The sequence below is a fragment of the Nocardia sp. NPDC003693 genome (assembly GCF_053981095.1).
Genome location: NZ_JBSFNO010000008.1, coordinates 1 through 115,343, shown reverse-complemented (window position 1 = coordinate 115,343; position 115,343 = coordinate 1). Strand labels below are relative to the sequence as shown.

84 protein-coding genes and 2 pseudogenes (1 of these 86 running past the window's edge) are annotated in these 115,343 nt (G+C 69.6%); 42 read left to right on the top strand and 44 right to left on the bottom strand.

Going from position 1 to position 115,343, the window contains the following annotated elements:
• The 3 genes from ACWDOP_RS12095 to ACWDOP_RS12085 all read right to left on the bottom strand — a co-directional run.
• Positions 1 to 359, bottom strand: the start of a protein-coding gene (locus ACWDOP_RS12095) for a TRAP transporter permease (RefSeq protein WP_456345076.1). Its footprint begins 1,885 nt before the window's first position; the window shows 359 of its 2,244 coding nt (coding positions 1-359); it begins with the start codon at positions 357 to 359; the stop codon falls past the left edge of the window.
• 126 nt (positions 360 to 485) lie between these two features.
• Positions 486 to 698, bottom strand: coding sequence for a tautomerase family protein (locus ACWDOP_RS12090; RefSeq protein WP_456345075.1), 213 nt, complete (start codon positions 696 to 698; stop codon positions 486 to 488).
• Between the two features lie 26 nt (positions 699 to 724).
• Positions 725 to 1,465, bottom strand: coding sequence for an SDR family NAD(P)-dependent oxidoreductase (locus tag ACWDOP_RS12085; protein WP_456345074.1), 741 nt, complete (start codon positions 1,463 to 1,465; stop codon positions 725 to 727).
• Positions 1,466 to 1,578: 113 nt separating this feature from the next.
• On the opposite strand from ACWDOP_RS12085, the gene ACWDOP_RS12080 reads away from it, so the two are divergent.
• The 4 genes from ACWDOP_RS12080 to ACWDOP_RS12065 all read left to right on the top strand — a co-directional run bounded on the left by ACWDOP_RS12080 (position 1,579) and on the right by ACWDOP_RS12065 (position 5,051).
• Positions 1,579 to 2,478: a LysR family transcriptional regulator gene (locus ACWDOP_RS12080; protein WP_456345073.1), complete on the top strand. Its 900-nt coding sequence runs from the start codon at positions 1,579 to 1,581 to the stop codon at positions 2,476 to 2,478.
• A gap of 91 nt (positions 2,479 to 2,569) precedes the next feature.
• Positions 2,570 to 4,357, top strand: coding sequence for a lipase family protein (locus tag ACWDOP_RS12075; protein WP_456345072.1), 1,788 nt, complete (start codon positions 2,570 to 2,572; stop codon positions 4,355 to 4,357).
• Positions 4,358 to 4,446: 89 nt separating this feature from the next.
• The gene (locus ACWDOP_RS12070) at positions 4,447 to 4,722 is read left to right on the top strand and encodes a hypothetical protein (protein WP_454205551.1); all 276 of its coding nucleotides are present in this window, start codon (positions 4,447 to 4,449) and stop codon (positions 4,720 to 4,722) included.
• The gene (locus tag ACWDOP_RS12065) at positions 4,722 to 5,051 is read left to right on the top strand and encodes a hypothetical protein (RefSeq protein ID WP_454205552.1); all 330 of its coding nucleotides are present in this window, start codon (positions 4,722 to 4,724) and stop codon (positions 5,049 to 5,051) included. Before ACWDOP_RS12070 ends, ACWDOP_RS12065 begins: the two co-directional genes overlap by 1 nt.
• A gap of 30 nt (positions 5,052 to 5,081) precedes the next feature.
• Here the strand turns inward: ACWDOP_RS12065 and ACWDOP_RS12060 are convergent, their stop codons facing one another.
• The 3 genes from ACWDOP_RS12060 to ACWDOP_RS12050 are packed head-to-tail and all read right to left on the bottom strand — an operon-like array spanning position 5,082 to position 6,472.
• Positions 5,082 to 5,498: a hypothetical protein gene (locus ACWDOP_RS12060; RefSeq protein WP_456345071.1), complete on the bottom strand. Its 417-nt coding sequence runs from the start codon at positions 5,496 to 5,498 to the stop codon at positions 5,082 to 5,084.
• Entirely contained in the window at positions 5,495 to 5,755 is a 261-nt protein-coding gene (locus ACWDOP_RS12055; protein WP_454205554.1) for a hypothetical protein, read from the bottom strand. Before ACWDOP_RS12055 ends, ACWDOP_RS12060 begins: the two co-directional genes overlap by 4 nt.
• A 54-nt stretch (positions 5,756 to 5,809) precedes the next feature.
• On the bottom strand, positions 5,810 to 6,472 hold the full coding sequence (locus ACWDOP_RS12050; RefSeq protein WP_456345070.1) for a TetR/AcrR family transcriptional regulator: 663 nt from the start codon (positions 6,470 to 6,472) through the stop codon (positions 5,810 to 5,812).
• A gap of 151 nt (positions 6,473 to 6,623) precedes the next feature.
• Here ACWDOP_RS12050 and ACWDOP_RS12045 point away from each other — a divergent pair, with 151 nt between their 5' ends.
• Both ACWDOP_RS12045 and ACWDOP_RS12040 read left to right on the top strand, forming a co-directional pair.
• A complete protein-coding gene (locus ACWDOP_RS12045) occupies positions 6,624 to 8,195 on the top strand; it encodes a succinic semialdehyde dehydrogenase (RefSeq protein ID WP_456345069.1) in 1,572 nt (523 codons plus the stop codon).
• Between the two features lie 35 nt (positions 8,196 to 8,230).
• Positions 8,231 to 9,055 carry an SDR family NAD(P)-dependent oxidoreductase gene (locus ACWDOP_RS12040; RefSeq protein ID WP_454205557.1) on the top strand — a complete coding sequence of 275 codons (825 nt, stop codon included), beginning with the start codon at positions 8,231 to 8,233 and terminating at the stop codon, positions 9,053 to 9,055.
• A gap of 72 nt (positions 9,056 to 9,127) precedes the next feature.
• On the opposite strand, the gene ACWDOP_RS12035 is transcribed toward ACWDOP_RS12040, so the two are convergent.
• From ACWDOP_RS12035 to ACWDOP_RS12025, 3 genes are all read right to left on the bottom strand, one after another.
• Positions 9,128 to 9,841: an HAD family hydrolase gene (locus ACWDOP_RS12035; RefSeq protein ID WP_456345068.1), complete on the bottom strand. Its 714-nt coding sequence runs from the start codon at positions 9,839 to 9,841 to the stop codon at positions 9,128 to 9,130.
• A gap of 30 nt (positions 9,842 to 9,871) precedes the next feature.
• On the bottom strand, positions 9,872 to 10,705 hold the full coding sequence (locus tag ACWDOP_RS12030; protein ID WP_456345067.1) for a putative protein N(5)-glutamine methyltransferase: 834 nt from the start codon (positions 10,703 to 10,705) through the stop codon (positions 9,872 to 9,874).
• A 63-nt stretch (positions 10,706 to 10,768) separates the two neighbouring features.
• A complete protein-coding gene (locus ACWDOP_RS12025) occupies positions 10,769 to 11,629 on the bottom strand; it encodes an ElyC/SanA/YdcF family protein (RefSeq protein WP_454205560.1) in 861 nt (286 codons plus the stop codon).
• A 249-nt stretch (positions 11,630 to 11,878) separates the two neighbouring features.
• Here ACWDOP_RS12025 and ACWDOP_RS12020 point away from each other — a divergent pair, with 249 nt between their 5' ends.
• The gene (locus ACWDOP_RS12020; protein ID WP_456345066.1) at positions 11,879 to 12,730 is read left to right on the top strand and encodes a bifunctional 5,10-methylenetetrahydrofolate dehydrogenase/5,10-methenyltetrahydrofolate cyclohydrolase; all 852 of its coding nucleotides are present in this window, start codon (positions 11,879 to 11,881) and stop codon (positions 12,728 to 12,730) included.
• 114 nt (positions 12,731 to 12,844) lie between these two features.
• Here ACWDOP_RS12020 and ACWDOP_RS12015 read toward each other — a convergent pair whose 3' ends face one another.
• Both ACWDOP_RS12015 and ACWDOP_RS12010 read right to left on the bottom strand, forming a co-directional pair.
• Positions 12,845 to 13,597: a L,D-transpeptidase gene (locus tag ACWDOP_RS12015; protein ID WP_456345065.1), complete on the bottom strand. Its 753-nt coding sequence runs from the start codon at positions 13,595 to 13,597 to the stop codon at positions 12,845 to 12,847.
• Between the two features lie 435 nt (positions 13,598 to 14,032).
• Positions 14,033 to 14,683: a cyclodeaminase/cyclohydrolase family protein gene (locus ACWDOP_RS12010; RefSeq protein WP_456345064.1), complete on the bottom strand. Its 651-nt coding sequence runs from the start codon at positions 14,681 to 14,683 to the stop codon at positions 14,033 to 14,035.
• A gap of 150 nt (positions 14,684 to 14,833) precedes the next feature.
• On the opposite strand from ACWDOP_RS12010, the gene ACWDOP_RS12005 reads away from it, so the two are divergent.
• Positions 14,834 to 15,874 carry an LLM class F420-dependent oxidoreductase gene (locus ACWDOP_RS12005; protein WP_456345063.1) on the top strand — a complete coding sequence of 347 codons (1,041 nt, stop codon included), beginning with the start codon at positions 14,834 to 14,836 and terminating at the stop codon, positions 15,872 to 15,874.
• A 125-nt stretch (positions 15,875 to 15,999) separates the two neighbouring features.
• Here ACWDOP_RS12005 and ACWDOP_RS12000 read toward each other — a convergent pair whose 3' ends face one another.
• The 3 genes from ACWDOP_RS12000 to ACWDOP_RS11990 all read right to left on the bottom strand — a co-directional run bounded on the left by ACWDOP_RS12000 (position 16,000) and on the right by ACWDOP_RS11990 (position 19,489).
• A complete protein-coding gene (locus ACWDOP_RS12000) occupies positions 16,000 to 16,335 on the bottom strand; it encodes an STAS domain-containing protein (protein WP_454205680.1) in 336 nt (111 codons plus the stop codon).
• A 413-nt stretch (positions 16,336 to 16,748) separates the two neighbouring features.
• Positions 16,749 to 18,140 carry a family 1 glycosylhydrolase gene (locus ACWDOP_RS11995; RefSeq protein ID WP_456345062.1) on the bottom strand — a complete coding sequence of 464 codons (1,392 nt, stop codon included), beginning with the start codon at positions 18,138 to 18,140 and terminating at the stop codon, positions 16,749 to 16,751.
• A 200-nt stretch (positions 18,141 to 18,340) separates the two neighbouring features.
• Positions 18,341 to 19,489 (bottom strand): asparaginase, encoded by a 1,149-nt coding sequence (locus tag ACWDOP_RS11990; RefSeq protein ID WP_456345061.1) that lies wholly within the window; start codon positions 19,487 to 19,489, stop codon positions 18,341 to 18,343.
• A gap of 127 nt (positions 19,490 to 19,616) precedes the next feature.
• Between ACWDOP_RS11990 and ACWDOP_RS11985 the strand changes: the two genes are divergently transcribed.
• From ACWDOP_RS11985 to ACWDOP_RS11975, 3 genes are all read left to right on the top strand, one after another.
• A complete protein-coding gene (locus tag ACWDOP_RS11985) occupies positions 19,617 to 21,251 on the top strand; it encodes a bifunctional aspartate transaminase/aspartate 4-decarboxylase (protein WP_456345060.1) in 1,635 nt (544 codons plus the stop codon).
• A gap of 29 nt (positions 21,252 to 21,280) precedes the next feature.
• Positions 21,281 to 22,963, top strand: a complete 1,683-nt coding sequence (gene aspT, locus ACWDOP_RS11980; protein ID WP_456345059.1) for an aspartate-alanine antiporter — start codon at positions 21,281 to 21,283, stop codon at positions 22,961 to 22,963.
• A gap of 187 nt (positions 22,964 to 23,150) precedes the next feature.
• Complete coding sequence (locus ACWDOP_RS11975; protein WP_456345058.1) at positions 23,151 to 23,987, top strand: hypothetical protein; 837 nt, start codon at positions 23,151 to 23,153, stop codon at positions 23,985 to 23,987.
• A gap of 31 nt (positions 23,988 to 24,018) precedes the next feature.
• Here the strand turns inward: ACWDOP_RS11975 and ACWDOP_RS11970 are convergent, their stop codons facing one another.
• The 7 genes from ACWDOP_RS11970 to ACWDOP_RS11940 all read right to left on the bottom strand — a co-directional run bounded on the left by ACWDOP_RS11970 (position 24,019) and on the right by ACWDOP_RS11940 (position 30,484).
• Positions 24,019 to 24,801 carry an MmyB family transcriptional regulator gene (locus ACWDOP_RS11970; protein WP_456345057.1) on the bottom strand — a complete coding sequence of 261 codons (783 nt, stop codon included), beginning with the start codon at positions 24,799 to 24,801 and terminating at the stop codon, positions 24,019 to 24,021.
• A gap of 246 nt (positions 24,802 to 25,047) precedes the next feature.
• Positions 25,048 to 27,396: a SpoIIE family protein phosphatase gene (locus tag ACWDOP_RS11965; RefSeq protein ID WP_456345056.1), complete on the bottom strand. Its 2,349-nt coding sequence runs from the start codon at positions 27,394 to 27,396 to the stop codon at positions 25,048 to 25,050.
• The gene (locus tag ACWDOP_RS11960; RefSeq protein ID WP_456345055.1) at positions 27,393 to 28,115 is read right to left on the bottom strand and encodes a SpoIIE family protein phosphatase; all 723 of its coding nucleotides are present in this window, start codon (positions 28,113 to 28,115) and stop codon (positions 27,393 to 27,395) included. The genes ACWDOP_RS11965 and ACWDOP_RS11960 overlap by 4 nt, the downstream gene beginning before the upstream one ends.
• Positions 28,108 to 28,533, bottom strand: coding sequence for an ATP-binding protein (locus ACWDOP_RS11955; protein ID WP_379004552.1), 426 nt, complete (start codon positions 28,531 to 28,533; stop codon positions 28,108 to 28,110). The genes ACWDOP_RS11960 and ACWDOP_RS11955 overlap by 8 nt, the downstream gene beginning before the upstream one ends.
• Complete coding sequence (locus ACWDOP_RS11950) at positions 28,511 to 28,900, bottom strand: STAS domain-containing protein (protein WP_354987686.1); 390 nt, start codon at positions 28,898 to 28,900, stop codon at positions 28,511 to 28,513. Before ACWDOP_RS11950 ends, ACWDOP_RS11955 begins: the two co-directional genes overlap by 23 nt.
• A 15-nt stretch (positions 28,901 to 28,915) precedes the next feature.
• Positions 28,916 to 29,812 carry an STAS domain-containing protein gene (locus ACWDOP_RS11945; protein ID WP_454205660.1) on the bottom strand — a complete coding sequence of 299 codons (897 nt, stop codon included), beginning with the start codon at positions 29,810 to 29,812 and terminating at the stop codon, positions 28,916 to 28,918.
• A gap of 195 nt (positions 29,813 to 30,007) precedes the next feature.
• Positions 30,008 to 30,484, bottom strand: coding sequence for a MarR family winged helix-turn-helix transcriptional regulator (locus ACWDOP_RS11940; RefSeq protein ID WP_454205661.1), 477 nt, complete (start codon positions 30,482 to 30,484; stop codon positions 30,008 to 30,010).
• A 550-nt stretch (positions 30,485 to 31,034) separates the two neighbouring features.
• Between ACWDOP_RS11940 and ACWDOP_RS11935 the strand changes: the two genes are divergently transcribed.
• The 5 genes from ACWDOP_RS11935 (at position 31,035) to ACWDOP_RS11915 (ending at position 34,639) form a co-directional block, all read left to right on the top strand.
• Complete coding sequence (locus ACWDOP_RS11935; RefSeq protein WP_456345054.1) at positions 31,035 to 32,711, top strand: fumarate hydratase; 1,677 nt, start codon at positions 31,035 to 31,037, stop codon at positions 32,709 to 32,711.
• A gap of 17 nt (positions 32,712 to 32,728) precedes the next feature.
• Positions 32,729 to 33,316 (top strand): M15 family metallopeptidase, encoded by a 588-nt coding sequence (locus ACWDOP_RS11930; RefSeq protein ID WP_454205663.1) that lies wholly within the window; start codon positions 32,729 to 32,731, stop codon positions 33,314 to 33,316.
• A gap of 242 nt (positions 33,317 to 33,558) precedes the next feature.
• On the top strand, positions 33,559 to 33,795 hold the full coding sequence (locus ACWDOP_RS11925) for a hypothetical protein (protein ID WP_454205664.1): 237 nt from the start codon (positions 33,559 to 33,561) through the stop codon (positions 33,793 to 33,795).
• A gap of 188 nt (positions 33,796 to 33,983) precedes the next feature.
• Positions 33,984 to 34,370, top strand: coding sequence for a hypothetical protein (locus tag ACWDOP_RS11920; RefSeq protein ID WP_456345053.1), 387 nt, complete (start codon positions 33,984 to 33,986; stop codon positions 34,368 to 34,370).
• Positions 34,367 to 34,639, top strand: coding sequence for a hypothetical protein (locus tag ACWDOP_RS11915; RefSeq protein ID WP_456345052.1), 273 nt, complete (start codon positions 34,367 to 34,369; stop codon positions 34,637 to 34,639). The genes ACWDOP_RS11920 and ACWDOP_RS11915 overlap by 4 nt, the downstream gene beginning before the upstream one ends.
• Before the next feature lie 156 nt (positions 34,640 to 34,795).
• Here the strand turns inward: ACWDOP_RS11915 and ACWDOP_RS11910 are convergent, their stop codons facing one another.
• From ACWDOP_RS11910 to ACWDOP_RS11885, 6 genes are all read right to left on the bottom strand, one after another.
• On the bottom strand, positions 34,796 to 36,013 hold the full coding sequence (locus ACWDOP_RS11910) for a hypothetical protein (RefSeq protein WP_454205666.1): 1,218 nt from the start codon (positions 36,011 to 36,013) through the stop codon (positions 34,796 to 34,798).
• A gap of 583 nt (positions 36,014 to 36,596) precedes the next feature.
• A complete protein-coding gene (locus ACWDOP_RS11905) occupies positions 36,597 to 41,003 on the bottom strand; it encodes an SbcC/MukB-like Walker B domain-containing protein (RefSeq protein ID WP_456345051.1) in 4,407 nt (1,468 codons plus the stop codon).
• Entirely contained in the window at positions 41,003 to 42,550 is a 1,548-nt protein-coding gene (locus ACWDOP_RS11900) for a TIGR02678 family protein (protein ID WP_456345050.1), read from the bottom strand. Before ACWDOP_RS11900 ends, ACWDOP_RS11905 begins: the two co-directional genes overlap by 1 nt.
• Complete coding sequence (locus tag ACWDOP_RS11895; protein ID WP_456345049.1) at positions 42,550 to 44,346, bottom strand: TIGR02677 family protein; 1,797 nt, start codon at positions 44,344 to 44,346, stop codon at positions 42,550 to 42,552. Before ACWDOP_RS11895 ends, ACWDOP_RS11900 begins: the two co-directional genes overlap by 1 nt.
• A gap of 58 nt (positions 44,347 to 44,404) precedes the next feature.
• A complete protein-coding gene (locus ACWDOP_RS11890; protein ID WP_456345048.1) occupies positions 44,405 to 45,175 on the bottom strand; it encodes a DUF2127 domain-containing protein in 771 nt (256 codons plus the stop codon).
• A gap of 36 nt (positions 45,176 to 45,211) precedes the next feature.
• Positions 45,212 to 46,405 (bottom strand): XRE family transcriptional regulator, encoded by a 1,194-nt coding sequence (locus tag ACWDOP_RS11885; protein WP_456345047.1) that lies wholly within the window; start codon positions 46,403 to 46,405, stop codon positions 45,212 to 45,214.
• A gap of 189 nt (positions 46,406 to 46,594) precedes the next feature.
• Between ACWDOP_RS11885 and ACWDOP_RS11880 the strand changes: the two genes are divergently transcribed.
• Complete coding sequence (locus ACWDOP_RS11880) at positions 46,595 to 46,900, top strand: hypothetical protein (RefSeq protein WP_454205671.1); 306 nt, start codon at positions 46,595 to 46,597, stop codon at positions 46,898 to 46,900.
• A gap of 355 nt (positions 46,901 to 47,255) precedes the next feature.
• Here ACWDOP_RS11880 and ACWDOP_RS11875 read toward each other — a convergent pair whose 3' ends face one another.
• A complete protein-coding gene (locus ACWDOP_RS11875) occupies positions 47,256 to 48,149 on the bottom strand; it encodes a PAC2 family protein (RefSeq protein WP_454205672.1) in 894 nt (297 codons plus the stop codon).
• Between the two features lie 210 nt (positions 48,150 to 48,359).
• On the opposite strand from ACWDOP_RS11875, the gene metH reads away from it, so the two are divergent.
• Entirely contained in the window at positions 48,360 to 51,938 is a 3,579-nt protein-coding gene (gene metH / locus ACWDOP_RS11870; RefSeq protein ID WP_456345046.1) for a methionine synthase, read from the top strand.
• Positions 51,939 to 52,019: 81 nt separating this feature from the next.
• Positions 52,020 to 53,756: a protein kinase domain-containing protein gene (locus tag ACWDOP_RS11865; RefSeq protein WP_456345045.1), complete on the top strand. Its 1,737-nt coding sequence runs from the start codon at positions 52,020 to 52,022 to the stop codon at positions 53,754 to 53,756.
• A 58-nt stretch (positions 53,757 to 53,814) separates the two neighbouring features.
• On the opposite strand, the gene ACWDOP_RS11860 is transcribed toward ACWDOP_RS11865, so the two are convergent.
• Positions 53,815 to 55,611: a hypothetical protein gene (locus tag ACWDOP_RS11860; RefSeq protein WP_456345044.1), complete on the bottom strand. Its 1,797-nt coding sequence runs from the start codon at positions 55,609 to 55,611 to the stop codon at positions 53,815 to 53,817.
• 222 nt (positions 55,612 to 55,833) lie between these two features.
• Here ACWDOP_RS11860 and ACWDOP_RS11855 point away from each other — a divergent pair, with 222 nt between their 5' ends.
• Together ACWDOP_RS11855 and ACWDOP_RS11850 are read left to right on the top strand one after the other, a co-directional pair.
• Complete coding sequence (locus tag ACWDOP_RS11855) at positions 55,834 to 56,535, top strand: HAD family hydrolase (protein ID WP_456345043.1); 702 nt, start codon at positions 55,834 to 55,836, stop codon at positions 56,533 to 56,535.
• Between the two features lie 225 nt (positions 56,536 to 56,760).
• Entirely contained in the window at positions 56,761 to 58,422 is a 1,662-nt protein-coding gene (locus ACWDOP_RS11850; RefSeq protein WP_456345042.1) for a cutinase family protein, read from the top strand.
• Positions 58,423 to 58,573: 151 nt separating this feature from the next.
• Here the strand turns inward: ACWDOP_RS11850 and ACWDOP_RS11845 are convergent, their stop codons facing one another.
• From ACWDOP_RS11845 to ACWDOP_RS11835, 3 genes are read right to left on the bottom strand one after another with little or no spacing between them, the layout of a single operon-like run.
• Positions 58,574 to 59,539, bottom strand: a complete 966-nt coding sequence (locus ACWDOP_RS11845) for a TauD/TfdA dioxygenase family protein (protein ID WP_456345041.1) — start codon at positions 59,537 to 59,539, stop codon at positions 58,574 to 58,576.
• Between the two features lie 34 nt (positions 59,540 to 59,573).
• On the bottom strand, positions 59,574 to 60,764 hold the full coding sequence (locus ACWDOP_RS11840; RefSeq protein WP_456345040.1) for an acyl-CoA dehydrogenase family protein: 1,191 nt from the start codon (positions 60,762 to 60,764) through the stop codon (positions 59,574 to 59,576).
• A gap of 54 nt (positions 60,765 to 60,818) precedes the next feature.
• A complete protein-coding gene (locus ACWDOP_RS11835; protein WP_454206619.1) occupies positions 60,819 to 61,700 on the bottom strand; it encodes a LysR family transcriptional regulator in 882 nt (293 codons plus the stop codon).
• A gap of 355 nt (positions 61,701 to 62,055) precedes the next feature.
• On the opposite strand from ACWDOP_RS11835, the gene ACWDOP_RS11830 reads away from it, so the two are divergent.
• The 3 genes and pseudogenes from ACWDOP_RS11830 to ACWDOP_RS11820 form a co-directional block, all read left to right on the top strand.
• Positions 62,056 to 69,777 carry a type I polyketide synthase gene (locus ACWDOP_RS11830; RefSeq protein ID WP_456345039.1) on the top strand — a complete coding sequence of 2,574 codons (7,722 nt, stop codon included), beginning with the start codon at positions 62,056 to 62,058 and terminating at the stop codon, positions 69,775 to 69,777.
• A 29-nt stretch (positions 69,778 to 69,806) separates the two neighbouring features.
• A pseudogene (locus tag ACWDOP_RS11825) lies at positions 69,807 to 78,128 on the top strand (SDR family NAD(P)-dependent oxidoreductase); the annotation flags it as partial.
• A gap of 245 nt (positions 78,129 to 78,373) precedes the next feature.
• Positions 78,374 to 84,838: pseudogene (locus tag ACWDOP_RS11820) on the top strand (type I polyketide synthase); the annotation flags it as partial.
• Between the two features lie 57 nt (positions 84,839 to 84,895).
• Here ACWDOP_RS11820 and ACWDOP_RS11815 read toward each other — a convergent pair.
• The 7 genes from ACWDOP_RS11815 to ACWDOP_RS11785 form a co-directional block, all read right to left on the bottom strand.
• A complete protein-coding gene (locus ACWDOP_RS11815; protein ID WP_454206614.1) occupies positions 84,896 to 85,321 on the bottom strand; it encodes an ester cyclase in 426 nt (141 codons plus the stop codon).
• Positions 85,322 to 85,367: 46 nt separating this feature from the next.
• Positions 85,368 to 86,135, bottom strand: coding sequence for an SDR family NAD(P)-dependent oxidoreductase (locus ACWDOP_RS11810; protein WP_456345038.1), 768 nt, complete (start codon positions 86,133 to 86,135; stop codon positions 85,368 to 85,370).
• Positions 86,132 to 87,958, bottom strand: a complete 1,827-nt coding sequence (locus ACWDOP_RS11805) for a dipeptide ABC transporter ATP-binding protein (protein WP_456345037.1) — start codon at positions 87,956 to 87,958, stop codon at positions 86,132 to 86,134. The genes ACWDOP_RS11810 and ACWDOP_RS11805 overlap by 4 nt, the downstream gene beginning before the upstream one ends.
• The gene (locus ACWDOP_RS11800) at positions 87,955 to 88,815 is read right to left on the bottom strand and encodes an ABC transporter permease (RefSeq protein WP_456345036.1); all 861 of its coding nucleotides are present in this window, start codon (positions 88,813 to 88,815) and stop codon (positions 87,955 to 87,957) included. Before ACWDOP_RS11800 ends, ACWDOP_RS11805 begins: the two co-directional genes overlap by 4 nt.
• Positions 88,816 to 88,885: 70 nt before the next feature.
• Complete coding sequence (locus ACWDOP_RS11795; RefSeq protein WP_456345035.1) at positions 88,886 to 89,875, bottom strand: ABC transporter permease; 990 nt, start codon at positions 89,873 to 89,875, stop codon at positions 88,886 to 88,888.
• Positions 89,872 to 91,554 (bottom strand): ABC transporter substrate-binding protein, encoded by a 1,683-nt coding sequence (locus ACWDOP_RS11790; protein WP_456345034.1) that lies wholly within the window; start codon positions 91,552 to 91,554, stop codon positions 89,872 to 89,874. Before ACWDOP_RS11790 ends, ACWDOP_RS11795 begins: the two co-directional genes overlap by 4 nt.
• 169 nt (positions 91,555 to 91,723) lie before the next feature.
• Positions 91,724 to 92,218 carry a cupin domain-containing protein gene (locus ACWDOP_RS11785; RefSeq protein WP_456345033.1) on the bottom strand — a complete coding sequence of 165 codons (495 nt, stop codon included), beginning with the start codon at positions 92,216 to 92,218 and terminating at the stop codon, positions 91,724 to 91,726.
• A 145-nt stretch (positions 92,219 to 92,363) separates the two neighbouring features.
• Between ACWDOP_RS11785 and ACWDOP_RS11780 the strand changes: the two genes are divergently transcribed.
• From ACWDOP_RS11780 to ACWDOP_RS11730, 11 genes are all read left to right on the top strand, one after another.
• Entirely contained in the window at positions 92,364 to 93,707 is a 1,344-nt protein-coding gene (locus ACWDOP_RS11780; protein ID WP_456345032.1) for an FAD-binding oxidoreductase, read from the top strand.
• Between the two features lie 238 nt (positions 93,708 to 93,945).
• On the top strand, positions 93,946 to 94,605 hold the full coding sequence (locus tag ACWDOP_RS11775; RefSeq protein WP_456345031.1) for an LLM class flavin-dependent oxidoreductase: 660 nt from the start codon (positions 93,946 to 93,948) through the stop codon (positions 94,603 to 94,605).
• Positions 94,602 to 94,955, top strand: coding sequence for an acyl-CoA dehydrogenase family protein (locus tag ACWDOP_RS11770; RefSeq protein WP_456345030.1), 354 nt, complete (start codon positions 94,602 to 94,604; stop codon positions 94,953 to 94,955). Before ACWDOP_RS11775 ends, ACWDOP_RS11770 begins: the two co-directional genes overlap by 4 nt.
• Positions 94,956 to 95,028: 73 nt before the next feature.
• The gene (locus ACWDOP_RS11765) at positions 95,029 to 96,720 is read left to right on the top strand and encodes an ABC transporter substrate-binding protein (RefSeq protein ID WP_456345029.1); all 1,692 of its coding nucleotides are present in this window, start codon (positions 95,029 to 95,031) and stop codon (positions 96,718 to 96,720) included.
• The gene (locus ACWDOP_RS11760) at positions 96,717 to 97,673 is read left to right on the top strand and encodes an ABC transporter permease (protein ID WP_456345028.1); all 957 of its coding nucleotides are present in this window, start codon (positions 96,717 to 96,719) and stop codon (positions 97,671 to 97,673) included. The genes ACWDOP_RS11765 and ACWDOP_RS11760 overlap by 4 nt, the downstream gene beginning before the upstream one ends.
• Before the next feature lies 1 nt (position 97,674).
• Entirely contained in the window at positions 97,675 to 98,571 is an 897-nt protein-coding gene (locus tag ACWDOP_RS11755; RefSeq protein ID WP_456345027.1) for an ABC transporter permease, read from the top strand.
• Positions 98,568 to 100,247, top strand: a complete 1,680-nt coding sequence (locus tag ACWDOP_RS11750) for a dipeptide ABC transporter ATP-binding protein (RefSeq protein WP_456345026.1) — start codon at positions 98,568 to 98,570, stop codon at positions 100,245 to 100,247. Before ACWDOP_RS11755 ends, ACWDOP_RS11750 begins: the two co-directional genes overlap by 4 nt.
• The gene (locus tag ACWDOP_RS11745) at positions 100,244 to 100,981 is read left to right on the top strand and encodes a DUF1684 domain-containing protein (protein ID WP_456345025.1); all 738 of its coding nucleotides are present in this window, start codon (positions 100,244 to 100,246) and stop codon (positions 100,979 to 100,981) included. Before ACWDOP_RS11750 ends, ACWDOP_RS11745 begins: the two co-directional genes overlap by 4 nt.
• Positions 100,978 to 102,021: a ketopantoate reductase family protein gene (locus ACWDOP_RS11740; protein ID WP_456345024.1), complete on the top strand. Its 1,044-nt coding sequence runs from the start codon at positions 100,978 to 100,980 to the stop codon at positions 102,019 to 102,021. Before ACWDOP_RS11745 ends, ACWDOP_RS11740 begins: the two co-directional genes overlap by 4 nt.
• A gap of 1 nt (position 102,022) precedes the next feature.
• Positions 102,023 to 102,385 (top strand): hypothetical protein, encoded by a 363-nt coding sequence (locus ACWDOP_RS11735; protein ID WP_456345023.1) that lies wholly within the window; start codon positions 102,023 to 102,025, stop codon positions 102,383 to 102,385.
• A 42-nt stretch (positions 102,386 to 102,427) separates the two neighbouring features.
• Positions 102,428 to 102,886 carry a hypothetical protein gene (locus tag ACWDOP_RS11730; protein ID WP_456345022.1) on the top strand — a complete coding sequence of 153 codons (459 nt, stop codon included), beginning with the start codon at positions 102,428 to 102,430 and terminating at the stop codon, positions 102,884 to 102,886.
• 366 nt (positions 102,887 to 103,252) lie between these two features.
• Here ACWDOP_RS11730 and ACWDOP_RS11725 read toward each other — a convergent pair whose 3' ends face one another.
• On the bottom strand, positions 103,253 to 104,041 hold the full coding sequence (locus ACWDOP_RS11725; RefSeq protein ID WP_456345021.1) for an SDR family NAD(P)-dependent oxidoreductase: 789 nt from the start codon (positions 104,039 to 104,041) through the stop codon (positions 103,253 to 103,255).
• Positions 104,042 to 104,224: 183 nt separating this feature from the next.
• Here ACWDOP_RS11725 and ACWDOP_RS11720 point away from each other — a divergent pair, with 183 nt between their 5' ends.
• The 3 genes from ACWDOP_RS11720 (at position 104,225) to ACWDOP_RS11710 (ending at position 106,006) form a co-directional block, all read left to right on the top strand.
• Positions 104,225 to 104,779: a dihydrofolate reductase family protein gene (locus tag ACWDOP_RS11720; RefSeq protein WP_456345020.1), complete on the top strand. Its 555-nt coding sequence runs from the start codon at positions 104,225 to 104,227 to the stop codon at positions 104,777 to 104,779.
• Positions 104,780 to 104,902: 123 nt separating this feature from the next.
• Complete coding sequence (locus ACWDOP_RS11715; protein WP_456345019.1) at positions 104,903 to 105,355, top strand: putative glycolipid-binding domain-containing protein; 453 nt, start codon at positions 104,903 to 104,905, stop codon at positions 105,353 to 105,355.
• Positions 105,356 to 105,568: 213 nt separating this feature from the next.
• Positions 105,569 to 106,006: a hypothetical protein gene (locus ACWDOP_RS11710; protein ID WP_456345018.1), complete on the top strand. Its 438-nt coding sequence runs from the start codon at positions 105,569 to 105,571 to the stop codon at positions 106,004 to 106,006.
• Between the two features lie 204 nt (positions 106,007 to 106,210).
• On the opposite strand, the gene ACWDOP_RS11705 is transcribed toward ACWDOP_RS11710, so the two are convergent.
• Positions 106,211 to 107,914, bottom strand: a complete 1,704-nt coding sequence (locus ACWDOP_RS11705; protein WP_456345017.1) for a protein kinase domain-containing protein — start codon at positions 107,912 to 107,914, stop codon at positions 106,211 to 106,213.
• A 112-nt stretch (positions 107,915 to 108,026) separates the two neighbouring features.
• The gene (locus tag ACWDOP_RS11700; RefSeq protein ID WP_456345016.1) at positions 108,027 to 108,833 is read right to left on the bottom strand and encodes an acyl-[acyl-carrier-protein] thioesterase; all 807 of its coding nucleotides are present in this window, start codon (positions 108,831 to 108,833) and stop codon (positions 108,027 to 108,029) included.
• A gap of 194 nt (positions 108,834 to 109,027) precedes the next feature.
• Here ACWDOP_RS11700 and ACWDOP_RS11695 point away from each other — a divergent pair, with 194 nt between their 5' ends.
• Complete coding sequence (locus ACWDOP_RS11695) at positions 109,028 to 109,381, top strand: MmcQ/YjbR family DNA-binding protein (RefSeq protein ID WP_456345015.1); 354 nt, start codon at positions 109,028 to 109,030, stop codon at positions 109,379 to 109,381.
• Between the two features lie 69 nt (positions 109,382 to 109,450).
• Here the strand turns inward: ACWDOP_RS11695 and ACWDOP_RS11690 are convergent, their stop codons facing one another.
• The gene (locus ACWDOP_RS11690; protein ID WP_456345014.1) at positions 109,451 to 110,368 is read right to left on the bottom strand and encodes a toprim domain-containing protein; all 918 of its coding nucleotides are present in this window, start codon (positions 110,366 to 110,368) and stop codon (positions 109,451 to 109,453) included.
• Positions 110,369 to 110,472: 104 nt separating this feature from the next.
• On the bottom strand, positions 110,473 to 111,333 hold the full coding sequence (locus ACWDOP_RS11685) for an LLM class F420-dependent oxidoreductase (RefSeq protein ID WP_456345013.1): 861 nt from the start codon (positions 111,331 to 111,333) through the stop codon (positions 110,473 to 110,475).
• Positions 111,334 to 111,479: 146 nt separating this feature from the next.
• Here ACWDOP_RS11685 and ACWDOP_RS11680 point away from each other — a divergent pair, with 146 nt between their 5' ends.
• From ACWDOP_RS11680 to pgi, 3 genes are all read left to right on the top strand, one after another.
• Positions 111,480 to 112,358, top strand: coding sequence for a helix-turn-helix domain-containing protein (locus ACWDOP_RS11680; protein WP_456345012.1), 879 nt, complete (start codon positions 111,480 to 111,482; stop codon positions 112,356 to 112,358).
• 102 nt (positions 112,359 to 112,460) lie between these two features.
• Positions 112,461 to 113,333 carry a TIGR03619 family F420-dependent LLM class oxidoreductase gene (locus ACWDOP_RS11675; RefSeq protein WP_454206557.1) on the top strand — a complete coding sequence of 291 codons (873 nt, stop codon included), beginning with the start codon at positions 112,461 to 112,463 and terminating at the stop codon, positions 113,331 to 113,333.
• Positions 113,334 to 113,341: 8 nt separating this feature from the next.
• A complete protein-coding gene (gene pgi, locus ACWDOP_RS11670; protein ID WP_456345011.1) occupies positions 113,342 to 114,934 on the top strand; it encodes a glucose-6-phosphate isomerase in 1,593 nt (530 codons plus the stop codon).
• Positions 114,935 to 115,343: the final 409 nt, after the last annotated feature.

The following is a 115,343-nucleotide window of genomic DNA, read 5'->3' as shown; positions in this document are numbered from 1 at the left end:
GAGCCGATCCGCACCGGCAGCACCGGGTACAGGCACACCAGCAGCGCCAGCGCCGCCAGCGCCCAATCCAGCGGCGCCGGACCGTCTTCGCGGTCGAGCGCCCGCAGCCGCCACCCCGACCGATAGCTCAGGAAGACCAGCGGCAGCGTGCACGCCAGGAAGATGACCAGGTAGTACTGACTGCCCTGCGGCAGCGGCCGGAACACCTGCCGCAGCGCGAACACCGCGATCGCCAGCGCGCACGCGGACACGAACGCCGCCGCCCGCCCGGACAGCACCCGTGCGGGTCGCTCGTCATCGTCCACGCCCAGGTCGGCCGGCGTCGCGAGCTCCGGACTGCTATCGCGCGTGGCCGACATGGGCGCGACCATATCAACGGGCGGTATGTTTCGCAGCGCCTTGACGATCGGTGTCGTCGATCTTCGTAGCCGGTGTGGGCCGCGCCGAATGTCGGTTTCCCGCTGCGGGTTCGGCGGGCCCGGCGATCAGCGCGGCGTCGCCCGAGCCGCGCGGTAGTCCGCCACCGGCAGCCCGCCCACGCCCCAATCCTCCAGCGCCACCTCGTCGATCACCACGAAGGTGGTGTTCGGGTCCTTGTCGAGCACGTCCACCAGCACATCGGTCATCCGCCGGATGATCTCGGCCTTCTGCGGGCCTGTCACGCCCTCGCGGGTGACCTTCACATTGACGTACGGCATGTCGTTTCCTTTCGAGAAGAGAGTGATCACCGACGGGCGGTGACGTAGCCGCCGTCGGAATTGATGCGCACGCCGGTCGCGAACTCGGCGTCGGTGAGGTGCAGGACCGACGACGCGATCTCCTCGGCCTCGGCGATCCGGTTCAGGACCGCGAGCGCGGCCAGATCCTCGGACCCGTTGGCCGCGTGCAGCGGCGTGCGCACGATGCCGGGCGCGACCTCGTTGACCCGAATGCCGTACTGCGCCAACTCCGCCGACAGCGCCACGGTCAGCGCCCGCACCCCGCCCTTGGACGCGAGCGCGGCACTGGCGGGCAGCCCGCCGAGGGCGTGCGAGAGCAGCACCGTGGTGATGTTGACGATGGCGCCCCCGCGCCCCTGCTCGACCAGCTGCCGGGCGACGGCCTGGGTGACCAGATACGTGCCGCGCAGGTTGCCGTCGAGAAAGCCGTCGAGCTCCTCGAGCCGCACGTCCAGAAGCGGTGTGGCGCCGAAGGTCCCGGCGTTGTTCACCAGGATGTCGACCGACCCGAACGCCTCGACCGCGGCCTCGACCAGCGCCGGGCCGGTCGCCGGATCGCCGATGTCGCCGACGACGGCCCGGGTGCGCGCGCCGCCGTCCAGCCGCTCGACCGCGGCTCGCAGCTTGTCCTTGTCGCGACCGCCGATCACCACGTTGTCACCGCGCGCGACCAGGGCCCCCGCCACCGCGTAGCCGATACCGCTCGATCCGCCGGTGACGATAGCGGTACGTGAATCCCTCGTCATATCGACCTCTTTCGTCTCGCAGGTCCCGCTGGACCGGCTTCGCTATCGAGGATCGCCCGCGCTCGGTATATAAGTCCAAGACGCAATACTGTGCCCAACGCTAAGCTGAGCTTATGGATCTGGATGTCCGCGACCTGGAACTGCTCGACGCGCTGGCCACCGGCGGCACGCTGGCGCAGGCCGCCGATCGGCTCTTCGTGAGCCAGCCCGCGCTGAGTCAGCGCCTGCTGAAAATGGAGGAGCGGCTCGGCACCGCGCTCTTCGACCGTGTCGGGCGCAGGCTGGTGCCGAATCTCGCCGGAAAAGGCCTGCTGCCGAGGGCATCTCGAATTCTCGCCGATCTCTCGGCCGCCGAACGGGAGGTGCGCCAGGTCGCCCGGTACGGCGACCGGCACGTCCGCCTGGCCACCCAGTGCGCGACCACGTTCTCCTGGCTCACCCCGCTCATGCGCGAGCTGCGCGTCGGGCGCCCGGACGCCTCGGTCCGCATTCGCGACATCGCCGACGACGATCCGCTCGACGCGCTGCTCACCCAGCGCATCGATGTCGCCATCGTCACCAAGCTCGGCCCGAGCGCCGCGCACGTGCGCCTGACGCACCTGATGGACGACGAGATGGTCGTGGTCGTGCCGCCCGATCACCGCTGGGCGGCCCGCAAGTACCTGACCGCACGGGATTTCACCGGCGAGACCCTGATCCTGCACGACAGCTACGACCAGTCCCGTCCCCATCCCGCCCCGCTACCGCTGCCGCCCGGCGCGCGCCCGGCCGAGGTGACGATCGTGCCCATGGTGACCGAACTGCTCATCGAACTCGTCGCCAACGGCGAGGGCGTAGGCGTCATACCTTCATGGGTCGCAACGCCTTTCGTGCAGCGTGGGGATGTCGTTCCCGTGCGCATGGGTGCGCGCGGCGACATCCGGCCCTGGTTCGCCGGGGTCCGCCCCGACGAGGACCGCCCGCACATTCTGGACTTCATCACCCTGCTGACCGCGCACTTCGCCGCCCTCTGAACGGGTCGCGGGACACGGTTCGCGAGTATCCCGGCCCCGACGGCGGTGTATGCCAGTATTTCCCGATGCTGGAAATGTGCTGGGTGCGGGTATGACGCGCGGCGGTCTGGCCGGTCGGTCCGGGGCGATCACTGCTTTCCTGTCCGGGTTGCCGCGCTGGGCGGGGCTGCTGCTGGGCGTGATCGCGGTGCTCGTCGGCGCGATTCTGGTGGTGCGCCCGCTGACGTCGTTGACCGTGCTGGCGCTGCTGATCGCCTGCGGCGCCCTCGTCACCGGCATCGGCGAGGTACTCGGCAACCGCGAACACTCGGCCTGGGACGCGATTCTGGCCCTGGCCTGGGTTGCCCTGGGTGTGCTGATTCTCGTCGCCTGCGGCGTGGCGATCGAGCTGATCGCGCCGATCGTCGCGATCGCCCTGGTCGTCGGCGGTGTGCTGCGCCTGCTGCGCGCCCGCCACGGCGCCACCTCGGTGCGGTTGACCGCGCTGCTGCTCGGCGTCGCCGAGATCGTCCTGGGTGTCGTGGCGCTGCGATGGCCCGATGTCACACTGCTGATCGTCGCCGTGCTGTTCGGCATCCGGACCGTCGGCTTCGGCGTCTCGATGGTGTGGGCGGCGGTAACCGGCAGCCGCACAACGACTTCCGAGGCATCCGGGCGTCGAGCGCGCTGGGGCGCGACCGGCCGGGTGGTGGCCGCCGCGACCGCGCTGGTGGTCGCCGTGGCGGCCGCGGTCACCAGTGCGCACCTGCGTGCGGGCACACCGCGGGTCGATGCCTTCTACACCGCGCCGGCGGAAATCCCCGCCGCCGCCGGAACACTGCTGCGGGCCGAGTCCTTCACCCGCGACGTTCCCGGCGCCGCTCGCGCCTGGCGCATCCTGTACACCACCACCCTGGACACCGGGCGGCCCGCGCTGTCGAGCGGCATCGTGGTGGTACCGGAACGTGAAGCCGCCGAAGCGTTTCCGGTGATCGCCTGGGCGCACGGCACCACCGGCTACGCGCGACCCTGCGCACCGAGTCTCGCCACGCATCCGTTCGAGTCGGGCGCGCTGCCCGCGCTGGAGCAGATCATCGAATCCGGCTGGGCCCTGGTCGCCACGGACTACATCGGGCTCGGCACCGAGGGCTCACACCCCTACCTGATCGGTCAGGGCGAAGGCCGTTCGGTGCTGGACGCGGTCCGGGCGGCCCGTCAGCTCACCGAGACTCGGCTGGCCGACCGCACCGTGGTGTGGGGCCATTCGCAGGGCGGCCACGCCGCGCTTTGGGCGGGCCTGCTCGCGCCCGGCTACGCACCGGACGCCGGGGTGATCGGCGTCGCCGCACTGGCTCCGGCCAGTGACGCGGTCGGCCTGGTCTCGCGCCTGCCCGAGATCACCGGGGGCAGCGTGTTCGCCTCCTACGTGGTGGCGGCCTACACCGCGCACTATCCCGACGTGCGGTTCGACGCGTACATCGACCCGGCCGCGCGGACCCTCGTGCGGCAGATGAGCGAGCGCTGCCTCGCCGAACCCGGTGTGCTCGTCTCGGTGCTGTCGGCGTTGTCGCTGGAGAAGGACCGCCCGATCTTCGCCACCGACCCGCTGACCGGTCCGCTGGGAGTCCGTCTGCGCGAGAACATTCCGGCGGGTGCGCTCACCGTTCCGATTCTGCTGGCACAGGGCGCGGCCGACACCCTCGTCGACCCCGGTGTGCAATCCCTCTATGCCACAACGCGATGCGTCGACGGCTGGAATCTGGACTATCGCACCTACCCGGGCCGCGATCACGTCGGTGTGGTCGCCGCAGACTCGCCGCTGATTCCGGATCTGCTCGGGTGGACACAGCAGCGCCTGTCGAATCTGCCCCAGCAACCCGCCTGCCCGCCGCCCGCGTAACCACCGCCCGTCGTTGCCGGCCGTTCGTACGGTGCCTCCATCGCCGGTATGCGGTGTCACCTGGCGTAATACATGCGTAGTATGGCGGAATGGGGTTTGATTGGGCTGATTGGGCGCTGGCACACCTGATCGGCATCGATCCCCAGGAAGTACGCCAGGTCCTGGCCGCCGCGCGGCGGTGGCCGCGCACGGCGCACGATGGACATGTCGAGGTGCTCAGCATTTGGGGGCGCGCGGCGAGCGGGCGACCGCTGATCATCGTGACCAGGCAGACCGACCAGTGGACGTGGATGATTGTCGGCGCCCGCGAAATGCACGACGATGAGCTGAAAGCCTTCGAACAGTGGGAGAAGGAGAGCCGGTGATGAGCGAGAACTTCCCGAACACCCCGGAGGAGACGACCGCATTCCTGGATCGCCTCGTCTTCAGTGACGACCCGGTCCCGGCCGACCGGGTTCCCCCGCGCCTGCAGCCGGACGACGACATCATGGTCACGACGTCGATCCGCCTCCCCCTGGCCCTGCACGGCCGCCTCAAACAACTCGCCGAGGAACGCCGGATAGGCGTCTCGACCCTCCTGCGCGAATGGGCCGAGGCCGCCGTGTCCGACCTCGACGACGAGAATCAGATGATCTCCCTCGCCGAGGCGAAACGCGCCCTCTCCCGCGTACACCCCATCCACCGCGCCAGCTGAATCACTCACGCCCGTCGGGGGTTCCGACGGTCAGTCGTCGGCGAACTCGACGATGTTGATCCGGAACGGCAGATTGCGTTCCGCGTCCGCCCAACGGGAGCGATCGGTGGTGATGATCTCCCAGTCGAGGTAGAGGGCGACCGCGACGGTGTGCGCGGCCGAGATGTCGATCGGTTCGCTCGCCGCCGCCTGGACATCGGCGAGTTCGCTGGCGTCGTCGGTGGTGGCGAGCGCTGTCACCTGAATCGAATCGAGGTTGTCGATCGCGCCGTTGACCTGTGCGCGTTGATCTTCGGAGAGCCCGACCAAACCGGTGGCGAGGGCCAGGATCGGTACCGCGACGCGTACTTCACGGCTGTCCAGGACCGCGATCAGGTTGGAAACGTTCGAATCACCGTGGGCGTAAGCGGAAATGACCGTGTCATCGAGAATGTAGCCGACGCTCACTCGTGTGCCTCCCGGCGCTGCGCGAGCCGATCGACCAGCATGTCCGCCTGCCTTTCCGCCCAGGCCACCGCGCGCGTATCGGTGCGATCGCGTGCGATGCGGTTCTCCCACGCGAGTCGATTGCGGGTCTGGGTCGACTTGTAATGGCTGATGAGCCGGGAGATCACCGCGTCGAGGGACTCGTTGGGCTTGGCCAAGGTCTGTAGCTCGTCACGGGTGGCGGGGCGGGTTGTGATCGTGGTCTTGTTCTCGGCCATGCCTGCAAGCATAGAGGTAATGCTTCAAGCATTACCTGCATTTCGGCTTATGTTTCAGTCGGCGAAGAGGGTGGGGATCGTCAGGGCGTACTCGACGTCCTCGCGGCGGCCGAGGGTCACCAGGACGCTGCGGATCATCGTCAGGCGGGCGGCGGCGATCGTCTCGGGGGAGGGTTCGCCGGTCGCGGAGATCCGGTAGACCACGTACTCGCAGGTGTGCAGGGCGGTGTCCAGGTCCAGGGGGGACGGGACCGGGCGGCCGAGGTCGGTGAACTTGGCTCGGACCAGGGCCCGGATATCTTCCAGGGCGGACTCGCGGTAGCTCGAGACGGGGGAGCCGGGATCGTAGAGCTCGGCGAACAGGGGCGACAGCATCGGGCCGTGGCCGCCGGCCCAGTAGAGATACGCCTCGATCATGTTGATGCCCAGCTCGACCGGAACCTCGGTGCGTTCCAGAGCCGAGCGGATGCCGCCGACCAGATCCTCGTTCGAGACCGTGAGCACCGCGTGCAGCGGTTCCACCGCGTTGGCGAAATAGCGATAGAAGGTCGGGCGGGCCAGGCCCGCGGCCTCGATGATGCGGGCCACGCTCAGCCCGCGCGAACCGTGCCGGGCGAAGACCTCGGCGGTGGCCAGGATGATCCGGGCGCGGACCTGGTCGGCCTGCTCCTCGGTCTGCGGCGGGCGGCCGCGCCGGGTGGGCGAGGCGGCGGTCACGGGCGCGTACCCGTACCAGAGGGGCGCGTGATCGGCGCGAGGCTTGACATGGGGTGCGTCACAGCTATTAATCTAACACTAGTGTTCACCTAACATTGGTGTTCAGAAAATAGCGGGCCGTTGCCCGCCACACGCCTAGAGAGGGCGACCAATGACGACTGCCCCGCAGCTCGCCACCGCCGATGCGCTGCCGTTCGACCTGGTCCAGCGACTGCTCGGCCACGCCGTCGCCGGCGGCGCGCCCGCGGTCGAGGTCTTCGCACCGGCCACCGGCCGCAAGATCGCCGACCTGCCGCAGTCCTCGGTCGCCGACGTGGAAACCGCGTTCGCGACCGCGCGCCGCGTACAGGCCGAGTGGGCCCGGACCCCGATCGAGGAGCGCGTGGCCGTGCTGCGCCGCGTACACGATCTGGTGCTGGCCGAACAGGACACCATCCTGGACATCGTGCAGACCGAGACCGGCAAGTCCCGCGTGCACGCCTTCGACGAGGTCTCCGACGTGGCGGTCAACACCCGCTACTACGCCGCCGAGGGCAAACGCATTCTGGCGCACCGCAAGCCGCGCGGCGTCATGCCGGTGCTGACCCAGGTCGAGGTGCGCAACCGGCCCAAGGGCGTCGTCGCGGTCATCTCGCCGTGGAACTACCCGCTGGCCCTCGGCGCCTCCGACGCGCTGCCCGCGTTGCTCGCCGGCAACGCCGTCGTCGGCCGCCCCGACAACCAGACCGCGCTGACTCTGCTCTGGGCCATCGACATCGCCGAGCGCGCCGGTCTGCCCAGGGGGCTGTGGCAGGCGGTCCTGGGCCGCGGCGCCACCCTCGGCCCCGAGGTCATCGCCCGCGCCGACTACGTCGACTACACCGGCTCCAGCGCCACCGGCCGCACCATCGCCCAGCAGGCGGGCGAGCGGCTCATCGGCTACTCCCTGGAACTGGGCGGCAAGAATCCGCTGCTGGTCCTGGGCGACGCCGACGTCTCGGCCGCCGCCAAGATCGCGGTCCGCGCCTGCTTCGCCTCGGCCGGGCAGCTGTGCGAGTCGATCGAGCGCATCTACGTGCACGCCGCCGTGTACGACCGATTCGTCAGCGAGTTCGTCGCCAACACGAAGAAACTCGAACTCGGTAAGGCCCTGGACTTCGGCTACGAGATCGGCTCGCTCACCTTCCCGCGCCAGATCGACACCGTCAGCGCGCACGTCGACGACGCCGTCGCCAAGGGCGCGACCGTGCTCGCGGGCGGCAAGGCCCGCCCGGACCTGGGTCCGTACTTCTACGAGCCCACGATCCTCGCCGATGTGCGCGAAGGCATGACCGTCTACCGCGAGGAGACCTTCGGCCCGGTCGTGTCGATCTACAAGGTCGCCAGCGACGACGACGCCGTCACCCAGGCCAACGACACCCCGTACGGGCTCAACGCCAGCGTGTGGAGCCGCGACACCGAGCACGGCCGCGCCGTCGCCGCGCGCATCAACGCCGGTTCGGTGAACGTCAACGAGGGCTTCATCGCGGCTTGGGGCTCGATCGCCGCCCCGTCGGGCGGGCTGGGCATCTCGGGCACCGGCCGCCGGCACGGTCCCGAGGGGCTGCTCAAGTACATCGACACCCAGACCATCGCGGTGCAGCGCGTGCTGCCGATCGCGCCGCTGCCCGGTATGTCCGAGCAGCTGTGGGCCAAGACCATGACACTCTACCTGGGTGTCATGAAGAGCTTGCGGCAGAAGTAATCCGGCGAGAATTTCAGACAGGGGAGCGGCAGGGCATGAAGAACGTAGCGGGCAAGAAGGTTTTGGTCACCGGCGCCGCGATGGGGCTGGGCAAGTCCTTCGCCGAGCACGCGGTGCGCGAGCGGGCCGCCGATGTGGTGCTGTGGGACATCAACGAGGTGGCGCTCAAGGCGACCGTCGCCGAGTTGACGGCCCTGGGCGGCAGTCGAATTCACAGCTACGTGGTCGACGTATCCGACCGTGACGCCATCGCCGAGGCGGGTGCGGCGGTGCGCGGCGAGGTCGGCGACATCGACGTGCTGGTGAACAACGCTGGCATCGTGCGCGGCAACAGCTACTTCTGGGAAACCGAGAATCGCGCCGACATCGACAAGACGATGGCGATCAATTCCCTTGCCCCCATGTACATCACGCTCGAGTTCCTGCCCGCCATGGTGGCGGGTACCGGTGAGGCGCGCGTACTGAACATCGCGTCGTCGGCGGCTCTGGTGTCCAATCCGCGCATGAGCGTGTACGCGGCGTCCAAGTGGGCGGCGCTGGGTTGGTCGGATTCGGTGCGCATCGAGCTCGAGCAGGCCGGCAAGACACACGTCAAGTTCACCACGGTGTGCCCGACGTACATCAACACGGGAATGTTCGACGGCGCCAAGGGATTCTGGTTCACCCCGATCCTCGAGCAGGACCACGTGGTGGACACCTCGTGGGAGGAGATGAAGAAGGGGTCGGCGCTGGTGGTCATGCCGTGGACCTCGCGCATGAACCGCGCGATCTCCGGCCTGCTGCCGCTCAAGGTGCGCGACTTCTACCTCAACACGGTCGGTGTCTACCACTCGATGGACGAATTCACCGGCCGCAAGTAGGGATTCGACGCGACGGCCCGCCCCCGGTGAGCGCCGGGGACGGGCCGTCGGCGTTCGCGTGCACGCCGACGGTCAGGCGGTGAGCAGGCCGAAACCCTCGGCGGCAGCCAGTTCGGTCAGCGAGTGGATGACGGTGATGCCGTCCCCTGACACTCCCGTGCCCGTGCGGTCGAGCCAGAACGCGCGCAGGCCCGCGTCCCGCGCGCCGATGCCGTCGGTGTCATACCGGTCGCCGACGTAGGCCACCTGCTCCGGCGGCAGCCCGAGCATCTCGGCGCCCGCCAGGAATATCGCCGATTCCGGCTTGGCCGAACCGAATTCGGCCGAGCACAGCACCGCGTCCCCGAAGTGCCCGTGCAATCCCACGGCCCGCAGCTTGCCCAGCTGATGCGCGCGCGAGGAGTTCGAGATCACCCCGAGCGCGCTGCGCTCGCCCAAAGTGGTGAGCGCGGCCGCGACCTCCGCGAACGCCACCCAGTTGGTGTCGCGCCGCGCCGCGTATCCCGCGAACCAGCCCGCGTGGTCGTCGATCTCCGCCCCGATGCGCGCCAGGAAGCGCTCGGTCCGCAGCAGCTGCTGCCCGTGAAAGGTGAGCTCCCCGGCCAGGAATCGCGGATACTCCTGCTCCTCGAGCTCGCGCCACAGCGCGACCGCCGCGTCCTCGGAGTCGAACCGCTCGAGCAACCCCTCGGCCCGCAGGTGCCGCAGGATCCCCACCCGAGCCGTGGCCGAGTAGTCGATCAGCGTGTCGTCGACGTCGAAGAGAACCCCGCGAATACCCACCATCCCAAGCTACCTCCCCGCCTGCCCCGCTGATCAGGCCGGGCGGGTGCCGATTACGACGGTCGCGCCGCGCTCCTCGTCCTCGGCGACGCGGGCGGTCAGGCCGGCGGCGTGCATGATCGCGGCGGCGGGCTCGGCCTGGGCCTCGGACTCCTCGACCAGGAGGTGGCCGCCGGGGGCCAGCCAGCGGGGGGCCTGCACGGCGATGCGGCGCAGCAGGTCCAGGCCGTCGGGGCCGCCGTCGAGGGTTACGCGAGGCTCGTGGTCGCGGGCCTCGGGAGGCATGGTCGCGATCTCGGCGGAGGGGACGTAGGGGGTGTTGGCCAGGAGGATATGGATGTGGCCCGCCAAGGCGGCGGGCAGGGGCTCGAACAGGTCGCCTCGGTAGACGGGGAAGTCGTACGGGGCGAGATTTCGGCGGGCGTAGTCGACGGCGTGGGGCTCTATGTCGGAAGCGGTCAGCTGCGCTCGGATACCGTGCGCGGCGAGATCGACCGCCAGCGACAGGCCCAACGCGCCACTGCCGCAGCACATATCGACGACGACGGGATCGATACTGTCGGGGGGAGTCTCCCGATCCCATTTCTCGACCAGTTCCCGAGCCAGCGCCACCGCTTCCTCCACCAGGAACGCCGTGCGCTGCCGAGGCACGAACACCTCGGGGCCGACCGCTACGCGCAGGTCGCGGAACTCGGCCCAGCCGAGCAGGTGCTCGAGGGGCGAGCCCGCTACGCGTTGGGCGACAAAGGTTTCCAGGTGGGCGGGGTCGGTGGCAGCTTCCAGGAGCAGCGCGGCCTCGTCTTCGGCGAAGACGCATCCGGCCGCGCGCAGGCGGTGGACCAGGGTGTCGAGGTCGGGCGCGGTCACCGGGTCATTATCGACGCCGGGCCCGCGTCGAATCGACGCGGGCCCGGCGGGAGGGACGAAGACTCAGCGCTCGGAGGGCAGGCGCATCGTCCGGGTGACATCGAGGTAGATCCCGCGCTGGCTGCTGCGCGCGGGCGGGGGCAGCTGGGAGACCAGCTGCTCGAGCGAGGTGGTCGCGCCGACGACCGGGATCCCGGCGACGATGAAATCGGCCACCGCGCGGCGAATGTGGTTGGGGGAGGTCACCACGATGGCGCTGGTCGCGCCCGCCTCACGCAGCATCGCCGCACCGTACAGCGCGTTCTGCACGGTCGAGCCCGCCCGATGATCGGTCAGGATCCGGCTCGCCGGAATGCCGCGCCCGATCAGCCAGCCCTCCATGGCGGCGGCCTCGGTGATCCCGTTCTGCGGGTTGCCGCCGGTCACCAGGATCGGCGACATCGGCGAGGCGATGGCCTGCAACCACGCGGCCTGCATGCGGTTCACCAGTTCCGGGCGCATGCTGCCGTCCGGCAGCAGCCCGTAGCCCAGCACCGCGATGCCGGTGCCCGGTCCGGCGATGGCCGGAATCGGATTGGGCAGCGTGCCCACGGCCGAGCCGATCGCGTGGAAGACGTGGCGGGTCCGCCCGGCCAGCTCCGGGTCGATGGCGGTCAGCCGGTTCAGCGCGACTTCGCGGGTGATCAGATCCCCGGCGTAGTCCGACCAGATGGCCTGCAGCGACAGCGCGTGCGCGTCATCGGGGGATTCGGCGAGCAACTGCCGCAGATCCGCCAGACCCGCGGCGTCGTCACCGTCGAGGAAGTTGTCCTGTGCCGAGTTGTAGAGGTGCCCCGGATCCGCGTACGCGGTGCCGGGTGCGAACAGGGTCAGGGCGGCGGCCGCCGCTACGAGCAGGGTGGGGATACGCCTGGCGATCTGCACTGCTGTCGACCTTTCCGAGAGACGGTCACGCATGCTTTCCGAGCGGTTCGTACCTTTGCTGAATAGTGGCTCGGTTCCGATTGGGACACGATACGGCTGGCGCGGGCCGTTGTCGGGGATTTGCCATAGAGAAATTGCAGGTTTGAGCGGACCTGTTACCGGCAACGCGCGCAGGCGCGCGGAAATCAACTCGAGTCGCCCCAAAGGCGCGTGCGGCCCGTGTCGGCGGGCGGGTTAGGGTGTTGTTCCGTGGACACGACTTCGCTCATCGGCAAGGAACTCGCCGCCGCCATCAACGCCGACACCAAACAGCGCGCCGCCGCGCGCGCCGCGACCGGAGCCGCTCCGCGCCTGGCCCTGGTGATCGCCAATGACGATCCGGCCAGCGCCTGGTACGTGAAGTCGCTCAACCGCGCCGCCGAACGCAACGGAATCGTCTGCGAGAACGTGGATCTCGGTGTCGAGGCCACGGCCGAGGAAATCCGCGCCAAGCTCGCCGAACTTTCCGCCGACGCCGCGGTGGACGCGATCATGCTGCAGACCCCGCTGCCCAAGGGCGTGGGCCTGGACGATGTGAGCCTGTCCATCGCCGCGGCCAAGGACGTGGACGGGGTCAGCCCGCTCTCGCTCGGCCTGCTCGCCTCCGGCCTGCCCGGCTTCCCGCCCGCCACCTCCGAGGCCGTGGTGGAGCTGGCCAAGTTCCACGGAATCGCCCTGGAGGGAACGCATGTCGCGGTCGTCGGCCGCTCGAACGTGGTCGGCAAGCCGCTCGCCCAGCTGCTGCTGGCCGAGAACGCGACGGTCACCGTCGCCCACTCGCGCACCCGCGACCTGCCCGCCATCACCTCGGCCGCGGACATCGTGGTCGCCGCGGTCGGCCGCGCGGGCCTGATCACCGCCGATCACGTGCGCGCGGGCGCGACGGTCATCGACGTGGGCACCAACGAGGACGAGAACGGCAACATCACCGGTGATGTGAACGCGGAGTCGGTGCTCGGCAAAGCCGGTGCGCTGAGCCCGGTTCCGGGCGGCGTCGGCCCGGTCACCACCGCGCTGCTCATGCGCCACGTGGTGCAGGCGGCGGAGAACGCGAACGCCTGAGTCTGGCGGTTCGCGCCCGGCGGCCCTACGCCGCGCACTCCGCCCCATACACGCCGAACGGTGCGGGATTCTCGCGAATCCCGCACCGTCGCTGTCTCTTCCGGAGTGCGCCCCTTACCAGTGCACGGTCACCGGATCGCCGATGCCGACGTTGTTGTAGAACCACTCGGCGTCACCGGGCGCCAGGTTGATACAGCCGTGGCTCACGTTGGCGTAGCCCTGTGAATCCACCGACCAGGGCGCGGAGTGGACGAAAACGCCACCCCAGGTGAGCCTTTCGGCGAACTCGCCCTCGATCAGGTACCCCTCGGCGGAATTGAGCGGTATGCCGATGGTGCGCGAGTCGAACGTCACCGAGCGGAAGCGCTCGAGCACCGGGAACGTGCCGACCGGGGTCTCCCAGCCGGGCTTGCCCATGGACGCGGGCATGGTGCGCACCGGGACGCCGCCGATGAAGACGGTGAAGGTGTGCGCGGACATGTCGGCGTCGGCGCTCACGCCGCCGTTGGTTTCGAATTGGGTGTGCAGGCGCCCCACCGACACCGTGATCGGCGATGAGGTGGGCAGGTATCCGGCCGACGTCCATTGCAGCTGTCGGTCGTCTACCCAGGAGAAGTTGCCCGCCAAGGTGGTGCCGGCGCGAATGTTCACTGCCCGCTCGGCGCGGGCGCGATCCTTCACGGGTTCGGCGAACCGCACGTTCACGGGTGCGGCAATTCCCACTATCTGACCGGGCCCCGGCGTAATCGCCTGCACCGCCGGGAGATCGGGTGCCGATATCAGCACCGCCCCTGCGGCTCCGGACCCGAACGCGGCGGCCGCCGCCACTACGGTTGCGACGAACATGAGACGAATCGCGTTCCGCATGGTTCCATCCCTTCGCACAGGGGTGTGGTCCTGGACGCTCAGCCTATGACCGATTCGCCCTCGCCGTACGGAAACGTTCCCGCTTCGTGACCTACGCATCGGCGTGGACGATGGACGAAAACCCGCTGCTCTAGTAGTGATTCCCCACTCTGACGAGGGGTATCGGTACGAATGTGCCGATTTTTCGCCCATCCGTGCCCGGCGTGGCGACCCGCGCGTGCCACGCGGAATTCACACCGTGTCAACGCCACTGCCGCGCCCGGCGCCGGGGGACACCCGGCCGTATCGATCCGCGAAGGTTCGCCACCCGGCCCGACCGGCAGCCGCTGCGGGTCCCGGCCGCCGTGGTCGGCCCGCCGCGGCACCCGACCGCCCCGAACGCACGAGAGCCCCGTCCGGGCCGGACGGGGCTCTCGGTGACGGACGGGTGAGTCCTCAGCCCGTGATGGCCGCGACCACGTCGTTGTGCAGGGCGTCCGCGCGGGCGATGACCTCGTCGATCTGCTTCAGCACCGGCGCGAACTCGGCGCCCGCGACCCCGTCCAGGGAGGCCACGTTGATCGCGATGTTCAGCTGGGAGCTGGCCGCCGCGGCGCGGGCGGCGTCGGCGGCCGCGCCGATGTCGGTGACCACGTTGGGGTTGCCGATCGGCAGCAGCTCGGCGGCCAGGGAGACGACCTCGTCGGCGGCGGCGACCACCGCGGCCGGGACGCGCGCGGCCTCGAGCAGCGCGGCGGTGATGGCCTCGGCGCGGCTGGCCTTGTCCGCCTCGGACTCCTTCGCCAGCTTGTAGGCGTTTCCGACCGCGGTGAAGGCGGCGGCGTCCGCGTCGGCCAATGCGAGCGCGCGTTCGCGGGCGGTGTCGGCGGCGGCGATGATGCGGTCGACGACCGGGCGGTTGTCGGCGTCCTTGGCGCGGGTGGTGTAGCGCGCGACCATGGCCACCAGGGCGGCGCCCTGGGCGGCGTGCAGGGCAGCGACCGCGCCGCCGCCGGGTGCGGGCACCTTCGCGGCCAAGTCCTCCAGGTAGGCCTGCAATGTCGAATCACCGAAGCCGGTGCCGGCCTGCGTGGCGTCCTGCGTCATGAGGAATGACCTCCCTTGGGATGGCGGGTGTTTCGCGCGCGAGACACGCACGTTGTCGCCGCTCACGGTACCGGTTCGCGACCGCGGCCCCGACTCCGGCAGCCCCGGCCGATGTGAACCGGGAATCGCACTGTGAGTAGTGTCCCGGCTATGCGTATCGGATTGTCGATCAATTACACCGACGGCTTCAAGGAAATCGCCGCCGAGGTGGCCGATCTCGAGAAGGCCGGCCTCGATATCGTGTTCGTGCCGGAGGCGTATTCGTTCGACGCGGTGAGCGCGATCGGCTACCTGGCCGGCAAGACCGAACGGGTCGAGCTGGCCTCGGGCATCATGCAGCTGTACACCCGCACGCCCACCCTGACCGCCATGACGGCGGCCGGTCTGGACTACGTCTCGGACGGGCGTTTCATCCTGGGCCTGGGCGCCTCGGGCCCGCAGGTGATCGAGGGCTTCCACGGCGTGCCCTACGACGCCCCCATCGGCCGCACCCGCGAGGCGCTCGAGATCTGCCGCAAGGTCTGGCGGCGTGAGCGTCTCGAGTACGACGGCAAGTACTACACGATCCCGCTGCCCGCGGACAAGGGCACCGGCCTGGGCAAGCCGCTCAAGCTCATCAATCACCCCGTGCGCGAGGACATTCCGGTGCTGCTCGCGGCGCTGGGCCCGAAGAATGTCGAACTGGCCGCCGAGCTCGCGCAGGGCTGGCAGCCGATCTTCTTCCTGCCGGAGAAGGCCGACGACATCTGGGGCGAGTCGGTGAAAGCCGGTCTGGCCAAGCGTGATCCGAAGCTCGGCGATCTGCAGGTCTTCGCCGGTCCGGCGCTGGCGATCGGCGACAACGTGGAGCCGCTGCGCGAGTTCGTCAAGCCGCACCTGGCGCTGTACATCGGCGGCATGGGCGCCAAGGGCAAGAACTTCTATCACACCCTGGCCACCAAGTACGGCTACGGCGCCGAGGCGGACCGCATCCAGGAGCTGTACCTGCAGGGCAAGAAGGACGAGGCCGCCAAGGTGGTGCCGGACGACCTGGTCCGCGACGTCTGCCTGATCGGTTCGGCCGGTTTCGTGAAGGAGCGGGTGGCCGCGTTCCGCGAGGCCGGGGTGACCGCGCTCAACGTGGTTCCGCTCGCGGCGACCCCCGCCGATCGGGTCAAGCTCGTGGAGCAGTTGCGCGCGATCTGCGACTGATCACCGATCCCGGCCGTGCATTCGACGCGGCCGGCCGCTGATACGACAACGCCCCGGCCGTACGTGACGGCCGGGGCGTTCTGCGTTCGGGTGTTCGTGACCGCGCTGCCGCGGGCGGGAATCACTCAGTTCTGCTGCAGCGCCGTGAGCGCCTCGGGCAGTGTCGAGTGCAGGGCGAAGACCTGATCGAGGTTGGTCATGCGCAGCTGACGCCCGGTGGCGGGCCCGTCCGCGACGACGGCGATGCGGGTGCCCCCGGCGCGCTGGTGTGCGGCCACGAGCGCTGCCATGCCGGCGGAGGCCAGGAAGCTCACCTCGGACAGGTCGATGATGAGGGCGCCCGGCTTGCCGCCCAGGATCGATTCGATCGCGTTCTCGAGCGCGGGTGCGGTCGCCAGGTCGACTTCACCGATCACGGCGAGCACGGTCGCATCGTCGTGGACGGTGACCGAGGTGGTCATCGTTTCGCCGAGGGGATACGCGTCTCCGGAAGTGTTGGTCACCTAAGAGACTCTACAAGTGAACGGTGGCGCAGGTGTCCGCAACAGTGTCAGCTAACCCGCATATCGCTGGTAGGCAATGATTTTCGACGGCGTGCACACGCATTCGGGCGTATGACGCCGCGCGGGTATACCCGTTTTCGGCGAAGTGAAACACTCGAAACGAATCTCGCATGTCAGCGCAGGTCGGGGGTTGCGCGGTGGTGCGGGCCCCCCGCGTCGCGGGGTGCGCGGGCGGCCGAAAACCGGGTCGCGGAAGATTCCGGACGGTATGGGCGCGTCGTGATCGCGCCGCAGCGCCATTGCGCCGATGGCGCAGGTGCGCCACCAGCGTCTCTCCGTCGGCGGCGCGTCCTCCCGAGCCGGTCGCCCGGCTACGGCACGGACACCGGGCGCAGGCAGCTGCCGGCGGGCGTCACGATCGAGCACAGGGCGGGCTCGCGGGTCGGCCGGTAGTCGGCGGGCACGCCGCCGCGCGCGGTGATGTCACGCAGGGCCGGCACCGCGGTGGTGGGCCGCCGGGTGAGTGTGGGGTCGGTCTTCACATCGACCGTGTACAGCCCGAAGCGCGGTGCGTAGCTGCCCCATTCGTAGTTGTCGGTCAGGCTCCAGTAGTTGTAGCCGATGACGTCGATGCCGTCCGCCTCGGCACGCTGAATCCAATACACGGTGTCGCGCAGATGGTCTCCGCGGTCGTAGCCGTCGGCGCGGGGGAGTCCGTTGTCGGTCGGCATGCCGTTCTCGACCACGTAGAGCGGCAGTCCGGGGAATTTCTCGGCGTAGCTGCGCAGGTCGTAGTAGATGCCCTCGGGTTCGATGGCGTTCTTCCAGAGTTCGTCGCCCACGAGCGCCGGTGTCGGCGGATTCGACAGGGACGCACCGTAATAGAAGTCGATGCCGAGGTAGTCGAGCTTGTCGCGCACCCGGTCGACGAACAGCAGATCGGTGAGGTTCTGCACGATGGGGTACTGCGCCACGTTGCTGGTGACCCGGGCGCCGGGCTGGCGCGCGTGAATGTAGTCGTAGATCTCGCTGTGCGCCTGCACGAGTCGTTCGAACATGGGCAGCGCGTCCAGCAGTCCGATGTCGCCGATCCGGATCGACTGCACGACATAGCCCATGGGCTCGTTGATGGTGACCCACAGCGGGTCCAGCGGCGCGTAGCGATCCACCACCCGGCGCATGTTGGCCAGCCAGTCGGACACCATGTTCTTGTTCTTCCAGCCGCCGCGATCGTCCGCCCAGCCCGGGATGACCCAGTGGTCCAGGGTCAGCATGGGTCGCATCCCCGCGGCGCGAATGCGCTGCACGACCCGGTCGTAGAACTCGAAATCCGACTCGCTCCACACCCCGGCGTGCGGCTGCACCCGCGCCCATTCGATGGAGAGCCGGTACACCCGCACGCCCAGGCTCGCGGCCAGGTCGATGTCCTCGGCGTAGCGGGTGTAGAAGTCGACCGAGTCGCCGTAGGTGTCGCGGGCGCTGCCCGAGTTCGCGTGGCGGCTCCAATTGCTGTCCGGCGCATGGCCTTCGGATTGGAAGCCGGACATCGAAACGCCCCAGAAGAAGTCCGGGCCCAGTGCCTGAACGGTGGTCGGCGCGCCGCCGGAGCTGCCGGTGCCGGAGCCGCTCGCGCTGCCGGACCCCGATCCGGTGCCGGAACCCGAGCCGCCGCTGCCGGTGGGGGCGGCTGCGCTCATGCCGGAGCCGGCCAGGGTGATGACGACGGCCGACACGACCGTACAGAGCAGCCGAGAACGTCTCATGCCAGTACTTCCTCCGGGGCGATCCAGCGCGTCCCCGACATGGCCGCGCATGGTGCCCACACCCTACTGGTCACTTGTTCAGAAAGATGGGTGAATGGAGCGAAACGTGAAAATGACACGGCGCCAGTCTGTTCCGATGATCCGGCGCGGATGCGTCGTGCGCATCCGCGCCGGTTTCGAATCTGCCCGAACGCGGCGGATCAGGACGCGGCGGCGAAGTCCCGCTGCACCTGCTGCGGGTCTGTGACGCCGTTGACCAGCAACAGCTGCAACAGGATTCGGGACTTGGCCGGATTCAGCCCCAGCGCCGACACCGTCCCCAGTTCGTCGTCGTTGAGTTCGGCGTTGCGGACCACCGCGCCGGACCCGACCCGGCTCGACCGCACCACCAGCACCCCCTTGCCCGCCGCCGCGCTCAGCGCGTCCACCACCGGTTTCGCGGTGTTGCCGTCACCGACGCCCGCCAGCACCAGGCCGCGCGCGCCGTGGCCGAGGGCGTCGTTCACGCCGGTGGCGTCCATACCCGCGTGCGAGTAGATGATGTCGACTCGCGGCAGCGGCGCGGACCCGGGCACCGGGAAGCCCAGGCGCGACTGCTGCGCGGCCGGCTCCGCGAAGGTCACCGCGGCGGCGTCGACGTGCCCGACGGGCCCGGTGTTGGGCGAGACGAAGGTCTGCACGCTGGTGGTGTTGGTCTTGGTCACGTCGGTCGCGCCGTGAATGGTGTCGTTGAGTACCACCATGGTGCCGCGATCGCGCGCGGCCGGATCGGCCGCGACCTGCACGCCCGAGCGCAGATTGGCGGGTCCGTCCGCGCTCAGCGCGGTCGAGGGCCGCATGGACCCGACCAGCACGACCGGCTTCGGACTCGACACCACGTGGTCCAGGAAGAACGCGGTCTCCTCGATGGTGTCCGTGCCGTGGGTGACCACGATGCCGTCCGCCTCGTCCGCGGCGAAGATCGCGTTGATCCGGTTCGCCAGCTTCAGCCACACCTCGTCGTTCATGTCCTGGCTGCCGATGTTGGCGACCTGTTCGGCATCGAGCTTCGCGATCTTGTCGAGCCCGGGGACGGCGTCGATGAGGTCCTGCGCGGACGCCTCGCCCGCGGTGTAGCCGACCGCGGAGTTGGCATTGGCCTTGCCCGCGATGGTGCCGCCGGTGGCGAGGATCGTGACGCGGGGGAGATCGCCGGGGTTCGGGCTCGCCGAGGTCGTCGCGGCGGCGGGTTGCGCGGCCGCCGAGGTGTTTCCGGCGCCGGATTCCTCGGGATCGTTCGCGCAACCCGCGACCAACAGGCTCCCGCACGCGAGCAGGCCGAGAATACGGAGAATGGAACTTCGCGCCATGGAGACTCCTTCAGAATCGGGTTGCGCGCGTATGATTCTTCCGTTCAGTAGTGATCCTACGATTCTTCCTATCACGGTGTGCGCTGCCTCAGAGATCGACCGGACTTCGACATACGGAGAGTGGACGATGAGCATCGATAATCGGGTCGATCGCGGAACCGAGAAGAAGTACGAACAGCTCAGCCCTTTCGAACTGAAAGACGAGCTCATCGAACTGGCCGATGAGAATATGCGCAAGACCGCGCACGTGATGATCAATGCCGGTCGCGGCAATCCGAACTGGACGTCGGTGGTTCCCCGCGAGGCGTTCTATCTGCTCGGGCAGTTCGCGATCGCCGAGGCGAAGCTCGACTGGGACGAGTTCCCCGGACTGGCGGGAATGCCGCAGCCCGCGGGTATCGCGGCGCGATTCGACGAATTCCTCACCGGGCAGGCCGAGACCGACGCGGTGAAACTGCTGCGCGGCGCGGTCGAATACGGCACGGTCACTTTGGCATTCGACGCCGACGCCTGGGTCGGTGAACTCGCCGACGCCATCCACGGTGACCACTACCCGGTCCCGGACCGCATGCTGACCCACATCGAGCAGGTCGTGCACGCCTACCTGGACCTGGCCATGGGTGGCGCACCGGACAGCGGCTGGGACCTGTTCGCCACCGAGGGCGGCACGGCGGCCATGTGCTACCTGTTCGATTCCTGTGTCGTGAACGGCATGCTCGCCCCCGGCGACCGCATCGCCATCATGACGCCGATCTTCACGCCGTATCTCGAGATTCCCGAGCTCGAGCGATTCACGTTCGACGTCCTCGAGATTCAGGCCTCCAAGACTTCCGCCGACGGTATGCACACGTGGCAGTACCCGGCCTCGGAGATAGAGAAGCTCACCGATCCCAGCGTCAAGGCGCTGTTTCTGGTGAATCCCTCGAATCCGCCGTCGGTCATGCTGGATTCGGCGACGCTCGAGCGCATCGCGCAGATCGCGGCGAAGGAGAATCCGAACCTCACCATCATTACCGACGATGTGTACGGGACCTTCGTCGAGGGATTTCGATCGCTCATGTCGGTGGCTCCGGCCAATACGATCGGCGTCTATTCTTTCAGCAAGTATTTCGGTTGCACCGGATGGCGACTCGGCGTCATCGCGGTGGCCAAGGACAATATCTTCGATCGGCGAATCGCGAATCTTCCCGCCGCCGAGCGTGATCGGCTCACCGCGCGGTATTCCAGCATCGCGCTGGAACCGGAGAAGCTGACATTCATCGACCGCATGGTCGCCGATTCACGCGACGTGGCGCTCAATCACACCGCGGGATTGTCCACCCCGCAGCAGGTGCAGATGGCGCTGTTCTCGCTCGCGGATCTGCTGGACAGGGATCTCGAGCATCGCAAGAACTGTGAGGCGATCATCGACCGGCGGCTGCGGACGCTGGCCGAGGCGCTGAAGGTCGAGGTTCCGCGTGATCCCAACGCCGCCAACTACTACGTCGAGCTCGATCTCATGGTGTGGGTGAAGCAGCACTGGAGCCCGGAGTTCGCGGCGTGGCTCGAGTCCGAGCACGAACCGGTGGATCCGGTCTTCCGGCTCGCGGAACAGGGTTCGATCGTGCTGCTCAACGGCGGCGGGTTCGATGGGCCGCAGTGGTCGGTGCGGGTGTCGCTGGCCAATCTGCGCCAGGACAGCTACGCCGAGATCGGGCGCTGGCTGGTCCGGATCATGGACGAGTATCACGAGGAGTTCCAGAACCGCGCGAAGACCAACTGACCGGGCCCGCCGCGACAGAGGACGACTTCATGGATGCGATCAAGACGTTCCTGCAGGACACCCCGGAGGCCGCGCTGTTCCTGTGCCTGGCACTGGGTTACGCGATCGGCAAGATCAAGATTTGGAAGCTGTCGCTGGGCGGTGTCGCCGGCACGCTGATCGTCGCGATCTTCGTCGGCATGGCGGGGCACATCACGGTGAACGACCAGGTGAAGAACATCGCCTTCGCGATGTTCATCTTCACCCTGGGCTACATCTCCGGTCCGACCTTCTTCGCCAGCCTGAATCGAAAGAGCCTGAAGTACGGCACTTTCACGCTGATCGAGGTGGCGAGCGTGCTGGCCATCACCGCGGCCGCGACGCTGATCATGAATCTCGATCCGGGCACCGCGGCCGGGCTGCTGGCCGGCGGCGCGACCGAGTCCGCGGCCGTCGGCACGGCGACCGACGCGATCGCCCGGCTGGACCGCTCACCCGAGGAGATCACCGCGCTGCAGGCCAATGTCGGTACGGCGTACTCGATCTCGTACATCTGCGGATTGATCGTGGTGGTGCTGCTGTCGAGCCAGATCTTCCCGCTCGTCATGCGGATCAATCTGCGCGAGGAGGCCGACAAGCTGTGGAAGCAGCTCGGCGGCGGCAACGACGACGCGGACGGCACGCAGATGGAGGCGGCGCCCGAGCTGGTCGGGCGGGCCTTCCGGGTGCAGCGGGTGGCCGGGCGCACCGTCGCCCAGGTGACCGCCGATCTCGGCGGGCATCTGACCGTGGAGCGAATCCTGCGCGGCGGCAAGGTGATCGGCGTCGCCGATGATCTGGTGCTGCGGAACGGCGATCAGGTGCTGATCGTGGGCCCGCGCACGGACATGGTGCCGGCCGAGAACGCCGTCGGCCCCGAGATCGTGCCGAGCGCGGATCTCGAGACCGCGCTGGAAATCGATCAGGTGGTGCTGGATCACCGGCAGCGCGCCACCACGCTGGACGGAATCGACAAGCAGCTGGGGAGCCGGCTGTACGTCACCGGCCTGGTGCGCGAGGACAAGGAGCTGCCGCTGCGTCCGGGCATGCCGGTCCAGCGCGGTGACACCCTGAAACTCACCGGCGCGAAGGCCGATCTCGCGAAAGTCGTTCCGACCCTGGGCTATCGCCTCGATCCGACGGTGAAGGCCGACATCATCTACATCGCCCTGGGCCTGACCCTGGGCTTCATGATCGGCAAGATCGTGGTCCAGGTCGGCACCATCCCGCTCACCCTCGGCACCGGCGGCGGCTGTCTGCTCACCGGCCTGCTCTTCGGCTGGTTCCGCTCCCGCAATCCGGAGATCGGCCAGTACGCCCCCGCCGCCGCCGACGTCATCAAGACCCTGGGCCTGTCGGTCTTCATCGCCGTGGTCGGCCTGACCTCCGGCCCGCAGGCGGTGGACCTGGTGAAGAAGTTCGGCTGGGGCCTCCCGATCGCGGGCGTCCTGATGACCGCGATCCCCGCGTGCATCTCCCTGGTGGTCGCCTGGAAGTTCATGAAACTCCCGGCCCCCTTGGCTCTCGGCGCAATCACCGGCCAGCAGTGCTCCACCCCGGGCATCTCGGCCGTCCAGCAGGTGGCCGGCAACGCCACCCCGCTGATGTCCTACACGATCGTCTACGCCCTCTCCAATGTCGCTCTGCCCCTGCTGGGCCCGATCGCCGTGGCCATGACGGTCGCCCTGACCTGATCGGACTTCCGGCCCTCGCCGACGCCCGCATCCGCCGATCGGATGCGGGCGTCGCGCATGAGCGGCTGTCTGATCGGCCGACGCGAGCCCACCCCGGATGCGGGCTGAAATGTGGCCGTTGCGAAGTGGTTCCGCGCTGATCGGCGGACGCGCGTAGGTGTCCTCGCGAGCGGATACCATGTCGCCCATGGGGAGGATTCGGCCGATGGTGGCCATGATCGCGCTGTTGTTCGTCGTTTCGGCTTGCGGACAGGATGATTCGGGCTCGAGTGCGGACGGGACGACGCCGCCGGTCTCGGCGTCGAGCATCCCGAACGCGGCGACCTCGACCGCGCCCGTGTCATCGAGCTCGCCGTCGTCGACCATGACGACCGCACCGGCATCGAATCCGGCGACACCGGCGGGTCTGCCGCTGTGCGGGGACACCGAGCGTGCGGCGAGCGGGCCGTCACCGGACTGCGCACTCGTCTCGCGGGACCGGGCAGGACTGTCATTCGTGGTGCGGCACAACGAAGCCGGGAACGCGGCGACGGTGACGATCGAGGTGCTCGGCCGGGACGGTGCGGTCCGCCAGACCCTGACCGAGCAGGTCGATCCCGGGATCTCGCAGCCCCGCCTGCTCGAACTCGCCGACGACGGCCGCGATCAGCTCGTCGTTCCGCTGCGCTCCGGCATGGTCAACGTCACCTACGCGATCTATCGCGCCCTCGATGCCGCACCGGACTTCGTGCGCACCGGCACGATGGCCGGCATCGGCGTGGACCGCACTGCGAGCGGCTACCTCGCCGGTCAGATCCGCGGTGGCTCCGCGGGCAAGTACTGGAACACCGAGTTCTGGCGTTTGGACGGCACCCGCCTGCGATTCGTGGCGTCGACCCTGACCATCCACCAGCCCGATGGGCCCGCTACCTGCGCCCCGGATCCGGACGGGTCGGCCTCGGACCGGGATCCCGAGATCACCGACCCGCAGGCGGTGCAGCGCCTGTGCACCGAGGACACTCAGCGAACCCGAGCCGTCGGGTAACCGTGGGCGTTCGCGGCTCCGCCCGAACGTCCTACGCCTGCACCGGCAGCAGGAACTGGGACACCAGCCAGCCCGGGTGGGCGCCGGTCTGGAGCATGCCGGTCTGGACGAGAACCGTTCGATCCGTGCGGGTGTGCAGGTCGCGCAGGGTGATCCGCCAGACCGGGGGCACCGCGGCCACGGCGCCGTCGGCCCAGATCCGGCGGAACTCGGGGTGGCGGCTCAACTCGTCGAGGAGCTCGGCGAAGGCGGCCATGCCGCCGAAGCCGCCCATCGCCAGGCGGAACGCCTGGACGGACAGGGTGACGTCGGCGAGCCAGTCGGCCAGGACCTCGCGGGCCAGGGGATGGGCGAAGAGCCAGCGAAACTGGTTGCCGCTCTCCAGCATTCCGGGGAAGGCGCGCTCCCAGCCGGCGTTGCGGCACAGGACGTGTCCGCCGACAGCGGTGATGGCGGCCGGGTGCGGGCCCTCGAGCAGGCGCCGGATCTCGGGGGTGATGGCGGCGCGGAGGTCGTCCAGGGCCGGGTAGGAGGTGTTCGTCAGCCCGGCGAGTTCGCGCAACTGACGCCGGTCGACGACCGAAAGATGTTCCAGGCGATCGAGATAGCGGATGACCGCGTCGACGACCTCGCGCGTGGGGTTGTTGCGCGACCCCTTCTCGAGGTGCGTGATGTAGCTCGCGCTGACGCCGGCGTTGAACGCCAGGCGCTCGCGCGAGACGTGCCGGGCGTCGCGCAATCTGCGCAACAGCGTGCCGAAGGTCGGCGCTACGAGTTTGCTCGCAACCTGATCGTGTGACAGCTCCGCGGTCACGGCGTCCCTCCTCCCCGCCGCCCCACGCGGACCCGCATTCGTGTGAGCGACCTCTCGACTGTGCCATGAAAGTCCTCCCACCGCAGGTCGGTGAGCTGAGCAACAGGTCCGCCACCGGCGAGAATGAGCGCACTCAGTGATCATGAAAACAGGAATTCGCCCGTCCCGCCGCAGGATTCGTGTCCTGGGTCACAGTCGAGGGGGTGATTGCGGAACGTTCTCCGAACCTGCCGGCAAATCCTGGGGTCAGACGCGGCTGGCGGCGGAGAACGAGACGGCGGGCAACTTGGTGGTCATGCGGACCTGGGTGCCGGGGCCGGTGTGGTCGAAGTCCAGCTGGGTGGTCAGCGCCCGCATCATGGCGATGCCCCGCCCCCGATGACCCGGGTCCGAGGGCAGCGGCCGCCAGACGCCGGTGTCGGTGACCACCAGGGTGACCGTATCCGGCCCGCACTCGGCCGTGAGCAGCACCCGATCGCCCCTACCGCCCTGCAGGTAGGCGTGCTCGATGCTGTTGCTGCACGCCTCGTTGGCGGCGGCGATGAGATCGGCGGCGCACTCGTGCGGGACCGCCGCGGCGGCGAGCCAGAACTTGAGCGCGCGCCGGATACCGGAGAGTTCGGCGGGTTCGGCGGGCAGATCCAGGCGCAGCGGTTCGGGCGGCTGCCGATAGACCACCATGGCGACGTCGTCGTCGTACCCGGCGTCCGGGCGCAGCCGCGAGAGCACCGCGTCGGCCACCTCGCGCGGCAATTGCGCCGCCGCGCCGGACAATTCGTCGGCCAGTTCGACGAAGCGCTCGTCGATGTCGATACCGCGCTGTTCCACCAGCCCGTCGGTGAACAGCACCAGGGTCGACCCCGGCGCCATGGCGGTGGTCGCCTCGGGCCGGCGCGGCAGATCGAAGGTCGCCAGCGGCACCGCGCGCCCGCCCTCGAGCAGCCTGCCGGTCGTCCCGGGCTCGGCGAGTACCGGCGGCATGTGCCCGGCGCTGGAGTAGCGCACCAGCCCGCGCACCGGATCCAGGATCGCGGCGCACACCGTGGTGCACATGGCCCCCGGAATCCGCGACGCCACCGCGTCCAATTCGGCCAGCAACTGCGCCGGGCCCGCCCCGCGCAGCAGCAGTGCCCGTGCGGCGGTGCGCAATTGACCCATCACCACCGCGGCCGCGAGCCCGCGGCCGACGCAGTCGCCGACCACCACGCCGATGGTGTCGTCGGCCAGGCGCACCACGTCGTACCAGTCGCCGCCGATCTCGAGCGGCGGCAGCGCGGGTTCGTAGTGCACCGCGAAACGCGGGGGCAGTTCGATGGGTCCCAGCATGGCGCGCTGCAGGGTCAGCGATGTGGAGCGGGCCTGATCGAAGTTCCGCGCGCGCTGCACCGCCAGGCTCAGATGCCCGATCAGCAGCGAGAACAGCGCCCAGTCGCCGGAGGTGATGACCCGTGGCGCGGCGAACCGCAGCCACAGCGCCGAATCCCCGGACTCCCCGAGCGGGGCGACGATGCCCTCCGAACTGGCCGCGCCCTCGGGAATGGCGAACATGGTGCGGCCCGGCCGCAGCCGCGCCCGATCCAGCAGCGCGCGCGCCCGGGCGTCGAGCACCCGGCGCGATTCGCGCCCGTCCCTGCCGCCGTCGCGCCCGTCGGACGCGCCGAAGCTGTTGTGCGCGGCCAGCGAATTGCGCATACCGCTGACGCTGTCGCCCGTACCGTTGCCGCGGGTGGCGGCCTGACCGTCCGGAATGTCGTCCGAGACATAGAATTCCGGCCCGGCGTGCCCGGTCCACACCGAGACGACCGCGGACTCGGCTCCTATCGCGCGGCGCAGCTCTTCGAGCCCGACCGCGAGCACCTCACCGACGCCGGTGGCCGCGACCACCTCGGCCGCCATCCGCGAGATCGCCTGATCACGCGCCTGCGCATCGTGTTCGGCGGTCACGTCGCGAATGGTGCCCACGAAGATGCGCTCGTCGTTCTCGGGCTTGATCAGCGAACTGGTGCTCACCGCGAGCCAGATCTGGCGGCCGTCGCGATGGCGGATCGGGGTGACGAATCGCGCGGCGTCGGTGCCCAGGTCCGGGTAGCGGGGCGCGTCGGGCACGGACCAGGGGTGGGGGAGCGGGTAGGGCACGCCGTCGGGTCCGTAACCGGTGAGCGCGCCGAAGGCCGAATTCACCTCCACCAGCGTGCCTTCGGAGTCGACCACGAAGAACCCGTCCTGCAGCGACTCCACCAGCGCGGTGCGGAAGGCGTCGCGGCCCGCGAGATCGTCCGCGCGCGAACGCTGTTGCTCGTAGCGCCGGGTGCCGTCCAGGAAGCCCCGGGTGGCCACGTCCAGCGCGGCCATGGTCTGCAACAGGAATTCCAGGGCCGCCTCGCCGCGATCGCCGACCTCGGGATCGGGCAGCAGCCCCTCCTGCTCCAGAATCCGGAAGTGGTGCTCGGTGAGATCGAGGATGCTGACGCCCTCGACCAGTGCGCGCCTGCCGAGTTCGTAGCCCTCGGCGAGCGTGTTCTGGTTGGGCGCGCGCAGATGCGTGCGCAGCGCGGCGGTGTACGCGTCGCGGAAGGCCGCCAGCACCGAGCTCATTGCCCGGCACCCCCGTGGCCGGGGACCGGATGACCCGCGAGGGTGTGCCCGGGTCCGGAATGACTGTGTCCGGCTTGGCTCTGCACCGAATGCCCGTGCGCGAAGTGCCCGCGATGGCGGGCGGCCAGCACGAGCGCGTCGTCGGTGTCCTTGGCGTGGCGCGCCAGCACCTCGGCGGTGATGTCGGACGTCGGCTTGCCCAGATCGATGCCGTCGGCGAAGTCGCTGGTGATGCCGTCGGTGGACATGAGCAGCAGATCGCCGGGGCGGACCGGCACCGTCTGCGGTTGCAGGTTCGGCGGCAGCAGGTACCCGACGATGCCGCCGGCCAGCAGCGCGGCGGCGCGGACGGCGGGTTTGCCGGGAGCCGCTGCGACGACGCGGGATTCGACGTTTCCGACGCCGAGCCAGTGCAGTTTCTCACCGGAGTCGAACAGGGCCAGCGATACCGCGGCCCCGCGGGTATCGGACATGGCGCGATGGCACAGCAGCATCAGCACATCCAGGGGTTCGGCGCGATTCTCGGCCAGCACCTGCGCGGCCCGGTCGGCGGCGTCGGCGGCTGCGGCGCCGTGCCCGAGTCCGTCCAGCACCGCGAAAAGCACTGAGCCACCGCCCGCGTCGAGTACGACGGAGCGGTCACCGGATACCCGTTGCCCGGGTAGCGCGCGCCCGGCGACGGCCCATTCGACCGCGCCGATGAAACCGTCCTCACGCACCGGTGGGTACCCACTTCCACATTTCCACAAGCGTGCCCTGACCCGGTTTGGAAGTGATGGCGAGACCGTCCATGAGGCGGCGCGCACCGGGCAGGCCGAGTCCGAGACCGCGCCCGGTGGAGTAGCCGTCCTCCAGCGCGCGGTCGATGTCGAGGATGCCGGGGCCCTGATCCTGGGCCTGAACCACCATGGAGCGGCGGCCTTCCCGGTCCTGCACCGTGAGCCTGACCTCACCGGTGCCGGCGTAACTCGTGATGTTTCGCGCCACCTCCGAGATGGCGGTGGCGATCATGGTGCGATCGGAGAGCGAGAAGCCGAGAGCGCTTGCCATCTCGAGTCCCGCCTGCCGTGCGGTCACGATGTCGTTGGACACCTTCACCGCGATCACCACGTTTTCAGCGGCCACGATCACGACCATCTCGTTGGCCACGGGCGTTGATCTTGTGGTTCAGCCAGGCGAGACCCTCTTCGAGGTCCAGTGCGGTGTGCATGCCCTCGAACGTGAGTCCGAGTTGAACCATGGCGAATGCGACTTCGGGTTGCAGGCCGACGATGACCGTTTCCGCGCCTCTCAGCTTGGTCATGTGGGCGATGGTACGCAGCGACCTCGCGGCGAAGGAGTCCATTACATCGATTGCGGTGACATCGACGATGATTCCCTGCGCGCGGTACTTGCTGACGTACTTCATCAGATCGTCCTGCAAGCGTTCGGTATCGGCGTCGGTGAGTGCGGACTGCACCGACGCGATCAGATAGGTGCCCTGCTTGAGTATGGGTACCGGCATTGGCCCTGTCCCGGTTTACCGTCCGTCGCGATCGGCGGGAACTCGCGACACCTCGTAACCCAGGAGTCGCTCCGCCTCTTCGATACCGCCCTGAAGGTCGCCGACGGCGTTCATCTTCGACAGATCCAGGCCGATGGTTACCAGTGTGAGCGCGATTTCCGACGACAGGCCGGTAATGATCACATTCGCGCCCATGAGTCCGGACGCGTCCACGGTCTGCACCAGGTGGTTGGCCACGGTGGAGTCGATCGCCGGCACACCGGTGATGTCGATGACGACGACCTTGGCGCGGTTGGCGCGAATGGCGCGCAGCAACTGTTCGGTGAGCTGCCGCGCGCGCTGGGAGTCCAGCACGCCGATGATGGGGAGGATGAGCAGCTGCTCGCGCACCTGCAGCACGGGGGTCGAGAGTTCGCGAATCGCCTCCTGCTGCTGGCGGATAACGCGCTCGCGCTCCTGGACGAACGACACCGATACGGTGTTGGCGATGCGGTTGGCGGCCGGTTCGTACGCGTCCAATACTCGCTTGAGCAGCTCGAAGTCGCTCTGGTACTTCTCGAAGAGGCTGCGGGCCAGCACATCTCGCAGCAGGAGCACGATGCCGACGACCTCGTCGGTCTCGACCCCTCGCGGAATGATGCGCTCGGACAGATCGCGCGCGTAGGTCTGCAGCGCTTCGACGCTACCGGTCTCGAGTACCTCGACGTAGTTGTCGTAGACCGAGGTCGCCTCGGAGAAGATTTCCTCCGGGGTCATCGCGGTCAGCAGCTGGGCATCGGTGATGCGACGGGCCCACTCCTCGCGCAGCTCGGTGCGGTTCTGCCGCAGATGCTCGACCAGCTGCGGGAGCAGATTGTCGACAGAACCGCCGGATTGTGAATCCGCCGGAAGGCCGATGGACACGTCGGACATGGAAATTCCTGCCCCTTTCGCTAAGGCCAGGTCGGGTGCTCGCTCATCGTCGATCAGCACAGCGCCGACCGATTTGCCGACCGTACGCCGGTGCCGACTGACGTCGGAAGCCGGTGCCGAGCCTAGTCTTACCCACTACCCGGCGTGTGCCAAACCAAACGCCGGTCAGCCCCTTCTTATCCGCGAAATTCGGGTTCAGGAGGGGTTCCGGGTGGCCGGACGGCGGTGATGGGCGAGCAGGGTGTCGTAGATATCGGCGAGCGCGGCGAGTTGGCCACCGTCCAGGACGTCGATCATGTGCCTGCGCACGCTGTCCACGTGGGCGGGCGCGGCGCCCGCGAGCACCTGTTCGCCCTTGGCGGTGAGCACGGCGGCGGTGCGCCTGGCGTCGTCGGGCACGGCCTCGCGCGCGACGAGTCCGCGCTTCTCCATACGGGTGATCTGATGCGAGAGCCTGCTCTGCGACCACTCCAGCACCGCGGCCAGTTCCGCGAAGCTGCGCCGATGGTCGGTGGCGTCGGCGAGGCGGGCGAGGACGGTGTATTCGACGTAGGTGAGGTTGGACTCCTGCAGGGAATCGCGTCCGACCGCCGCGGCGATGAGGTCGCGGGTGAATACGAATCCCAGCCATGCGCGCGTCTCGACGTCGTCGAGCCAACGGGGTTCGGTCACGGTTCCACTCCCGGGTTCTGCACTCATGCTAAGTCCTCCCCGCCGCCGATAAGCGCATCATCACAGGTAACCACCCCCCGACTTGAAGGTGCAACCTGTGCCGACGCACACAACACCGTCGCCGATTCGCACAAATCCGAGCCGCGTACCTGGGCTTCGCCGCTTGTGTGAAGCGAGCCGGGTGTGCAGCGCGGTCGCCGTCGCACCGGCTGTCGCGGTGATCACAACGCGCTCGGCCTGGGTGAAGGCCGTCGGCGCGGCGAGGGCTGTCACGATAATCCGCGCCGACCGCGAAACGTTTGGTGTTCGGCCTGATGAACAAGTGTGCGCAGTGTGAAACGGGTGCTGCCGGAGCGGGAGTCGGAACGCGCGCGCCCGGAAGGACCGAGACGGCCCGGCAGCGGTCGACGGTCAGGCGGCGACCGATCGGGCCGTGGGTGACTGTGCGGTAAGGCTTGCCTGTGCTCGGGCGCGGGGGCGGTGGTGGTTACAGTCTTTCTGCTTGAACCGTTGGCTGAACAGCCCCAGCCCTGCTCGAGGAGTGCGATTCGTGACCGCGCCTGACTTCCTGTACTCGGATCTGCTGCCTATCGGTGCCGACGAGACCCCGTACCGGTTGCTGACCACCGAGGGTGTCAGCACGTTCGAGGCGGGCGGGCGCACCTTCCTGCAGGTCGAGCCCGAGGTGCTGCGCATGCTGACCGCCGAGGCCATGCACGACATCAGCCACTTCCTGCGGCCCGATCACCTCAAGCAGCTGCGCAAGATCATCGACGATCCCGAGGCCAGCGGCAACGACCGGTTCGTGGCGCTGGATCTGCTCAAGAACGTGAACATCTCCGCGGGCGGCATCCTGCCCATGTGCCAGGACACCGGCACCGCCATCGTCATGGGCAAGAAGTCCGAAGGCGTGCTCACCGGAGCCGATGACGCCGAATGGATTTCGCGCGGTGTGTTCGACGCCTACACCAAGCTGAACCTGCGCTACTCCCAGCTCGCGCCCATCACCATGTGGGACGAGAAGAACACCGGACAGAACCTGCCCGCGCAGGTCGAGTTGTATTCCGAGGCGGGCAATCCCGCGTCGCCGGCCTACAAGTTCCTGTTCATGGCCAAGGGCGGCGGTTCGGCCAACAAGTCCTTCCTGTTCCAGGAGACCAAGGCCATCCTGAACCCGGATCGCATGCTGGAGTTCCTGGACGAGAAGATCCGCTCGCTCGGCACCGCGGCCTGCCCGCCGTACCACCTGGCGGTCGTGATCGGCGGCACCAGCGCCGAATTCGCCTTGAAGACGGCCAAGTACGCCTCCGCGCACTACCTGGACAACATGCCGACCGAGGGGTCGATGGCCGCGCACGGCTTCCGCGACCTCGAGCTCGAGGAGCAGGTCTTCAAGCTCACCCAGTCCTTCGGTATCGGCGCGCAGTTCGGCGGCAAGTACTTCTGCCACGACGTGCGCGTGATCCGCCTGCCCCGGCACGGCGCCTCGCTGCCGGTGGCCATCGCGGTGTCCTGCTCCGCGGACCGCCAGGCGCGTGCCAAGATCACCGCCGAGGGCGTGTTCCTGGAGCAGCTCGAACGTGAACCGGCGCAGTACCTTCCGGAGCAGACCGACGCCATCCTCGGCGGCGACGTGGTCCGCATCGACCTGAACCGGCCGATGGACGAGATCCGTTCCGAACTGTCGAAATACCCGGTGAAGACCCGGCTTTCGCTGACCGGCCCGCTGGTCGTGGCCCGCGACATCGCGCACGCCAAGATCAAGGAGCGGCTCGACGCGGGCGAGCCCATGCCGCAGTACATGCGCGACATGGCCGTCTACTACGCCGGTCCGGCCAAGACCCCCGACGGCTACGCCTCGGGCTCGTTCGGCCCGACCACCGCCGGCCGCATGGACTCCTACGTCGATCAGTTCCAGGCCGCGGGCGGCTCGCACGTCATGCTCGCCAAGGGCAATCGCTCGGCCCAGGTCACCAAGGCGTGCAACGCGCACGGCGGCTTCTACCTCGGCTCGATCGGCGGACCCGCCGCGCGGCTCGCCCTGGATTGCATCAAATCCGTCGAGGTTCTCGAATACCCTGAACTCGGCATGGAGGCGGTGTGGAAGATCGAGGTCGAGGACTTCCCGGCCTTCATCGTCGTGGATGACAAGGGCAACGACTTCTTCGCCGAAACCTCGAAGCCGATCGCGCTGCGAGTGCGCGAGCGGTCCAAGGAACGAGTCTGAGCGAAGGAGCTGATTCGATGCGGGCGTACGGCCGCGGCGGAGTGCGGGTTTCGACCGCACGACGGAATGTCTCGACCGTGCGGCGGTACGCCGCGATAGCCGCCCTGGCGGGCGCGGGCGTGGTGGGCGGCGTGCTGCCCGCCCCCGCGGGCGCCTCGCCCCGGGCCCACGCGGCGCCCGTCCTGCCCGGCACCGTCGAGGCGGCCGCCGCGGGGTCCGAGGGCCTCGATCCGCTGCTGGCCGCCGCCTACTCCGCCGCCGAGGCCGAGGCGCACGCGCAGGGCGTCCCGATGTCGATCACGTCCGGGTACCGCAGCCCCGCCCAGCAGGACGCGCTGTGGCAGGACGGACTCGCCACGTACGGCAATCCGGACGAAGCTCGCCGCTGGGTGCTGCCGCCGGACGAGTCGACCCACGTCTCGGGTGAGGCCGTGGACGTCGGTCCCGTCGAGGGCGCGGCCTGGCTCGAAGCGAACGGGTACCGGTGGGGGCTCTGCCGGGCGTTCCTGAACGAGTACTGGCATTTCGAGTTGCTCACGCTGCCCGGCAGGCCCTGCCCGCCGATGTGGGCGGACGCCGCCGAACGGCAGGCATTCGGTTCGTGACGTACGGCGAACCTCGTAGCGGGGACCGGTATCTCGTGTCGGAGACACGGCCGGATCATCCCCGCCCGCGGCGACTATCGGGCGCGACCGAGCGCTGACAGCGAACAAATCCGACCGGACACTCTGGTGTCCGGTCATTCGCCGCTGTGCGCACGTCGTGGATTCGGCATCCTGGGTTCGGCACATATCTAGCTACGGAGGCATGGGTGGGCAGGCAACGCGCACGAACGGCACACGGCTCGATGAGCCATCAACGCCCTCCCGTTCGCATCTCGCGTGTCGCCCCCAGAAACACCCCGCCGCGCTCCGCCCTGGACGCCGTCCTCACCCCCGGCTGGCTGATTCTCGAACTCCCCACGGCGATCCTGCTCGCGGTGTTCGTCGGCACCGGCTGGCTCGGCTACGCCCAGCACTCGGGCACCCCCGCCGCCCCGCGCCCGGCCGTCGTGGTCCCCGCGGATCAGCCGTCGGGGCGCTGAGCGGGCCGGCCGGTGAGCCGTTCGGGCGCTGAGCTTTTCGGCCGGCGGTGACGCGCGGACCCGGGTACACCCCGACGCGCTGAGCCGTGCCGCCGCCGACCGGACCGGCGGCCTGGAACCGGGCCGGGCGTACCGCTTTGGGCGTATTCGGACGGCGGCCGCGCCCATCCCGCGCGAACGCTGGTGACGTGCCGGGCCGGGACACCGGAATCCACGGGTGTTTCACCACGCTCATCCCGCCGCCGGGCCGGCTGCTGCGCACGATCGCCCTGATGAACGACCTGCACTACGGCGAGGATCGCAGCGGGCAGCTCGTCTCGGGCCTGCTCGCCGGCTCCGGCGGGACCCTGTCCGCCGGGCAGGTCGAGCGCCTGCGCGAGTCGTTGCGCGCGGACCCCGAACGCCCGACGCTCGTATTCGGTCACCATCCGGTCACGAGGCACGCGGCGGTAAGCAACCCCGGCGGACCGGCTTTCGTGCTCGACAGGGCGAATGCGGCGGCACTACACGGCATCTACCATTCGGCGCCGGGGTGTTCCTGCATCACAGCGGTCACACGCACCGCAATCGGGTGACACGGCCGGACATCGGCGTCGGCGTCGAGTTCCTGGAAGTGGCGGCGGCCAAGGAGTATCCGGGTGGCTACACGCTGCTGCGGGTCTACGAGGGCGGGTACCTCGTGAACTTCTACAAGACGCGGTCCGCGCTCGCGCGGGAGCGGAGCACCCGCACCCGCCGCCAGTACCTGGGTCTGCATCCCGATCACGCGCTGGGCAGCTGCGCCGACCGCAATCACGCGGTGCGGCGCAACTTCTCGGGCTTGCGTGCGGCGCGGGCCGAGTAGTCCGCGGGCACCGCTCCTCACCCGGCGATCAGCTGATTATCGCCGGGTGAGCCGGTCGCGTGCACCCGGTGCGGCGGGTGTGTGCGCCGGGGCGTGCGGACTCGAATCGAGTTGGCGCGCAGCGACGGTCGCGACCGCGGCGCGTGGACCCGAAGATCAGTCGTCGAATCCGCCGGAGCTGCCGTTGCGGGCGCGCGCGGCGGCGCGGGCGCGGCGGCGGGCGGCCTGGAGTTCGGCGAGTTCCTGTTCGAGGGTCTCGGCGATCCGGAACTGGCCGGTGTCGTACACGTTCAGCGGGGGCACCGGGTCGGCGCCGTCCGAGAGCGAGGACTCGGCCTCGAGCATCTTGCGGGATTTCGTGGTGGCCGAGGTGCGTTCGTCCCGTTCCGGGGCGCGCGGCGCCTCCTTGGGCTTGGCCTTGGGCTTGACCGCCTCGGCGCTGTCGACCACCTGACCGTTGCCCATGTCGCGAATCTGCTCGGACTCCACGTGCGGCTGTCCCGCGGTGAGCGCGGGCGTGGCCGGAGCCATGGGCGTGTTCGGCGCCGGGTTGCGGGTCGGCCAGCTGACCACGGTCGGCAGGGTGCGCCGCAGCGTCTCGGCCGGATCCGGCAGATCCCGGATCTGGTCGGTGGCCCGCACGATGGCCAGGCCGTACCGCGCGCTGGCGGCGTTGTGGATGAGCAGCGCGACGCCGATCATGATGGGCGCGATGGCGTGCACGGCGACGTCGTACCAGCTACCCGACTTCAGGTACGGGTAGGTGTTCAGGGTGACCGTGAGACCCAGCAGGGCCATCTCCGCCGCCACGACCTGCTTGCGGCTGTCCAGCACACCCCACTCGGCGACCTTGTTGGTGCCGACCATGATGATCACGAGGCAGACGCTGATCATGCCTTCGAGCAGGTAGCTGAACCAGAAGAGCGGATCGCTGGGGCCACCGGGCGCGATGTTGTGCTGCACGTTGACCGCGGACCAGAGCATGCCGGCCGCGACGACGCCGGCCAGCGCGCGCAGCGACCAGGCCCGATGCTTGTACAGCGACGCCAGTTTGGCGTGCGGGCTGGACTCTCGCCGCTGCGCGGCGATCGCCTTGCGAGCGAGCAGGAGGTCCCGGATGTCGGCCTTCTCGATCTCTTGGGTGGTCTGCCGCGTGCGATCGGCCGTGGCGGCCGCCGCCTCGGCTTGCTTCCAGCGCTGCGAGCGATCCTCGTCGCGGATGCGCTCGGCCAGCTCGCGTTCGGCTTGCAGCTCGTTTTCCGAGAGCGCTTCGGTGAGGGCGGGATCGAACTGGTAGACCAGCCGTCCGCGGGCCTTCTCGACCCGCCGCGCCAGCTGGGAGACGTCGTCCTCGGGCGGATGTTCGAGAGTCATCAGGACCCCTGTCCGGGGAAGTTCGATGGGCGAGCGGTGAACTCGAAAGGGATCGGCACGGAAAACATTTCTAGTCGATAACTGCCTCTCGGCGAAACTGTTGATTTGCCGATGTACCAATCCTTACGGCGCGCCGCGCCGCGACACGCGCAATTGGATCTTGCCCGGGACGTTTACCGGGTGGTATCACGCAGGGCGTCAAGGTGGGTGATCGGTACTGCGCCGCCGACGGATTCGCGAGATTCGGTGATACGGAACGGACATGGATCTCTCGCGCGGCCGCGGTGGCGGCGCGCGTGGGGCGTCGGCGAATCCGACATCGCGCATCGAACCGGGCGTTCGGAACCAATCGCCGGGACGGTGCGCGCGGGCTCTCGCGGCCGCCGCGCTTCGTAGCGTAGTGAACGCGTTGCCGTCGCTTGCCACCCGAATCGGGTGCCCTCGGTTCTCGTTTCGTGCCGGGGGCGGCGGGCCGGTTCCGGGCATATCGGCCGGGGCTCGTGTGTCGAGCTGGGCAGGCGCGCTGTGTCGCGCACCGGACAATCCGATCGAACTGCCCGAATGTCCGGTGCGCGAGCGGGACTCAGAGCAGCGCCACCGCGCCCTCCACCGCGTGCGGGAGCCGTCGCCGATTGGGGGAACCGAGCGCCGTGGTCAGATCCGAGCCGTCGTGCTCGGCGAGCAGATCGGCGCTGTCCCACACCAGCAGCGTCGCGCTGACGGTGTTCTCCGCCGCCGAGTGCGCCAGATCGTAGTGCGCGCAGCCCGGTACGTGCGCGTAGGTGATCCACAGGTCGTAGCCGGTCATGAACAGATCCAGGTCGAATTGCACGGACAGGCCGAGCAGTTCGCTCTTGCCGTTGTCGTCGACGCCGGCGAACGCCTCGTCCAGCGCCAGCAGGCGCGGGGCCTGCGGATCGGCCGAATCCAGCATGACGTGCGCGGCGGCGAACAGCGGCAGGTGCAGCGAGACCGACTGCTCACCGCCCGAGAGCGCGCTGTGCCTGGCCACGGTGAGCCGGTCCTCGGTGCCGTCGGAGGTGATGATGGTGAACGAGAACACCCGCCACGCGCGGTAATCCAGTGTCGCGGCCAGGATCTCGGGAAACGAACGCTCGGGGTGCGCGGCGCGCGCGGCGCGGATCTCGGCCGCGAAGTGCGAGCGGATGACGGCCAGGTCCTCGGGCACCAGCTCAGCGGAATCGCGGTCCAGGAGCTTGCACACCGCGCGGGCGGGTTCGGAGAGGGTGTCCGCGAGCACCCAGTGCACGCCGATGGTGTTGCCCGAGGACATGCGCCGCTGCTTCATCTCCATGCCCATGCGGGTGATGAGATCGCGGGCGTCGCCGGTGCGTTCGTGTATCTGCTGGGCGAGGCCGGTGAGCAGCGCGTCCTCGAGGATGCGGCGCTCGGAATCGGTGAGCAGCAGTTCCTGGTGCTTGCGCGCGCCCCCGATGCGCTCGGCGAAGTCGGCCAGCGCGGACAGGCCGTGATCGTCGTGCACCTGCACCACGGTCAGGCCGTCGGCGGCGTCCCAGTGCAGGCGGTAGTCCTGGCGGGCGGCGGTGAGCGCGGCGTCGAATTCCTGCAGCGCGGTGGTGACCGCGCTGCGGGTGGACTTGCGGGTGGCCTCGCCCGCGCGCACCGAAGCGGTTGCGGCCGCGAGGTTCTCGAACAGCGTCGCGACCTCCTCGGGCAGCACCCGCATGTCCTGCTCGGGGTCGCCGTTCTCGATGCGGTACAGCAGCTGCTCGGGGGTGGACCAGGCGGCATCGCTGGCGGGCCAGCGGTTTTCGACCGGCGCGCCCAGCAGGCTGAGCAGGTCCGGGCGCGCGTAGGGGGCCAGATGCCGGACGTCGGCGAGCAATTCGGTGAGGGCGGTGCGCAGGGTCTCGTGCGCGGCCCGGTGCGCGCCCTCTGCGGTGCCGACCGCCTCGATGGCCTCGTGCGCGGCCTTGCGCGCCGACTTCTGTTCCGCGCGGGCGGCGTCGATGCGCTCGCGGGCCGCTTCGAGCTCGCGGTCGATGTCGGCGGCTCCCGCGCCCAGCGCCTCGCGCAGGGTCTCGAGCTTGCGCAGCTGTTCCTCGTAGCCCGAGCGCGCGGCCTCGGCCTCCTCGGCGAAGGCCTCGGCCAGGTCGGTGGCCTCGTCGAGCCGGTCGGAGGTCTCGCGCGAGCGCTCGTGCTCGCGGGCGTGGTCCCCGCGCAGGCGCAGCAGCGCGGTGCCCGCGTTCTCGAAATGCCGGACCGCGGCGGCGAGAGCGTCCAATTCGGCGGGGTCGCGGGGCGCGCGGTGCTCGGCGGCGACGGCGCGCACCTTCTTGTCGGCGGCGCCGTACTCGCCCACCGCCTGATCGATGTCCCGCTCGGCCTGCGCGGCGGCCTCCGACCGCGAGCGCAGCATGCCCGCGGCCTCGGAGACCGCGCGCAGCGCGGCGGTGACGGCGGTGGTGCGCGGCAGGGCCTTGGCCGCGGCCGACACCCGCCCCAATTCCGCGGTGGCGGACTGCTCTTCGGCCTTCGCCTGCAGGGCCTCGGTCTCGGCGGTCTCGATCGCCGCGGCCAGCTCGGCCAGCCGCAGCTCGCGCCGCCGGGCCCGCGCGGTGGCCCCGATGAACTCGGCGTCGCCCTTGTGATGCCGCCCGACCTGCACGCCTTGCCGGTACCGCCCGTCGGTGCCGATCGTCAGCTGCCCGTCCGCGCCGACGGCGGTGGCGGTGCTCGCGACCCGCGCGGTGGGGCTCTCGTACACCGCGACGGAGGCCAGGACCGCGGCCACCCGCTCGCGCGGCACAGTCAGCGCGTCCGAGTCGTCCTCGGCAACCAGCAGGTCCGCGAGCGTCCGTCCACTCGGCCGCTGATCCGGTGGCAGCGGCACCAGGAACTGGTCCGAGACGTGCTCGGGCAGATCGGCTTCGGCGCACACCCAGCCGTCGAGCAGATTGGCGGCCTGCAACGCCGCTTCGATACCGGCTGCGGCGTCCGGCTCGATGCCGTCCGCGAACCGCACGAGCCGCCACAGCGGCGCTCCGATCGGTCCGCCGGGATCGGAGTGCGAGCGCGCCCCGGGCCGGTCGGTGCGGGCGTGGAAAGCCGGTGGGGCGTCGTCGCGTTCGGCGGCGACCTGCCCACGTTCGGCGCGGAGTTCGGCGGCGCGTTCGGTGGCCTGGGCGGCGCGGGTGCGCGCTTCCTGGCGGCGGCCGCGAATCTCGTCCGTGAGCGGCTCGGAGCGCTCGGCCAGCACCTCGGCCGGGGTGAGAGAGGGGAGGGGCCCGTCGGAATGCGCTGCCGCAGTGGCTGTCGAGGCATCGGCCTGGGCGGCGTGCACAACGTTGTCACCACCGGAAGCATCCGCGCCGCCGGTGGTGGCACCGGCCGACCCACCACGACCGCGCTTCTTGCCCTTCGCCGGCGCGGGCGGACGGGCCGAGTGCTCGGTTCCGGCTTGGGCCAGGGCGTCGTTGACGGCCTCGAACAGGCCCTCGCGGACGGGGGCGTAGACCTCGCGGTGGGTGTCCCACCAATCGCGCAGGGCGGTGGCCGTATCCGCGCGGGCCAGGGCCACCGCGGCCTCGGCCTCGGCGAGCTCGACGGCGGCGGACTCGCGGAGTTCGGTGGCGCGGTGGGCGGCTCGTTCGGCGCGGGTCCGTTCGGTGGCGGCGGCCTCGACCAGGGTGAGGGCGCGGCGCACCGCGCGGACGTCCGCGTCGCGTTCCTCGGCGTGCGCGCGCACCGTGGTGGTGAGGTGGTCGGCGCGGGCCTGTTCGGGCAGCGCGGTCCAGGCGATACCGGCTTCCTCGGCGGCCGAACGCAATTCGTCCTCGCCGCGGGCCAGCGCCGCGGCGGCGTGCTGCACCGCGGCCAGCGCGCGCTCGGACTCCCCGGCGCGCTGATCGACCGTCTGGCGGGCCTTGAGCGACTTGTCGTGGTGCACCGCGGACGAGGCTTCCAGGCGGCGCACGGCGTCGGCGAGGTCGTCGAGCTGCTGTTTGCCCTCGTAGGCGCTCGAGCGCTGCAGCGTCTCGCGATCGGACAGCGCCTGCTCGTAGGCGCGATCGGCGTCCTCGGCCCGGGTCTCCACGGCGGTGCGCTCGCCCTCGCGGCGCCGGCGCAGCGCGGCGGCCGCGTGCAGGGCGGTTCCGGCGTGGGTCACCGCGTCCAGGCGCGTGCGAACCTGGTCGACGTCGGTCTTGGCCTGTACCGCAAGGTATTTGCGGTACACCCCGACGAACGCGCGGGTGGCGGTGTCGGCCTGCACCAGGCCCTCGAGGGTGCGCCCGACCTCCTCCATGTCGCTGAACGAGCGCGCGGCGTCCAGGATCATCTGCTCGTCGAGCGGGCGCAGGCCGTCGGTGAGCGCCTGGGAGAGCCCGCGCGGGTCGAGGTTCTTGGCCAGCTGCGGACGCCGCAGGGTCAGAATGAGATTGATGAGCTGGTCGTACCGCTGCTGTCCGAGCCCGAACATGCGGGCGTCGATCGCGGCGCGATACTCCACCGGCCGGTCGACGATGGCGTCCCCGCCGATCTGCTCGGCCAGCTGCTTGCGGGTGAGCGGGCGATCGTCCGGGCCCAGCAGCGAGAAGTCCACGCCGACACGGCCGTCGGCGACGAAGTACCAGCGCGTCACCTTGTCCGAGGACCGCGTCGCGCGCATGCCGATGCCGATGGTGACCGCCTCGGGCGCGTCCCAGCTGCCGCGCGCGAATTCCATCCACACGTACGAGTAGGCCGATTCCTGCTTGCGGTACAGCAGGTTCGACTTCATGGTGCGTTCTTCACCGGCGAACGGGTTGAGCCGGCGCGGCTCGATCCGCCCGTCCAGCACGAACGGGAACAGCACCTCGAGCGCCTTGGTCTTGCCCGACCCGTTGGGTCCGCGCAGCACCAGCCGCCCGTCGCCGAAACAGAACTCCTGGTCCCGGTAGTCCCACAGGTTGACGATCCCCGCGCGCGTGGGAACGAAGCGGACGCCACCGTGAATAAGCTCACCCATCAGTCCCCGGAACCCTTCTCGATCGAATCTGCCGCACTACCGTCGTCCTGCCGCCCCGCCGCACTCTCGCCCGAGCGCGGTTCCGCCCTGCCGGGTATCGCCTCCGCGGTGGTGGTGGCTGCCGCAGCCTCCGCGCGAGTGGATGGTGACGCCGCATCCAGGCCGGTCGCTGGGCCGCCGAGTTCGGTTGCGGAACTGAACAACTCGGTCTCCGCGCGGGTGCGGATCGTCACGATCGCGCCGCGATAGCGGGCCAGGGCGGGCAGGATCAGGAGGCCGGTGGCGACGGGCTCGACCAGGCGCAGGCGTTCGAGCAGGCTCACGGCCTCGGCGGTCAAACCGGGGACGTCGGCCTGCCACTGGGCGGCGAACGTGGCCCCGTAGCGGTGGGCGAGCATTCTGACCGTGTCGGCGATCCACTCCGCGGCGATGAACGGGAACTCCGGAATCTCCGGCTCGGGAACGTCTTCGGGCTCGGCGTCCTCGTCCGAGCCGAAGATGTCGGCCGGATCGGCCAGCGGCGCGAACACCGTCGAGCGGGGAATCGCGCTGTCGAGCTGCTCCTCCAGGTCGGTGAGCGGGCGCTCGGGCCGGGGCATGTGGATCACCGGATTGTCGATGTCCAGCACCAGATCCGCGATCTCGCCCGCGAGCAGCAGCGCCACCTGCGCCAGGGTTCCGGTGCCCGGAAAACGCACGTCGGAGAGCCGCCCCGAGCTGTCGATGAGCGCGACGCCCTCGGCCCGCCGCTCCGCGCGCAGCCCCGTGACCAGCTCGACCTCGGCGACCAGCTTCTCCTGCGCGAGCATCGTCCGATGCGGCTCGGCGAAGTCGTCGGCGTACACCACAGGCTGTTCGACCAGCGCCCGCCGCACCTTGCGCGCCGCGAGCGACTGTGCGGGCGAACGGGTGTCGCCGCCGCCGGCCTCCTCGCCGAGCAGCCCGGTGACACTGTGCAGGTGCTGCAGCGCCCGCGGCGGCCGGAACAGCGCGAACACCACCGACCGATCGATGTCGTACAGCGCCTCGCCCGCCTCGGGGTCGCTCGCCCAGCCCCCGGCGTCACCGTCGGCGAGGGTGACCGCGCCGCGCGCGGCCAGCCACCCCACGGCGTCGACGAACGCGTCCCGATCCGCGGCGCGATCGGCCGCCAGATCCAGCCCGTCGACCCGTTCGGTGTACGAGGCGACCTGATCGGCCAACTCCGACAGCGTGATCTGGTCCCCGGCGCGCCCCAGCGCCGCCAGTGCGAGCGCGAGGTAGGCGTAGCGGCGGCGGTCGAACAGCCGATCCGCGGTGGTCCGGGCCGGGCGCCCGGACTCGAGCCGATCGAGCACCGGGAACAGGCGCGCCGTGGTCTCGGTGACCTCGAGCCGGTAGCCGAACAGCTCCGCGAGGTCCTCGCGCAGCTCGGTGGCCCACCGCCGAATCAACGGCAGCGCAATGCGATCCGGGTAGTTCCGGGTGACGAGGTGGTTGGCCAGCACCACCCGCGCGGCCCGCTGGTAGCTGTCCAGGGCGAGCGAGTCGATGGTTCGCGCGTGCATCACCGCACCCCCTGCTCGGCGGTGCGTGACCGTGCGGCGGCGTCGTTCGCGTCGGGCCGCTGCCTGGAGATCGGTTGGGGCGCATCGGCGCTGTCGGCGGTTCCGGGGCCGTCGGCCGGCCCGGCGCCCGCACCGTCGCCCGTCGCGGTCCTGCCGGACTTCGCGCCCGCCGGGCCGGTACCCGAGGCCGCGCGGGAGCCGGGCCCCGCCTTGGCCGCGCGCAGCGACGCCGTATCGCGCACCTGCAGCCGTCGATTGTTCAGGTGCAGCAGACCGCGTGCGGTGCGCACGGCCGTCGATCCCTCGCATTCGGAGACCGTCAGCGTCACCCCGCTGTCGGAACCCGTTGTGCCGGGCACCCTTCCGCTGACCGGAACCCACGCCGTGGAGGCGGCGTCCAGCAGGCGCAGCAGCACCTCGGTCTCGCCCTCGTCGAGTTCGCGTTCGTGGATGTCGGCCGCGGCCAGCGACGCGGCGGCCCGGGCGCGGGCGCGCTGGGCGTCGAGCTGGGTCTGGCGCAGCCGCCGGATGCCGGCGTCGTTGCGCTGCAGCCGGGCGGGCGCGCCGGGCGTGGGCGGGCGGCCGGTCTCGGCCAGCGTGCGCGCGATCTCCAAAGGCGGTGCGTCCCACCAGGAACGAATCGCGGGGATGACATCGGCGTCGGGATGCTGCATCGCCAGATGCCGGGGCCTGCCCAGCCCGAAGACCGCGTCGAACAGCGCGTGCGCGGCGTCGGTGGACGGCGCGGCGGTGAACCAGCCCGCCAGATGCCGCAGCGCCGACTCCCGGCTGACCCCGCCCTTGCGGGTTTCGGTGACCCGGCGCAGCAGCGACAGCACCGCGGCGATGGCGCTCATGGTCGCCTCGCGCAGCCGATCGCATTCGGTGATCCCGCCCTCGCCCGCGTCGTTCACGAACCACGAGCGCAATCCCTGCCAGCGGGCGCGCCAGTCGGTCTCTCGCTCGGCCCGATTGAGCAGCACCCGCTCGTCGCAGCGCGCCGCGCGCTCGATGAGGTCGTCGACCCCCGTGTCCTCCACCTCGCGGATGGCCGCGGCCAGCCGGGGCGCGAAACGGGCCAGATCCATGGAGAACTCGCGCATGTGCGCCAGCAGCGCGTCCTTGTGCGCGAGGAACGCCTCGGGGGTGGCCTCGGTGGTGCGCACGAGATCGCCGAGGGTCAGATAGAAGTGCGCGGCCCGGTCGGCCAGGTCCGACAGCGCGCGGTCCAGGCGCGCGAGCACCCGGTACACCTGCGGGGAGTCACCGCCGCGGTTGGCCTCGGCCAGCGTGCGCAGGTCCGCCAGCAACTCGGGCAGTACGAGCCGCGAGAGCGACGCCTCGTCGAGCCGGGCCTCGAGCACGTCCGACACTGCCCGATATGCCTGAAATCCCGCCTGGGAGAACTGGTACACGAAGTGCCGGTTCCGGTATTCGGCCAGCGTCGCGGCCCGCGTGCCGTCGTAACTGCGCTCGAGGACGCCCCACTGATGCAGCTGCTCGAGCAGCGGCCCGACCTCGGTCGGCGTCAATCCCGGTGCGCCCGGGCAACGTCCGAGCGTCTCGCACACGTCGGAGGCGTGCAGCAGCACCACGTAGGCGCCCCGGGCGATATCGAACGCGCGCAGAACCCACAGGTAGTCGCCCCGCTTCTCGGCGGTGGCGAAGGAGAACAGCCGCAGCCGGTCGGCGTGCGGGAACTCCTCGGCCCGGGCCCCCTCGGGGCCGGGCAGCAATCCGTCAGCGGACTCGTACACCGGGCAAAGGGTAGTACCGCCCACCGACCGGTCCGGCATTGCGCCCGGTCTCGGCGCGCCCGCGTCGCACAACCTCCGCCCGCAAGCCCATCCGTCGTCAGGACGCGGGCGAGGCCGACTCCACCGCCGCGCGCTCGACGGTGAGCAGACTCTCGGTGTGATGCTCGGCGTAATAGGCCGCCGCACCCCCGTGCAGCCCGAACAGCCGCTTGGACCACAGCAGCCACACGATGGCGGCCAGGTTCACCAGCAGCGCCGCCACCCGCAGCACCGTCACCTTCTCGGTCAGCTCGTAGATCTCGAGCGGCAGGAAGATGCTGGTCGCGATGACCGCGAAGTACTCACCCCAGCGCTCGACCAGCCACAGCCCGGTCGCTTCGACGAGTTGGACTGCGGCGTAGGCGAATATGGCCACCGCGAGCCAGGTCAGGGTGGTGGGGGAGAGGGTGAAGGCCCGGTCGGTCCAGGTGAAGATCTTGGAATGATCGGGATCCCAGCCGATCTGGTCCGCCAGCTGCCGCAGCAGCGGCAGATCCTCGTCCCATACCGCCCGCCAGTGCTCCTGCGATCCCCGCAGTTTCAGCACCCCGGCGCCGAGCAGGATCAGCACCAGCGCCCGCAGAACCCGCTCGGTGGCGAGCAGGCGCATGATCACCCGGTCGCGCAGCAGCCGCCCGCGCGGCACTTCGGGCGCGTCCTCGGCCGGGCCGTGCGCGCGAGCCGGACCCGGCACGAAATCCCCGCAGCGCAGACAGCGCCACGACTGTCCGGCGGCGGTATCGACATGCAGCCGCGCGGCGAGCTCGGGCTCGTCCGGGGCGTAGGTCTCGTGGCCGCGAACGGCGCAGGTCCAGAGACTGATGTCCATGAAAAGGAGCGTAACCGGCATATCGCCGGAGGCGGTTCAGCCCGCCGCGAGCGAGCGCAACTGATCGAGATAGGTGCGCGTGCGCGGATCCCCGGGAAAGCGCTGGATCATCTCGCGCGCGGTCTCCCCGGCGATCCACATGAGCGAGGGCAGCGACCGCCGTTTGCCGGTGAACGCCCGCAGGCCCTCGTCCAGCGCCAGTTCGAGATTGCGGTCGCGCACCGCCACCACGGCCAGGGTCAGGTGCGCCTCGGCCACCCGCATGGGCTTGCGAATGGACCCGTCCGGCCGGGTCGAGGACGCGATGACCTGACGCGCATAGCTTTCGGCGAGCCGGTCGTCCCCGGCCACGCGGCAGCAGTCCATGGCGTAGAAGTCGAACTTCTGCGGATCGACCACGAAATGATTGTCCAGATTGGTTGGATGATCCATATTGTCCAGAATCGAACGGCCCTGGGCGAGAGCGGCTTCCACCTCGCGCCGATCACCGAGCCGCGCCCACGCCTTCGCTCGCTGCGCGGCCAACTGCACCCCGACCCCCAGCTGCGCGGCCCCGGCGTGCGCGGCCTCCGCCGTTTCGATGGCGCCCCGGTAGTTGGCCTGGGTCAGGGCGAACCAGGCCGCCATTTCCGCACCCCAGCCGATGATTTCGGCGTGATCGGCCTCTTGACCGAGCGAGAGCGCCGCGCGCCGGGTGGCCTCGGCGGCGGTGCGCCAGCCCAGGTCGTAGTCGACGCACCCGACCAGCAGCGCCACCCAGCCGGCCAGCACCAGGACCTCGCGATGCTGGGCGAGGGTCAATCTGCCGTCCAGCAGCGAGGTGATCCGGCGTAGCCACGCGGTGCCCTCGGCGTGCAGTTCGTGTGGGTCACAACAGGGATACTCCGAACACAATCGATCGGCGGTGATGCGAATGGCGTCCAGCGTCGCCGAAGACACATCGGACATGCGCAGCCTGCCGATGAATTCGAGCGTGTCCATCCCTGTGGCGGAGAGCAACTCGTCATCGCGATTGGGCCGCGCCTTGGGAAAGAACGCGGCCGTGACCGTGTCGAAGGACGCGGCGATGATGGGCGCGTAGAAATCGTCCGGTCTGGATTCGCCGGACTCCCAACGCCTCCAGTTGCGCAGCAATGTGCTGTCGGTCGGTAGGTTGTGCGTGGACTTACCCCGCATCGCGCGCACGGCGTCGGCTTGTGACCACCCCCGAGCATCACGTTCGGCGCGCATTCGGACAGCCCAGACAGGTCGATCATCGCCAGCGGACACGTCTGTAGTATCTCACCAGTTAACGTTCGATGGACCCGGATAGGGCACGTGGATGTCAGTGGGTTGACATCTGCAATTGCATCCGCGAGAACGTCATGCTGGTTGTGGGCACACTTCACGACAGCGATCCCCTATCCAATGGAGGTTCGGGTGGAAGCGTTGATCTATGGGTACGTGCGTGACGATCTGGCCGATGGCCGCAGCGAAGAGCTGGAGAACGCCATGACGAGCCTCGCTCGATCGGCCGGATTCTGCTTCGCCGCCACGTTCCATGAATCGACCCCGGGCGATGGCACCGCGTTCGCGGAGCTCACCGCCGAACTCAAGAGAGCCGATGCGCACCACGTCGTGGTGCCCTCGCTCGATCACCTTGCCGGCCAGACAATTCCGCGAGACATCCTCATCGCGAAACTGGCTCACGAGGCGGCAGCTCAGATCTGGGCTGTCGAACACTGACCGGCATCTGACGCGTCGCCCGCCGACGTCGCGGTACCAGCTGTTCTGTCCTGCACCGGCATACGCCTGGCTCGATAACCCGTGGCCACGGCATGACCCGCGCGGCCGTCACCCGGCCGCCGATCACCCCGCAGGGCGAACGGTCGGTGTGCGCTGCCCGCATCGGGTGTCCCACAGCGCAGCCCGCGGCCACGCGCGAGCACAGTGCGGGCCGCACGATCACCCGGTGGAGTGTGCGGGATCACCAGCGCGTGCACACGCGGGGCTTCGGCCGCGCACGTTCAGCCTCGGCCGCGCACGTTCGGACGCTGCCGGTGGACGTTCGGCCGCAAGGCGATTCGCGTACGCGCCGTGATCAGAGCCCGAAACCGCCGCGCCCGCGCCGGCGCAGGTACTTCTCGAACTCGGCCGCGATGGCGTCGCCGTCGATCTTCGCCATGGCCTCGTTGAGGTCGACCTCGGCGTCGCCGCGCTCCTCGAGCGAGCGCACGTACTCCGCGATTTCCTCGTCGCCGGTGGTCATTTCGTTGACCGTGGACTCCCACTCCTCGGCCTGCTCCGGCAAACCGCCCAGGGGCACTTCGACATCGAGGACGTCCTCGACCCGGTGCAGCAGCGCGATGACGGCCTTGGGGTTGGGCGGCTGCGAAACATAGTGCGGCACCGCGGCCCAGAAGGAGATGGCGGGCACACCGGCGCGCACGCACGCGTCCTGCAGCACCCCGGTGATGCCGGTCGGCCCCTCGTATCGGGTCTGCTCCAGGTTGAACCGTTCGGCCGCTTCCTTGGAATAGGCGGTGCCGGTGACGGGCACGGGCCGGGTGTGCGGGGTGTCCGCGAGCAGCGCGCCCAGGATGACCACGGTGGTGACATCGAGCTGCTCGATGAATTCCAGCAGGTCGTTGCAGAAGCTGCGCCAGCGCATGTTCGGCTCGACCCCGCGCAGCAGCACCACGTCGCGATCGCTGCCGGGCGGCGAGCACACCGACAGCATGGTCGAGGGCCAGTGGATCTCGCGGGTGACGCCGTCGACCTGGCGAACGGTCGGCCGGTTGACCTGATAGTCGTAGTAGTCCTCGGAGTCCAGCTCGGCGAGGGGCTGCGCGTCCCAGATCAGTTCCAGGTGCTCGACCGCGCCACTGGCGGCGTCCGCGGCGTCGTTCCAGCCTTCGAAGGCGGCGACGAGTATCGGATTGCGCAAGGTGGGCAGCTCCGATTCGGGTGGCACCGGGGGTTCACTGGCGTTCACCCGGTCAGCTTAGGGGGTTGGGTGGCCAGACGTGCCAACGACGCGCAACCGCGCTGGTCGCGGGGTCCCGCTCATGACATGCGGGAGACCGCCGCCGGGAGCCGCCGGCACGGGCGAAGTGGGCGACCCGCCGGGCGGCGCGCGGAGCTCGCGGAGTGGCGCGCTACACCGAGGGTCGGATTGTCCGGAGCTCCCACTACTCTTGAGAGCATGTCTGTGTCCCCACGCGCCGAGTTCGACACCACCCTACTCGACACGCTCAATCGGCGTGTCGTGATCGGCGACGGCGCTATGGGCACCATGTTGCAGGCCGCGGATCTCACGCTCGACGATTTCCGCGGCCTCGAGGGTTGCAACGAGATCCTGAACGAAACCCGCCCCGACGTGCTGCGCAGCATTCACCGGGCGTACTTCGAAGCCGGCGCCGACGCCGTGGAGACCAATACCTTCGGCTGCAACCTGCCCAACCTCGCCGACTACGACATCTCCGACCGCATTCGCGACCTGTCCGAGCGCGGTACCCGCCTGGCCCGCGAGGTCGCGGACGAGATGGGCCCGTCCGCGGACGGCGCCCCCCGCTACGTGCTGGGCTCGATGGGCCCGGGCACCAAGCTCCCGACCCTGGGCCACGCGCCGTACGCCGTGCTGCGCGACGCCTACACCGAGGCCGCCCTGGGCATGCTCGACGGTGGCGCGGACGCCATTCTCATCGAGACCTGCCAGGACCTGCTGCAGGTCAAGTCCGCCATCGTGGGCAGCCGCAACGCCATGGCCCGGACCGGCCGCCGGATTCCGATCATCACCCACGTCACCGTGGAGACCACCGGCACCATGCTGGTCGGCTCGGAGATCGGCGCGGCCCTGACCGCGCTCGAGAACCTGGGCATCGACATGATCGGCCTGAACTGCGCCACCGGCCCGGACGAGATGAGCGAGCACCTGCGCCATCTGTCCAAGCACGCCGGTATGCCGGTCTCGGTGATGCCCAACGCCGGTTTGCCGGTGCTGGGCGCCAACGGCGCCGAATACCCGCTCACCCCCGAGGAACTCGCCGTCGCGCTGAGCGGTTTCGTCTCCGAGTTCGGCCTGGGCCTGGTCGGCGGCTGCTGCGGCACCACCCCCGAGCACATTCGCCAGGTCGCCGAGGCGGTGCGCTCCACGACCCCGGCCGTGCGCGCCCCGCTGCACGAGCCGAGCGTGTCCTCCATCTACAGCCAGGTCCCGTTCCAGCAGGACGCCACGATCATGATGATCGGTGAGCGCACCAATGCCAACGGCTCCAAGGCTTTCCGTGACGCCATGCTCGCCCAGGACTGGCAGAAGTGCCTCGACATCGCCAAGGATCAGATCCGCGACGGGGCGCACATGCTCGACCTGTGCGTGGACTACGTGGGCCGCGACGGTGCGGTCGACATGACCGAGCTGGCCTCGCGCCTGGCCACCTCCTCCACCCTGCCGATCATGCTCGACTCCACCGAATTGCCGGTGCTGCGTGCGGGATTGGAGCAGCTGGGCGGTCGTTGCGCGGTGAACTCGGTGAACTACGAGGACGGCGCGGGGCCCGAATCGCGGTTCCAGCAGACCATGGCGCTGGTCGCCGAACACGGTGCGGCCGTGGTGGCGCTGACCATCGACGAGGAGGGCCAGGCCCGCACCGCCGAGACCAAGGTGGCCATCGCCGAGCGCCTCATCGCGGACATCACCGAGAACTGGGGTCTGCGTGAGTCCGACATCATCGTCGACACCCTGACCTTCACCCTGGGCACCGGCCAGGAGGAGTCGCGCAAGGACGGCATCGAGACCATCGAGGCCATTCGACTGCTCAAGCAGCGTCATCCCGAGGTGCAGACCACGCTGGGTCTGTCCAACATCTCCTTCGGCCTCAACCCCGCCGCGCGCCAGGTGCTCAATTCGGTCTTCATGAACGAATGCGTCGAGGCCGGACTGGATTCGGCCATCGTGCACGCCTCCAAGATCCTGCCCATGGCGCGGATTCCCGAGGATCAGCGCAAGGTCGCCCTCGACCTGGTCTACGACCGCCGGAGCGAGGACTACGACCCGCTGCAGGAACTCATGACCATGTTCGAGGGCGTCTCGGCGGCCTCGTCCAAGGCCTCGCGCGCCGAGGAACTCGCGGCGCTGCCGCTGTTCGAGCGCCTCGAGCGCCGCATCGTCGACGGCGACCGCAACGGCCTCGAAGGCGACCTCGACGACGCCATGACCGAGGTGCCGCCGCTGCAGATCATCAACGAGACGCTGCTCGCCGGCATGAAGACCGTCGGTGAGCTGTTCGGCTCGGGCCAGATGCAGCTGCCGTTCGTGCTCCAGTCCGCCGAGGTGATGAAAACCGCCGTGGCGCACCTGGAACCGCACATGGAGGCCACCGACGACTCCGGCAAGGGCCGCATCGTGCTGGCCACGGTCAAGGGCGACGTGCACGACATCGGCAAGAACCTGGTGGACATCATCCTGTCCAACAACGGCTACGAGGTCGTGAATCTCGGTATCAAACAGCCGATCTCGGCGATCCTCGACGCCGCGGTGGACAAGAAGGCCGACGTGGTCGGCATGTCCGGGCTGCTGGTGAAGTCCACGGTTATCATGAAGGAGAACCTCGAGGAGATGAACACCCGCGGTGTCGCGGAACAGTTCCCGGTGCTCCTGGGTGGTGCGGCGCTGACGCGCTCCTACGTGGAGAACGATCTCACCGACGTCTACGCGGGCGATGTGCACTACGCCCGCGACGCCTTCGAGGGCCTGAACCTCATGGACCAGATCATGACCCGCAAGCGCGGCGGCGGCCCGGACCCGGACAGCCCCGAGGCCGTCGCCGAACGGCAGAAGAACGCCGAACGCAAAGCGCGCCACGAACGTTCCAAGCGGATCGCCGAGGAGCGCAAGGCCAAGGAGGTGCCGGTCGAGGTGCCCGCGCGGTCGGACGTCGCCGCCGATCTGCCGGTGCCGACGCCGCCGTTCTGGGGCACCCGCGTCATCAAGGGCCTGTCCGTCGGCGAGTACTCCGGTCTGCTGGACGAGCGGGCACTGTTCCTGGGGCAGTGGGGACTACGCGGTCAGCGTGGCGGTGAGGGCGCCTCCTACGAGGAGCTGGTGGAGACCGAAGGCCGTCCGCGCCTGCGGTATTGGCTCGACCGGCTCATCGCCGAGGGTGTGCTCCAGCACGCCGCGGTGGTGTACGGCTACTTCCCGGCGGTGTCCGAGGGCGACGATGTGATTGTTCTCACCGAGCCGAAACCCGATGCGGCGGAACGGTATCGCTTCACATTCCCGCGCCAGCAGCGTGACCGGTTCCTCAACATCGCCGACTTCATCCGCTCCCGCGAACTCGCCGCCGAACGCGGGCAGGTCGACGTGCTGCCGTTCCAGCTGGTCACCATGGGTCAGCCGATCGCGGACTTCGCCAATCAGCTGTTCGCGGACAACAACTACCGCGACTACCTCGAGGTGCACGGCATCGGCGTGCAGCTGACCGAGGCCCTGGCCGAGTTTTGGCATCGCCGAATCCGGGAAGAACTTGTGCTGGAAGGGCATTCCGTCGCCGACGACGATCCTTCCGATGTGCAGGAATACTTCAAGCTCGGCTACCGTGGCGCTCGCTACTCGTTCGGCTACGGCGCGTGCCCCGACCTGGAGGATCGCGCGAAACTCGTTGACCTGCTGGAGGCGGGCCGGATCGGAGTGGTGCTGTCGGAGGAGTTGCAATTGCATCCGGAGCAGTCGACGGATGCGTTCGTACTGCTGCACCCGGAGGCGAAGTACTTCAACGCCTAAGATTTTCACGAGGTTTCCGGGCTTTCGCGCAGAGTTGCAGGGTGGCTCGGCGCGCAAGACCAGCAGGAGGGGTACAACCACATGACTTCAGACCGGCTGATTGCGGGGCGGTACCGACTAACGGATCCGATCGGCACCGGTGCGATGGGGGTCGTGTGGCGCGCGACCGATGTTCGGCTGCGGCGCACCGTGGCCGTGAAGCAGTTGCTGCTGGGTCCGGGGCTCACCAGATCCCAGGCGCTCGAGGCCAAGATGCGGGCGATGCGGGAGGGGCGCATCGCCGCGCGGTTGCACCACCCCAACGCCGTGACCGTCTTCGACGTCGCGGAGGAGGACGGCCAGCCGTGGCTGGTCATGGAGTACGTGAACGCCGCCTCGCTCGCGGCGCTCATGCGGGACAAGGGTCCGCTCGAGCCCACCGAGGTCGCCCGGATCGGGGCCAAGGTGGCCGCGGCGCTGGCCGCCGCGCACAAGGCGGGCATCGTGCACCGCGATGTGAAGCCCGCCAACATCCTGGTCGCCGACGACGGCACGGTGAAGATCACCGACTTCGGCATCTCGCGCGCCATCGGCGATGTGACGGTGACCTCCACCGGCTTCCTGGCGGGCACGCCCGCCTACCTCGCACCCGAGGTGGCACGCGGGGAGAACCCGGAATCGCCGTCGGACGTGTTCGCGCTGGGTTCGACGCTGTACGCCGCCGTGGAGGGCAAGCCGCCCTTCGGTGAGGGCGACAATCCGCTCGCGGTCCTGCATTCGGTGGCCCGGGCCATGGTGCCGCCGCCGCGCCGGGCCGGTGCGCTCGGTTCGGTGCTCATGGACCTGCTCGCCGCCGAGGCGGACGACCGGCCCGATATGGAACAGGCCGCCGAACGCCTGCAGGCGGTGGCGGACGGGCGTGTGCCCGCCCCGCATCAGCCGACCAAGATCCTGCCCACCGCGGGAGCGGCCGCCGCGGTGACCCCAGGCCCCGCCGATGCGTCGGCCTCGGATGCCACCACCGTCCTGTCCACCTCGCACTCCGGCCCGGCCGGCAATGCCGGTGACGCCACGGTGCACATCGACATGGTCAAGGACAAGGGCACGGACAAGTCCGCCGCCCCGGTCCCGCCGGGGACCGGTCCCATGGTGCCCTTCGCGGCGAAGAACGGTGGCGGCGAAGGCAATTCACGCCGGTTCGCGCTGGCAGCCCTGGGTGTGGTCGCGGCATTGCTGCTGGCCACGGTGATCGCCCTCGCGGTCAATCGCGGCGGTGACGAGCCGCCGTCCACCGCCGGCGGCACCAGCGCCACCGCGCCCGCACCGGGCCAGGAGCCCTCGGAGAACCCCGAACCGGCGCCCGGCGGCGGCAACGTACAGCAGCCCTCGCGCACCGGCGCGGCCGGCCAGGCCCCGCGGGCCACCACCACGACCACCGTGCCGCCGACCACCACCTCGGCGAACCCGAGCACCACGAGCACCACGAGCACGACCACCACGACCACCCCGCCGACGACCACGTCGGCCGGTCCGCCGTCCCCGGCGTCGGTGGCCTCGTTCGTGCAGGGCTACTACGGGATGCTGCCCGGCAACGTGGGCGGCGCGTGGGGGATGCTCACGCCCGGCTACCAGGCCTCGACCGGCGGCTACAACTCGTATTCGGCGTTCTGGTCGGGCATTTCGTCGGTGAGCGTGGGCGGGGTCACCCCGTCCGGTGAGAACCGCGTCGTGGTCAACCTGACCTACAAGATGAAGAACGGTCAGGTCAGCAGCGAAAGCCGGTGGATCCAGGTCGATTCCGCCGGCGGCCGGATGACGATCGCGGCCTCCGGGCTCTGACGCGCGTACGACGCGGCCCCCGGCACAGTCGGTGCCGGCGGCCGCGTCGTGCCCGTGCTCAGCGGGCGCTGGTGCGGAACGGCTCGGCCGGCGCGCCCAGGTTCGGTGTGCCCAGCAGGGCCGGCGAACTCAGCGCGTAGATCCCGTCGTTGGTGAGCAGCCACACGATCTTGCGGTCGTATTCGACGTACACCCCGTGGGTCGGATTGCTGCGCGCCCAGTCCTGGGTCTCGGGTCCGAAGGTCGGCGGCGCGAAGTACCCGGCGATCGTCGGGTTCGCGGGGTCGGAGACGTCGAAGAACTGCGCGCCCGCGTTGTAGAAGTCGTAGATCAGCAGTCCGTCCTTAGGGTCGCCGGGTGAGGTGTAGTACCCGCTGCGCTTGGGGCCGAAGCTGCCGCCGCGCTGGCAGTAGTCGGTCACCGGCGCGTTCTCGGGCGGGGTGGGCCGGGGGAGCCGGTCGACGATGCGCGGATTCGCGGGATCGGTGGCGTCGATCTGGAAGATGTCCTTGTACGGCTCGTAGCAGTCCTCGGACAGTGGATAGCCGCTGAGGTAGACCATGCCGGTGCGCTCGAACTGGGAGACGTCGATGTTGTCGGCCTCGGTGCCCGAGACGGACATCGGGATGTCGAGGTGACCGACCTCGCGCAGATTCGCCGGATCGGAGATGTCCAGGATCGACATGCCGAACCCGCCCATCGCCGCGAAACCGTATCGGCCGCCCTGCTCGATCGGGGTCGGGATGTAGAGCGGATTGCGCGCACCCATCCACGAGGTCCGGTTGCCGCAGCGCGGATTGGCCCGGTAGGCGGCGTCCTCACCGCGCACCATGCCCTCGCGGTGCCAGGTGTCCAGCAGCCGCGGCTGGGCCGGATCGGCCATGTCCCAGACCTGGAATCCGTTGGCGTACAGGTAGGTCGGGTATTCCTGGTTCGACCAGTCGTCGCTCGGCGCGGTCGAGACGAACATATACCGGCCGCCGTCCCAGTGCGGGACGTCGAGCGAGCCCGAGCCCTGCTGCGGCTTGCTCGTGTCCGGGGCGAGCGGATCGCGCTGGGCGGCATCGGTGCTCACCGTGGCCAGCAGTTGCCAGTCCCGCTTGCGTGGCCCGTTGAGCTTGTAGACCTTGAAGCCCTTGAACTGGGTGTCCGCGCGGGCGGCGGCCACACCGTCGGGCGCGCCGAACTTGCTGTGTTCGGGGGTGTCGCCGAGCCAGAAGGGGATCTGCCGGCGCATCTCGAAACTCTGCACCATGATGTAGCCGCCGTAGTGTTCGCTCCACTGAATGGTGGACGCGCCCCAGTAGTCGTGCGCGGCCCAATCCTTGCCCGCGACCGCCTCGTCGTTGCCGTCGACCTCGCCCAGGTCCTCGCGGGACAGCGACTCCACGACGCGAACGTCCCGGACGTCGGTGATGTCGTAGACCCTGGCCTCGCTGCGGTCGTACTGGAACATGTATCGGCGGCCGTCGAAGTCGACGATGTTCTGCCAGGAATGGAAGGGGTCCGGGGTGAATCGCTGACCCCCGTAGTGCGCCTCGACCGTCACGTTGTCGCTGCGATAGGTGTTCGGGTCGTAGCCGCCGGTCGCCGGGAAGAGCTCTTCGCCGCCGCCGGGGAACGGATGCTGTTCCTCCTCGTTGACGTAGGTCAGCCCGGGATGCAGGAACGTGCCGTCGTTCTGCATGCCGTAGCTGCCGGGATCGACCGCCGCGGGCCGGCGGTCCCCGCAGACCAGCGGGATATCGGGGTCCGCCGCGACCGTGTTCGCACCGCGCTCGTCCGCGATCTTCGTCACCACCGTCGTCGCGCCCGTCACGGCGAGCGCCGCCGCGGCGACCGCGGCCCATCTCATTCGCGTGTTCACGGTAGGAAAGTCTGCTGGCGGGCGGAAACGGAAAACCCCTCCTCGAAGCCGCTTTCGCGGGCGCGGTTCCGGCCGCCGGGCCCTTGTCCCGCGAGGGCAGCGGTGCTATGCGGGGGCGATGGGTCGTCGAACGGATGGTCGATCCTCGCCGGACCCGTTCGCGCCCGGGCCGATACGCTGGGCACGGCCGTGCGGCGTATGCGGTCCTTGATGAGGCATGTGAGAGGAGCGGACCCGGTGACCCGGTTGCAAGCCGTGCTGTGGGATATGGACGGAACCCTGCTCGACTCGGAGAAGCTCTGGGATGTCGCGGTGCGCGAACTCGCCGCCGAACTGGGCCACGAGATGAACGACGACATGCGCCGCGCGCTGATCGGCGCCTCGGGTCCCAACGCCCTGCGCATCATGTTCACCGGTCTAGGGCTCGATCCCACCCCCGCGGCGCTGCGCGAGGCCGGGCAGTGGATCGAGCGGCGCGTCATCGAACTGTTCCGCGATCCGATTCCGTGGCGACCGGGTGCGCGGGAGGTCCTCGCCGCGCTGGCGGCCGCGGATCTGCCCATGGCCCTGGTGACCAACACCAAACGCTCCCTGACCGAGTACGGCCTGGACACCCTGGGCAGGCACCACTTCCGGGCGACCGTGTGCGCCGACGAGGTCGGGCAGGGCAAGCCCGCGCCCGACGTGTACCTGCGGGCGGCCGAACTCCTCGGCGTCGACCCCGAACACACTGTGGCCATTGAGGATTCGCCCACGGGTGCGATATCGGCCGCGGCCGCGGGCTGCACGGTGCTCGTCATCCCGTGCGAGATCGCGGTCCCCGAGGCTCCGGGGCGCAACTTCCGCGAGTCGCTGGTCGGGGTCACGCACAACGATCTGCACGAACTGGTGCTGGCCCGGCACGCCCGCTGATCGGGCCGCCGCGCACGCGAACTCCCGAGCGAGCCGGGGTGACCGGGGTCACCGTCGCCCGCCGGTGTATTCGGGAACTGCCTGATGGGCGGGGGTAATCCGAGCCATGGCGATAGCCGATCGGTTGCGTAAGTAACGCTTTCACGGGCCCCGACGACGTCTCCTGTGACACTGGCCCGTTCGTCGGGGGCCCGGCCATCCGCTTTGTGGAATGGGGATATTGGCATGCCTTTGGGCGAATTTTTCGCAAAACACAAGATTGCTTCGGCGGTGGCCGCCCCGGCAATCCTGGGTGTGGTCGCGGTGGTGGGGGCCACCCTGACCCTGTCCGAGCCCGAATCCGAGACCGCGGTGCCGCAATTGCGCTCCTCGGTCACCGAATGCCATGACATGGTGACCATTTCGGTCGCCGGTCGCGGGGACACCCCGGTCGCGGGGACCACCAAACTGCTCGTCGACGCCAATGGCCAGGAGTTGCCCGCGGCGCTGTCCGGCGATCACAAGAGCCCGTGGCTCGACCCCATCGTGAACGCGCCGTCCGACTACGTGAACCCCGGGTCGAACGCGGCGATCTACATCGCCTACCCGGCGAACATGGCCACCTACGAGGACGCGGTCAACACCGGTGTGGCCAACACCGAGCGTGTGATGACCGAGATCTCCAAGGCCTGCCCGGACACCAAGTACTCGATCGTCGGCTACAGCGAGGGCGCCGATGTCGTGCGCCGCGTGGCCATGAAGATCGGCAATCAGGAAGCCGGCGCCGACGGTAAGTACGGCATCGTGAATCCGGACGACGTGGTCGGCGTGGTCATTCTCGCCGACGCCGGGCGCAAGGAGGGCGATTGCACCTTCCTCGGTGCGAAGGATCCGTGCAGCAACCCGGACAACTTCGACCAGAAGTATCAGAACGGCTCCAACACCGCCGGCGGCGCGGGCGCGCTGCCCGGGACCAGCGGTGACTTCGGCAAGCTCAACGGCCGGATCGCCTCGTTCTGCTCGGACGGCGACCTCACCTGCGCCGCACCCAAGAACATCTCGCTGCTGACCCTCGCGGTCAATGTCGGCCGCCAGGTCAACGCCGATCAGCTCGAGCGCGAGGGCCTGACCCCGGCGACCGGTATGGACGTCGCGATGGTGCTCGGCGACATCGCCCTCAAGGCGTTCGCGGACATCCAGTCCCAGCCGAACTGGATGGCGAGCAACGAGACCTTCCTGTCGGTGCTGCTGCGGGTGTCGGACCCGAACTACACCCCCGGTGAGAAGCGCCCCGTCGCCGCGGCGGATGCCATTGCCGCCGAGAGCATGTCGCCGCTGGCGTACCTGCCGCAGAAGGTCTTCAACGAGATCATCGGCCTGATCACGACGAACCAGAACACGATCCCCGTGATCATGAGCGACCCGTACAACCTGACCCTGGGCCCGAACCACTCCGGCCATCACTTCGATTATTGGAAGGACGCGAACGCCGCGAACGGCAAGCCCCTGACCTCGGCCGAGTACGCGGCGGCCTGGCTGACCGAGCTCGCCAAGAAGGCCCAGGCCGGCGATCTGGACGTGACCACCACGCCCAAGACCACCACGAAGGCCGTGGAGAAGGCCGGCCTGGCCGCGGATCCCGCCGCGCCCCAGACCACGAAGTCGACCACAACCACCACCACGACGACCACGACGACGGATGCCAAGGCCGACGCCAAGGCCCCCGCGACGACGACGGACCCGTCCACGACGTCCGGGTCGACGACCGTGGATCCGACGACCGTTGCTCCCACGACGGTGAAACCGGCCGATCCGGCCCCCACGACCGTGGAGGCCGCGAAGCCGACAACGACGGCTCCGACCACGACCACGACGGTGGCTCCGACCACGACATCCCCGTCGAACTGATCCCGGTCTCCACCGCGGCCCCGTCGAATCCGACGGGGCCGCAGTGCGTTTCAGGATGGGTCGGCTCCGGTTCCGGGCGCCGTCCTCGGGGCGAGATGAGCGCGGGTGCTGGTACCTTTTGCTGCAGGCTGCGAGGGCGTACCGCCGTGGGTCAGTTCGCGAAGAACCCCAGCCTCGGCGACGGGACGACCTCGCTGTAGTGCGAAGCGTCCCCCTTCAGCACTTCGCTGTGGGCTCCGTCGACGGAGACCGGGAGGTCGCCTGCGAGGGTGATGCGGTGGAGCTTGCGTGGCTGGTCGCCGAAGTCGGCTATGCCGTAGTGCTGGGTGGCGCGGTTGTCCCAGATCGCGACGTCGCCGAGGGTCCAGTTCCAGCGGAAAGTGTTCTCCAGTTTGGTGATTCGGGCCTGCAGGAGTTGGTAGAGGGTGCGGAACTCCGGGGTCGTCAGGCCGCGGAAGCTCTTCGCGAAATGGCCCAGGAGGAGGGAGCGTTCGCCAGTTTCGGGGTGGACGCGCACCACGGGGTGTTCGGTCTGGAACTCGGTGCTGGTGAACACGTCGTACTGTTTGCCGATGTTGGAGCCGCCGGACTGGTCGACATAGTCGTACAGGTTGCTGTGGGTGGCCCACAGGTGTTCGGTCAGCGTGCGCAGCGGCGCGGGTAGTTGCTCGTAGGCGGCGACCGTCGATGCCCAGGTGGTGGCTCCGCCGTAGGTGGGAAGGATGACGGCGCGCAGGATCGAGGCCTTGGGGACGCGGTCGACGAAGGTGACGTCGGTGTGCCAGGTGTTCGCCGCGCCGTCGATCGGCAGCACCCGGGCGCCGGGTGCGGCGAGGGTCGGATGAGGTTCGGTCGGTGTGCCGAGCAGCTGCGCGAACTCGTGGTGCGATTCGTCATCGAGATGCTGCTGATCGGTGAAGACGACGACCTTGTTGATCGCCAGGGCGAGCCGGATCGCTTCGACCTGCTCGGCGGGCACGTCGCCCCCGAGTCGCACGCCGCCGATCCGCGCGCCGATGTGCTCGCCGAGCTTCTCGACCGTGATGCCGGCGTCGCGGAAGATCCCGGCGGCCTCGGCCGCGCGATCCGCCCGGGTGTCCGGATGTGCCAATGTCATTGTCTGTACTCCGTATCCGTGACCGGTGGCGGGACTATTCGCCGAGCAGGAAGTTGCCGATGTACTCGCGGACGCTGTCGCTGCTGGGCGGATGGAAGCTCCCCGCCCGGACGTCTCGGTACAGCCGCTCCAGCTCGTTGCGGCGGTGGATCGACCCGCCGCCGCCGATCTCCAGCGCGAGATCCACCACGGTGCGCGCGGTTCTGGTGCCGTTCTCCTTCACGGCGAACAACGCCAGCAGCAGCCGGTCGCCGAGATCGTCACCGCGAGCGAGCACCTCGGTGATGTGATCGAGGTGGGCGGTCGCGGCTTCCAGCGCCAACTCGGCGTCGGCCGCGTGATACCGCACGAACGGCTTCCCGGCCACGGGCTTGCCGCCCAGGCTCAGCACGTTGCGGGTCCGCGCCGACTCGAGGGCGACATCGACTGCGCGGCGGCCGATTCCGAGGTACACGTTCACCAGCGCCGGGATCGCCCAGGGCAGGATCGAGGAGATGAACGGACCCGGGTTCTCGCCGCGCTCGTAGCTCTCGACCACATGCTCCTGCGCCACGAACACATCGGTGAGCACCGTGTCGTGGCTGGCGGTCGCCCGCACCCCGAGGGTGTCCCAGGTTTCGACGGTGCGCACACCCGGGCTGGTGCGCGGTACGAACGCGTGCAGGATGCGCGGGTGCTCGGGATCGCTGTCGTCGCGGGCGTGGATGCCCAGCCAGTCCCAGGCCGGCGACAGCGAGGTGAAGATCTTGTGCCCGTTGATCAGGTAGCCGCCCTCGACCGGCACCGCACCGGTGGTGGAATCGTCGATGGCCAGGTCGTTACCGCGCTCTCCGTGACCGGCGGCGATGACCTTGCCCGCCGCGACCTCGCGCGCGAGCCAGTCCAGGGACGTGTCACCGGCGGCGATCCGGTCGGCCAGCGGGCCGGTCCAGTACAGGTGCATGTTCACACCGAGTGCGGTGGCCGGCGCCCAGTACGCGAGCGCGCGCTGGGCGCGGTTGAATTCGGGGAGACTCCACCCGAGCCCGCCGTGGCTGACCGGGATCGCCGCCCGCAGGTATCCGATGTCCCGCAGTTCGTCGAGGTCCTCGGTGAAGAAGCGGTTGTCGCGATCGTATTCGGGGGCGCGCTGGTGAAATCGGTGCAGCAGCGCTTCGGGCAGGACCCCGGGCGTCAGCACCTCGGTGACCGGTGCATCGGTGGTCTCTACGGCGAGATCTGTCATGGGACAACTACTTTCGGAGTGTGGAGATGGGGATTGGCACGCGCGGGATTCGGCTCACGCGACCCCGCGCAACCCGCTCCCGGAGATCGCGCGGTAATGCGCGGTGATGGCCTCGACCGCGATGTTCTCGATGTGGTCCTCGAGTCCGCGCCGGGTGACCAGGCGGACATCGATCGCCCCGACCTCGGGTAGTTCGCCGACCGGGAGGAGATCGCACGGCCCGGAGGACAGACACGGCAGCAGAGCGACGCCCAGACCCGCCTTCGCCGCGGCGAGCAAGCCGTCGAGGTTGCCCGATTCGGCGGTGACCGAGACCTCGTAGCCGCGCTCGCCGAGCGCCTGGACGGCGCGACGGCGCAGGCCGCAGGGTTCGGCGAAGGCGACCAGCGAGATCGGCCCCGGCGCCGGCGGCAATTGCCAGTTCGGCCCGGCGAACCACCTCAGGTCCAAGACGCCCACCTCGGTGCCGACCGGCTCGGCGGTGTTGCCGCCCAGCACGACCACCAGATCCAGCACACCTTTGACGACCGCGTCGGTCAACGCGGTGGATCGGTCGATCCGAAAGTGCAGTCCCGCTTCGGGATACGTGGTGCGCAGGACGCCGAGCAGGTCGGGCAGCAGGCCGTCGGCCGCGTGCTCGGTAGAACCGATATTGATCTGCGGGCGGGGTGCTTCGGCGAACCGGGCCAGGACCTGGTCCTGCGCGGCGAGCAGCCGCCGGGCCTCGGTCACGAGCCGCTCGCCCTCGGGGGTGAAACGTGAAGTGCGGCCGTTTTTTTCGACGAGCACGCACTTGAGCCTCCGCTCCAGCATCCGGATGTGCTGGCTGACGGTGGGCTGGCTCAGGTGTAACGCGTCCGCCGCGCGCCGGAAGCCGCCGGTGTCGGCGATGGTCACAAGTGTGCGCAAATGCAGCAAATCCAGCGGATCAGGCATACCGTACAGTCACCTTCGGGTTGGTCGACGCTGAATCACCATCTAACCGGAGAGCGAATCGCATTACCGCCCTTTGAATCTCCGAGATTGCAAATCAATTGCAAGGATGGTTTCGTAATCCCTGAACGCGACTGTGGCAATTGATCGGATTCATGGATCGATCGATATCGGATATGCCGATCGAGAGCTGAAACATATTGGTGCACAGTGGGTTACATCGATCCACAGGTGATGTGACCTGTGCCACCTCCGGTTGTTGGTTCGCGAATAGGACTCGCACAATAACTTCCACGCGGAGCTTTCGGGCGGGGGTAGTAACCGAATTCTTCTCCGGATCAAAAGGAGATCTGATCTAGTGAACGATTTTCGGCGCGAGGGAATCGCGAGTGCGGTCGCGATCGTGGGCGTTTCCTGCCGGCTTCCCGGTGCGAACAATCCCGGTGAATTCTGGAATCTCCTGAAAACGGCGGGAAATTCCGTCGGAGTGCCCGCGGCATCGCGTGCGGCCGCCGGCGGCGAGGTGGCGGGCCTGGTCGGCGGCTTCCTCGCGCAGGTGGACCGCTTCGACGCCGCCTTCTTCGGTATTTCCCCGGCAGAGGCACGTCTGATGGACCCGCAGCAGCGGCTATTGCTCGAATTGGCTTGGGAGGCAGCCGAAGACGCGAACATTCCGATCACCGCGCTACAGGGCTCCGCCACCGGCGTCTTCGCCGCCGCGATGGCCGCGGACTATGCCGTACTGGCGCAGGCCGGCGGGACCGAGGCGATTTCACGGCACACCCTCACCGGCCAGAGTCGCGGTGCGCTCGCGAACCGGCTCTCCTATGTTTTCGGCCTGCGCGGGGCCAGTCTCACCGTCGACTCCGGCCAGTCTTCCGGCCTGGCCGCGGTTCACCTGGCTTGCGCGAGTCTGCATGCGGGCGAAACGGATTCGGCGTTCGTCGCTGCGGTGAACCTGAACCTGACGCGCGACGGCGCGCTCACCGCCGAGAGATTCGGCGGTGTGTCCGCGACCGGTCGCGCGTCGGTGTTCGATGCCGATCGCGACGGCTATGTGCGCGGGGAGGGCGCGGTAGCGCTGCTGCTCAAACCACTGGATCGCGCTGTCGCGGAACAGGATCGAATCCATGCGGTGATCCGCGCGACCGCCGTGGCCAATGACGGCGGCGGGCAATCGTTCACCGTGCCCACCGTCGCCGGGCAGTCCGCGGTCATCGGCCGAGCCCTCGAACGAGCCGGCATAGCCCCCGGAGACGTGCAGTACGTGGAACTGCACGGCACCGGAACACGCGCCGGGGATCCGATCGAGGCGGCGGCGCTGGCCGAGACCATCGGCCGCACCCGCGCGGCTGCCGACCCACTGCTGGTCGGATCGGTCAAGTCCAGCATCGGGCACCTCGAGGGCGCGGCGGGGCTCGCCGGACTGTTGAAGACGGTGCTGAGCCTGCGCCATCGCGAACTGCCCGCGACGCTCGGGCATGACAAGCCCGATCCCGCACTGCGGCTCGAAGAATCGAACCTGCGGGTGGTAACCGGCGGACGTGCCTGGCCGCATCCGGAGCGCAGTCTGGTGGCGGGGGTCAGCTCGTTCGGGATGGGTGGGACCAACGCCCACGTGATCGTCGAGCAGGCGCCCGCCGGAGCCGATGGCCGGCGGGAGCGAGACGGCGGAGAGCGAACGGTAGACGATTCGGTCGCGTCTGCGAAAGCGGTTGTGCCGGTAGTTGTCTCGGCCCGCTCGGTCGCGGCGTTGCGCGCGCAGGGCGAGAGCCTTGCCGACTTCGTCGCCGCCCACGCTCCCGGTATCTCGTCGCTGGCCTCGGGCCTGCTCCGTGGTCGGGTCGCATTCGGCACTCGCGCTGTCGTTCTGGCTGCGGATCATGACGGTCTGCTGGCCGGTCTGCGAGCCCTGTCGCAGGGGCGCACGATCGCGGGTCTGGTCACGGGATCCGGTGCGCGCGGCAGCGTGGGCGTGGTGTTCGGCGGCCAGGGCAGCCAGCGTGCGGGAGCAGGAGCGCAACTGTACGACCTCTTCCCGGTGTTCCGCGCCTCCTTCGACGAGTCCGTGGCCCTGCTCGATCGGTATCTGGGTGCGGCGGTGGATTTCTCGGTGCGCGAGGTGGCCTTCGGCGCACCGGGTACCGAAGGGCTGATCGACCGGACGATCTACACGCAGCCGGTGATCTTCGCGGTCGAGGTCGCGCTGTACCGGTTGCTCGAATCGTGGGGGATCGAGGTCGCGGCCGTGGCGGGGCATTCGATCGGCGGTGTGGTGGCCGCGCATGTGGCCGGTGCGGTCTCCCTCGCGGACGCGGCGCGGCTGGTCGCGGCGCGCGGCACCCTGATGGGTGCACTGCCCTCCGGCGGCGCGATGGTGGCGGTCGAGGCGAGCGAGCCGGAGGTCCGGTCCGCGATCGAGACCGCCGGTCTGTCGCGAACGGTGGCGGTCGCGGCGGTGAACGGCCCGCTGGCGGTGGTGATCTCGGGCTCGGACGAGGAGGTCGCGACCGTGGCCGCCACGCTCTCCGCGTCCGGTCGGCGGGTCAAGCGGCTGACGGTGTCGCACGCCTTCCACTCCGAAGCCATGGATCCCGTGCTCGCCGAGTTCGAAGCGGTGGTCGAGGAATTGACCTGGACCGCGCCCGAACTCACCCTCGTCTCCGATGCGACCGGCAGGCGGGTCGCGGCAGCCGAGGAGCTCGGACCGGCCTACTGGTCCCGGCACCTGCGCGGTACCGTCCGCTTCGCCGACGCGGTGCGCACCCTGCGGGACGCGGGCGTCGGCACCTTCCTCGAGCTCGGCGCGGATGCCGTGCTCACCCCGATGGTGACGGCCACCCTGACCGATGCCGCCGAGACCGTCGCCGCCGCGTCCCTGCGTTCGGGTCGCGACGAGGTGACCGGCCTGCTGACCGCCGCGGCCGTCGTCCACACCAACGGCAACCGGGTCGATTGGACCGCGCTGGTGGCACCCGCGACCCACATCGACCTACCCACCTATCCCTTTCAGCGGGAACGGTTCTGGCTGGACGTGCCGGCGGACCGCGCCCCGCGGGCGGCGGACCTGCCATCGGGCGGTGCTCAGCAGGATGTGCCACTCGAGCGCGAGCCGATCGTGGCCGCCTCGAAGTCGACGCCCATCGCAGTCACCGTGCGCGAGGCGACCGCTACGGTGCTCGGCCACACCGATCCGCAGCGGCTCGACACCACGAGCACCTACCGGGACCTGGGCCTGGACTCGCTCGGCGCGCAAGAACTGGCGACCCTGCTGACGCGTGAGCTCGACCTCGCGGTGACGCCGACCGTGGTGTACGACTACCCGACCCCCGGCGCGCTCGCGGCGCACCTGGCCGACCGGCTGCGCGGGCGATCGGCCCCGGACCCGGGCATCGCCGATGCTGCGAATCCGGCAGGCGCCGTGGTTGTCTCGGACGACCCGGACGATGCCGCCGAGCCCGTCGCCATCGTCGCGGTGAGCGGGCGATTCCCCGGCGGGCACGGATCCCCCGAAGCGCTCTGGGACCTGCTGGTGACCGGTGGCGAGGCCATCGGAGACCTGCCCGGCGATCGCGGCTGGGATCTCGGCGCGCTGTCCGGCATTCTCGGCGGGGACGGTTCCCGTGGCGGATTCCTGGGCGAGGCAGCCGAGTTCGACGCGGAGTTCTTCGGCATCTCGCCGCGCGAAGCCGTCGCGATGGACCCGCAACAGCGGCTGGTCCTGGAATCGGTCTGGGAGCTGTTCGAGCGCGCGGGCATCGTCGCGGACTCCCTGCGCGGCACGCGCACCGCCGTGTACCTGGGTGCGAGCCCATCGGAATACGGTCCGCGCCTGCACGAGATGAGCGGCGCGGCAACTGGATTCGGCCTCACCGGTACCTCGCCGAGCGTCCTTTCGGGTCGCGTCGCCTACACGTTCGGCCTGGCCGGACCCGCACTGACCGTGGATACGGCGTGCTCCTCGTCGCTGGTGGCCCTGCACCTGGCCGTGCGCGCCCTGCGGGCGGGAGAGATCGATCTCGCGGTCGCAGGTGGCGTGACGGTGATGGCCGGTCCGGGCATGTTCACCGAATTCGCGAGACAGGGCGGCCTGGCCGCGGACGGCCGGTGCAAGGCGTTCGGGGCCGCCGCCGACGGGACCGGCTGGTCCGAAGCGGTGAGTGTGCTGCTGGTGGAACGGCTGTCGGACGCCCGCAGACTCGGGCACGAGGTGCTGGCCGTGGTGCGCGGCAGCGCCGTGAACCAGGACGGGGCATCCAACGGCTTGACCGCGCCCAATGGCCCGGCGCAGCGGCAGGTGATCCGGGCGGCGCTGGCGGATGCGCGTCTGGCTCCCGCCGACGTCGATCTGATCGAGGCGCACGGTACCGGCACCGCCCTCGGTGACCCGATCGAGGCGCAGGCCCTCCAGGAGACCTACGGACGGCATCGGGCCGACCCGGTCTGGCTCGGTTCGCTGAAGTCCAATATCGGTCATACCCAGGCCGCCGCGGGAACCGCCGGTGTCGCGAAGATCGTTCTGGCACTGCGCAACGAGCTGATTCCCGCGACGCTGCACGCCGAGCCGGCGTCCCCGTTCGTCGACTGGCAGGCCGGAACGTTGCGGCCCGTGCTCGAGGCGCAACCGTGGCCGCGTGCCGCGCGGCCTCGAAGGGCGGCCGTGTCGTCGTTCGGGATCAGTGGCACCAACGCCCACGTGATCATCGAAGAGGCACCCGCTCCGCGGGCTGTCGCGACGAACGAGCAGCCGAATCCATCGGCGGCCGATGCTGTTCCCGAGGACGGGGCTCCGGACGGGGTCCTGCCGTTCGTTCTATCGGGGCGGACTCCGGCCGCCCTGCGGGCACAGGCGAATCGGCTCGCCGTTCACCTGTCGGGATCGACGCGGCTCGAGACCGCCGCGGTGGCGTCCACGCTGATTCGGCACCGAGCCGGGTTCGCGGCGCGCGCGGTGGTGCTCGCCGAGGACGACGCGGCGCTGCGATCGGGTGTGCGGGCGCTGGCGGATGACCTCGACGCGGTGCACGTCGTCACCGGGCCGGGGTCCTCGCCCGGTGCGGTGGGGGTGGTGTTCGGCGGACAGGGTAGTCAGCGGGCCGGTGCGGGACGGCAACTGGCCGCGCGGTTCCCGGTCTTCCGCCACGCGTTCGAGGCCGCGGTGGAGTTGCTGGACCGGTATCTCGGTGCGGCGGTGCGGTTCTCGGTGCGCGAGGTGGCGTTCGGCGCACCCGGCACCGACGGGCTCATCGATCGGACCATCTATACCCAATCGGTCGTGTTCGCGGTGGAGGTCGCGCTCTACCGGCTGTGGGAGTCCTGGGGTGTGCCCGTGGCGGCGGTGGCCGGGCATTCGATCGGCGGCGTGGTCGCCGCGCACGTGGCGGGCGTGCTGTCCCTCGACGACGCGGCCCGGCTGGTCGCCGCCCGTGCCCGGCTGATGGACGGATTGCCGGCCGGTGGCGCGATGGTGGCGGTCGAGGCCGCCGAGGCCGAGGTGCTCGCCGCGATCGGCGCCGCCGGCGCGACGGAAACGGTGGCGGTCGCCGCGGTGAACGGTGAACGCGCGGTCGTCATCTCGGGTCCGGAGGATTCGGTGTCGACGGTTGCTGGGGACCTGACCGCGGGCGGTCGACGGGTGAAGCGGCTGGCCGTGTCCCACGCGTTCCATTCCGCCGCGATGGATTCCGTGCTCGACGAGTTTCGCGACGTGGTGTCCGAGCTGACCTTCGCCGACGTCACCGGTCCGCGCATCGTGTCCGATCACACCGGCCGCGAAGTGACCGGCGCCGAGCTCGCCGAGCCCTCGTACTGGGTCCGGCACCTGCGCGGCACGGTGCGCTTCGCGGACGCCGCACGCACCCTGGCCGCCGAAGGCATCGGGCTCGTGGTGGAGCTGGGTGCGGACTCCGTACTGGCGGCGGCGCTGTCGAGCGTGCTCGACGATGTCACCGTGGTCTCGGCCCTGCGCCGCGACCGGGACGAGGTCGCCGGCGTGCTGAGCGCCGCGGCCACCGTGTTCACCCACGGTCACCCCGTGGACTGGTCGGCGATCGTGCCCGACCACGGCCGGGCCGCCCTGCCCACCTACGCCTTCCAGCGTGAGCGCTACTGGGTGGACACACCGGGCGGCGCGGGCGACCACGTGCCCGGCGAATGGATCCATCACACCCGGTGGTCGCGATTCACTCCCGGCAACGCGACACCCGAGCACGAGACGACCTGGGTACTGGTGGGCCCGGACAACGGCGCCGCCGGCGGGTGGTCCCGAGCTCTGCGCGCTGCGCTCGGCGCCGCACATGTCACCGAACTGCGCGTGAACCCTTCGACCGCAACGAGATCCGAGCTGGACGTGGCACTGGCCGACGTGCCGGGCGAGGCCCTGAGCGTGGTGTCGTTGCTGCCCCTGGCCGCACGCGCCACGGGATCGGCGTTCGATCTCGATCTCGCCGCCGCGACCGCGATCCTGACCCGGTCCGCGGCCGCCGCGGCGCGAGTCACCGCGTTCGCGACGCTGACCGCCGCGGCGGTTGCCTCCGATGAGTTCGACGAGCTGCCGTTTCGCGATGGGGACGGAGTCGATCCCGAGCCGTCCGGAGCGTGGCACGCGGGTTTCGTCACCGCAGCGGCGACAGAAGGCGGCCTCGGTGCGGGCACCGTCATCGACGTACCGGCGGAACCGAGCACCGATGCCCTCGCGCGGATCGTCGCAGCACTGCTGAATCCCGGCGGTGAGCGCGAATTCGCCGTACGGGATGACGGAACCTGGGTGAAGCGCGTGCGACCGGGCACCCTGCGGGCCACGGGACGCTGGCGCCCGGCCGGCACCGTCCTGATTACCGGCGGCACCGGTGCGCTGGGTGCGCACGTCGCGCGACGCCTCGCCCGCAACGGGGCGACCGATCTGCTGCTGGTCAGCAGACGCGGACCACAGGCCCCCGGCGCGGCCGAGTTGATCGCCGAATTGTCCGCCGCCGGAGCCCATCCGGTGGTTGTCGCCTGCGATGTCGGCGACCGGGCCGCAGTGGCTGCCCTGCTCGCGAGCATTCCGGCCGACCGCCCGCTCACCGATGTGGTGCATACCGCCGCCGTACTCGACGACGTGTTGGTCCACGGCCTGGACCGGAAACGCCTCGAACGCGTACACCGGGCCAAAGTGGGTGCGGCGCTGCACCTGCACGAGCTGACCCGCGATATCGAACTGTCCTCCTTCGTGCTGTTCTCCTCGGTCACCGCTACCGTTCCGGCCGCGGGACAGGCGAACTACGCGCCGGGCAACGCGGTGCTCGGCGCGCTGGCGGCCCATCGCCGCCGGGCCGGGCTGCCCGCCACCGCCATCGGGTGGGGGCATTGGGCGGGCGCGGGGATCGCCGGTTCGGCGGCAGGACAGCTGCGCCGGAGCGGACTGCGGCCGATGAATCCCGCGCAGGCCCTCACCGCACTCGAGCGCGCGGTCATCGGTGGCGAGCAGGAGGTGATCGTCGCCGATATCGATTGGGCGGCAGCCGATCCGATGCACGCCCGGCTACTCGCCGAGGTGCTGTCGTCGGCCGAACCCGCGATCGCCGCCGAGCCCGCACACGAGTTCGCGGCCCTCGATGACGCCGAGCGCCACCGTCGCGTCCACGCGCTGGTTCGCCAGGAGGCGGCCGCCGCGCTGGGGCACGCCGATCCGCACGCGGTCGACGACGATCGAGGACTGCGCGATCAGGGATTCACCTCGCTGTCCTCGGTGGAATTGCGCAACCGGCTGCGCCGGCGCACCGGTCTGGACCTGCCCGCCACCGTGGTCTTCGACCATCCGACCGTCACCGCCCTGACCGCGTTCATCGCCGGCGAATTCGCTCCGGCACGACCGCCGCGAGTGGACGTCCTGCTCGGCGACCTCGAGCGCGTGGCAGCGGGATTGGCGGCTACCGATCTGTCCGCCGCCGATCGGGCCGTCGCGCTCGAGCGACTCCGGCGCCTGCTCGGTGAATCCGACGCGGGCGCAACCGAATCCGATACCACCCCGGCCCTGCCGGACTCCGCGACGGACGCCGATCTCATCGATTTCATCGGCTCCGCCCTCGGCATCTCCTGACCTGCCCGCGAATAGTGAAAGGCACCGCTGTGAACGCTGTTGACGACGCCACCGGCGACGACAAGATCCGGCACCTGCTGCGCCGGGTGAGCGAGGAACTGTACAAGACCCGGCAGCAATTGCAGGAGGTCACCGCCGCCCAGCAGGAGCCGATCGCGATCGTCGCGCTCGGCTGCCGATTCCCGGGCGGGGCCGACACCCCGGAACGGTTCTGGGACCTGCTCAGCGCCGGTCGGGACGCCCTGTCCGAGTTTCCGGACGATCGCGGCTGGGACCTGGCCAACCTGTACCACGCGGACCCCGATCATCCCGGCACGGCCTACACCCGGCACGGTGGATTCCTCGACGGCGCAGCGGATTTCGATCCCGACTTCTTCGGGATCTCCCGGCGCGAGGCGCTGGCGATGGATCCGCAGCAGCGGCTGTTGCTGCACACGACGTGGGAGGCGTTCGAACGCGCGGGCATCGATCCGCGGTCGCTGCGCGGCAGCCGCACCGGGGTATACGTCGGCACCAACGGCCAGGACTACGTGACCGGCAGTGGCAGCGTGCCGGCCACTGTGGAGGGCTACCTGGTCACCGGCACCGCGGCCAGCGTGCTGTCCGGTCGCATCGCCTACACCCTGGGTTTCGAGGGACCCGCGCTCACCGTCGACACCGCGTGCTCGTCCTCCCTGGTCGCCCTGCACCTGGCGGTGCGGGCGTTGCGGGCGGGCGAGGTGGATTTCGCCGTCGCGGGCGGTGCGACGATCATGTCCACCCCGGCAATCTTCGTCGAGTTCTCCCGGCAGCGCGGGCTGTCCGTCGACGGCCGCTGCAAGGCGTTCGCCGACGGCGCGGACGGCACCGGCTGGGGTGAGGGCGCGGGCGTGCTACTGGTGGAACGTCTGTCGGACGCCCGGCGGCTGGGTCACGAGGTGCTGGCGGTGATCCGGGGCAGCGCGGTGAACCAGGACGGCGCGTCCAACGGGTTGACCGCGCCCAACGGCCCCGCCCAGCAACAGGTGATTCGGGAGGCGCTGGCCGATGCCGGGGTGAGCGCCGCCGAAGTGGACGCGGTCGAAGCGCACGGCACCGGCACCGAACTCGGCGACCCGATCGAGGCGCAGGCCCTGCTGGCAACCTACGGCCGCCACCGCGCGGAACCGCTGCTGCTCGGCGCGGTGAAGTCCAATATCGGCCACACCCAAGCCGCGGCGGGCGTGGCCGGTGTGATCAAGATGGTGCTGGCGCTACGCCACGGGACGCTGCCCGCGACCCTGCACGCGGAAAAGCCGTCCACCCTTGTCGATTGGACCGCCGGACAGGTCGAATTGGTGACCCGGTCGCGGCCGTGGAGTTCCGGCGGCAGGCCGCTGCGCGCGGGCGTCTCGGCCTTCGGGGTGTCCGGCACGAACGCCCACGTGATCCTCGAGCAGGCCACCGACCCCGAGCCGGCTCCCGAATCACCGGGCGCGCCACCTGTCGATTCCGCAGCGGGGGAGCCGGAGTCGTCGGGGCAGGTGCTGCCGTTCCTGGTCTCGGGGACCTCGGACGCTGCTCTGTACGCGCAAGCCGACGCGCTCGTGCGCCACCTCGCCGGCGTCGGTGACGCGGACCTGGAGTCCCTGTCGTCAGCCTTGATTCGTGATCGCGTCACCTTCGGGGCGCGGGCGGTGGTCACGGCCGCCGATCGTGACCAGCTGATCGCGGCGTTGTCGGGGCTGGCCGAGGGGACACCCGGGGCCGGAGTGACGGTGGGTGCGGCCGCCAAGGGCACGGTGGGCGTGGTCTTCGGCGGGCAGGGCAGTCAGCGCGCGGGGGTGGGAAAGCTTCTCTACCAGAGGTTTCCCGCCTTTCGAGAGTCCTTCGACGCGACGGTGGCGCTGCTGGACGAGCACCTCGGCGCGGCGGTGCGATTCCCGATTCGGGAGGTGGCCTTCGGCGCGCCGGGCACGGCCGGACTGATCGACGACACCACCTACACCCAGCCGGTGATCTTCGCCGTCGAGGTGGCGTTGTTCCGGTTGCTGGAATCGTGGGGCATCGAGATCGCCACGGTCGCAGGGCATTCCATCGGCGGGGTCGTGGCCGCGCACGTGGCGGGCGCACTGTCGCTGGCCGACGCGACCCGCCTGGTCGCCGCGCGTGGCCGGTTGATGGGCGCGCTGCCCCGAGGCGGCGCGATGGTCGCCGTCGAAGCGGCGGAGGACGAGATCCGGGCGGCGATCGAGCAGGCGGGCGCGGGCGCGACGGTGTCGGTCGCGGCCGTGAACGGCCCGCGCGCGGTGGTGATCTCCGGCGCCGAGCAGGCGGTGCTCGCGGTGTCGGCGGAACTGTCCGGCCGGGGCAGACGGGTCAAACGGCTCGTGGTGTCACACGCCTTCCATTCCGCGGCAATGGATCCCGTGCTGGCGGAGTTCGCCGAGGTGGTGTCCGCGCTGACCATTCCCGAATCCCTGGAGCGCACGCTCGTCTCGGATCTCACCGGTGCGGCGATCACCGCCGCCGAACTGTCCGACCCGGCGTACTGGGTGCGGCATCTGCGCGGCACCGTGCGCTTCGCGGACGTGGTCGCCGCGCTGCGGGCCGGAGGTGTCGGGGTGATCCTCGAGCTCGGCGCGGACGCGGTGCTCACGCCGATGGTGTCCGCCGTCCTGGCCGAGAGCCCCGACCCCGCGGTCGCGGTCGCGGCCGTCCGGAACGGGCGCGACGAGATCGCCACGGTGCTGGCCGCGGCCGCGGCCGTGCACGCCAACGGTCATACGGTCGATTGGACCGCGATCGTGCCGCCGCGGCGACGAACCGCACTGCCGACCTACGCATTCCGGTACGAGCGATTCTGGGCGACCACCACCGCGGCCACCGAGCCGGGCCGCGGCGAGCATCCCCTGCTCGCCACCACCGTCCGCCTCGCCTCCGGCGCGGGCGTTGTCGCGACCGGACGGCTGTCCGTCGCGGATCAGCCCTGGCTGGCCGAACACGTCGTCGCCGGGCGGATCTATGTGCCGGGGACCGCGCTCGCGGAGCTGGCAGTGCACGTAGCGGACGCGGTGGGTGTCGACGCGGTCGACGAACTCGTGATCGAGACGCCGCTGGTGCTGACCACCGAGTCCGGTGTCGAGGTCCAGGTCAGCGCGCACCGGGTCGACGAGCATCACGTCGTGGAGATCCACTCGCGCCCCCCTGCCGACCCGACCGCACCGTGGATCCGGCACGCGGCCGGCCGGCTCGATCGCTCCCGGGCGAGGGCCGTTGCGGCGGTGCCGGATTCGTGGCCGCCCGCGGGCGCCGAACCCGTCGAGCTCATCGACGCCTACTCCCGGCTGTCGGCCACGGGCTTGGACTACGGTCCCAGCTTCCAGGGGGTGCGCGCCCTCTGGCGGCGTGGGCAGACCCGTTACGCGGAGATCGCCCTGCCGGAATCCGGGCTCGCGGACCCGACCGGCTACGTGGTGCACCCCGCGCTGTTCGACGCCGCCCTGCACCCGGTCGCGCTCACCACCGAGGAACCTGCCGCACCGCGCATTCCGTTCGTGTGGAACGGATTCCGGGCGCATTCGGCCGGAGCCACGACGTTGCGAGTGAGCTTCACCGTCACCACCGACGGGTTGAGCGACCTGCTCGCCACCGATCCCGCCGGTGCACCGGTGTTCTCGGTCGAGAACCTCGTGCTGCGCGCCGCCCGGCCCGAGCACGCTCCGGCACAGGAGGGCCTGTACGAGACGGCATGGGTGGAATACGCACTGCCGACCGCGACATCGACCGGCGAACACCGGGTCTGGGATTCCATCGACCTCGATGCTCCCGTACACGCGGCCTTGGCGCTGCTGCGCGAGCCGGCCGAGCACGCGCGGATCCTGCTCACCCACAACGCCATTGCCGTCACCGCCGATGACCGCCCGGATTCCGCTACCGCCCCGATCTGGGGCCTGGCCCGGGTGGCCGCCACCGAGCGCGCCGGAACGATCACGGTGATCGACACCGATGACGCGGCCGAGTCCCGGAACATCCTGCCCCGCGCGCTGGCCGCCGCCGAGGCAGAACCGCAACTCGCGTTGCGCGCGGGCCGCGCGTACGTGCCCCGTTTGGTCCACGCGGGCACGGCCGCCGAGACCCGATCGGTGCGGGAGGGCATCGCGGCGGAACCCCGGCCGGCGCAGGAAGCCGCCGAGCCACGCACGTGGGACCCCGAGGGCACCGTGCTGATAACCGGCGGCACGGGTGGTCTGGGTGCGCTGTTGGCCCGGCATCTGGTGCGGCGCCACGGAGTTCGGCACCTGATTCTGGCCAGCCGGCGGGGAGCCGGCGCGCCCGGAGCTTCGGAGCTGGCAGCCGAGCTGCGCGGTCTGGGCGCACGGGTGCTGGTGGTCTCGGCCGATCTCGGCGATCGTGAGACCGTCGCCCGTGTGCTGGCGGCGGTGACCCCGGCGCATCCGCTCACCGCCGTGGTGCACGCGGCCGGAATCGTCGACGACGGAGTGCTCGACACCGTGACCGACGAGCGATTCGACGCGGTACTCGCACCGAAACTGGTGGCGGCACAGCTACTCGACGAGCTGACCCGCGACCTCGGGCTGTCCGCGTTCGTGCTGTATTCCTCGGTCGCCGGGCTGCTGGGCACCGCCGGGCAGGCCGCCTACGCGGCCGCCAACACCGGACTGGACGCCCTGGCGGCCCGCAGGTACGCGGACGGGCTGCCCGCCGTCTCGCTGGCCTGGGGTCTGTGGTCCGAATCGAGTGGCGTGACAGCGCATCTCACGGACGCGGACCGGGCTCGACTGGCCCGCCAGGGCGTGCGCGCGCTATCGGCCGAGCACGGACTCGACCTGTTCGACGCCGCCGTCTTCCACCGCGATACACCGCTGCTGGCCCCCGCGCCCCTGGACCTGTCGGCGTTCGAGCGGCCCGGTGCCACCGTGCCCCCGCTCCTGCGCGGATTGGTGCGGACCCGGCGCCGCCGCGTGGAATCGCCCGTCCGCGAGCCGGAGTCGGGCTTGGCCGCCCAGCTGCGGGGGCGGCTGGCCGAGGAACAGCGGGCGCTGCTGGTGGATGTGGTGCGCCGCGAAGCCGCCGTGGCGCTCGATCATCCGGACCCCGTCGGAATCCGGGGCGACCGCGCCCTGACCGAACTCGGCCTGGACTCGCTCACCGCGGTGGAACTGCGCAACCGCCTCGCGACCGCGACCGGATTGCGGCTGCCCGCCACCCTCACATTCGATCACCCGACCCCGCAGGCCATCGCCGAACTCCTGCACACGCGGCTGATCGGCACGGTCGAGACCGGCTCCACCGCCCGCACGGCGGACGCCGCCGACACCGATCCGATCGTCATCGTAGGAATGGCCCTGCGCCTGCCCGGCGGTATCGAGACTCCCGACGCGCTGTGGCGACTGCTCGACACCGGCGGGGACGCCATCTCCGAATTCCCGGCCGATCGTGGCTGGGATCTGGATTCGCTCTACGACGCCGATCCCGAGCGCGCCGGCACCTCCTACACCAGGCACGGCGGATTCCTGGTGGACGCCGCCGATTTCGACGCGGGACTGTTCGGCATCTCGCCGCGCGAAGCGCTGGCCACCGATCCGCAGCAGCGACTACTGCTCGAAACCAGCTGGGAGGCCCTGGAGCGCGCCGGCATCGATCCGACCTCGTTGCGCGGCAGCCGAACCGGAGTATTCGCGGGCACCATGTATCACGACTACGCACCGCACATTCAGGACGCGCCCGCCGATCTGGAGGGCTACCTGGTCAACGGCAGCGCGGGCAGCATCGCCAGCGGTCGCATCGCGTACACCTTCGGTTTCGAGGGGCCCGCGCTGAGCGTCGACACGGCCTGCTCGTCCTCGCTGGTAGCGCTGCATCTGGCGGCGCAGTCGCTGCGGTCGGGGGAGAGCGACCTGGCCCTGGCGGGCGGTGTGGCGATCATGGCCAGCCCGGCCACCTTCGTGGAGTTCTCCCGCCAGCGCGCACTGGCCGCCGACGGCCGCTGCAAGGCGTTCGCGGCCGCCGCCGACGGGACCGGCTGGGCCGAGGGCGTCAGCATGCTGGTGCTCGAAAGGCTCTCCGACGCCAGGCGATCCGGCCACCCGGTGCTGGCGGTGGTGCGCGGGTCGGCGGTCAACCAGGACGGCGCGTCGAGCGGTCTCACCGCGCCCAACGGTCCCGCGCAGCAGCGGGTGATCCGCCGGGCGCTGGCCAACGCGGGCTTGACCGCGAGCGAGGTCGACGTGGTGGAGGCCCACGGGACCGGCACCAGGCTGGGCGATCCGATCGAAGCCGAGGCGATCATCGCGACCTACGGCGCCGAACACGCCCCGGACCGGCCACTGTGGCTGGGATCGCTGAAGTCGAACGTCGGCCACACCCAGGCCGCTGCCGGTGGGGCCGGGATCATCAAGATGATTCTGGCACTGCGCAATCGACGGCTGCCGCGGACGCTGCACATCGACGAGCCCACACCGCACGTGGACTGGGCGGCCGGCACGGTACGCCTGCTGACCGAGGCCAGGCCGTGGGAGCCGCGGACCGTGCCGCGCCGGGCGGGCATCTCCTCGTTCGGAGTGAGCGGCACCAACGCCCACGTCATCATCGAAGAGCCGGCAGCACTGGAACTCGGCACCGTTGCGGGGGATATCCCGAAGCACGCCACGGCTGTATCGAGCGCCGACGCGGACGATTCGGTGCGGACCGGTGCGGCGTCGCCGACCGAATCAGCGACAGCGGATTCGGCGGCCCCGGTGGTGTGGGCGCTGTCCGGGCACGATGCCGCCGCTCTGCGCGGGCAGGCGGTCGCGCTGGCGACCTATCTGCGGGCCCGGCCCGAACTCGCCGACGCGGATGTCGCACGCACACTGTGGGATGCCCGCGCCGCGCTCGCCGAGCGGGCACTGATCGTGGGGGATGGGGCAGAGCTGCGCGGAGGGCTGGAGGCGCTGGCCTCCGGGGCGGCGCTGCCCGCCCACGTGGTCACCGGTACCGCCGACGTGACCGGGCGGACCGTGTTCGTGTTCCCCGGTCAGGGTGGCCAGTGGCCGGGTATGGCCGCCGAGTTGTACCGCACCACGCCGCGTTTCGCGCACCGGCTGGAGGAGTGCGCGCGAGCGCTGACGCCGTTCGTCGACTGGCCGGTGCTCGAGGTCCTGCTCGGGCGGGCCGAGATCGACACCGACCGGGTCGACGTGGTCCAACCCGCACTGTGGGCGATCATGGTCGCGCTCGCGGAGGTGTGGATCGCGCACGGCGTCCGCCCGGACGCGGTGGTGGGCCATTCGCAGGGGGAGATCGCCGCCGCGGTGGTTGCCGGTGCGCTCTCGCTCGAGGACGGTGCGCGAGTGGTCGCGTTGCGCAGCAAAGCGATTGCCGCTCATGCCGGACACGGCGCGATGGCGGCGGTCTCGTTGTCCGCGGCGGCCGCCGCGGAACTGGTGGCCGAGTACGACGGCCGAATCTCGCTGGCCGTGGTGAACTCACCGACCTCGGTGGTGCTCTCCGGAGCGGTGGCGGCCGTCGAGGAGGTCCTGGCCCGGCTGGACGCGCAGGGTGTGCGCAACCGGCGAGTGGCGGTCGACTACGCCTCGCACTCCGCGCAGATGTACGACCTGCGGGCGACCCTGCACACCGAACTCGCCCCGGTCAGCCCGGTCGCCGCGACCATTCCCGTGCTGTCGACGGTATCGGCGGACTGGCTCGACGGACCGGAGCTCACGGGGGAGTACTGGTTCGAGAACATCAGCGGCACGGTGCGATTCGAGGAGGCGACCCGGTTGCTGCTGGCGGGCGGGTACCGGGCCTTCGTCGAGATCGGACCGCACCCGGTGCTGTCCTCGGTCCTCGAGGAGACCATTGCCGAGGTGGGCACCCCCGCCACGGTCGTGGTGGGCACCCTGCGCCGCGACGAAGGCGGCCCGCAGCGCATCGCGCTCTCGGTGGCCACGGCGGTCAGCCGGGGCCTGGCTGTCGACGCCGAGACGCTGCTGCACGGGCACGGACACCGAATCGAGCTGCCCACCTACGCTTTCCAGCGCAGCAGGTACTGGATCGACGCGGACCGCTCGGCGTCGCGCCGGGGTGACCGGCCCGCGCCGGCCTCGAGCGACATCGTCGAAACGACGAGTTCCGTCGTCCTGGATCGGTTCTCCGGTCTCGATGAGACCGAGCGGCGTGGCGCGGTGCTCGAACTGGTGCGGGCGGAGACCGCGGCCGTGCTCAAACACGGCGGTGCCGACGATGTTCCGGCCACTCGCGCCTTCCGCGAACTGGGCCTGGACTCGCTGACCGCGGTGGATCTGCGCAACCGGTTGCGCACCGCGACCGGACTCGCGCTGCCCGCCACGCTCATCTTCGATCATCCGGCTCCCGCGGCCGTCGCGGAGTACATCGCCACCGCCCTGCCCCGCGCGGGCAGCGCCGACCGCGGCCCGATCGATGCCGATGACGCGCTGCGCGCCCTCGAGGAACTACTGATCGGCGGCGGCACCGGCACCGAATCGGTCGCCGAGCGACTGCGTTCGCTCGCCGATCGCCTCGCCGCACCCGGAGCCGAGGTCGACCTCGACTCCGCCTCCGACGACGAACTATTCGACCTGGTAGACAGGAACTGACCGCGATGGCCACCGAAGCCAAACTCCGTGAATACCTCAAGCGTTCCATCGCCAAGGAACAGCGCCTGCAACAGCGCCTCGACGAGATCGAGGCCCGCACCCGCGAACCGATCGCCATCGTGAGCACGGCCTGCCTGCTGCCCGGCGGGATCGCCTCGCCCGAACAGCTGTGGGAGCTGGTGGCGGGCGGCGGCGACGCGGTCGGCCCCTTCCCCGCCGACCGTGGCTGGGATCTGGAGGCGCTCTACGATCCGGACCCGGACGTGCCCGGCACCTCCTACGCCCGGCACGGCGGATTCCTCACCGGTGCGGGCGAATTCGATCCCGAGTTCTTCGGCATCTCGCACCGCGAGGCGCTCTCGATGGACCCGCAGCAACGATTGCTGCTCCGGGTCACCTGGGAGGCGTTCGAACGCGCGGGCCTGGACCCGCACGCGTTCAAGGGCAGCCGCACCGGTGTGTACGCCGGACTCGCCGGGCACGACTACGGTTCGCGCCTGGACCCCGTCCCCGAGGAGCTCGAGGGTTACCTCGCTATCAACAATCTCGGCAGCGTGGTCTCGGGCCGGATCGCCTACACCTTCGGTTTCGCCGGCCCCGCGGTCACCGTCGACACGGCATGCTCGTCGTCGCTGGTGGCGTTGCACCTCGCGGTGCGGGCGCTGCGGGCGGGGGAGGTCGATTTCGCGGTCGCGGGCGGCGCGTCGGTGATGTCCACTCCGATCGGGTTCACCGAGTTCTCCCGCCAGCGCGGACTGGCCGCGGACGGGCGCTGCAAGGCGTTCTCCGACGACGCCGACGGCACCGGCTGGTCCGAGGGCGTGGGAATCGTTCTACTGGAACGGCTTTCGGAAGCTCGCCGCAACGGCCATCAGGTGCTGGCGGTGGTCCGCGGCAGTGCGATCAACCAGGACGGCGCCTCCAACGGCCTGACCGCACCCAACGGGCCGGCCCAGCAGCGCGTGATCCGCGAGGCGCTCGCCGACGCCGGGCTCGGCGTGGGCGACGTCGACGCCGTCGAGGCACACGGCACCGGCACGGTGCTCGGGGATCCCATCGAGGCCCAGGCCATCCTGGCGACCTACGGCTCACGCACCGGCGGTGAACCGCTGTTGCTCGGCTCCCTGAAGTCCAACATCGGGCACGCCCAGGCCGCGGCGGGTGTCGCGGGTGTGATCAAACTCGTCGAGGCCCTCCGCCACGGCCACCTGCCCGAAACCCTGCATCTGGGAACGCCGTCCACACTCGTGGATTGGGATGCGGGCCGCGTCGAACTTCTCTCGCAGGCACGCGACTGGCCCGATACCGGCCGAGCCAGGCGCGCGGGCGTCTCCGCCTTCGGCGTCTCGGGCACCAACGCACACGTCATCGTCGAACAGGCCGTCGACGAGCCGCTCGAAGGCGCGACCGGATCGCCGGCCGCGCCGCCACTGCCGTTCGTGGTATCGGGCAGGGGCGCGGACGGCTTGCGCGCGCAGGCCGCACGGCTCGCCGAGTTCGTTTCGGGGACCACGGCCGAACCGGCCTCGATTGCCTCGGCGCTGGTAAGGGACCGGGTCGCGCACGACACCCGTGCGGTCGTCGTCGCGGCAGGGCGAGGGGAGCTGACGGCCGCCTTGGAAGCCCTGGCGCGGGGGCACGCGACATCCACGGCGGCGCTCACCACGGCCGCCACCGGTGGAGTCGGTGTCGTCTTCGCCGGGCAGGGTAGCCAGCGCGCCGGGGCGGGAGCCGCCCTGTACGAACGGTTTCCGGTGTTCGCGGCGGCCTTCGACGCGGCAGCCGACGCGCTGGACCGCTATCTCGGTGCGGCCGTGCAGCATTCGGTGCGCGACGTCGCCTTCGGCGCGGCGGGAACCGAGGGTCTCATCGATTCGACCCTCTACACCCAGCCGGTGATCTTCGCTTTCGAGACCGCCCTGTATCGGCTGGTGGTGTCCTGGGGTGTCGAGATTCGCACTGTCGCGGGGCATTCCATCGGCGGGATCGTGGCCGCGCACGCGGCGGGGGTGCTCTCGCTCGGGGATGCCGCGCGGCTCGTCGCGACCCGCGCGCGATTGATGGGGGCCCTACCCGCGGGTGGGGCGATGATCGCGATCGAGGCCACCGAGGCAGAGGTGCGTGCGGTCATCGACGCGGTGGCCGCCCGGGCGAGCAGCGTCGCGCACGCCGGAGACGGCGCCGCTGTGGCGCTGGAGGACTCGCCGCGGGTGTCGATCGCCGCGGTGAACGGGCCCGACGCGGTGGTCGTGTCCGGGGTCGAGGACGCGGTGGTGGCGGTCGCCGCCGAACTCACCGGATCGGGGCGGCGGGTGAAGCGGCTGGCGGTCTCGCACGCGTTCCACTCACCGCTGATGGAACCCGTGCTCGACGAATTCGCCAGTGTGGTGGCCGAACTGGACTTCGCCGAACCCGACGGGGTCACGCTGATATCGGACAGCACCGGCGCGGTCGCCGGTCGCGACGAGCTGGCCGAGCCCGACTACTGGGTCCGGCATCTGCGCGGTACGGTGCGATTCGCCGACGCGGTGCGCACGGCACGCGCCCAGGGCGTGGGAGTCTTCCTAGAGATCGGGGCCGATTCGGTACTCGCACCGCTGATCTCGGCAACCCTGACCGAGGACGATAACGAGGTCGCGGTGACGGCGCTGGTGCGCCGGGGCCGGCCCGAGGTCGCCACCGTACTGACCGCCGCCGGGGTCGTCCACGCGCACGGCCATCGGGTCGACTGGGCCGAGATCGTTCCCCGGGCTCCCCGTATCACCCTGCCCACCTATGCCTTTCAGCAGCAGATCTTCTGGGCCGAACCCGTCGCCGGGACTCGTACCGGCCGAGCGGCCGGAGCGGCGGCCCTGGACCATCCGCTACTGTCGGCGGTGATCACGGCCGCCGAAGGCGATCGACTGTTGCTCACCGGGCAATTGTCGTTGCGCACTCATCCGTGGCTGGCCGACCACGCGGTCCTGGGCACGGTGATCGTGCCCGGCACCGCGCTACTCGACCTGGTGGCCCGAGCGGGTGAGGAAGCCACGCTGCCCTCGATCGAGGAACTGATCGTGGAATCCCCGCTGGTACTGGGCGATTCCGCCGTCGACCTCCAGGTCGCGGTGAGCGCGAACGGGGACGGCACCTCCGCCGTCACGATCCACTCCCGGCCGCTCGGCGGCGCCGCCGATGCCTGGACCAGGCACGCGACCGCCGTGATCGGTCCGGAAAACCTCGCGAGCACAGCGGATCTCGGCGTCTGGCCGCCACCGGGAGCCGCGCCCGTCGATGTGACCGGCATCTATCCCACGCTCTTGGCGACGGGCCTCGCCTACGGTCCCGCCTTCCAGGGACTGCGCCGCGCCTGGGAGCGCGACGACGAGCTCTTCGTCGAAGTGGAACTGCCCGAAACGGCCGGCACCCGGCCCGAGGGCTTCGCCGTGCACCCGGCCCTGCTCGACGCGGCGGTCCATCTCCCCGCCCTGCGAGCGTTGGCCGACGTACCTCCCGGGCAGAACCGCCTGCCCTTCGCCTGGACCGGGGTCAGGATATTCGCCGCCGGTGCGGCGGCACTGCGGGTGCGCATCGCATCGACCGGCCCCGACACGGTCGCCATCGACGCCGCCGACCCGTCCGGAGCACCGGTCCTGAGTATCGACAGCCTGGTGGCACGCCGCGTATCCACCGCGCAATTGCGCTCGTCCCGTGCGGAATTGCGCGACACCCTGTTCGAGGTCGTCTGGACCGACAGCGCCGCCACCGCCGGCCCGGCGCACTGGCTGGTCCTCGACGGCGGCACCGATTCGCGGCCGGTGCTCGACGCCTTGCGCGCGAGCGGCCACCGCGCCGAAGCCGACGGCGAGGGTATCGACGGCGGTCTCGCCCGAAGCGGTTCTGTCGGAGGCGGTCTCGGCGATGGCCGACTTCCCGCGGCCGGTCCCGGCGACATCCAGACCGGTGAGAACAGCCCCGCCGGCGGCAAGCCCGCGGGAGACGACGCCGCCGATGGTCCGGCCGGTGGACGACGCCACCCGATCACCGACGCGGCGACGGTGGGAAGTAATTCTGCCGCCGACGCCGCGATAGTCGCTGTTGCCGACGTCGATGCGTTGCTACCGGTGCTACAGCGCTGGCTCGCCGATCCCGCAACCGGCACGGTGCCGCTGGTCGTGCTCACGCGCGGTGCGGTCGCCCTCGGGGAAACCGAAGTGCCTGACTCGGCCGCCGCCGCGGTGTGGGGGCTGGTCAGGTCGGTGCAGGCCGAGCATCCGGATCGGTTGCTGCTCAGCGATATCGATGACGCGCCGGAGTCCTGGTTCGCGCTCGCCGCGGCCGTGCACGCGGCGGGCGACGGCGACACTCAGACCGCGGTGCGGGCCGGGCGGGTCTCGGTACCCCGGCTGCGGCGCTGGGATCCGCCCGCCGCCGAGGAGATCTCGAGCTGGGACACCACGGGCACCACGCTGATAACCGGTGGCCTCGGCGGACTCGGCGCCGAGGTGGCACGCCACCTGGTGTTCACACACGGGGTTCGGTCGCTGGTGCTGGCCGGTCGCCGGGGCGCGGCCACCGAGGGCGCGGCGGAACTGGCCGCGGAACTCGAATCCACCGGTGCCGCGGTCACTCTCGCGGCTCTCGATGTGACCGATGACGCCGCGCTGCGCGAGGTTCTGGCGGACATCCCGGGAGACCGGCCGCTGACCACCGTCATCCATGCCGCCGGCCTGGTCGACGATGGGCTGTTCGACACCCTCACCCCCGAACGAATCGCCGCCGTCGCCGCGCCCAAGAGCGGCGGCGCCCACAGCCTGGACGCACTGACCCGCACACTCCCCACCGTGTCCCGATTCGTGCTCTTCTCCTCGGTGTCGGCACAACTCGGCGGTCCGGGCCAAGCTGCCTACACCGCCGCGAACGCCGAACTCGATGCCATTGCCGCACAGCGGCGTGCACTCGGACTACCGGCGGTCTCCATCTCCTGGGGCCTGTGGGAACGCGCGAGCGGCACGACGGCGGCGCTCTCGGCCACCGACCGTGCGCGCATAGCCAGAAACGGGCTGCGAGCCCTGCCGACGGCGACCGCGCTGGCACTGCTCGACGCGGCCGCGGCAGTTCCCGCCGGGTCCGCGGCGGCCACCTCCGCGCAAGCGACCGCTGACGACCTCGTCGCGGGGACAGACGGTCGAGGGGAGGCAGTCGTGCACAACCCCGCCGTGGTCATCGCGGCCGGATTCGATGGGCGGGCACTGGCTCGGCGGACCGATGCGCTGCCGCCGGTGCTGCGGTCGCTGGTGCCGGTGCGGCGGCGTACCGCGGCCGGAAACGCGGATTCCGGATCGGTGCTGCGCACGATCGCGGCATTGGACGGGGTGGCCCGAGAGCGTGCCCTGCTCGATCTGGTGCGCGCCGAAGTCGGTGTGGCGCTGGCTCATCCGTCTCCCGATACCATCGCCGGTGACCGGGCGTTGATCGAACTGGGGCTGGATTCGCTCAGCGCCGTCGAGTTGCGCAACGGGTTGGGGCGGGTGACCGGGCTGCGCCTGCCCGCGACCCTCACCTTCGACTATCCGACGCCGCAGGCCATCGCCGAGTTCCTCGGCGGGCAGGTCGGGGATTCTCCGGAACCGGCCGCGGCGGTCGGCGCCGCGAGCGCGGGCCTGTCCGCGATCCACCGTCGAATGCACGACGCCGGAAAGCACTTCGAGGCCGCGCAGTTGCTCGTTGCCGCGTCGCACGCGCGCACCACGTTCGGCGTGGACGAGCGCGCACGGCACGCGCTGGCTCCGATCCGGCTCGCACAGGGGCCGGGAGAGACAGTGGTGGTGGCGTTCCCTGCGGTGAGCGCGATCTCCGGTCCGCACGAATACTCGCGCGTGGCACAGGAATTGCGCGGTGAACGCGATGTGTACGTGGTGCCCGCGCCGGGCTTCACCGCGGGTAGCGATGACCTGCCCGATTCGGTCGACACCCTGGTACGGCTGGGCGTGGAGGCGCTCGTCGAGGCGGTCGGTGATCGTCCGTTCGTGGTGCTGGGCCGTTCCATGGGCGGCTGTGTCGCGCACGCGGTCACCGCCGCCCTGGAATCGGAGGGTCACGCGCCACGCGGGCTGCTGCTCGTGGACAGCTATCCGGTCGAGGCGGCGCTGGAACCCGGCATGGAATGGTGGACCGGGGCCATGATCGGCGGCATGCTCGCGCGCGTCGATCGCTTCGATATGGCGGTGCAGGACGAGCGGCTCACCGCCATGGGCACCTACAACCGGCTGTTCCTGGACTGGCGCGCCACCCCGGTGCGCACGCCGATCCACCTGTTGCGCTCGGATACTCCGCTGCCCGGCACCCGCACCGATGGGCCCCGGGACTGGCGGGCCTTCTGGCCCGTACCGCACGGCACCGCCGATATTCCCGGCGACCACTTCACGGTGCTCGAGGAGGACGCGGTCACGACCGCGCAGGCCCTGCGCACGTGGATCGATACCCTGGAAAGCGCGTAACGATCGAACGACGAAGCCCGGCACGGAAATCCGTGCCGGGCTTCGGTGTTCTCGAACTCAGCGGGCGAGCTGGGCGATGATGCCGTACCGATCCGGCAGCACCCCGTATTCGACGATGCGGCCGTCCTGGAAGCGGATGGTGCTGATGCTGACCCCGGTGAACCGGCGGCCCGCGCCCCGGTCCGGCACACCGAAGATCTCACCGCGCTGAATGCCGTCGATCGTCCAGTACACGACCACCCGGTCGGCCTCGGCGATCAGATCGTCGACCGTGGCGGTGACGCCTTCGACATTCTCACGCAGCCAGGTGATGTGCTCGACGAATCCGGACCGGCCCTTGATGTTCCCGGCCGGGACCGCGGTGTCGCGGCCGTCCTCGGCGATGATCTCGTCGAGCACCTCGAGCTTGCCCTGCGACACCACTTCATCGTAGAACCGCCGGGCGACGGCCTTGTTGGCCTCGATGGCAGAGATCGTGGTCATCCTGTGCTCCTTCGTACGGTTGTCGAACTATCGGATCGAAAGGGGTTCAGAAGCCCTGACCGGGCAGCGGCAGAATGCCGAGGTTGGCATCAAGCCCGCCGTCCACGACGAGGGTGGTGCCGGTGATGTAGCCGGCCGCGGGCGAAGCCAGGAACCAGATGGCCTCGGCCTGCTCTACGGGTTCAGCAAAGCGGCCCAGAGGAATCCGCCGCTCGATGACGGCCAGCAGCGTGGGGTCCTGATGCACATTGGCGGTGATGCCGGTGCGGGTCAGACCCGGCGCGAGCGCGTTGATCCGCACCCCCTGCGCGGCGTAGTCGATCGCGAAGGCGCGCACCAGGTTGATCAGTGCGCCCTTGGACGCGTTGTAGGCCCAGTTGCCCGGATCCCCGCGCAGGCCCGCCACCGAGGCGGTGAAGATCGCCGACCCGCCGCTCACGCGCAGCGCCGGAATCGCCGCTCGCAGACCGTGAATCGGCCCGCGCAGGTTGACACCGAAGATGCGGTCGGCCGCATCGACCGCCCCGGGCGTCTCGAGCGGGGGAGTACCACCGGTTCCGGCATTAAGGACCAGGGTGTCGATGCGGCCGAACCGATCCAGGGCGACGCGCACCGCGGCCACGTTCACGGCTTCGGTGGAGACGTCACCGCTCAGGGGCACCGGATTCCCGGACAGCTCGGCCAGGCCGCGCTCGTCCACGTCCACGGCGACCACCCGGTATCCGCGCTCGGCGAACAGTTCCGCGGTGGCGCGGCCGATACCGGACGCGGCGCCGGTGACGATCGCGACCCGCGGGTCATCGGTCGATGTCATGCGATTCCTTTCGAGAGTGAATGTTCGGGCGTCGAGAGTGCGAGTTCAGGTGCCGCGGCCGGGACCGGTGGCCGCGGGACGGCCGCGAGCAGTTGCCGGGTGTAGGCGTGCTGCGGATTCGCGAAAACCGCTGCCGTATCACCCATCTCGACAATGTGGCCGTCGTGGATGATCGCCACCCGCCGGCAGAGCCTGCGCACCACCGCCAGATCATGGGAGATGAGCAGCAGCGCGGCTCCGCTGTCGCGCCGGACCCGGTCGAACAGGTCCAGAATCTGGGCCTGGATGGTGATGTCGAGTGCGGAGACCGGTTCATCGGCCACGATCAGCTCCGGTGCGGCGGCCAGGGCTCGTGCTATGGCCACCCGCTGGCGCTGTCCGCCGGACAACCGTGCGGGACGGGCATCGCGCAGCCCGGCCGAGAGCCCGACGTCGGCGAGCAGTTCGCCGACGCGTTCGGCGCGCGCGGCCCGAGACCAGGTCCGCGGCAGGGCCTCGCCGATGATCGTCGCGACCGAATGCCGGGGATCGAAGGCGCTCGCGGGATCCTGGTCTATGAGCTGGACCCGATGCCGGTGCGGCCGCCGGTCGCGCTCGCGCAGCCGCGACCAGGGTGCGCCGTCGAGCAGCACCTCACCGCTGTCGGGTGACAGATGTGCGAGGGCCAAACGGGCCAATGTGCTCTTGCCCGAACCGGATTCGCCGACCACGCCCAAGGCTTGCCCGGGGTGCAGCGTGAACGATGCCGGTTCCAGACCCACGGTACGACCGCCGGCGGGCAGTCGATAGTGCTTGCTCGCCGCCCGGAACTCCAGTAGCGGCACAGCGTCCACCGCCGCTGCCTTGTCGGGCGGGCCGGACACCACTTCGACCGGTGCCGTAGCCAGGCCCGGGCGCAGACAGCGCACCGTGCGCCCATCGGCCAGCGGGACGGGTTCGGGCAGGCCGGTACGGCAGTCGTCGCCGGCGAGGGGACAGCGCGGCGCGAACGGGCATCCGGTCTCGGCCGGGTCGGCCCAACGCGGTGCGGTCGATGCCAGCATCGGCCCGTCCAGTCGTGGTGCGGCGGAGAGCAGTTCGGCGGTATACGGATGCGCGGGCGCACCCAGCACCACCTCGGCCGGTCCCTGCTCGACGACGACCCCGGCATACATGACCGCGACCGTGTCCGCCGACTCGGCGACCACCGCCAGATCGTGGCTGATCAGAACTATCGCCGTGCCGGCCGCCCGCAGTTCCGACAGCAGAGCCAGAATCTGTTGCTGTACAACGACATCCAGCGCGGTCGTGGGTTCGTCGGCGATCAGTAGCTCCGGCCCGGCCGCCAGTGCCGACGCGATCAGCGCGCGCTGGCGCAGGCCCCCGGACAGCTCGTGCGGATACTGCCGCCAGCGTCGCTCGGGATCGCCGATGCCCGCGCGCCGCAGCAGCCCGAACACCAGGTCGTCGAGGTCGTCGGCGGTGGCGAGCCGGTGGATCTCGAGCGGCTCGGCGACCTCGTAGCCGATCCGGCGTAGCGGATCCAGGGAGGTCAGCGCGTCCTGGAGCACGAAACCCACACGGCGGCCCCGGATTCGCCGCCAGCGCGCGCTGTTCGCGTCGCGCAGGTCGTCCGTGCCGAGGGTCAGTTCGCGGGCACGCACCCGCGCGTCGGCTCCGGCCAGCCCGACCAGGGCCCGCGCGGTCACGCTCTTACCGGACCCGGATTCGCCGACCAGCGCCACACATCGGCCCCGGTCGACCTCCAGATCGACCGACCGCACCGCGACGGTGCGGCCGAAGGCCACCGACAAATCTCGCACCGACAGCAGCCGTTCGCTCATCGAGTGACTCCGTCCACGCGTTCGCGCAGGGCGCGACCGGCCACACTGATCGACATCACGGTGACGGTGATCGCCAGCCCGGGGAACAGCGCCAGGGTCCACGCGGCGGACAGATAGTTCCGGGACTGCGCGAGCATCGCGCCCCACTCCGGCACCGCGGTGTCGGGCCCCAGCCCGAGGAAACTCAGCGACGAGCCGATGATGATCGCGGTTCCGATATTGATCACCACCAGCACACTCAGCGGCAGCAGGACATTGGGCACGATGTGGCGCCACGTCACCCGCCACGGCGCGATGCCCAGATCCAGTGCCGCACGCACATAGGCCAATCGGCGTACCTCATGGGTGCGGATCCGCACGAGCCGGGTGAAACCCGGTGTCAGCGCGATGGTGATGGCCAGCACCACGTTGCCGGTTCCCGGGCCCAGCACCGCCACCACCAGCAGCGCCATCAGAATGGTCGGAAAGGCCAGCAGCACGTCGGCGAGCCGCATCCCGACCTGATCGGCCACCGGGCCGCCCAGCGCCGAGCCCAGTCCCCAGAGCGTCCCCGCGACGGTCGCGAGCAGCGTGGACCCGACCCCGACGAGCAGCGAGGCCCGCGCGCCGTACACCACACGCGCGTACTCGTCGCGGCCCAGCCAGTCGGTGCCGAAAAGATGCGTGCCGCTCGGTGATTGCAGGGCGATGCCGGGATCGATGGACTCCGGCGAACCGGCCAGCAACTGCGGTGCGATGACCGCGACAGCGGCCAGCGCCAGCACCGTCGCGGCGACCAATCGGCCGGGTCGTGGCAGGGAATGCCGGTCCCGCAAGCGAATCGGCTTCGCCCGCCCTGCCGGCGCGGCTGTGGTCATCGGGTCACCTCGTGAATTCGGGGGCCGCCCAGGTGATAGTGCCGAGCCGCTGCTATCGAGATCGGTGCGGTCATCGCGCCACCTCCCGAATGCGGGGATCCACCAGTCGGTACAGCTGGTCCAGCGCTATCGAGATCAGCGCGAACGCCGCCGCGGTGAGCACCACCGTGCCGGTCACCACCGGGTAGTCGCGGCCGCGGACCGCGCTCACCAGCAATTGGCCCAGGCCCCGGCGCGCGAAGACGGTTTCCACCACGACCACACCGCCGAGCAGGTTGCCCAGCATCCAGCCCGAGAGGGTCAGCACCGGGGCGGACGCGTGCCGCAGCGCGTGCCGGATCCGCACCCGGAACTCGCTCGCTCCCCGTGCTCGCACGGTGACCGCGAACGGCTGCTCCAGCGCGTGCTCCAGCCCGTCCCGGGTGACCTGTGACAGCACCCCGGCCACGGCCACGGCGAGGGTGAGCCACGGCAGTACCAGTCCGCGCAGGCCGGTCTCCCCGACCACCGGGAACACCTGCCAATGGAACGAGAACAGCGCCAGCAGGACGAAACCCACCCAGTAGGTGGGCATGGACAGCGCGGTGAACTCGACCGCGCGCGCCGCCGCCCGCGAACGGGGTCGCTGTGCGGTGAGGACCGCGACGGCGATCGATATCGCCAGGCCGAGAACCAGCCCGCCGACGGCGAGTTCGACCGTGGGCCACAGCTGTTCGGCGATGAGCGTGCGCACCGGTCGATGCTGCTGGTAGGAGGTGCCGAGATCGCCGTGCGCCAGGCGGCCGAGGAATCGGGCGTACTGCACATGGATCGGCGAGTCCAGTCCGTACTCGGCCCGGATCTGCGCCAGCACCTGCGGCGAGCTGGTCGCCGCCACGCCGCCCGCGATGGCGCGCGCCGGGTCTCCTGGAATAGCTTGCAGCCCAGCGAAAGTCAGCGTGGCCGCGGCCCAGATCACGAACACCGCGAGCACGAGGCGGCCGAGCAGCCACCGCAGCGGCTCGGGTAGCCGCCGCAGGAGCGCGGGCGGCCACCTCGGGGTCGCGGGCAACCGGTTCACGCCGCGAGCCAGGCGTCGTAGAACCGCGGATAGGTCTGCGCGTCGAAGGTCAGATCGCGCACCGACTTCGCGTATCCGGTCAGGCTCACCGGGGTGTAGACCGGAATGATGTACGCCTGCTTCAGCACCTCGTGCTGAACCGAGGAGTAGTTACCGGCGGCCTGCTTCGGATCGGTGGTGGCCGCGGCGCCGGTCACCCAGGAGTCGAGCTGCGGTGAATTGACCAGCGCCACATTGCCACCTGCCTTGGCGTAGGTGTTGGCGGAGAAGAACGCGAAGCGCAGCACATCCGGGGTGGGCCGGGCGAAGCTGACATCCACCAGGTCGTAGCCGCCGCCGATCAGATACTTCTCGACATAGGTACCGGTGTCGACGGTGGGCCGCTGGATGTCGATACCCACCGCGCGGGCCTGGGCCCGGATTCCATCGGCGACCACATCGCGCTGTTCACGGGTGCCGTCGGGCCAGTAGGGCCACACCAGGGACAGCCGTGCGCCGTCCTTGACTCGGAAGCCCTCGGAATCGGTGGTGTTCCACCCGGCCTGATCGAGCAGTCGCTTGGCATTGTCGGGGTCGTAGCGGGTGAGGTCGTCGCGGGCGGAGGCATCGTATCCGGCGGTCACTTTGCTGATCGCGTTGTCCGCCACCGGAAAGTGCCCGAAGTAGATGCTCTTCACCAGCTCGGCCACATCCACCGACGCCGTGAGCGCGCGGCGCACCACCGGATCCGCCAGCGGTCCGCGCGACTGGTTGAGGTACACGTTGTAGTTCAGACCCGGCGTCTCGTCCGAATGCAGCGTGAAGTCCTCGCGCTTGCCCAGATCGTCCGCCGAGACCGGCGGCACACCCCCGATGGCCTGCACCTGACCGCTGGTCAGCGCGCCGTACCGGGTGGCGTCCTCGTTGATGAACTGGAACACCAGTTTGCCCAGGTGCGCCGGGCCGGAATGCGTGCTGCCCGGGGCCGGCCAGCGGTAGGCGTCGAATCGGGTCAGCGTCTCGGCCTTGCCCTGCTCCCAGCTCTCGAAGGCGAAGGGCCCGGTGCCCACCGGGCGGTAGGCCGGATCGGCGAGCGCCTTGGGACTCTGGATACCCAGACTCGGGGTGGAGAGCGCCTGCAGGAACGGCGTGAAGGGCTGCTTCAGCACGACTTCCGCCGTGAGCGGATCGATGACCCGGGTCTCCTGATAGGCGCTGATCAACGACGCCGCGTACGCGGACTTGGTCTTCGGATCGACGATGTGATCCAGGCTGGCCCGCACCGCGTCCGCGGTGAACGGCGTGCCGTCGTGGAACGTCACCCCCTCGCGCAGCGCGAACCGGTAGGTCCGCCCGTCGGGCGAGATCGTCCACGAATCCGCCAGCCATGCACCGAAGGAATCCGGACCGGTCTGGGCCACCAGCGAATCGAAGATATTGCGATTGACCAGGCTGGTGACCGCGGTCGCCGCGACCGCCGGATCGAGTGAGACCTGCGTTCCCGCCACCGCGTACACCAGTGTGCCGTCCTTGGTGATCTGCCCGGCGTCCTCGGCGTCACTGCCGGACAGTCCGGCCACCACGGCCGCCGTGACGGCCACTACGGCCGCGACTCCCACGGCGATCCAGGTGTTGCGCCGCCGGCGCGAACGGATTCGGGGGCGTGCGGCCGGACGATCGGCCTCTTCATGAGTAGACATTTCACCCGTTCGTAGAAGTGTGATTTCGGCCGGAACCGACACCCCGCCGACCGATGAAAACTCAACCCGCCGAACGTATTCGGGTCAATCATTTGCGATCACGTGAATTCAATTCCTGCGATCGAATTCGGTTATCGACAGTGATCGGAACTTTCGATCGGACCGCGGCTCACGGGTGCGGATGAATCGGGTCCACCCAGTGCACGGTTTCGGGCGCTTCGACCGGCTCGATATCGAGATTCACCACCACCGCTTCGCTGTCGCTGCGGACCAGGACGCACTCCAGCGGTTCGTCGGTGCTGGCGTTGATCTCCTGATGTGGGACGTACGGCGGGACGAAGATGAAGTCGCCCGGTTCGGCCTCGGCGACGAACTCGAGCCGATCTCCCCAGCGCATGCGTGCGCGCCCGCGCACGACGTAGATGACGCTCTCCAGCGAACCGTGGTGATGCGCACCGGTTTTCGCGTCCGGGTGGATCGTGACGGTGCCTGCCCAGATGCGCTGGGCACCCACGCGCGCGGCATTGATCGCCGCGGCGCGGTCCATGCCCGGCGTCTGCGCGGTGTTGGGATCGAGCTCCCCGGATTTGACGACCCGGACCCCGTGTTCACGCCACTCGGATGCTTCGGGGTCCGAATTGTGTTGCTGCCCCGGTGTTGTCATGTTCTGCCTTCGCTCTCGGACGGGATGGTGATCGGCGATGGTACGCCCGCCCGCGCACGATGCGCAGACGTTGGGATTGCCCTGATTCCAAGGCTTCACCGTGCCCGCGGGGTCGGGTTTGCTCGCCTGCGGAGAGGAGTACGTGATGACCCTCGATCTACCGTTGTTTTCCGGAACCGTGCTGAGCGGGCAGCAGATCCCCGACACCTATCGCGTGGACAGATCCGGCTACGAGCCGCCGGGATCACCGGAGTTGGTGGTGGTCGCCGCGGAGGTCGACGATGTGCGCCGCGCGGTGACCTTCGCGGCCGAGCGGGGGCTGTCGGTGGTGGTCCGGGGCGGCGGCAGCGGGTTGGCCGGAGGCGCGAGCGCGGGGGCGGGCACGCTGGTCCTCGACGTCAGCGGACTGCGCCGAATTCTCGAGATATCGCCGGTCGATGAACTGGCGGTGGTGCAGGCGGGGGTGAGTGCGGCCACGCTCGACGCCGAGGCCGCGAAGCACGGTCTGCGATATGCGCCCGACCCGGCGAGCGTTGCCATCTCGACCATCGGGGGCAACATCGCCACGAACGCCGGCGGACTCCGGTGTGTCAAATACGGCGTGACCCGTGAGGCGGTGCTGGGACTCGGTGTCGTACTCGCCGACGGCACTCTCGTGCACACCGGGCGTCGCACCGCCAAAGGCGTTGCGGGACTCGATCTCACGAGCCTGTTCACCGGCTCGGAAGGCACCTTGGGCGTCATTGTCGAGGCCGTGGTGCGATTGCAGCCCGCTCCGATCGATACCGTCACCATCGCCGCGTACTTCGACGATGTCGACCAGGCGGCGGCCGCCGTGACCGACGTGCTCGCCGCGCGAGTGCGGCCCGCCATGCTCGAGCTGCTCGACGCGGCGTCGCTGCGCGAGGCGCAGGACCTGCTCGGTGTGCGTGGGGAGGCGGCGGGTGCGTTCATCGTGGCGCAGACCGACGGATTCGGTGCCCGCGCGGAAGCCGATCTGATAGTTGAGGTGTTGCGCCGGTACACCTCTCGAATCCGAGTGGGTAGTGATCCCGAGGCCGCCGGTGAACTTCTCACCATCCGCCGCGCGGCCCTGCCCGCCCTGGAACGGTACGGACGCGCGCTCATCGAGGACATCGCCGTGCCGCGCTCGCGGATCGCCGAGGCGGTGCGCCGCATCACCGCGATCGCCGCCGAACACGACAGCCGGATCCATACCTTCGGTCACGCGGGAGACGGGAATCTGCACCCGATAATCGTGGTACCCGATCACGATTCCGCGGCTCGCGCCCGGGCCGAGTCGGCCGCGGCGGAAATCTTCGCCGCGGCCTTGGAATTGGGCGGCACCATCACCGGTGAGCACGGTGTCGGCGTGCTCAAACGACAGTGGCTCGAACGGGAGCAGGGGGCGGATTCGCTCCGGGTGCAGCACGCCATCCGGCGAGCGCTGGATCCGGCGGGAATCTTCAACCCGGGAAAAGCCTATTGATCAAACCCGCCGACCAGGTCGGCGGGTTTCACGACCGCCTGGCCGGTGATATCGGAATGGTCGATCCGGTACTTCGGAAACCCTTTCGATCCACCGGATTCGAATGTGCACAACGTATTTCGACTATCGGTCATGATCGGCTATCCGAATCGAAATACCTGAAGAGAACTCTGGTTTCCGCGGATGCGGTCTCCCTAGCATGACGATTTATCGAGAATTGTTCGCCGAGAGGAATCCCATGACTGCCGATGCGGAATCGAACGCGGTACCGGGCACCGCGGCGACGGAGGTGGAGTTCATCAGCCTCACCCACGCCAACGCCGACATCGTCTCGTTCTGGGGAGAACCACTGGCGGACATCGCATCCCAGATCGCGCGGGTACACGCCATCGCCGCCGCGGCCGGGCGGGCCGACCGCCCGCGTATCTGGGTGACCTTCCGTCCCATCATCGACCGCACCGACGAGCTGGCATGGGCCAAGGCATACGACTATGCCGACCGCATCGCGGATACCTTCGAACGCGGCGCGTACCGCAAGGTGAGCGGGTCCGAACCACAGAACGTCGGCTCCCAGCGGGCACTGGAATTCGCTCGCCACCAAGAGATCTACGACCGCGCGCTGTGGACCAGGACCGCCGCGGTCACCAATGCCGCGGGTGCTTCCACGGCCCTGGTCGGCAGCCCGGAGACGGTGGCAGCCGCCATCCTGGACTACATCGACCTCGGCGCGAACCTGGTCTCCATCCGCGGGTACGACACCCTCAACGATGTCATCGATTACGGGCGCTACATCCTGCCGCTGGTCCGGCAGGAACTCGAACATCGTAGGCGAACCGGTAGACGCGGCACTTTGCAGGCCGAGCATCCGGGCGCGCTGGCTCCGACGAGCCGCTCGTGACCGCGACCACCGGTCCCGTGCTGACCGTCCCCGATACATCACCGGCCGCGCTGGCCGCTCTGACGGCGGAAATCGCTCCCACGGCAGCGAAATACGATCGCAGTGGCGATATTCCCGAGGCCGGCCTGCGCGCCGTGCAACGCGGCGGGTACCTCACCGCGACGGTGTCCGCACGCTACGGCGGACCTCAGCTCGATCACAGCGAAGTGGCTCGACTGCTGATCGCCACCGGCGGTAGCGCGCTCTCCTACCACCTGGTGTGGGTGGTGACCGACGAATGCGTGCATCCCCCACAGGAGGACGCCGCCGTGCTCGGCGCCGGGCGTTCGGTGCTACGGCCGGACGCGTAATACGCCACCACGGCACCACCTGTCGACACTTCGGGCCGCGCGCCCACAACCTACTTCGAGGAACAACCCAGCCATGACTATCACCACGCGGCTCGCGCGCAGTCCGCGCAAGGTCGGAAAGCTCGGTGCCGCGGCGTTCGCCGCGACACTGACCCTGCTCGTGAGCGCCTGCGGCGGCAGCGCCGACACCACCGGTGGGCCCTCGGGAGAAGGGCAGGAACCGGTGCGAGGCGGCACCCTGAACCTGGCGTTCTTTCCGGACAATGTGGCCTTCGCCTGCATCGACCCCTTCCAGACCTACTGGATCGAACACCGTTCGCTGATCCGCAATTTCGCCGATTCGCTCACCGACCAGAACCCGGATACCGGGGAGATCGTGCCGTGGCTGGCGACCGCGTGGCAGATCAGCCCCGACGGGCTCGACTACACCTTCACCCTGCGCGACGGGGTGACCTTCGCCGATGGCACACCGCTGGACGCCGCCGCGGTGAAGACCAATTTCGACGGATTCATCGAGCTCGCCCGCACCTCGAGCGGCACCGCGTTCGGCGCGAGCTACATCGGCGGACTCGAGTCGGCGCAGGTGATCGACCCCAAGACGGTCAAATTCCACTTCGGCAAGCCGAATTCGTCCTTCCTGCAGGCGACCGCGACCACCAACCTGGCGCTGCTGTCGCCGGCCTCGTTCCAGAAGACACCGCAGCAGCGCTGCCTCGGCGATGTCGTGGGATCCGGACAGTTCACCCTGGACAACTACACCCCCAACCAGGGAGTCACCCTGAGTCGCCGCACCGGCTACCGGTGGCCGTCGCCGTTGAACAAGAACCCGGGCGAGGCCTATCTGGACAAGGTGAAGGTCAGCTACGTCGCCGAAGACGGGGTGCGGACCGGCAACCTGGTCAGCGGACAGATCGACATCGCTTGGCCGCGCAATCCGTTCACCGTCGAGGACCGGACCTTGATCGGCCGATCCGGCGCGTATCTGCGGTCGCGCCCGCTCCCGGGCGTCTCCTACACGCTGTACCCGAACGTGTCCGAAGGCCGTCCACTGGCCGACGACCAGATCCGGCGGGCGCTCTATCACGCCATCGATCTGAAGACCTTCGCCGCGACCACCTTCGGAGCGGACTACCCGGTCGTCGGCGGGCCGTTCGACAACACCACCCCGTACTACGCCAACCAGAGCGCCAAGCTCACCTATGACCCGGCGCAGGCCGGCCGCCTGCTGGACGCGGCGGGATGGAAGGTCGCGCCCGGTGATCAATTCCGCTCCAAGGACGGCAAGCGGCTCACCCTGGTCCAGCCGCTGAGCGCGGCCAGCGTCGGCGCGGAGTTGCTCCAGGATCAGCTGCGCCAGTCGGGAATCGAACTCCAGCTGAAGTCCGTGACCGCCGCCGAGCGGCCCGCGGTCATCGCCAACGGCCAGTACGACCTCGTCGAGGGATACTTCACCCGGGCGGATCCCGGTGCGCTGCAGTTCATCCTCGTCGAAGCCCTGGCGAACTCCAAGGCGCTGGCGCGCAATGCCCAGAAGCCGGCCGCGGCGGCACAGATCTCGGATCTGTTCACCCGTGCGGTGCAGTCGACCGATTCGGCGGCGCGCGAGCGGATCTACCACGAACTGCAGGGCGTGTTGATCGACAACGGCATCACCTTCCCGGTGTCCGAACGCGTGCAGTACGCCGGAATTCGCAATCAGGTCAACGGTTTCCGCTTCACCGCCGAGAGCTTCATCGACCTGCACGACGTCTGGATCCAGCCGTGATCGGCTATATCGCCGGGCGGGTGGCACAGGCGGCCGGCGTGCTCTGGGCGGCGTTCACGCTCGCCTTCGCCGTGCTCTACCTGCTTCCCAGTGATCCGGTATCGATCCAGCTCAGCGCCGCCGGAATCGAAACCGATTCCCTCACACCGGCACAGCTCGCGGCCGCCAAGGCGAAGTACGGGCTGGACCGCCCGATCCTGGATCAGTACTTCTCCGCGCTGACCGGTGCGCTGCACGGCGACTTCGGCACCTCGATCGCCAAACAGGCGCCGGTGAGTGAGCTGCTGGCCGAAAGACTCGGCGGTACCCTCACACTCAGCCTGATCGCCGGTGTACTCGCGATCGTGCTGGGTGCGGGGATCGCCTACCTGGCCGCGTTCGTGCGGATCGCACCGTTGCGCGTGCTGCTGGATCGGGCCCCGGCGCTGGGTGTCGCGGTCCCGTCGTTCCTGGTGGGGCTCGGGCTCATCCAGTACTTCTCGTTCGAGCTGGGCTGGCTGCCGTCCTCGGGCTCGGGCGGCTGGAAATACCTGGTGCTTCCGGTGATCACCATGGCGCTGCCGGGCGCGTCCCAGCTCGCACAGGTGCTCGGGCGCAGCTTCGCCGACACCCTGCGCGAGCCGTACATCGTGACCGCTCGTGCCAAGGGCCTCTCGCGCGGGGCCGTGCAGTTTCGGCACGCCCTGCGCAACGCCGCCCTGCCCGCGCTCACCATCATCGGGGTCCTGGTGGGCCTCACCGTGACCAGCGCGATCGTGGTGGAAACCGTCTTCAATCGCAACGGTATCGGCCGGCTCGCCCAGGAATCGGTGCTCGCCAAGGATGTTCCGGTGGTGCAGGCGATCGTGGTGGTCGCGGCCGCCGGGTTCGTCGTGATCAACCTGATCGTCGACCTGCTCTACCCGCTGCTGGATCCGCGCATCGCCCACCCCGCGACCACCGAGGTGCGCTGACATGGTCCAGTCGCTGATCGCCCCGGAGGTCATCGCGGTCGATGACGACCGAGAACTCCCCGCGCGGACACGCGGCGGCCGTGGCCGTGCACGGCTGCTGCGCCTCGCCCGCCGGCCCGGCTTCGTGCTGGCGAGCTCGCTGGTCACGTTCGTGATCGTCGCGGCATTCGCGCCCACCCTGTTCACCGACTACGAGCCCTACGCCACCGCGCCCGCGGAGCGATTGCGCGCGCCGAGCGGCACCCACCTGTTCGGCACCGACGATGTCGGTCGCGACCTGTGGACCCGCACGCTCTACGGCGCCGACCTCACGGTCAAGGCGGCTCTCCTGGCAATCGCCATCGGGCTCGGAGCGGGACTCCTGCTGGGCGTGCTGTCCGGGTTTCTCGGTGGCGTACTCGACGCGCTGATCATGCGCGTGGTCGATGTGCAGCTCGCGATTCCGGGCCTGCTGCTGGCGCTGTCGATCGTCACCGCCCTGGGCTTCGGGACCATTCCGGTGGCCATCGCCGTCGGTGTCGGCACCATCCCCGGTTTCGCGCGAACCACCCGTGCCGAGGTGCTCCGAGTGAAGACGCTGCCCTATGTGGAAGCCGCGCGATCCGGCGGCGGATCCTGGCCGCGAGTGCTGATCCGGCACGTGCTGCCCAACTCCTGGGGGCCGGTACTGGCGTTGGCGGTGGTGGATTTCGGGGCCGCGATCATCGCGGTGGCGGCACTGAGCTTCCTCGGCTTCGGAGCGGCGCCACCGGAGGCCGAATGGGGGTCGCTCGTGGCGGCCGGACGAAACTTCCTGGTGACCGCGCCGTGGGTATCGCTGTTGCCGGGCGCGTTGGTCGCGTTGACGGTGCTGGCGCTCAATCACATCGCGCAGACCCTGCGGGAGGTGCGGCGATGACCGTGCCGGAAACCCGTACGGCGACCGTTGCGCCGATCGCCGACATCACCGGCCTCTCGGTGGGTTATCTGACCGGCGGTAGCGTGGTGCCGGCCGTGCACGATGTCTCGCTGTCGGTGCGCCCGGGCGAAATCGTGGCGCTGGTCGGCGAATCCGGTTCCGGGAAGTCCACCACCGCGCACGCGGTGATCGGCCTGCTGTCCGACAGCGCGCGAATCATGGGCGGCTCGATTCGAGTCGGGGGCGTCGAGATCGTCGGAGCGAACGAGAAGACGGTCCGGTCCCTGCGCGGAGCGACGGTCGGACTGATTCCGCAGGACCCGATGGTCGGTCTCAATCCCACCCAGCAGATCGGAACCCAGGTCGCCGAGGCGGTACGACTGCGCGGGATACGCGGTCCCGCGGTCGATGTCGAAGTACTCGGCATATTGCGTACCGCCGGACTCGACGACCCCGAGCACCATGTGCGCCGCTATCCGCACGAGCTCTCCGGCGGGCAACGCCAGCGGGTGCTGATCGCGATCGCCCTGGCCGGGCGACCGGATCTGATCATCGCCGACGAACCCACCAGCGCGCTGGATGTGACCGTCCAGGCCCGCATCCTCGACCATCTCGAATCACTGGTGCGCGAGAGCGGTATCGCCCTGCTCATCATCACGCACGATCTCGCCGTCGCGGCGGACCGCGCCGACCGGGTGATCGTGATGCGACGGGGCCGGATCGTCGAATCCGGTACGCCCGCCGAAATTCTCGTCGCGCCCGCGGACGCCTACACCCGTCGGCTGATCGCGGCCGCGCCCGGGCTGGCGAACGCGGGTGTGCCGGTGCCGCGTTTCCGGGAGACCGGGGGAGAAGACCTGCCCGCCATTCTCGAGATCGACGCTGTGACAAAGCAATTCCGGGCCACCAGGCGCGGGCGCCGGGTAGTCGCGCTGGATGCGGTGTCGCTGCGCGTGCCCGCCGGTCGCACCCACGCCGTGGTCGGCGAATCCGGTTCCGGGAAGAGCACGCTCCTGCGTCTCGCGATGGGCCTCGAGACCCCTACCTCCGGTGCGGTGCTTTTCGACGGCACCGATCTGGCAGGTCTGTCGTGGCGGCGGCAGCGCCCGCTCCGCCGGCGCTTCCAGCTGGTTCAGCAGAATCCGTACGCCGCCCTGGATCCGCGATTCACCGTGCGCGACAGCGTTATCGAGCCGCTGGTGTCGTTCCGCATCGGCACCCGCGCCGAACGCCACGCTCGCGCCGGTGAACTCCTGGACGCGGTGGCGCTGCCGCGCACCGCGCTGGACCGGTTGCCCGACGAGCTGTCCGGCGGGCAGCGCCAGCGCGTCGCCATCGCGCGCGCACTGTCCCTGCGACCGGATCTGGTGCTACTGGACGAGCCGGTCTCCGCGCTGGACGTCTCGGTGCAGGAGCAGATCCTCGACCTGCTTCTCGACCTGCAACAGCGATTCGGCCTGGCATACCTGTTCGTGTCGCACGACCTCTCGGTGATAGCCAAGATCGCGCACACGGTATCCGTGCTCGATCGCGGCAAGGTCGTCGAAGCGGGTTCGGTCACAGACGTTTTCGGCGATCCGCGCGACATTCGTACCGAACGGCTGCTCGCCGCCATCCCCGGCCGCCGGGCGCTGTCCGGCCGGGAACCATCCACTCTCGAAAGGGCCGCACAATGACCACGGCAACCGATACCTGGGTATCCGACTGGCAGCACTGGCACGCCGAGCGCGAGACACTCGCCACCGCGGCGCACGGTCTCGCCGCCGCCGTCGGAACATATTGGCTCAGCGACCTTCCGCTGCGGATCGACGGTGTTCCGGGCGAGTGGGTCGCCGCGGACGGCCGCGCCATCGGTGACGGCGGGGGTCGTCATCTCGAACTCGCACCCGGCGACCGGATGCTCAGCGGAGAGCTGTTGCTGCAGCCCCTGATTCGCGCCGGCGAGGTCGCGCTACGGGTATTCGACCCGCAGGCGCCCACCCGCGCGGGCCTGGCGGGAATCGATACCTTCGCCCCGGATCCTTCCTGGGTGTTCGACGGTGTCGCCGAGACCTCCACCGTGCCACTGCGACTCGACCACATCGATGGCTTCGTCAGCAGCAACCCCGGTGTTCGCCTGCGCATCGGTATCGACGGCCGAGAACTGGTGCTGTCGGGCGCGGCGACCCCGAGCGGCGACATCCAGCTCACCTTCGCCGACACCACCAACGGCACCGAGACCCAGCGCTTTCGATTCCTCACCGTGTCCGCGCCCGATGGCGAGGGCCGGTTCGTCGCGGACTTCAACCGCGCCTACCTGCCGCCGTGCACGTTCTCCGACCACTACCTGTGCCCGCTGCCGCCACCGGAGAACCGCCTCGATTTCCCGGTGCGCGCCGGGGAGACCTTCCTGCGCCGGGCCGGTCGATGACCCGGTACGTCATCGTCGGCGCGGGCGCGATCGGCGTCAGTCTGGCCGTGGAACTCGGCGATCGCGGACATGAGGTGCTGCTCGTCGCACGCGGTGCGACACTCGAACACCTTGTCGCACAGCCACTGTCGTACCACACCCACTCGGGGCGCCGGGAGGTTCGCCTCCGGGCCGTCGACCTGGCCGCTGACCTGGGATTGCGGATCGGCGATATCGTCGTGCTCGCGGTGAAGACCCAGGATCTGCCAACGGTCGCCTCCGCCGTGGCCTGGCGCGATGTGACCGACGAGCACAGCTGTGTCCGAGGCAACGCCGCGGAACTGATTCCGGTGGTCACCGTGCAGAACGGCCTGGACGCCGAACGCACCGCCGCCCGCTGGTTCGACACCGTGCTGGGCGCGGTCTTCCTCATCTCGGCCCAGCACGGTCGCACCGGCGAAGTCCGCGTCGGCGGGCATCCCCACCTCGGCGGTGTCATCGCCGGAATCTCGAGCACTCGCAGAACCGAATTCGCCGCACGGGCCCTGAAAACTTTCGCCACGGACATCGCCGAAGCGAACTTCCTGATCACCCCGGTCACCGACATCCGCTCCTACAAGGCATCGAAGATCGTCCACAGCGTGCGCAACGGACTCGAGGTACTCGCCGGAGACCGCCGCACGAAAGACACGGTCGGCCTGGCCCTCAGCGCCGAAGCCCGCACGGTCCTCACCGCCGCGGGCTTTACTCCCCGAGACCTCGCCGACCTCGTTCTCGACCCCGCCCAAACCCACTTCACCGAACGATCCGGGGTAACCCCCGGCCACCAATCCACCTGGCAGAGCTTCGCCCGAGCCACCCCCACCAACGAAGTCGACTACCTCAACGGCGAAATAGCCCTCCTGTCCCGCCTCCACGCCACCCCCGCCCCGCTCAACACCCGCCTGCAACAACTGCTCTCGCACGCCACCCACACCGGCGGCGGCCTCGACCTGCCGGGCCTGGACACCCTCACCGAACTCCTCGCACAGCACGCCCGGTCGACCGTGACCCGTGGATAGGTTGATCTGCTACGCCGCCATCGACGGGCGAGCCGGTACCATCTTGCTGGGCCGGCAGACCGACGAGGACTTCCGTGGCTACTGGCCACAGCACTCCGACGAGCCGGCGGGCGCCTACCTCGACGAAGTCCGGCTGGTGACCGGCTACAGCTACGACCAGCCACGGGCAACAGGAACAGTCGAGGATGCCGATCGGTCTCGAGCCGAGCGATCGGAGCGAGCCGCGCTGTACCGGCGCTGGCTGAACGAGAACGAGAACGAACTATCGGAAGACGACGCCACGTATTCCGAACTGTGCGAGCTGGAAAGACCCGTCGCAATGTGGCACAGACCGCGCAATCAGGTCCGACCTGTCGACCAGTAGACTCACCGAGATCGTGCCAGGAGCGAAAAGAATAGAGAGCAAGTGGATCTCCCCGCCTTCTACTTTCATCGGGACCGAACCTTGTGGCTCGAGGAGGCGGCGGACGGGAGCACTGGAGGTTTCGTATTAGACCGCGGGACGGGTGAATTCGTTGCGGCTTCGCGGATGATGGTGCAGGAGGTTCATGGCCGGCCGGCATCGTCCGAGAGTTTCCCACTCGACTTCGAGAACTTCGTTCTGGGTACAGAACGCCTTCGTGAGGAGGGACCCGTCGAGGACGGCACGATCGCTGCCCTCTATCAGGTCACCAGCGGCATCCGCGTATCTGCACGCGACGACGGTCGACAGATCAACGACGAAGAAGCAGCCCTGATCGTCGGAATCCATCACCGCACCTTCATGCGCTGGGAAGAGCTCCAAAGCAAACGTCCGAAGGCCGTCTGGTACCAGTCACCCGTGGGATCGCGTGCGGGCCGCCGACGCTGGTTCCGGTGGCGCTGAACGAACCACGTGTGGACAGGTCAGCCGAAGGCACTCATTTGCCCGCGACGCGAGCCCGTCAGGTGAGATACACGGCCGTACCGGCCGTTGCGAGGCACGCCGCGGCCAGTAGTCGGAGCGTGCGGTCGCCCAGCACGGTCTTTTCGGGCTCGCAGGCCCTGTCTGGTTCGGCGGGGCCGCAGTGCTGTGTCGCGGGGCTCGTGCCGACTCGATCGACGTCGGCGCGTGGTGCTCGAACGCTTGTGGCCCGGTCCGGTGCCGGCCGAACGGTTATCGCACGCCAACCCGCAACGCGGCGGAGCAGCGCACATCCGTTGCCGCCGGGGGCGCCCAGGCGGACCGAGACGATCGCGCGCTCTTTCGCCGTTACGGCAGGATCGAATCGACGTAACCACCGTCGACGCGCAGGGCGCCTCCGGTGGTCGCCGAGGCGAACGGTGAACTGAGATAGACCACCATGTTGGCGATCTCGTCGGGCTCGATCAGCCGCTGGATCAGCGACTGGGGGCGGTGCGCGCGCATGAACTCGCGCTGCGCCCGGTCCCAGGGCAGCGCACGGTCCACCAGCTGGTAGACGAAATCCTCCACCCCTGCGGTGTGGGTCGGCCCAGCGATCACGGAGTTGACCGTGACGCCCGTTCCGGCAACGTCTTTGGCGAAACCGCGCGAGAGTGCCAGCAGCGCGGTCTTGGACACCCCGTAGTGGATCATCTCCTCGGGGATAACGATGGCCGAGTCGCTAGCGATCTGGAGAGCGCGACCCCAGCCCCTGTCGACCATGCCCGGCAGGTAGGCGCGAAGAAGGCGGGCCGCGGCCAGGACGTTCACGTCGAAATAGGTTCGCCACTGCGCGTCGGTGATCTCCCGCGCCGGGACCGCTTCGAATATGCCGAGGTTGTTGACCAGGATGTCGACGGCAGGCAGTGCGGCGAGCAGCTGATCGGCCCCCGCGTCGGTCGTGACGTCGGCGCTCACCCCGAGGATGTCCCCACCCGCCGTACGCAATTCGGCGACCGTCGCGTCGACGCGGCCGGGTGTGCGTCCGTTGATGGCGACCCGGGCCCCGGCACGGGCCAGCCCGGCGGCGATGGCCAGCCCGATGCCCTGCGTCGACCCGGTTACCAGCGCGGTCCTGCCCTCGAGATCGATGTGCACGAGTGACGCTCCTTCGCCGGAATGATCGTGTGGCGCGCGATGATCGCCGAGTCTAGGGAGTCGGCGGTAGTCGGCCGCACAACGCGACGTTCTTCGGCGAGGCGGGGCGGGTAGAGGATCCTCTTCGCGGCGTGCTCTGCCCGGCGCGTTGAGGGTGGCTGCGATCGGTGCTAGAACGGTGCGATGCGCCGGTTGCTGCTCACCGAGAACATCACCGCCGACGGGCGGATCGAGATCATTGACGAGTGGTTCGCCCCGACTCCCGAGGGTGGCATCGACGACTGGCTGTTCGCGACGGAGCGGACGGGCGCGGCCTCCGACACAATCTTGCTGGGCCGGCAGACCTACGAGGACTTCCGTGGCTACTGGCCTCAGCACACCGACGAGCCGGCGGGCGCCTACCTCGACGAAGTCCGGAAGTACGTCGTCTCGTCGACGCTGACCGACCCGCAGTGGCGCAACGCGACGATCCTGCCCGGTGACCCGGTCGAGGAGGTGCGCCGGCTCAAAGAGTCCGACGGGGGCGACATCACCCTGTGCGGCAGCCTGACTCTGGCGCACGCGGTGCTGGCGGCCGGGCTCGTCGACGAGATCCGGCTGCTCGTCTTCCCCGCCGTTCAGGGGCGTGGGAAGGGGCTGGTCGCCGAGGGCACCTCGTTCGACCGGCTCGAGGTGCTCGAGTCGCGGGCGCTGCCGTCCGGCGTGACGCTGCTCCGATACGCCGTGCACAACGGGTAGCCAGCGACCTGACCGGCCGGCTCGCAGGGCATGTCGCCGGATCGGTCCCGCGTCGGCCGAACGCATAGGCGGGCCCGGGCTGTTATCGCGAACTGCGCACCACGAGCGCGTAGTTTCATCGGCATGCGCACGTTCGTATGGCAGGGAACCGACGAGCCGCGGATGGAAATCGTCCGAATGGAAAGCCTGGATCGAGCACACGGCACCATGGTCGGGCTGGTGTACGAATTGCGTTGGGAGCTCGACGGTTCGGAGCTGATCGTCGATACCGGCGCAGGCCCGGTCCGGCACGCCCTCGACGGCGCGGACTTCTTCGATCTGCAGCATTCGGCGTACTTCAACTCGCTCCCGGTGCTGCGCGACGGCCTCCTGTCGAATGCCGCCACCGCACGGGACTACACGATGCGTTTCGTCACCGTCCCTCAATTGGGTTCCGAACTCACCGCACAACGCTACGAGCCGCGCGGAAAAAGCGTGGTCGCCTTCAGCTCCGGCGAGTACCACGCCGATATCGAGTTCGACCCGGACGGCTTCGTCGTGGACTACCGGGACTACATTCGGCGACTACATCCGTGAACGTCCCGATAGCGCAGCAGCTTCCGACGCTCGACCACCGGAGAGGACCGGCACCATGGCTGACATGGTCACGAGCATCGTGCTCGACCGGCTCGAGCCGTCGCTCGGCGGCCCGCCGGGACAGCCCCGAGACATCCCGGTGCACTTCGGACGAAACGGGCGGTCGTGATCGAACACCCCGAGCGAGCCCGTCCGGTGTGGTGAACTGGCCCGATGACCGTGCCATACACGCTGGTGATGGACCTGGTGGGCGCCTACGCCGAAAGTGACCGTGCCCGTGTCGAACGAACCGGTTCGGCGATAAGCGCCAGCGGCCACATCGAGGCCCTGCACGAGATAATCAACGCGTTCGCCACCACGCTCCTGACCGAGAACGCCGACCTCATCGCCGCGCTACCACCCGATCGCCTCCAGACCGTGATCCTCGACCGCCTGGCGGTGCTGCCGCGCGACGAACTGTACGCCGAGGCGGTCGTCGACCACGTTCGCGCGAACCGCATAGACGAGGCTTTCACCCGGGCCCTGGCCATAGGCGACGGCGTCGCCGCCATCCACCTCACGGCCGCCTGGATCGCCGCCGTCGGCGCCCTGTCGATCACCCACGGTGATTTGACCGGAAGGACAACCGGCCCTGCCGATCCGGTGGACTGAACGTCGAATCCGCACCGAATAAACGTGCACAATCGTCCTTCTCGTGGCGGTTTCCGCCAAATCCAGTGCGATAGTGCACGTTTATCAGGCCACGAACTGCAAGCGGCCCACTGCTGTACTGAGACTTCGCCCCGGACCCGCGAATCGATGACCTTCCACGGAAATTCCAGTCCGGACGACGCACTGCCCGGGGCGGGCTGATCCCTAACGCGCGTACACGCTCACGATCGAGCCGTCGAGGTTGGCCGCTATGTACCCGCCGCCGTCGTACTCGTCGCTGAGGTACACCATCAGCGTCGGCTTGTCGTCGTTGAAGGTCCAGGACGGGTTGACGATCAGGTAGCGGCTGGTCGGGTTCGGCAGGCCGAGTTTCTCGTGGGCGGTCGCCAACAGGGCGGGCAGGATGTCCCAGTCGATCGTGTTCAGGGTGATGGTCGGCTCGTCGGAGAGCTGGCCGCCCGCGCCCTGGCGGCTGACGGCGCCGTTCCGATAGGAGTACTCGTCGTAGACGGTCGGGCGGTCCTTCACCGGCGCACCGAAGTTCGCGTACTCGGGATAGAACACCGTCTCGGTGAAAACCGTTCCGCCGGTGGTCTTCTCGAAGTTCTCGATCGCCTGCCGGATGCCGGCGGGGGTGAGCAGGTCGGTCTTCGCGGCGGCCGCCGTCGTGGTCCGGGCCGCGCCGCCGGTGGGGGGAACGACCGGAATCGACACCGTGCTGCGCACGTCGGTGGTCCCGGGTAACTGGCTGGGTAGGGTCTGGTTGTCCGAATCATCGGGCAGCAGGGTCACCGCGCCGACGATGCCCAGCGCCAGTACCGCCGCGACAGCGCCACCCACCAGGATCCAGCGCCGCTGCCCGCCCGGGGCGGGTGCGTGCTGCACCGGCAGCTGCGGCGAGGTCGCGGTCATGGTCGGCGCGTACGGCAGCGACTGGTGCGGCGACGAATGATATTGCGGTCGTGCGTATCCCGCGGGCGGCGTCTGCACCAGCGGCTGGGAGGGCGAGGACTGCGGCCCCTGATATACGGGCTGGGAGCCGGGAAACGTCGTCGGGAACGCCGGGCTCGAGCCCGTGACCGCCTGGGAGAGCAGCCAATCCAGCTGATCGGCCGACGGCCGCTGATCGGGATCCGGCACCAGCAGCGCCTGCAGCGCCGTGGTGAGCGCGCCCGCCTGCCGCGGCGGGGGCACCTCGCCGCGCAGCACCGCGGCCAGCGTCGCCACCGAGGTGTCGCGGCGCATCGGGTGGTAGCCCTCGACCGCCACGTACAGCACCAGCCCCAGCGACCACAGGTCCGAGGCCGGATGCCCCTCCTGCCCGCCGAGTCGCTCGGGCGCGACGTAGTCGAGCGATCCCACCACGCTGCCGGTGGAGGTGAGCCCCTCCATGTCGTTGATGGCCGCGATGCCGAAATCGGTGAGTACCGGCGAACCGTCCTCGCGCAGAATCACATTGGCGGGTTTGATGTCGCGATGCAGGATGCCAACCGCGTGCGCGGCCTTGAGCGCGGCCAGGATCCCGCGCCCGATCTGCGCCGCCTGGTCCGGGCTCATGCGCCCGCCGTCCAGCAGCGGCCCCGGATCCAGGTGTTCGGCCAGCGTCCGGCCGCGCACCAGTTCCATGACTATCCAGGGATGCGCGACGGTGGGGGAGTCCACGATGTGGTGGATCGCGACGACGTTGGGATGCCCGATCCGGGCCAGCGCCCGCGCCTCGCGCAGCACGCGTTCGCGCTGGACCCCCGGCGTGCTCTCGCGATCGGGCTCGGCCGGGCGGACCTCCTTGAGCGCCACCTCCCGATGCAGCGCCAGATCGTAGGCGCGCCACACCGTGCCCATGCCGCCGCTACCGAGCGGTTCGAGCAATTCGAAACGCCCGTCGATCACTGTCCGCTCGGAAATCACGGCGTCAGCCTAGGGGCAGCGCTCGTTCGGCGCTAATCCTTCGTCACGGCGGGCGGTGCCGATTGCGTCACTGTCCGCACCGCGCCGGAATCAACGCGCGCCGGCCGCTCGCTCACGCTGTCCGGCGCAGTTGCGCCACGGCGCGAGTTTCCCGGTCGACGGTGAACCAGAGGGTGAGCGCGTCCGATTCACGCCGGGTATGAATGTCGACCTCTTCGCCGAATCGGATCGGCCGGTTGTATTCGAGCACGAACCGGTGCGGTCCCTCGGTGAGATCGGGGGCGGCCCCGGTGAATTCGTGCACCCCGTGCCAGTACGCGGTGTTGGTGACGTGCTCGAAGTGATCGATATCGGTGCGCCGCAGCGGGAATCGGGCGCCGTCCGCGGCCGGCGCCGGCTCGGTCAGCCACTGCTGCCAGCGCAGGCGCTGTTCGTCGGTGGTCGTGCACATGAGCTCGAAGAATTGGTCGTCCACCCGCGAGGGGCTCATCGTCTCCTTGTTCATGTGGATCCAGAAGCCCTCGGTTTCGATGAGCCCGCCGTTGTCGGCGTCGATGCGCACGCGCATGGTGCACCAGCGCGGTGAGATGCCCGAGCACCAGCGCCGGGTGCGCAGCTGCGCGGGCCAGGTGACGGGTCGCACCACGTCGATGACCGTGCGGCGCACGATCCAGTGCGGATGCGATTCCAGCGCGCCGCAGTGCACCAGGTGATCGACCCCGGCCTCCTGGATGTGGCGGGCGATGCCGTCGATGCGCAGGCCCTGGTTCTCGTCCATGTCGCAGGTGCCCAGGCGACCGGGGAAGTCGAAGATGTGACCGGTGGACGGGACGGGCGCGAGCGGGCGCAGCAGGGGATGGTCGGCGGCCACCGGTGTCAGTGGCGGCGCGGTCACGGGTCGGGCGGCGAGCTGGGTCATCGGCAAACCTCCGGGGCGTCCAGACGGGCGGAGAGCGGGGAGTGCACTGAAGTACTACGGCGGCCTTCATCAAGGGGGCGCAGGCAATGCCTCGCCGAGTGATACGCAGCGTAGTGCAGCCTCGGTTCGAGGCTCGGAGCGACGCTTCCCATTCGTCCAAGGCGCGACCCGCCCGCGGTGACTAGCCTTCGATCATGGGCGATCAACTGGACCGGCTACGCGCACTGTGCACCGCGCTCCCGGAGACGAGTGAACGGCTCAGCCACGGCGAGCCGACCTGGTTCGTGCGCAAGAAGGTGTTCGTGATGTTCGCCGATCACCATCACGACGATCGCCTCGCGTTCTGGTGTCCCGCGCCGCCCGGCGCCCAGCAGGAGTTGATCGCCGCCGAGCCCGACCGCTTCTTCCGGCCGCCGTACGTCGGGCATCGCGGCTGGCTCGGCGTGTACCTGGATGTGCTCGTCGACTGGACCGAGATCACCGAGGTGGTGCACGACGCGTACCGGATGGTGGCGCCGAAAACCGTACTGGCGCACTGGGATGGATGATTCCGCACCCGGTGCCGCCGCGCGGGGAGCCGATACCGGCCGGCGGGTGATCGCCGAATTCGGCCGCGCTCACATCGCGCGATAGTAATCGTCCAGCACCGGCACCGGCTCCAGATCCGGGATGTGGTGACCGGCGTTGCAGTGGTCGGTCAGATCCTTGCCGTCACGGGCCTGCACCACGCGGATCCGGCCGACGCTCCCCGCGATCGACCGCGCCACCCGGTCGGCGTGGCGATACCCGGGCGCGTCCCGGTCCGCGATGATCCAGACCCGCCGCGCCCCCGCGAGCCAGCGGCCGTGTTCGCGCCGCCACCCCTGCGCGCCACCGGCGTTGCAGGTGGCGGCCAGCCCGGCGTGCACGGCGGTCAGGGTGTCGGCCTCGCCCTCGCACACGACGATGTCGCGCCCGGCCCGCACGGCCGCGAGCACCTCGGGCAGCCGGTACGGCAGCGGGTCGAATCCGCCCGGCTCCCAACCGTGTTCGCCGAAACGCTCCTGCCAGAAGGTCTTCGCGCGACCGTGCCGATGCGGAATGTGCGCGCGAATGACCCGGCCCGCCGGGGTGCGGTCCGCCCGGCGGTAGAGATAGGTCGCGACCCGGTGCGGCCGCCCGACCCGGGGCCCGAGATCGCGCCGGTGCGCCTCGAGCGACAGCCCGCCCGCCAGCACAGCGCGATCGGCGAGCGACACCGCCGCGGTCCGGTCCGGGCGGCGGGGGAGCACCCCGGCGCCGGGCCGGTCGAACAGATCCCGCACGCCCAGACCGAGCCGGTCCAGCACCTCCTCGTCGGAGCAGCCGGCGAAGCAGCGGACCACGGTGCGCCCGCGCCGCCGGTTGTACACCACCCCGAGCGAGGGGTGATGGCGCCGCCCGTCGGCCTCGTGCACCGGGCACAGGTAGGTGAACCACTCCCCGCCGCGCCTGCCCGGGCCGGAAACCCGGTGCAGGGCAGCGGTAATGGTGTCCCAGGAGTGATTGACGCTCATGACGCTGTCCTCTCTCCTCCGGAGTACCCGAATTCGAGAGTCCTTGAACCACAAGCGTGCCCGGCTTCCGGAGGTGTCGGTGAACCCCGGCGGCGACCCGCTCGCTACCCCTTCGGCAGGTCGAACCCGTCGAGCTTCTTCGCCAGCCGATCGAGGTAGGTGTACGCGATGTCGTCCGAGGCGTCGGGCACCCCGTAGAGCACGTCGGTCACGCCCGCGTCGGCCCAGCGTGCGAGGCGTTCGGCGTCGGGTTTGAAGTCCAGGGCGACCACGCGCGGCGCGCCCTCTCGGCCCGCCTCCTGCCACGCCCGCAGCAGCCTGCCGGTGGAGGCGTGCACGTCGGTCTCGGTGGGGGTGGTGATCCATCCGTCGGCCGAGCGGGCGATCCACTTGAACGTGGTGTCGGTGCTGCCCGCGCCGATCAGCAGCGGCACGTGCGGCTGCACCGGTTTGGGCCAGGACCAGCTGGGCCCGAAGGACACGAAATCGCCCGCGTACGCGGCCTCCTCCTGCGTCCACAGCGCCCGCATCGCCTCGACGTACTCGCGCAGCACCGTGCGCCGCTTGTTCGCGGGCACGCCGTGATCGGCGAGTTCGTCGGTGTTCCAGCCGAATCCGGCGCCGAGGGTGACCCGTCCGCCCGAGAGATGGTCCAGGGTGGCGATCGTCTTGGCCAGGGTGATCGGATCGCTCTCGGTGGGCAGCGCCACGGCGGTGGACAGCTCGATGCGCGAGGTCACCGCGGCGGCCGTGGCCAGGGCCACCCACGGGTCCAGGGTGCGCGTGTAGCGCTCGTCGGGCAGTTCGGCGGTTCCGGTGCCGGGATGGGCGGCTTCGCGCTTGACCGGGATATGGGTGTGCTCGGGGACGAAGAACGAGGAGAAACCGCGTTCCTCCGCGGCGAGCGCCGCCGTCGCGGGGGTGATGCCGCGGTCGCTGGTGAACAGGACGATGCCGAAACGCATTATGCGCCAGCCTTTCTCACGATGTCGCGGGCGGTCTGAACCGACGGGCCCGCCAGCACGCTTGCGAATATTCGCAAGCTGATTTACGAATATCTGATTCGGTCGTACGCTAGCGAGAATTCAGCGACTCGACAAGAGGAGTGCAGGTGCCCGGATCACCGCCCACGCAGCGCGTTCTCGACGTCCTCGAGCTGCTCGCGGGCTCCTCGGCGGCGCGCACCGCCTCCGATATCTCGCACGAACTCGGTCTGAGCCGCTCGACCGCGGGCGCGGTGCTCGGCGTGCTCGAGGAACGCGATTGGGTGCGGCGCTCCCCGGAGCTGACCTACCAGCTCGGAGCGGGGGCGATGGCGTTCGCCGCCAGCGCACAGGCCCGCGGCGATCTGCCGGGTCCCGGCACGCTGGCCGCCATCGAGGCGCTCGCCGCCGAACTGGATTGCGGTGCGGCCCTGGCCATCGTCGTGCGCTCGCACATGGTGTTCGTCGCGGTGTCCACCGGCCGTGGCCGCATTCCCGCCGTGATCACCCCCGGCGCCCGCCTGCCCTACCGCGCACCGGTGGGCGCCACCATCGCCGCGTTCAACGACGAACAGAGCCAGCAGCAGTGGCTGCGCCAGGCCGCGACCCGCGCGCGCATGAACGAGTACCGCGACGTCCTCGAACAGATCCGCACGCGGGGAGTGGCGGTCTGGGGCGTGGCCGCGGAGAACGCCGGGTTCCTCGACGTCCTGGCCGAGGTCGCGGGTCATCTCGACGACCACCCCGCCACCGGCGCGCTGCGCGACCGGGTGCTGACGATGCTCAGCGATCTGGGCGGGCGGCCGTACTCGGCCGCCACCGTCGACTCCGATTTCGACCTGCCGATCAGCTATCTGACCGCCCCGGTTCTCAAGGCCGACGGCCGCGCGGGCTGGGAACTGCAGATCGGCCCGCTGCGCCCGGCGGTCTCGCGCGCCGAGCGCGAGCACTACAGCGCCAGGCTGGTCGCCACGGCCCGGCAGCTCAGTCACGGCGGCCGAACCTGAATCCGGTGGCGGGCACGTGAATTCGATCCCGTCACCAGCCACACGTACCGGGCGACGCCACAGCGGGCGCCGCCGATCTCGCGCACCCCGAAAGGACCTGCCATGCGCTACACCTACGCCGAGGCGATGACCAACCCGGACTACTACGTCCCGCTCGCGCAGGCGGCCGAAGCCGCCGGATTCCACAGCATCACCATCGCCGACAGCGTCGCCTACCCCGCGGAATCGGATTCGAAGTATCCGTACAACGAGGACGGCAACCGCGAGTTCCTCGAGGACAAGCCGTTCATCGAAGCCTTCGTGCTCTCGGCGGCCATCGCCGCGGCCACCACGACGCTGCGCCTGACCCCGTTCGTGATCAAGCTGCCGATCCGCCCGCCGGTGCTGGTGGCCAAGCAGGCGAGTTCGCTCGCGCGCCTGAGCAACAACCGCTTCGCCCTGGGCGTTGGCATCAGCCCGTGGCCGGAGGACTTCGACATCATGGGCGTCGATTTCGCGCGCCGCGGCAAGCGCATGGACGAGTGCATCGAGATCGTGCGCGGTCTGTCCACCGGTGAGTTCTTCGAGTACCACGGCGAGTTCTACGACATCCAGAAGATCAAGATGACCCCCGCGCCGACCGAACCGCTGCCCATCCTGCTGGGCGGGCACAGCGATCCGGCCCTGCGCCGCGCGGTCCGGCTCTGCGACGGCTGGATGCACGCCGGCGGCGACGCCGAGACCCTGGACAAGTACCTGGCGCGCATCAACGAATTGCGCAGCGAGCGCGACAATCCCGGCGAGTTCGAGATCCACGCGGTCTCGCTCGACGCCTACACCCCCGACGGGGTCAAGCGCCTCGAGGACAAGGGCATCACCGACGCGTTGGTCGGCTTCCGCAATCCCTACGTCGCCGAGCACGACACCGAAACCCTCGAGCACAAGATCAACATGATCAACTGGTACGGCGAGAACGTCATCGCCAAAGTCAAGTGAGCTCGGTGATGAGTGAAACCCGCACGCCCTGGGCGGAATTGGGCGATCGGCAGCGCGAGCTGGCCGGGGCGAGCCTGCGCGAGCTGTTCGCGCGCGACCCCCGGCGCGGCCCGGCCATGACCGCCGAACACGACGGCGTGGTGCTGGACTACTCGAAGAACCTCGTCGACGCCCGCACCCTGGAGTTGCTCGTCGCGCTCGCCGACGAGCGCGGACTGCGGGCCGGCATCGAGGCCGTGTGCTCCGGCGCCCGCGTCAACACCACCGAGGACCGGGCGGTGCTGCACACCGCCCTGCGCGCCCGGCCCGGCGAGTCGATCACCGTGGACGGCCGCGACGTGGTGCCGGATGTCCACGCGGTGCTGGACAGGATGAGCGCGTTCGCCGATCGGGTGCGCACCGGGCAGTGGCGGGGCGCGACGGGCGCGCCCATCCGCACGGTCGTGAACATCGGCATCGGCGGCTCGGATCTCGGTCCCGCCATGGCGTACCCGGCCCTGCGGGAATTCGGCCTCGACACCCTCGCGGTCCGGTTCGTCTCGAACATCGACGGCCACGACCTGGCCCGCACACTGCGCGAGCTCGAGCCCGAGAGCACCCTGTTCATCGTCTCGTCGAAGACCTTCACCACCGTCGAGACCCTCACCAACGCGCACACCGCCCGCGCGTGGCTGCTGGCGGCGATCGACGATCCCGGTGCGGTCGCCAAGCATTTCGTGGCCGTCTCCACCGCCGCGGGCGAGGTCGCGAAGTTCGGCATCGACCCGGAGAACATGTTCGAGTTCTGGGACTGGGTCGGCGGCCGGTACTCCCTGCCCTCGGCCATCGGCCTGTCGCTCATGGTGGCGATCGGCCCCGCGCACTTCCGCGAACTGCTCGCCGGGGCGCGGTCGATGGACGAGCACTTCCGGACCGCGCCGTTCGAGGCGAACCTGCCGGTGCTGCTCGGGTTGCTCGGGGTGTGGTACCGAAACTTCTGGCGGGCACAGACTTACGCGGTACTGCCCTACGATCAGCGGCTCGCGCGACTGCCCGCGTACCTGCAACAGCTCGACATGGAGAGCAACGGAAAGTCCACCGGCCGTGACGGTTCCCCGATCGAGGTGGACACCGCACCGGTCATCTGGGGTGAGCCCGGAACCAACGGGCAGCACGCGTTCTTCCAACTGCTGCACCAGGGAACGGTTTTCGTGCCCTGCGACTTCATCGGGGTACTCGAGCCCGCGCACGAGCTGGCCGGTCACCACGACCTGCTGATGGCCAACCTGTTCGCCCAGACCGAGGCGCTGGCCTTCGGACAGCCCGCGCCGCAGCACGATTCGGGGTCGCACCGCGAATTCCCGGGCAACCGGCCCAGCAACACCCTGCTGATACCGCGGCTCACCCCGTACACCCTGGGGCAGCTCATCGCGCTCTACGAGCACAAGGTCTTCACCCAGGGCTGGATCTGGGGCATCAACTCCTTCGATCAGTGGGGCGTGGAACTGGGAAAGACGCTGGCCGGGCGCATTCACGACGAACTGCGCTCGGAATCGGCCGGTACGCACGACAGCTCGACCGCCGCGCTGATCGAGCGCTACCGCGCGGCGCGCCGGGGATGACTCACCCGGCGCGCCGAGCGCTTATACCGCAAATCTGACGCATGAAAACTGTTGGCACACAGGAAATGTGATTATCCACAATTGAGCCGCATCTCGGGCGTGTCGGCGAATTCTGAGGCAAGAATGATCACATGGCTGCGACCGGGGGTTGGACAGACGCGTGTGATCGGCCGGACGCCGACGGGATCGGCACACCCGTTCCGGGAGTGGACAATCAGCGCTACCCGCTCGGGGAACCGGGCAGCGAACGCTGGCGCGCGGCCGTGGGGGGCGCGCGCGCCCGTCTCGCGGGCGGCGGCGGTTACGTGGGGGGCGGGGTGATACGGCCCAGATCGGAAGAGCGTCGGGGAGGGAAAGAGTGTCCAAAAGATAGTGTAGATATAGGTGGTGGGCGGATGATGGAAGAGGG

Excerpts from the sequence above, each read along its gene's own strand:
- ACWDOP_RS11755 (WP_456345027.1), top strand. The coding sequence starts at position 97,675 with ATGGTCCAGTCGCTGATCGCCCCGGAGGTCATCGCGGTCGATGACGAC.
- ACWDOP_RS11720 (WP_456345020.1), top strand. The coding sequence starts at position 104,225 with ATGCGCCGGTTGCTGCTCACCGAGAACATCACCGCCGACGGGCGGATC.
- ACWDOP_RS11895 (WP_456345049.1), bottom strand. The coding sequence starts at position 44,346 with ATGCCGGACCGGTCGGTGGGCGGTACTACCCTTTGCCCGGTGTACGAG.
- ACWDOP_RS11805 (WP_456345037.1), bottom strand. The coding sequence starts at position 87,958 with ATGAGCGAACGGCTGCTGTCGGTGCGAGATTTGTCGGTGGCCTTCGGC.
- ACWDOP_RS11695 (WP_456345015.1), top strand. The coding sequence starts at position 109,028 with ATGGGCGATCAACTGGACCGGCTACGCGCACTGTGCACCGCGCTCCCG.
- ACWDOP_RS11910 (WP_454205666.1), bottom strand. The coding sequence starts at position 36,013 with ATGACTCTCGAACATCCGCCCGAGGACGACGTCTCCCAGCTGGCGCGG.
- ACWDOP_RS11985 (WP_456345060.1), top strand. The coding sequence starts at position 19,617 with ATGAGCATCGATAATCGGGTCGATCGCGGAACCGAGAAGAAGTACGAA.
- ACWDOP_RS11945 (WP_454205660.1), bottom strand. The coding sequence starts at position 29,812 with ATGTCCGACGTGTCCATCGGCCTTCCGGCGGATTCACAATCCGGCGGT.
- ACWDOP_RS12005 (WP_456345063.1), top strand. The coding sequence starts at position 14,834 with ATGCGTATCGGATTGTCGATCAATTACACCGACGGCTTCAAGGAAATC.
- ACWDOP_RS11860 (WP_456345044.1), bottom strand. The coding sequence starts at position 55,611 with ATGAGATGGGCCGCGGTCGCCGCGGCGGCGCTCGCCGTGACGGGCGCG.
- ACWDOP_RS11785 (WP_456345033.1), bottom strand. The coding sequence starts at position 92,218 with ATGACAACACCGGGGCAGCAACACAATTCGGACCCCGAAGCATCCGAG.
- ACWDOP_RS11740 (WP_456345024.1), top strand. The coding sequence starts at position 100,978 with ATGACCCGGTACGTCATCGTCGGCGCGGGCGCGATCGGCGTCAGTCTG.
- ACWDOP_RS11685 (WP_456345013.1), bottom strand. The coding sequence starts at position 111,333 with ATGCGTTTCGGCATCGTCCTGTTCACCAGCGACCGCGGCATCACCCCC.
- ACWDOP_RS12015 (WP_456345065.1), bottom strand. The coding sequence starts at position 13,597 with ATGCGGAACGCGATTCGTCTCATGTTCGTCGCAACCGTAGTGGCGGCG.
- ACWDOP_RS12010 (WP_456345064.1), bottom strand. The coding sequence starts at position 14,683 with ATGACGCAGGACGCCACGCAGGCCGGCACCGGCTTCGGTGATTCGACA.
- ACWDOP_RS12070 (WP_454205551.1), top strand. The coding sequence starts at position 4,447 with ATGGGGTTTGATTGGGCTGATTGGGCGCTGGCACACCTGATCGGCATC.
- pgi (WP_456345011.1), top strand. The coding sequence starts at position 113,342 with ATGAGTGAAACCCGCACGCCCTGGGCGGAATTGGGCGATCGGCAGCGC.
- ACWDOP_RS11790 (WP_456345034.1), bottom strand. The coding sequence starts at position 91,554 with ATGTCTACTCATGAAGAGGCCGATCGTCCGGCCGCACGCCCCCGAATC.
- ACWDOP_RS11950 (WP_354987686.1), bottom strand. The coding sequence starts at position 28,900 with ATGCCGGTACCCATACTCAAGCAGGGCACCTATCTGATCGCGTCGGTG.
- ACWDOP_RS11675 (WP_454206557.1), top strand. The coding sequence starts at position 112,461 with ATGCGCTACACCTACGCCGAGGCGATGACCAACCCGGACTACTACGTC.
- ACWDOP_RS12055 (WP_454205554.1), bottom strand. The coding sequence starts at position 5,755 with ATGGCCGAGAACAAGACCACGATCACAACCCGCCCCGCCACCCGTGAC.
- ACWDOP_RS11925 (WP_454205664.1), top strand. The coding sequence starts at position 33,559 with ATGAGCCATCAACGCCCTCCCGTTCGCATCTCGCGTGTCGCCCCCAGA.
- ACWDOP_RS12085 (WP_456345074.1), bottom strand. The coding sequence starts at position 1,465 with ATGACGAGGGATTCACGTACCGCTATCGTCACCGGCGGATCGAGCGGT.
- ACWDOP_RS11955 (WP_379004552.1), bottom strand. The coding sequence starts at position 28,533 with ATGGTCGTGATCGTGGCCGCTGAAAACGTGGTGATCGCGGTGAAGGTG.
- ACWDOP_RS11905 (WP_456345051.1), bottom strand. The coding sequence starts at position 41,003 with ATGGGTGAGCTTATTCACGGTGGCGTCCGCTTCGTTCCCACGCGCGCG.
- ACWDOP_RS12080 (WP_456345073.1), top strand. The coding sequence starts at position 1,579 with ATGGATCTGGATGTCCGCGACCTGGAACTGCTCGACGCGCTGGCCACC.
- ACWDOP_RS11700 (WP_456345016.1), bottom strand. The coding sequence starts at position 108,833 with ATGACCCAGCTCGCCGCCCGACCCGTGACCGCGCCGCCACTGACACCG.
- ACWDOP_RS11885 (WP_456345047.1), bottom strand. The coding sequence starts at position 46,405 with ATGCGCGCCGAACGTGATGCTCGGGGGTGGTCACAAGCCGACGCCGTG.
- ACWDOP_RS11815 (WP_454206614.1), bottom strand. The coding sequence starts at position 85,321 with ATGACCACGATCTCTGCCATCGAGGCCAACAAGGCCGTCGCCCGGCGG.
- ACWDOP_RS11750 (WP_456345026.1), top strand. The coding sequence starts at position 98,568 with ATGACCGTGCCGGAAACCCGTACGGCGACCGTTGCGCCGATCGCCGAC.
- ACWDOP_RS11975 (WP_456345058.1), top strand. The coding sequence starts at position 23,151 with ATGGGGAGGATTCGGCCGATGGTGGCCATGATCGCGCTGTTGTTCGTC.
- ACWDOP_RS11745 (WP_456345025.1), top strand. The coding sequence starts at position 100,244 with ATGACCACGGCAACCGATACCTGGGTATCCGACTGGCAGCACTGGCAC.
- ACWDOP_RS11780 (WP_456345032.1), top strand. The coding sequence starts at position 92,364 with ATGACCCTCGATCTACCGTTGTTTTCCGGAACCGTGCTGAGCGGGCAG.
- ACWDOP_RS11995 (WP_456345062.1), bottom strand. The coding sequence starts at position 18,140 with ATGAGACGTTCTCGGCTGCTCTGTACGGTCGTGTCGGCCGTCGTCATC.
- ACWDOP_RS11845 (WP_456345041.1), bottom strand. The coding sequence starts at position 59,539 with ATGACATTGGCACATCCGGACACCCGGGCGGATCGCGCGGCCGAGGCC.
- metH (WP_456345046.1), top strand. The coding sequence starts at position 48,360 with ATGTCTGTGTCCCCACGCGCCGAGTTCGACACCACCCTACTCGACACG.
- ACWDOP_RS11765 (WP_456345029.1), top strand. The coding sequence starts at position 95,029 with ATGACTATCACCACGCGGCTCGCGCGCAGTCCGCGCAAGGTCGGAAAG.
- ACWDOP_RS12065 (WP_454205552.1), top strand. The coding sequence starts at position 4,722 with ATGAGCGAGAACTTCCCGAACACCCCGGAGGAGACGACCGCATTCCTG.
- ACWDOP_RS11965 (WP_456345056.1), bottom strand. The coding sequence starts at position 27,396 with ATGAGCTCGGTGCTGGCGGCCTTCCGCGACGCGTACACCGCCGCGCTG.
- ACWDOP_RS11800 (WP_456345036.1), bottom strand. The coding sequence starts at position 88,815 with ATGACCACAGCCGCGCCGGCAGGGCGGGCGAAGCCGATTCGCTTGCGG.
- ACWDOP_RS12040 (WP_454205557.1), top strand. The coding sequence starts at position 8,231 with ATGAAGAACGTAGCGGGCAAGAAGGTTTTGGTCACCGGCGCCGCGATG.
- ACWDOP_RS12075 (WP_456345072.1), top strand. The coding sequence starts at position 2,570 with ATGACGCGCGGCGGTCTGGCCGGTCGGTCCGGGGCGATCACTGCTTTC.
- ACWDOP_RS11890 (WP_456345048.1), bottom strand. The coding sequence starts at position 45,175 with ATGGACATCAGTCTCTGGACCTGCGCCGTTCGCGGCCACGAGACCTAC.
- ACWDOP_RS11835 (WP_454206619.1), bottom strand. The coding sequence starts at position 61,700 with ATGCCTGATCCGCTGGATTTGCTGCATTTGCGCACACTTGTGACCATC.
- ACWDOP_RS11855 (WP_456345043.1), top strand. The coding sequence starts at position 55,834 with ATGAGGCATGTGAGAGGAGCGGACCCGGTGACCCGGTTGCAAGCCGTG.
- ACWDOP_RS11840 (WP_456345040.1), bottom strand. The coding sequence starts at position 60,764 with ATGACAGATCTCGCCGTAGAGACCACCGATGCACCGGTCACCGAGGTG.
- aspT (WP_456345059.1), top strand. The coding sequence starts at position 21,281 with ATGGATGCGATCAAGACGTTCCTGCAGGACACCCCGGAGGCCGCGCTG.
- ACWDOP_RS12035 (WP_456345068.1), bottom strand. The coding sequence starts at position 9,841 with ATGGTGGGTATTCGCGGGGTTCTCTTCGACGTCGACGACACGCTGATC.
- ACWDOP_RS11715 (WP_456345019.1), top strand. The coding sequence starts at position 104,903 with ATGCGCACGTTCGTATGGCAGGGAACCGACGAGCCGCGGATGGAAATC.
- ACWDOP_RS11990 (WP_456345061.1), bottom strand. The coding sequence starts at position 19,489 with ATGGCGCGAAGTTCCATTCTCCGTATTCTCGGCCTGCTCGCGTGCGGG.
- ACWDOP_RS11810 (WP_456345038.1), bottom strand. The coding sequence starts at position 86,135 with ATGACATCGACCGATGACCCGCGGGTCGCGATCGTCACCGGCGCCGCG.
- ACWDOP_RS11690 (WP_456345014.1), bottom strand. The coding sequence starts at position 110,368 with ATGAGCGTCAATCACTCCTGGGACACCATTACCGCTGCCCTGCACCGG.
- ACWDOP_RS11850 (WP_456345042.1), top strand. The coding sequence starts at position 56,761 with ATGCCTTTGGGCGAATTTTTCGCAAAACACAAGATTGCTTCGGCGGTG.
- ACWDOP_RS12000 (WP_454205680.1), bottom strand. The coding sequence starts at position 16,335 with ATGACCACCTCGGTCACCGTCCACGACGATGCGACCGTGCTCGCCGTG.
- ACWDOP_RS11775 (WP_456345031.1), top strand. The coding sequence starts at position 93,946 with ATGACTGCCGATGCGGAATCGAACGCGGTACCGGGCACCGCGGCGACG.
- ACWDOP_RS11710 (WP_456345018.1), top strand. The coding sequence starts at position 105,569 with ATGACCGTGCCATACACGCTGGTGATGGACCTGGTGGGCGCCTACGCC.
- ACWDOP_RS12090 (WP_456345075.1), bottom strand. The coding sequence starts at position 698 with ATGCCGTACGTCAATGTGAAGGTCACCCGCGAGGGCGTGACAGGCCCG.
- ACWDOP_RS11930 (WP_454205663.1), top strand. The coding sequence starts at position 32,729 with ATGCGGGCGTACGGCCGCGGCGGAGTGCGGGTTTCGACCGCACGACGG.
- ACWDOP_RS11865 (WP_456345045.1), top strand. The coding sequence starts at position 52,020 with ATGACTTCAGACCGGCTGATTGCGGGGCGGTACCGACTAACGGATCCG.
- ACWDOP_RS11900 (WP_456345050.1), bottom strand. The coding sequence starts at position 42,550 with ATGCACGCGCGAACCATCGACTCGCTCGCCCTGGACAGCTACCAGCGG.
- ACWDOP_RS12045 (WP_456345069.1), top strand. The coding sequence starts at position 6,624 with ATGACGACTGCCCCGCAGCTCGCCACCGCCGATGCGCTGCCGTTCGAC.